The 114,283-nt window shown below is 68.9% G+C and carries 107 protein-coding genes and 1 tRNA gene (2 of these 108 running past the window's edge); 38 read left to right on the top strand and 70 right to left on the bottom strand.

Going from position 1 to position 114,283, the window contains the following annotated elements:
- The 19 genes from PV734_RS23990 to PV734_RS23900 form a co-directional block, all read right to left on the bottom strand.
- A protein-coding gene (locus PV734_RS23990) for a phage tail tape measure protein (RefSeq protein ID WP_319291704.1) crosses the window boundary here: on the bottom strand, positions 1-3,234 show its 5' portion. The gene continues 1,839 nt to the left of window position 1, outside the view; the window shows 3,234 of its 5,073 coding nt (coding positions 1-3,234); its start codon is at positions 3,232-3,234; its stop codon lies off the left edge, out of view.
- Positions 3,235-3,253: 19 nt separating this feature from the next.
- Positions 3,254-3,388: a hypothetical protein gene (locus PV734_RS23985; protein ID WP_319291702.1), complete on the bottom strand. Its 135-nt coding sequence runs from the start codon at positions 3,386-3,388 to the stop codon at positions 3,254-3,256.
- A gap of 209 nt (positions 3,389-3,597) precedes the next feature.
- Complete coding sequence (locus PV734_RS23980; protein WP_319291699.1) at positions 3,598-4,116, bottom strand: hypothetical protein; 519 nt, start codon at positions 4,114-4,116, stop codon at positions 3,598-3,600.
- The gene (locus PV734_RS23975) at positions 4,116-4,613 is read right to left on the bottom strand and encodes a hypothetical protein (RefSeq protein ID WP_319291696.1); all 498 of its coding nucleotides are present in this window, start codon (positions 4,611-4,613) and stop codon (positions 4,116-4,118) included. Before PV734_RS23975 ends, PV734_RS23980 begins: the two co-directional genes overlap by 1 nt.
- Before the next feature lie 73 nt (positions 4,614-4,686).
- A complete protein-coding gene (locus PV734_RS23970) occupies positions 4,687-5,124 on the bottom strand; it encodes a hypothetical protein (protein ID WP_319291694.1) in 438 nt (145 codons plus the stop codon).
- Positions 5,121-5,549: an HK97 gp10 family phage protein gene (locus tag PV734_RS23965; RefSeq protein WP_319291691.1), complete on the bottom strand. Its 429-nt coding sequence runs from the start codon at positions 5,547-5,549 to the stop codon at positions 5,121-5,123. Before PV734_RS23965 ends, PV734_RS23970 begins: the two co-directional genes overlap by 4 nt.
- Complete coding sequence (locus PV734_RS23960) at positions 5,549-5,965, bottom strand: DUF6093 family protein (protein ID WP_319291690.1); 417 nt, start codon at positions 5,963-5,965, stop codon at positions 5,549-5,551. Before PV734_RS23960 ends, PV734_RS23965 begins: the two co-directional genes overlap by 1 nt.
- Positions 5,955-6,293: a hypothetical protein gene (locus PV734_RS23955; RefSeq protein WP_319291687.1), complete on the bottom strand. Its 339-nt coding sequence runs from the start codon at positions 6,291-6,293 to the stop codon at positions 5,955-5,957. Before PV734_RS23955 ends, PV734_RS23960 begins: the two co-directional genes overlap by 11 nt.
- Before the next feature lie 117 nt (positions 6,294-6,410).
- Complete coding sequence (locus PV734_RS23950) at positions 6,411-6,896, bottom strand: hypothetical protein (RefSeq protein ID WP_319291684.1); 486 nt, start codon at positions 6,894-6,896, stop codon at positions 6,411-6,413.
- Positions 6,897-6,965: 69 nt separating this feature from the next.
- Entirely contained in the window at positions 6,966-7,625 is a 660-nt protein-coding gene (locus tag PV734_RS23945) for a hypothetical protein (protein WP_319291682.1), read from the bottom strand.
- Entirely contained in the window at positions 7,622-8,299 is a 678-nt protein-coding gene (locus tag PV734_RS23940; RefSeq protein WP_319291679.1) for a hypothetical protein, read from the bottom strand. The genes PV734_RS23945 and PV734_RS23940 overlap by 4 nt, the downstream gene beginning before the upstream one ends.
- Positions 8,292-8,639, bottom strand: coding sequence for a hypothetical protein (locus tag PV734_RS23935; RefSeq protein WP_319291677.1), 348 nt, complete (start codon positions 8,637-8,639; stop codon positions 8,292-8,294). Before PV734_RS23935 ends, PV734_RS23940 begins: the two co-directional genes overlap by 8 nt.
- Positions 8,640-8,860: 221 nt before the next feature.
- The gene (locus PV734_RS23930) at positions 8,861-10,144 is read right to left on the bottom strand and encodes a hypothetical protein (protein ID WP_319291674.1); all 1,284 of its coding nucleotides are present in this window, start codon (positions 10,142-10,144) and stop codon (positions 8,861-8,863) included.
- A 47-nt stretch (positions 10,145-10,191) separates the two neighbouring features.
- Positions 10,192-10,488 (bottom strand): hypothetical protein, encoded by a 297-nt coding sequence (locus PV734_RS23925; RefSeq protein WP_319291671.1) that lies wholly within the window; start codon positions 10,486-10,488, stop codon positions 10,192-10,194.
- A 30-nt stretch (positions 10,489-10,518) separates the two neighbouring features.
- On the bottom strand, positions 10,519-11,586 hold the full coding sequence (locus PV734_RS23920) for a hypothetical protein (protein ID WP_319291905.1): 1,068 nt from the start codon (positions 11,584-11,586) through the stop codon (positions 10,519-10,521).
- Between the two features lie 2 nt (positions 11,587-11,588).
- The gene (locus tag PV734_RS23915; RefSeq protein ID WP_319291668.1) at positions 11,589-12,254 is read right to left on the bottom strand and encodes a hypothetical protein; all 666 of its coding nucleotides are present in this window, start codon (positions 12,252-12,254) and stop codon (positions 11,589-11,591) included.
- A gap of 259 nt (positions 12,255-12,513) precedes the next feature.
- Positions 12,514-12,657, bottom strand: coding sequence for a hypothetical protein (locus tag PV734_RS23910; RefSeq protein ID WP_319291666.1), 144 nt, complete (start codon positions 12,655-12,657; stop codon positions 12,514-12,516).
- 100 nt (positions 12,658-12,757) lie between these two features.
- Positions 12,758-12,988, bottom strand: a complete 231-nt coding sequence (locus PV734_RS23905) for a DUF397 domain-containing protein (RefSeq protein ID WP_319291663.1) — start codon at positions 12,986-12,988, stop codon at positions 12,758-12,760.
- Positions 12,985-13,866, bottom strand: a complete 882-nt coding sequence (locus tag PV734_RS23900) for a helix-turn-helix transcriptional regulator (protein ID WP_319291660.1) — start codon at positions 13,864-13,866, stop codon at positions 12,985-12,987. The genes PV734_RS23905 and PV734_RS23900 overlap by 4 nt, the downstream gene beginning before the upstream one ends.
- An 81-nt stretch (positions 13,867-13,947) precedes the next feature.
- Here PV734_RS23900 and PV734_RS23895 point away from each other — a divergent pair, with 81 nt between their 5' ends.
- The 4 genes from PV734_RS23895 (at position 13,948) to PV734_RS23880 (ending at position 19,261) form a co-directional block, all read left to right on the top strand.
- Complete coding sequence (locus tag PV734_RS23895) at positions 13,948-14,673, top strand: ATP-binding protein (protein WP_319291903.1); 726 nt, start codon at positions 13,948-13,950, stop codon at positions 14,671-14,673.
- A 303-nt stretch (positions 14,674-14,976) separates the two neighbouring features.
- Positions 14,977-15,900 (top strand): TauD/TfdA family dioxygenase, encoded by a 924-nt coding sequence (locus tag PV734_RS23890; protein ID WP_319291658.1) that lies wholly within the window; start codon positions 14,977-14,979, stop codon positions 15,898-15,900.
- The gene (locus PV734_RS23885; protein WP_319291655.1) at positions 15,897-18,062 is read left to right on the top strand and encodes a B12-binding domain-containing radical SAM protein; all 2,166 of its coding nucleotides are present in this window, start codon (positions 15,897-15,899) and stop codon (positions 18,060-18,062) included. The genes PV734_RS23890 and PV734_RS23885 overlap by 4 nt, the downstream gene beginning before the upstream one ends.
- Positions 18,059-19,261, top strand: coding sequence for a UDP-N-acetylglucosamine--N-acetylmuramyl-(pentapeptide) pyrophosphoryl-undecaprenol N-acetylglucosamine transferase (locus tag PV734_RS23880; RefSeq protein WP_319291652.1), 1,203 nt, complete (start codon positions 18,059-18,061; stop codon positions 19,259-19,261). Before PV734_RS23885 ends, PV734_RS23880 begins: the two co-directional genes overlap by 4 nt.
- Before the next feature lie 26 nt (positions 19,262-19,287).
- On the opposite strand, the gene PV734_RS23875 is transcribed toward PV734_RS23880, so the two are convergent.
- The 5 genes from PV734_RS23875 to haaT form a co-directional block, all read right to left on the bottom strand.
- A complete protein-coding gene (locus tag PV734_RS23875; protein ID WP_319291649.1) occupies positions 19,288-19,566 on the bottom strand; it encodes a hypothetical protein in 279 nt (92 codons plus the stop codon).
- 86 nt (positions 19,567-19,652) lie between these two features.
- A complete protein-coding gene (gene haaN, locus PV734_RS23870; protein ID WP_319291646.1) occupies positions 19,653-20,129 on the bottom strand; it encodes a cyclophane-containing RiPP N-acetyltransferase HaaN in 477 nt (158 codons plus the stop codon).
- Between the two features lie 84 nt (positions 20,130-20,213).
- The gene (locus PV734_RS23865; protein ID WP_319291644.1) at positions 20,214-21,374 is read right to left on the bottom strand and encodes an FxsB family cyclophane-forming radical SAM/SPASM peptide maturase; all 1,161 of its coding nucleotides are present in this window, start codon (positions 21,372-21,374) and stop codon (positions 20,214-20,216) included.
- 13 nt (positions 21,375-21,387) lie between these two features.
- On the bottom strand, positions 21,388-21,579 hold the full coding sequence (gene haaA / locus PV734_RS23860) for a HaaA family cyclophane-containing RiPP peptide (protein WP_319291641.1): 192 nt from the start codon (positions 21,577-21,579) through the stop codon (positions 21,388-21,390).
- Positions 21,580-21,711: 132 nt separating this feature from the next.
- The gene (gene haaT / locus PV734_RS23855) at positions 21,712-24,492 is read right to left on the bottom strand and encodes a cyclophane-containing RiPP biosynthesis TPR protein HaaT (protein ID WP_319291638.1); all 2,781 of its coding nucleotides are present in this window, start codon (positions 24,490-24,492) and stop codon (positions 21,712-21,714) included.
- 571 nt (positions 24,493-25,063) lie between these two features.
- Between haaT and PV734_RS23850 the strand changes: the two genes are divergently transcribed.
- The 7 genes from PV734_RS23850 to PV734_RS23820 all read left to right on the top strand — a co-directional run bounded on the left by PV734_RS23850 (position 25,064) and on the right by PV734_RS23820 (position 39,189).
- Positions 25,064-25,549, top strand: coding sequence for a TrmO family methyltransferase domain-containing protein (locus PV734_RS23850; protein WP_319291636.1), 486 nt, complete (start codon positions 25,064-25,066; stop codon positions 25,547-25,549).
- A 308-nt stretch (positions 25,550-25,857) separates the two neighbouring features.
- Entirely contained in the window at positions 25,858-26,397 is a 540-nt protein-coding gene (locus tag PV734_RS23845; protein ID WP_319291633.1) for a DUF4365 domain-containing protein, read from the top strand.
- Positions 26,394-27,572 carry a hypothetical protein gene (locus PV734_RS23840; protein WP_319291631.1) on the top strand — a complete coding sequence of 393 codons (1,179 nt, stop codon included), beginning with the start codon at positions 26,394-26,396 and terminating at the stop codon, positions 27,570-27,572. Before PV734_RS23845 ends, PV734_RS23840 begins: the two co-directional genes overlap by 4 nt.
- 94 nt (positions 27,573-27,666) lie before the next feature.
- Entirely contained in the window at positions 27,667-31,272 is a 3,606-nt protein-coding gene (locus tag PV734_RS23835; RefSeq protein WP_319291628.1) for a helicase-related protein, read from the top strand.
- A 149-nt stretch (positions 31,273-31,421) separates the two neighbouring features.
- The gene (locus PV734_RS23830; RefSeq protein WP_319291626.1) at positions 31,422-34,232 is read left to right on the top strand and encodes a DUF1156 domain-containing protein; all 2,811 of its coding nucleotides are present in this window, start codon (positions 31,422-31,424) and stop codon (positions 34,230-34,232) included.
- A gap of 69 nt (positions 34,233-34,301) precedes the next feature.
- Positions 34,302-37,742 carry a Swt1 family HEPN domain-containing protein gene (locus PV734_RS23825; protein WP_319291623.1) on the top strand — a complete coding sequence of 1,147 codons (3,441 nt, stop codon included), beginning with the start codon at positions 34,302-34,304 and terminating at the stop codon, positions 37,740-37,742.
- Between the two features lie 241 nt (positions 37,743-37,983).
- Positions 37,984-39,189, top strand: a complete 1,206-nt coding sequence (locus PV734_RS23820; RefSeq protein WP_319291620.1) for a hypothetical protein — start codon at positions 37,984-37,986, stop codon at positions 39,187-39,189.
- A gap of 146 nt (positions 39,190-39,335) precedes the next feature.
- Here the strand turns inward: PV734_RS23820 and PV734_RS23815 are convergent, their stop codons facing one another.
- Positions 39,336-39,857, bottom strand: coding sequence for a DUF1643 domain-containing protein (locus PV734_RS23815; RefSeq protein WP_319291617.1), 522 nt, complete (start codon positions 39,855-39,857; stop codon positions 39,336-39,338).
- A 6-nt stretch (positions 39,858-39,863) separates the two neighbouring features.
- A complete protein-coding gene (locus PV734_RS23810; protein ID WP_319291614.1) occupies positions 39,864-40,127 on the bottom strand; it encodes a hypothetical protein in 264 nt (87 codons plus the stop codon).
- Positions 40,128-40,141: 14 nt separating this feature from the next.
- Here PV734_RS23810 and PV734_RS23805 point away from each other — a divergent pair, with 14 nt between their 5' ends.
- Entirely contained in the window at positions 40,142-41,068 is a 927-nt protein-coding gene (locus tag PV734_RS23805) for a phosphorothioated DNA-binding restriction endonuclease (protein ID WP_319291611.1), read from the top strand.
- A 1-nt stretch (position 41,069) separates the two neighbouring features.
- Here PV734_RS23805 and PV734_RS23800 read toward each other — a convergent pair whose 3' ends face one another.
- The 16 genes from PV734_RS23800 to PV734_RS23725 all read right to left on the bottom strand — a co-directional run bounded on the left by PV734_RS23800 (position 41,070) and on the right by PV734_RS23725 (position 52,992).
- Positions 41,070-41,375: a hypothetical protein gene (locus PV734_RS23800; RefSeq protein WP_319291609.1), complete on the bottom strand. Its 306-nt coding sequence runs from the start codon at positions 41,373-41,375 to the stop codon at positions 41,070-41,072.
- Positions 41,372-41,557 (bottom strand): hypothetical protein, encoded by a 186-nt coding sequence (locus PV734_RS23795; protein ID WP_319291607.1) that lies wholly within the window; start codon positions 41,555-41,557, stop codon positions 41,372-41,374. The genes PV734_RS23800 and PV734_RS23795 overlap by 4 nt, the downstream gene beginning before the upstream one ends.
- Positions 41,557-42,603, bottom strand: a complete 1,047-nt coding sequence (locus PV734_RS23790; RefSeq protein WP_319291604.1) for a major capsid protein — start codon at positions 42,601-42,603, stop codon at positions 41,557-41,559. The genes PV734_RS23795 and PV734_RS23790 overlap by 1 nt, the downstream gene beginning before the upstream one ends.
- Positions 42,604-42,618: 15 nt before the next feature.
- A complete protein-coding gene (locus tag PV734_RS23785) occupies positions 42,619-43,029 on the bottom strand; it encodes a head decoration protein (RefSeq protein WP_319291601.1) in 411 nt (136 codons plus the stop codon).
- Positions 43,030-43,131: 102 nt separating this feature from the next.
- A complete protein-coding gene (locus PV734_RS23780) occupies positions 43,132-43,878 on the bottom strand; it encodes a hypothetical protein (protein ID WP_319291598.1) in 747 nt (248 codons plus the stop codon).
- 98 nt (positions 43,879-43,976) lie between these two features.
- On the bottom strand, positions 43,977-45,668 hold the full coding sequence (locus PV734_RS23775) for a hypothetical protein (RefSeq protein ID WP_319291596.1): 1,692 nt from the start codon (positions 45,666-45,668) through the stop codon (positions 43,977-43,979).
- Positions 45,669-46,411: 743 nt separating this feature from the next.
- Positions 46,412-47,866, bottom strand: coding sequence for a terminase large subunit domain-containing protein (locus PV734_RS23770; protein WP_319291594.1), 1,455 nt, complete (start codon positions 47,864-47,866; stop codon positions 46,412-46,414).
- Entirely contained in the window at positions 47,863-48,405 is a 543-nt protein-coding gene (locus PV734_RS23765; RefSeq protein WP_319291591.1) for a hypothetical protein, read from the bottom strand. The genes PV734_RS23770 and PV734_RS23765 overlap by 4 nt, the downstream gene beginning before the upstream one ends.
- A 15-nt stretch (positions 48,406-48,420) precedes the next feature.
- Positions 48,421-48,825 carry a DUF6193 family natural product biosynthesis protein gene (locus PV734_RS23760; RefSeq protein WP_319291588.1) on the bottom strand — a complete coding sequence of 135 codons (405 nt, stop codon included), beginning with the start codon at positions 48,823-48,825 and terminating at the stop codon, positions 48,421-48,423.
- Positions 48,822-49,004, bottom strand: coding sequence for a hypothetical protein (locus tag PV734_RS23755; RefSeq protein WP_319291585.1), 183 nt, complete (start codon positions 49,002-49,004; stop codon positions 48,822-48,824). The genes PV734_RS23760 and PV734_RS23755 overlap by 4 nt, the downstream gene beginning before the upstream one ends.
- Positions 49,001-49,204 (bottom strand): hypothetical protein, encoded by a 204-nt coding sequence (locus tag PV734_RS23750; RefSeq protein WP_319291582.1) that lies wholly within the window; start codon positions 49,202-49,204, stop codon positions 49,001-49,003. Before PV734_RS23750 ends, PV734_RS23755 begins: the two co-directional genes overlap by 4 nt.
- Complete coding sequence (locus tag PV734_RS23745) at positions 49,201-49,665, bottom strand: VRR-NUC domain-containing protein (RefSeq protein ID WP_319291579.1); 465 nt, start codon at positions 49,663-49,665, stop codon at positions 49,201-49,203. The genes PV734_RS23750 and PV734_RS23745 overlap by 4 nt, the downstream gene beginning before the upstream one ends.
- A gap of 40 nt (positions 49,666-49,705) precedes the next feature.
- A complete protein-coding gene (locus PV734_RS23740) occupies positions 49,706-50,611 on the bottom strand; it encodes a ParB/Srx family N-terminal domain-containing protein (protein WP_319291577.1) in 906 nt (301 codons plus the stop codon).
- Complete coding sequence (locus PV734_RS23735; RefSeq protein WP_319291574.1) at positions 50,608-51,975, bottom strand: hypothetical protein; 1,368 nt, start codon at positions 51,973-51,975, stop codon at positions 50,608-50,610. Before PV734_RS23735 ends, PV734_RS23740 begins: the two co-directional genes overlap by 4 nt.
- 409 nt (positions 51,976-52,384) lie before the next feature.
- Positions 52,385-52,585 (bottom strand): hypothetical protein, encoded by a 201-nt coding sequence (locus PV734_RS23730; RefSeq protein ID WP_319291571.1) that lies wholly within the window; start codon positions 52,583-52,585, stop codon positions 52,385-52,387.
- On the bottom strand, positions 52,582-52,992 hold the full coding sequence (locus PV734_RS23725) for a hypothetical protein (protein ID WP_319291568.1): 411 nt from the start codon (positions 52,990-52,992) through the stop codon (positions 52,582-52,584). The genes PV734_RS23730 and PV734_RS23725 overlap by 4 nt, the downstream gene beginning before the upstream one ends.
- 262 nt (positions 52,993-53,254) lie before the next feature.
- Here PV734_RS23725 and PV734_RS23720 point away from each other — a divergent pair, with 262 nt between their 5' ends.
- Positions 53,255-53,773 (top strand): DUF6584 family protein, encoded by a 519-nt coding sequence (locus tag PV734_RS23720; RefSeq protein WP_319291566.1) that lies wholly within the window; start codon positions 53,255-53,257, stop codon positions 53,771-53,773.
- Between the two features lie 149 nt (positions 53,774-53,922).
- Here the strand turns inward: PV734_RS23720 and PV734_RS23715 are convergent, their stop codons facing one another.
- Together PV734_RS23715 and PV734_RS23710 are read right to left on the bottom strand one after the other, a co-directional pair.
- Entirely contained in the window at positions 53,923-54,930 is a 1,008-nt protein-coding gene (locus PV734_RS23715) for a ParB/RepB/Spo0J family partition protein (protein ID WP_319291563.1), read from the bottom strand.
- 622 nt (positions 54,931-55,552) lie between these two features.
- A complete protein-coding gene (locus PV734_RS23710) occupies positions 55,553-56,470 on the bottom strand; it encodes a recombinase family protein (protein WP_319291561.1) in 918 nt (305 codons plus the stop codon).
- Between the two features lie 424 nt (positions 56,471-56,894).
- Here PV734_RS23710 and PV734_RS23705 point away from each other — a divergent pair, with 424 nt between their 5' ends.
- Positions 56,895-57,434, top strand: a complete 540-nt coding sequence (locus tag PV734_RS23705) for a hypothetical protein (protein ID WP_319291558.1) — start codon at positions 56,895-56,897, stop codon at positions 57,432-57,434.
- 247 nt (positions 57,435-57,681) lie between these two features.
- Here PV734_RS23705 and PV734_RS23700 read toward each other — a convergent pair whose 3' ends face one another.
- A complete protein-coding gene (locus PV734_RS23700) occupies positions 57,682-57,882 on the bottom strand; it encodes a DNA-binding protein (protein ID WP_319291556.1) in 201 nt (66 codons plus the stop codon).
- Positions 57,883-58,236: 354 nt separating this feature from the next.
- Here PV734_RS23700 and PV734_RS23695 point away from each other — a divergent pair, with 354 nt between their 5' ends.
- Positions 58,237-59,805, top strand: coding sequence for a tyrosine-type recombinase/integrase (locus tag PV734_RS23695; RefSeq protein WP_319291553.1), 1,569 nt, complete (start codon positions 58,237-58,239; stop codon positions 59,803-59,805).
- Positions 59,806-59,965: 160 nt separating this feature from the next.
- A complete protein-coding gene (locus PV734_RS23690) occupies positions 59,966-60,511 on the top strand; it encodes a GIY-YIG nuclease family protein (protein WP_319291550.1) in 546 nt (181 codons plus the stop codon).
- A 340-nt stretch (positions 60,512-60,851) separates the two neighbouring features.
- On the opposite strand, the gene PV734_RS23685 is transcribed toward PV734_RS23690, so the two are convergent.
- On the bottom strand, positions 60,852-61,532 hold the full coding sequence (locus PV734_RS23685) for a YdcF family protein (protein WP_319291548.1): 681 nt from the start codon (positions 61,530-61,532) through the stop codon (positions 60,852-60,854).
- A complete protein-coding gene (locus tag PV734_RS23680; RefSeq protein ID WP_319291545.1) occupies positions 61,529-62,335 on the bottom strand; it encodes a GntR family transcriptional regulator in 807 nt (268 codons plus the stop codon). Before PV734_RS23680 ends, PV734_RS23685 begins: the two co-directional genes overlap by 4 nt.
- Before the next feature lie 610 nt (positions 62,336-62,945).
- Here PV734_RS23680 and PV734_RS23675 point away from each other — a divergent pair.
- From PV734_RS23675 to PV734_RS23615, 13 genes are all read left to right on the top strand, one after another.
- The gene (locus PV734_RS23675) at positions 62,946-63,209 is read left to right on the top strand and encodes a DUF6284 family protein (RefSeq protein ID WP_319291542.1); all 264 of its coding nucleotides are present in this window, start codon (positions 62,946-62,948) and stop codon (positions 63,207-63,209) included.
- A gap of 23 nt (positions 63,210-63,232) precedes the next feature.
- Entirely contained in the window at positions 63,233-63,496 is a 264-nt protein-coding gene (locus PV734_RS23670; protein WP_415924254.1) for a DUF6303 family protein, read from the top strand.
- Positions 63,493-64,512 carry a DUF2637 domain-containing protein gene (locus PV734_RS23665; protein ID WP_319291536.1) on the top strand — a complete coding sequence of 340 codons (1,020 nt, stop codon included), beginning with the start codon at positions 63,493-63,495 and terminating at the stop codon, positions 64,510-64,512. The genes PV734_RS23670 and PV734_RS23665 overlap by 4 nt, the downstream gene beginning before the upstream one ends.
- The gene (locus PV734_RS23660; RefSeq protein WP_319291534.1) at positions 64,512-64,892 is read left to right on the top strand and encodes an RRQRL motif-containing zinc-binding protein; all 381 of its coding nucleotides are present in this window, start codon (positions 64,512-64,514) and stop codon (positions 64,890-64,892) included. The genes PV734_RS23665 and PV734_RS23660 overlap by 1 nt, the downstream gene beginning before the upstream one ends.
- Before the next feature lie 23 nt (positions 64,893-64,915).
- A complete protein-coding gene (locus tag PV734_RS23655) occupies positions 64,916-65,161 on the top strand; it encodes a hypothetical protein (RefSeq protein ID WP_319291531.1) in 246 nt (81 codons plus the stop codon).
- 41 nt (positions 65,162-65,202) lie between these two features.
- On the top strand, positions 65,203-65,703 hold the full coding sequence (locus PV734_RS23650) for a hypothetical protein (RefSeq protein ID WP_319291528.1): 501 nt from the start codon (positions 65,203-65,205) through the stop codon (positions 65,701-65,703).
- A 17-nt stretch (positions 65,704-65,720) separates the two neighbouring features.
- Positions 65,721-66,314 (top strand): plasmid transfer protein TraA, encoded by a 594-nt coding sequence (gene traA / locus PV734_RS23645; RefSeq protein ID WP_319291526.1) that lies wholly within the window; start codon positions 65,721-65,723, stop codon positions 66,312-66,314.
- A 58-nt stretch (positions 66,315-66,372) separates the two neighbouring features.
- The gene (traB, locus tag PV734_RS23640) at positions 66,373-68,376 is read left to right on the top strand and encodes a plasmid transfer protein TraB (protein ID WP_319291901.1); all 2,004 of its coding nucleotides are present in this window, start codon (positions 66,373-66,375) and stop codon (positions 68,374-68,376) included.
- Between the two features lie 170 nt (positions 68,377-68,546).
- Complete coding sequence (locus tag PV734_RS23635; protein ID WP_319291523.1) at positions 68,547-68,858, top strand: hypothetical protein; 312 nt, start codon at positions 68,547-68,549, stop codon at positions 68,856-68,858.
- 162 nt (positions 68,859-69,020) lie between these two features.
- The gene (locus PV734_RS23630; RefSeq protein WP_319291520.1) at positions 69,021-69,860 is read left to right on the top strand and encodes a bifunctional DNA primase/polymerase; all 840 of its coding nucleotides are present in this window, start codon (positions 69,021-69,023) and stop codon (positions 69,858-69,860) included.
- Between the two features lie 2 nt (positions 69,861-69,862).
- The gene (locus PV734_RS23625; RefSeq protein ID WP_319291899.1) at positions 69,863-71,338 is read left to right on the top strand and encodes an ATP-binding protein; all 1,476 of its coding nucleotides are present in this window, start codon (positions 69,863-69,865) and stop codon (positions 71,336-71,338) included.
- A gap of 465 nt (positions 71,339-71,803) precedes the next feature.
- Entirely contained in the window at positions 71,804-72,004 is a 201-nt protein-coding gene (locus PV734_RS23620; RefSeq protein WP_319291517.1) for a helix-turn-helix domain-containing protein, read from the top strand.
- Positions 72,005-72,074: 70 nt separating this feature from the next.
- Positions 72,075-73,472: a tyrosine-type recombinase/integrase gene (locus PV734_RS23615; protein ID WP_319291514.1), complete on the top strand. Its 1,398-nt coding sequence runs from the start codon at positions 72,075-72,077 to the stop codon at positions 73,470-73,472.
- A 50-nt stretch (positions 73,473-73,522) separates the two neighbouring features.
- Here PV734_RS23615 and PV734_RS23610 read toward each other — a convergent pair.
- The 11 genes from PV734_RS23610 to bldG form a co-directional block, all read right to left on the bottom strand.
- Positions 73,523-73,596 (bottom strand) — tRNA-Thr (locus PV734_RS23610).
- Between the two features lie 118 nt (positions 73,597-73,714).
- On the bottom strand, positions 73,715-75,262 hold the full coding sequence (locus PV734_RS23605; RefSeq protein ID WP_319291511.1) for an alpha/beta hydrolase: 1,548 nt from the start codon (positions 75,260-75,262) through the stop codon (positions 73,715-73,717).
- 193 nt (positions 75,263-75,455) lie between these two features.
- Positions 75,456-76,661 (bottom strand): DNA polymerase III subunit delta', encoded by a 1,206-nt coding sequence (locus PV734_RS23600; protein ID WP_319092673.1) that lies wholly within the window; start codon positions 76,659-76,661, stop codon positions 75,456-75,458.
- A gap of 177 nt (positions 76,662-76,838) precedes the next feature.
- The gene (gene tmk / locus PV734_RS23595; protein ID WP_319291508.1) at positions 76,839-80,153 is read right to left on the bottom strand and encodes a dTMP kinase; all 3,315 of its coding nucleotides are present in this window, start codon (positions 80,151-80,153) and stop codon (positions 76,839-76,841) included.
- 185 nt (positions 80,154-80,338) lie between these two features.
- Positions 80,339-83,200 carry a type I DNA topoisomerase gene (gene topA / locus PV734_RS23590; RefSeq protein ID WP_319092676.1) on the bottom strand — a complete coding sequence of 954 codons (2,862 nt, stop codon included), beginning with the start codon at positions 83,198-83,200 and terminating at the stop codon, positions 80,339-80,341.
- 267 nt (positions 83,201-83,467) lie between these two features.
- On the bottom strand, positions 83,468-83,665 hold the full coding sequence (locus PV734_RS23585) for a hypothetical protein (RefSeq protein WP_319092677.1): 198 nt from the start codon (positions 83,663-83,665) through the stop codon (positions 83,468-83,470).
- A 534-nt stretch (positions 83,666-84,199) separates the two neighbouring features.
- Positions 84,200-85,756: a methyltransferase gene (locus PV734_RS23580; RefSeq protein ID WP_415924253.1), complete on the bottom strand. Its 1,557-nt coding sequence runs from the start codon at positions 85,754-85,756 to the stop codon at positions 84,200-84,202.
- 110 nt (positions 85,757-85,866) lie between these two features.
- A complete protein-coding gene (locus PV734_RS23575; RefSeq protein ID WP_319092679.1) occupies positions 85,867-86,481 on the bottom strand; it encodes a small secreted protein in 615 nt (204 codons plus the stop codon).
- A gap of 261 nt (positions 86,482-86,742) precedes the next feature.
- Positions 86,743-89,148 carry a sodium-translocating pyrophosphatase gene (locus tag PV734_RS23570; protein ID WP_319092680.1) on the bottom strand — a complete coding sequence of 802 codons (2,406 nt, stop codon included), beginning with the start codon at positions 89,146-89,148 and terminating at the stop codon, positions 86,743-86,745.
- A gap of 329 nt (positions 89,149-89,477) precedes the next feature.
- A complete protein-coding gene (locus PV734_RS23565) occupies positions 89,478-89,909 on the bottom strand; it encodes an ATP-binding protein (RefSeq protein WP_319092682.1) in 432 nt (143 codons plus the stop codon).
- A gap of 126 nt (positions 89,910-90,035) precedes the next feature.
- Positions 90,036-90,377: an anti-sigma factor antagonist BldG gene (gene bldG / locus PV734_RS23560; protein ID WP_005475923.1), complete on the bottom strand. Its 342-nt coding sequence runs from the start codon at positions 90,375-90,377 to the stop codon at positions 90,036-90,038.
- A gap of 80 nt (positions 90,378-90,457) precedes the next feature.
- Here bldG and PV734_RS23555 point away from each other — a divergent pair, with 80 nt between their 5' ends.
- Positions 90,458-92,932, top strand: a complete 2,475-nt coding sequence (locus PV734_RS23555; RefSeq protein WP_319291502.1) for a DEAD/DEAH box helicase — start codon at positions 90,458-90,460, stop codon at positions 92,930-92,932.
- Positions 92,933-92,946: 14 nt separating this feature from the next.
- Here PV734_RS23555 and PV734_RS23550 read toward each other — a convergent pair whose 3' ends face one another.
- The 7 genes from PV734_RS23550 to ssd form a co-directional block, all read right to left on the bottom strand.
- The gene (locus PV734_RS23550; RefSeq protein WP_319092684.1) at positions 92,947-93,372 is read right to left on the bottom strand and encodes an Rv3654c family TadE-like protein; all 426 of its coding nucleotides are present in this window, start codon (positions 93,370-93,372) and stop codon (positions 92,947-92,949) included.
- A complete protein-coding gene (locus PV734_RS23545) occupies positions 93,369-93,761 on the bottom strand; it encodes a TadE family type IV pilus minor pilin (protein WP_319291499.1) in 393 nt (130 codons plus the stop codon). The genes PV734_RS23550 and PV734_RS23545 overlap by 4 nt, the downstream gene beginning before the upstream one ends.
- The gene (locus PV734_RS23540) at positions 93,748-93,966 is read right to left on the bottom strand and encodes a DUF4244 domain-containing protein (protein WP_319092686.1); all 219 of its coding nucleotides are present in this window, start codon (positions 93,964-93,966) and stop codon (positions 93,748-93,750) included. Before PV734_RS23540 ends, PV734_RS23545 begins: the two co-directional genes overlap by 14 nt.
- A gap of 143 nt (positions 93,967-94,109) precedes the next feature.
- Complete coding sequence (locus tag PV734_RS23535) at positions 94,110-94,910, bottom strand: type II secretion system F family protein (protein WP_319092687.1); 801 nt, start codon at positions 94,908-94,910, stop codon at positions 94,110-94,112.
- 70 nt (positions 94,911-94,980) lie between these two features.
- On the bottom strand, positions 94,981-95,850 hold the full coding sequence (locus tag PV734_RS23530; protein WP_319291496.1) for a type II secretion system F family protein: 870 nt from the start codon (positions 95,848-95,850) through the stop codon (positions 94,981-94,983).
- Positions 95,847-97,052, bottom strand: a complete 1,206-nt coding sequence (locus PV734_RS23525) for a TadA family conjugal transfer-associated ATPase (RefSeq protein WP_319291494.1) — start codon at positions 97,050-97,052, stop codon at positions 95,847-95,849. Before PV734_RS23525 ends, PV734_RS23530 begins: the two co-directional genes overlap by 4 nt.
- Positions 97,049-98,155, bottom strand: coding sequence for a septum site-determining protein Ssd (gene ssd, locus PV734_RS23520; RefSeq protein WP_319291492.1), 1,107 nt, complete (start codon positions 98,153-98,155; stop codon positions 97,049-97,051). The genes PV734_RS23525 and ssd overlap by 4 nt, the downstream gene beginning before the upstream one ends.
- Before the next feature lie 517 nt (positions 98,156-98,672).
- Here ssd and PV734_RS23515 point away from each other — a divergent pair.
- Positions 98,673-99,506, top strand: coding sequence for an HAD-IB family hydrolase (locus PV734_RS23515; RefSeq protein WP_319092692.1), 834 nt, complete (start codon positions 98,673-98,675; stop codon positions 99,504-99,506).
- Positions 99,507-99,912: 406 nt separating this feature from the next.
- On the opposite strand, the gene PV734_RS23510 is transcribed toward PV734_RS23515, so the two are convergent.
- Positions 99,913-100,737 (bottom strand): Fic family protein, encoded by an 825-nt coding sequence (locus tag PV734_RS23510; protein WP_319092693.1) that lies wholly within the window; start codon positions 100,735-100,737, stop codon positions 99,913-99,915.
- Between the two features lie 104 nt (positions 100,738-100,841).
- Between PV734_RS23510 and PV734_RS23505 the strand changes: the two genes are divergently transcribed.
- Complete coding sequence (locus PV734_RS23505) at positions 100,842-101,825, top strand: ATP-binding protein (RefSeq protein ID WP_319092694.1); 984 nt, start codon at positions 100,842-100,844, stop codon at positions 101,823-101,825.
- A 22-nt stretch (positions 101,826-101,847) separates the two neighbouring features.
- On the opposite strand, the gene PV734_RS23500 is transcribed toward PV734_RS23505, so the two are convergent.
- Positions 101,848-103,125 (bottom strand): hypothetical protein, encoded by a 1,278-nt coding sequence (locus PV734_RS23500; protein WP_319291489.1) that lies wholly within the window; start codon positions 103,123-103,125, stop codon positions 101,848-101,850.
- A gap of 306 nt (positions 103,126-103,431) precedes the next feature.
- Here PV734_RS23500 and PV734_RS23495 point away from each other — a divergent pair, with 306 nt between their 5' ends.
- The 6 genes from PV734_RS23495 (at position 103,432) to PV734_RS23470 (ending at position 111,608) form a co-directional block, all read left to right on the top strand.
- Positions 103,432-105,876, top strand: a complete 2,445-nt coding sequence (locus PV734_RS23495) for a SulP family inorganic anion transporter (protein WP_319092696.1) — start codon at positions 103,432-103,434, stop codon at positions 105,874-105,876.
- 273 nt (positions 105,877-106,149) lie between these two features.
- Positions 106,150-108,108, top strand: coding sequence for an acetate--CoA ligase (gene acs / locus PV734_RS23490; RefSeq protein ID WP_319291486.1), 1,959 nt, complete (start codon positions 106,150-106,152; stop codon positions 108,106-108,108).
- 195 nt (positions 108,109-108,303) lie between these two features.
- Complete coding sequence (gene nhaA, locus PV734_RS23485) at positions 108,304-109,755, top strand: Na+/H+ antiporter NhaA (RefSeq protein WP_319291483.1); 1,452 nt, start codon at positions 108,304-108,306, stop codon at positions 109,753-109,755.
- 105 nt (positions 109,756-109,860) lie between these two features.
- A complete protein-coding gene (locus tag PV734_RS23480; protein WP_319092699.1) occupies positions 109,861-110,337 on the top strand; it encodes a phage holin family protein in 477 nt (158 codons plus the stop codon).
- A complete protein-coding gene (locus tag PV734_RS23475) occupies positions 110,334-111,299 on the top strand; it encodes an alpha/beta hydrolase (RefSeq protein ID WP_319092700.1) in 966 nt (321 codons plus the stop codon). Before PV734_RS23480 ends, PV734_RS23475 begins: the two co-directional genes overlap by 4 nt.
- A 129-nt stretch (positions 111,300-111,428) precedes the next feature.
- Complete coding sequence (locus tag PV734_RS23470; RefSeq protein ID WP_319092701.1) at positions 111,429-111,608, top strand: hypothetical protein; 180 nt, start codon at positions 111,429-111,431, stop codon at positions 111,606-111,608.
- 22 nt (positions 111,609-111,630) lie between these two features.
- On the opposite strand, the gene PV734_RS23465 is transcribed toward PV734_RS23470, so the two are convergent.
- The 3 genes from PV734_RS23465 to nth all read right to left on the bottom strand — a co-directional run.
- Positions 111,631-112,830 (bottom strand): MarP family serine protease, encoded by a 1,200-nt coding sequence (locus tag PV734_RS23465; RefSeq protein WP_319291480.1) that lies wholly within the window; start codon positions 112,828-112,830, stop codon positions 111,631-111,633.
- 13 nt (positions 112,831-112,843) lie between these two features.
- A complete protein-coding gene (locus PV734_RS23460) occupies positions 112,844-113,602 on the bottom strand; it encodes a CoA pyrophosphatase (RefSeq protein WP_319291477.1) in 759 nt (252 codons plus the stop codon).
- Positions 113,603-113,690: 88 nt separating this feature from the next.
- Positions 113,691-114,283: the 3' portion of an endonuclease III gene (gene nth, locus PV734_RS23455; protein WP_319291474.1), read on the bottom strand. The gene runs 499 nt beyond the window's last position; only the last 593 of its 1,092 coding nucleotides appear in the window; the start codon falls outside the window, past its right edge; its stop codon occupies positions 113,691-113,693.

Here is a 114,283-nt window from a genome sequence, read left to right as displayed (position 1 = left end):
GGTCTCGATCGTGAAGCCGAGGTCCTTGAGGTCCTGCTGCGCCTCGGCGCTGAGGGAGTCGACTCGGATGGTCGACCTCTTCGGAAACCGGTCCAGCTCGGCCTGCACGGCGAGGAGATCGGCGAGCGTGGAGTCCATGCCCTCGGTCTCAAGGAGCAGCGACACCTTCGACGGCATCAGGCCGAGACTGTCGGCGACCGCCTCGGCCTCCTTCCGGGTCAGCCCGTAACCCTCGGCAGCCTTGATCGCGGCCGTCCGTGCCTTGTCCATATGCTCTCGGGCCAAGGCCAGCGACTCCGGCAGCGACTTGTTGTTCTGCTGGGCGAGTGCGTACGCCGAGACCGACGCGTCCGCGGCGGCGTCGCTGAGCGAGGTGAGCGACTGGTAGAGCTGCTGGCCGTTGTGGCTGGCGGTGTTCAGCGTCCCGTTGTTGTTCAGCAGTGCCCTGCCGAAGCCGTCGGCCTTGTCGATCCCGTCAGCCAGGGCCTCGTTCACGTCGAGGACGGCGCTGTTCACGCGTGCCTCGGCGGCCTGGAGAGAGATGCTGCCGCCGGAGAGCAGGTCGAGAGCGTCCTTCAGGGCACGGGTGCGGGTGTCGGCGTCGGCTGTCTTGTCGGCGAGCGCGCTGACGGCGGTCTTGAGCCGGTCGTACGCGCTCGCGCCGTCCTTGGTGTCGCTGCTGGCGTCGGCGAGGCGCTTGGCGTCCTTGGCCGACTCGGCCATCTCGCCCTTGACGGCGCCGAGTGCGTCGGCGGCCTCCTTGGCCTGCAGGCCGGTGTCGGTGTAGATCTTCGCCGCACCGCCCTGCGTAGCGATCCACTTGACGTTGGCCTCGGCGGTCGCGTTCAGCTCCGTCTGGAGGTCTTCCAGCGACCGGCCCTGTCCCAGGTAGACGTCGGTGAGTTCGGCCATGGAGACGCCGGCGCGCTCCATGACGTCGGCGAGCTTCTCTTTGCCGTCGCGGACCTTGGTGTCGAGCAGGGTCTGGGCGGCGGCCCGGCGCACGTTGTCGTCGATGACGCCGCCGGACTCGCGCAGCGCGTCGGTCAGGGTGCTCACCCTCTGCTGGTGTTCGGCGGCGGCCCGGGCGGCCTTCTGCTGCTGGGAGGCGAGGAGCCCGAGGCCGAGGGTGACCCCGACGAGAGCGGCGCCCCAGGGCCCGCCCATGACACCGACCAGGCCGGACATCGCGCCGCGCAGACCCACGCCCGCGGCCCGGGTCATGCCGGTGAGCGTGCCGGTGAAGCCGGTGGCCGGACCCTGCGCGCTGCGGAAGGCGGCGCCCATCTGGCCGACGACGGGAATGCGGGTCTGGAGGACGGCGAAGGCCGCACCAAGCCGTCCGATCGACGTGCCGGTCGAAGCAGCGAGGGTCTGCTGGACGCGCATCTGCGCGCCGAGGCCCTGCCACGCTCCGGTCAGCCGACCACCGACAGTGGAGGCGAGCAGGCCGAGCGCGGGGGCGACGCGACGGGCGAGGAACATCGCGGCGATCGCAGTCAGTACGGGGCCGGGCAGCGCGCCGAAGGTTCCCACCAGCGTGCCGACGGCCTGGCCTACCGGCACCAGGACGGCGGACAGCCCTGCCATGGCGGACAGCGCGAGGTTCGCGGCCGTGACGAAGATGTCCAGGGCGTTCGCCGCGCCACTGGACTCGCCTCCCAGCGCGCCCAGGGATTCCGCGATGGGCTGCGCCCCCTGGGCAAGGTTGTCCAGCACCTCGCCCAGGGCTCGGGCAGCGTTGATCAACAGATTGAGCCCGGAGGCCACGGCGTGTTCGCCGAGCGCCTGCAACGGTCCGACGAGCTGCGACGCCTCCTCGACCAGCCCACCCAGCCCACTGCGGGCCTGCGCCTTGAGCTCCGGTCCGTACAGGGTGGCGAGGTCTCGCCCGTACTCGATCGCGGTAACCAGGTACGGGGTCGCTGACGACAGACCACGGGTCATCAGCCGGGCGACGTACTCCAGGCCCGGCGCCATCGCGTCGTACAGCGCCAGCCCGGTCTGCCGGGTCTGCTTCTCCAGCAGCGTCATCGCGCCCGCGAGGCCCTGCCCACGGGCGGCGGTGATCTGCGCGGCCGCGCCCGACTCCCGTACAGCCAACGACAGCGCGTCGAAGGACTCGGTGCCCTGGTGGGCGAGGGCGATGGCACCCGACATGGCGGGCTTGCCCATCGACTTCTTCACCGCGGCGGTGAAGTCCTGCTGCGACATGGTGTGCTGGGCGCGGCTCAGCTCTTCGATGACGTAGCGCAGGCCCCGGAAGTTTCCCTGCGCGTCCCACGCCTCGATGCCGAGGGCCTTCAGTCCGTCGCGCATCTCCTTGGTGGGCGCGGCGAGGTTGGCCATCATGCCGCGCAGCGCGGTGCCGGCGGTCTGGCCGAGGATGCCCGCCTTGCCGAGCATGCCGACCGCGCTGGCCGCGTCCTCCATGCTCACACCGAGGCCGGCGGCGACCGGCCCGGCGTACCGCATCGCGTAGTAGATGTCGATGATGCCGCCGGAGGCGTTGTTCGCGGTGGCGGCGAGGATGTCGGAGGCGCGCGCGGCCTGGTCGGCGCCGAGGCCGAACTGGTCCATGATGTCGCCGAGGTACCGGGCGGAGTCGGCCGCGTTGACCCCGGCAGCGGAAGCGAGTTCGAGGGAGGCCCGGGTCGCGGTGATGGCCTGGTCGGTACGGAAGCCCGCCTTCGCCAACTCCACCATCGCCTCAGCAGCGTCCGCCGCGCTGGTGGTCGGCAGGTTGAGGTCCGCACCGAGCTGGTTGGCCATCCAGGCGGCGCGCTGCATCTGCCCGGCCGTGGCTCCAGTGACGGCGGAGAAGATGTTCATCTGCCGCTGGTAGCGGTTGCCCTCCTCCAGCAGCTGTCCGGTGCCCAGGATCAGTGCCCCGCCGGCGAGAAGCCGGGCCAGCGCGGTGGCTTGCTTCCCCACGCCCTTGAGGGAGCGCTCGGCCCCGCCTGCCTCGGTGCTCGCCCGGCGTAGACCGCTGCCCGCTTGTCTGCCACGGGTCCCGAGCGCGCCGAGCTGGGTTGCCGCCGTACGGGCACGGTTTCCCAGGGTGTCGATCCGCTGCGCGGTGCGGCGACTGGAAGCGTCCAGCTGCGCCAGACGCCGGTCGAGGTCGCGGGTGCGGCGCCCGAGATCCTGGGCCGCGTCGGCAGCCGAACGCAGCCCGGAGATCAGGCTGTTGGCCTGCGCGGTCAGCTGGACGGTCAGGCTGTATGTCGGCACCCGCCCTCTTCACCTCCCTCTACGTGTCGTCGCCGCGGTGCAGGTGCTCGTACGTCTGCCGGGCCAGGAGCGTGACCTTGATGCCGTAGCCGGCGCGGCCCTCGGGCACGCGGTCGCGTTCCTGGGCGATCAGCTCGCAGCCGGGGCAGCGCACGGTGTCGGTGACGTACGCGTGCCGGTCGTCCTGCCACTCCGCCTCCCGCGTGCGGCAGTCCGGGCAGAGCGAGCGCTGTCGCGCCTGCCACGCCAGGGCCTTCGCGCGGTCGAGTTCCGACCAGCGGCCGTCACCCCCGAGGAACCGCGAGTGCGGGATGCGGTAGGTCTCGCACAGCTCCAGCTCGGCCCTCAGCTGGGGATCGGCCGTCAGTCTTTTCCCAGGTCAGCACGGGACTCCTGCTGCACCTGCCAGGCGGCCTCCCACAGTGCGTTCGCGTCCGGCGCCGACCAGGAATCCAGCAGCTCGCGGGCCTCGGTCTCGCTCATGCCGTCCGTGCTGGAGGCGGCAACCAGCGCGGCGGGGAAGGTGTCCGGGTTGAACGCCGCCCCGTCAGCGGCCTGTTGGTCGGTTGGCGGATGGGCGTGGATGAGTTCCTCGAGAACCGGCCGCGGCAGCGCGCGGAAGCACAGAGAGACGGAGGCCGTGTCGAAGGCTCTGCGTGCGGTCTCATACCGCTCGGCGGCCGCAGTCGCCCGGGCGGCAAGCGCCGCGTTGTCCGGATCGCCGTCGGCGAGGAGCTGAGCGCGGTCGGCGGCACGCTTGGCTGCGTCGTACTCTGTGCGCCGCGCTGTGTCGTCGCAGATCTGCAGAACGCGCTCTGGCAGGGAGCGGCGGCGCAGCCGCTCCATCTTCTGCTCCCACGTCGCCTCGCTCCTGGCGGCCATCAGCTGCCCCCTCCGGAGGCGGCGGGCACGGCGGCGTCAAGCGTCGGCGGGGAAGTGATCGAGAAGACCGCCTGGAACTTCGCGGCCTCGTTGCCCGCGTTGTACTGCGGGGTACGCGAGGCCACCTGGACGGGGAAGCTGTCCAGGGACTTCGAGCCGGGGATGTCGCCCTTGCGCAGGAACACCACATAGCCGATGGCGCCCTTGGGCAGCAGCGTCTCGACGGCGTCGCTGAGCTGGTCCTCGTAGAAGGTGATCGAGGAGTTGTCGGCCTTGTCGTTGCCGGGGATGGAGGAGGAGAACGTCGACGCCATGTCTGGCGTCTCGATCGACTCGTTCGTCAGCGACCAGCCGTCGACATCGCTCATCGCCTCGGTCAGGTCGGTGGAGTTCGGGGCGGAGATTTCCGCACGGGTGGGGATCCTGGTCGCGGCGGCGATGTTCTTCAACCAGAGAATCTTGGTGATGCCGCGCCGCATGAAGCGCTGCTGAGCCACGGGCACTCCGAAGGAGAGAACCGCGCCGGGCTCATCGGCCGGGCGTCCGCGTGGCTCCGCGGTGAGAGGAGGATCAGGCAGGTGTCACAGTGATCGTGAACCGCTGCACGTAGGAAACGATATCGCCCTGCGAACCGTCAACCGGATCTCCACCGGCGTCGACGGTCAACTCCCGGTCGATCACCCGCATTCCGGGAACCTCGACCCGCGTACGCCAGCCGCTCGCCGTACGGTCGAAGAGCACCGCACGGACCTTGTCGGCGAGCCACTGCACCTGATCGGCCCGCTCCCCCACGCTGGTCACCTGGTACGTCCAGGCGGCGTCCGCGTGCCAGTCGGCGAACGACGGGCCGGAGAACTCCCCCGGCAGGCTGTCGAGGATCAGGTACGGAAAGGCCGCGGGTTCCCCGTCCACCGCCCGCGGCAGCACCCCGAGCCCACACGGCCGCCCCGTTCCCTCAGCGAGCACGGCCACGAGCGCGCGGGTCAACGGCAGCCGAGGAATCGTCATCGCGGCAACGCCCCCGTACGCAGCGCCTCCAGAAAGCCGGGCTGGGTGCGCTGAAACGCGGGCTCGATGTGCGGATACGGCGGCTGCCGATACTGGCGCCCCAGCCTGTCGACGCCCACGAACCCGTACTCCAGCCGCCGTTGCTGCGGCGCGTCGGTGAACACCACTGCTGTCACCTGCCCTCCGGCGACGGTCACCTTCACATCCCACGACGCCCTGTACTGACCGGTGATCACATTCGGTCCCGGCCGCCCCGAGGCGTTCTTCTGGATGCGGACCCGCAGCAACATGGCGTGATGCCGCGTGATCGCCCGCGTCCGGGACCGTACTGCCGGCCCCATCCGCGCGAGGGCTGCGGCCAGTTCAATCGGATCCCGGAACGCTGCGGCGTCCGGGTGGGCATTCGGATGCGGAGTCGCTGCCATCAGTCCACCACCTGGAGCCGCACGACCCGCACCACGGCGAAGGTCCCGACATTGGCGTCCGCCACCCGGAAGCGACGCCCGACGAGCTGGGCATCCCGGGTCGAACCGCGGACCGCGATCACGTCGTCGTTTCGCGTCTCCGGAGCGTCGAGGGGCAGCAGGGCCTGATACGCGGTGGCTGCCGGAAGCGCGGCAACCGAGCCGTCCAGCGGGGCCGTGATCGCGGGCTGCCCGAGGGGCACGATGGCACCGGACCCCGCCCATACGAGAGCACCATCTGCCTCAGCGGCCTTCAGCTCGCCCGTGTCCTCGTCGAGCACATCGTCCGTACGGCCGCCAGGGTCCCGCCACAACTCCAACCGGTCGTCGAGCATCCCCTCCACAACGCGGCGCACACCGGAGAGATCAAGCGCCACGAGCCCACTCCGCCAGCTGCCGCAGCACGGCGGCCGTCCCGCCGCCCGGTACGTTCTCCAAGTCCGCCCTCGCGAGCGCGGCACGCTCCACCTCAAGTGGATCCAGCGCATCGAGGAACGCAGCAGCAGCCACACCCGGTTCGGCGGGAACGCCGATCTCTACCCGTGCCAGCACGTCCAGTTCGGCCGGCCAGGTCCCGGTCGGCCGGAGGTGCAGCACGACGCGCGGTAGATCATGCGGATCGGCGTGCACATCGACTGCTGCGACCTGGTCGCTCACGTCACGTCCGTCCACGGCGACGGCGTAGGCACGGCCGTCGAAGGTCATCTCAAAACGGTTCGGTGTCGACACCGGCGGAGCCTAAACCCATGGCGTTGGTGGAGAACGACCGGCAAGAGGTCGAAGGCATCGCCCGGGCCAGTGGAATGGAGCCGGAAGGCAGGCTTATCGCGTCCGGTCACGAAGCCGACGGCCAGCCGGCCCCGATGCATCTTGCCTGCGCCATACCGGGACTGGCGTCCTGGTGGCGCGGCGCGTCTGAATGCCCACGGCGATCCTCACCACCAAACAACCGATGCCCAGCCCGCCGAGGATCAGGGTGGGGACGAACGCGGCGAGCGGGTCGCCGGGCTCCGTCGTGTTGAAGAACAGCCCCACGCTCTGCGCGATCAGCCCCGCGCTGACCAGAGCCAGGACCGCCCCACGCAGCTGTAGCTGACCCGCCCGCCCCGTCAGTTCAGGCCGTAACTGCCACCAACGCCTCAGCACAATCAGCCCTGTCGCGGCGACACATGCTCCGAGCACCGTCGAGCCGTCCCACGAGGAGGTGATCGCGATCCCCGTCCCGATTGCGGTAGCCAGGCCGCCGTAGAAAAACAGCGCGCCGCGATAGACGCCTTCGGTCAACGCTCGCGGAGGGATGAACGTCATGTCGTACGGAGTCCCAGTTCGTGGCTCGGGGTTTCGGCAAGGGGCATGGCGAACGTGAGGTGGAGGTGACTAGGCCGGCGCGTCCGGCGAGGCGCCCTCCTCCGGTTCGAGATTCCAGACCGCCACGCTCACCTTGTGCGCCAGCTCTTCGATGTCCTGGGCGGCCCGGATGACCCGTGCGGTGTCGTCGGTGGCGGTCCACAGCACCACGTCGGCGCCGACTTCCTCGTCGCGCCAGGCGTAGCGGAGTGCGGCGATCACTTCGGGGGTGTCGTCCTGCCGGAGATAGCGGAACGTCCGCAGTCCCTCCCCGAGATGTTCCGTGTGGAAGGACTCGACGACCGGGGGCTCGACAGCGTCCGGGTCCTCGGCTCCGACGAGGAAGCGCAGTGTCTCCTCGCGGTCACCTTGCGCGGGCTTGACCATGCTGAAGACCTGGAGAGGCATGCTGTTCGGTTCCCACATACGCAGCAGTACCCGCGTGTCGAAGGGCTCCGGCGCGAAGGCTTCCGCGAAGCGCCGCAACACACCCGCGAGGAAGGAGATACCTGACTCGCCTGGATCCTGTCCGTACGACCGCCAGAGCAGCTCGGCGCACGACCGCGTCCAGACGTCGATGTCCTGCCACTCCTCGGTGTCCCAGCGGGGAGGAAGCTCCAGCCATCGGCTCGAGTCGTAGTCGATGTCGAGGCTGAACTCATGCTCCAGCTCGACCAGGGGCTCAGTCATGTCCAGCTCCACCGGAAGGTCGTCATCAGGGCGTCGAACCACTCGACCATCGCATCAGCCAGGTCGTCCCGGGGGTTGCCGGCGCCGACCGTGGAGAAAGCGGCCACGAGCCACTGGCCGGGGTCACCGGGTACCGCCACGAGATACTCCACCCTGCGGCTGGCGAACTCCACACCACGCTCCGGGGCCGCATGCACGACGCGCTCTCGGCGAACCGCAAGGGCTCCGTCGACCTCGCCGCTGCTCAGGTCCGTCTCCGAGGCACTCGCCGTACCGTCGGCGGAGAGCAGTTGCACGGCGATCTCCGCAGGGTCGGACACTTCGCTCGAGGCATCGTCGGGCCCGGAGCGTGCCGGAAGACGCGCGTTGGAGACGGTGAACGATGCCCCGAGGTTCACCTCCCCCGCCAGCTTCACCGGCAGATACATCTCCAGCGCCTTGACCCTGCGAGCCTCGGCAACGGCTGCCCGCAGTCTGCGCTCCAACTCCAGTCGGAGAGGCGTCAGCTTGTCGCGCGGCACGTCCGCCGGCACGCGTGCAAAGGCGGAGGCGACGAGGGAACGTACGGCGTCCTCCGCGTCTCCCTGCCGGAGTGGGATCTGCACCCAGTCCTCGGGCAGGAGAAACCCGTAGCCCGTAGGCGGCGAGGCAGGTTCGGTCACGGGATCAGCCATGACTGCGGGTCCGCCTGTTCGTGTACCAGATGCCCGCGTGCACCGCGGCGCTGATCGCGACCCCGGGCCACAGCTGCCAGTATCCGCCGAGTGCGGCTCCCAGGAGAGCCATGAGGAAGTAGAGACCGCTGATGACCCGCAGGTCGAATTCCAGGGTGTCGCTCTTCCTCCTGGTCTCCGGACTCCAGAACCAGATCAGCACCAGCAGAGGGCTGAGCGCGGCGATGTCCAACGCCCAGGTAGGCATGGGCAGTTCCAGTCCCCATGTCCTGTGGTTCTGCATCGCGACGATGAACCACAGCAGCATGACGAGGGCGATGGCGAGCAGTACGTAGCGCACTTGGGCCGCCCCTTTTAGGAACCTCTCGTCTCCTGGGCCGGACGCAGGTGTTCCGGAGCCGGCGGCATCGGTTCCGGCATGGTCTCCCGCTGGACGAGGAGGCCACGCAGACGCGTGAAGGTCCTGATCCGCTGCGGCACGGACACGCTCCTGAGCCTGGCGAGCCTGCCGGGTCCGAGCACTCTCCGTAAGGCCGGTTCTCCGCTTCTCCGGTTCGGGCCTCACCATTGCGACCCGAACCCTGCTGCTGGCGCTGTCATGTCTCCCTTGGCATTCACATAGGTGGGGGACCATGCGTCTCCGGCCCGTCCGCCGAGGTCGAGTACTGTACTCGTCCCCCAGTAGGCTTGGGAGACGCCCTTCTGACGGGCTGCTTCCGAGGCGATTTCACTCAGTCGCAGACTGTCCGGATACCTGCCGCTCATGCGCTCGACGTCCTTCACCTGCTCCGCCATGCGCTTGTCACCGAGGGCCTTGTAGGTCTCCTTCCGCGTCGCCACCGGCATGGCCTCGTCCCGGGTCTTCACGCCCGCCGCTCGACCCTGCTGATTGTCCGCGGTTCTGCGGAGTCGGCCCAGGCGTCCACTGCCGCCCCGTCCACCGGCGGCACGGTTCATTCTGGCCACTCGCTTCGCCTGCTGCTCCGCGAGGCCCTTCGAGATGCCTCGCCCTTCCTTCTGCAGTGCCTTGACCGCCTTGGCCGCCTTGACGCCGTTCTTGGCCATCTTGAATGCCGCGATGTCGGTGACCACATCGAACCAGGAACCGTTGCCGGTCACGGCCATGAGGAGGTGGATACCGAAGACGATTCCGGTGAGGATTCCGGCCACCACGCCGAGGGCGGGGAAGAAGATCGCGGCGAAGGTGAGCACGGTGGTGATGTTGCTCAGGACCTCGGCCACTGTCCCCAACCAGTCAGCGTCGCCCACCCACGCCTTGAGGTCGTTCCACCAGCTGTCCTCCATGTCGTCGTCGATCGACGACCGGATCTTGCCGGCGTAGTGGTCCGCGCGCTCACCGTAGAAGCTGACAGCCGACTGCAGCTTCGTGCGGGCGGCCTCAAGGTCTTCCCGGGCCCGCTTCACGGCGGGGTCCTCGTCCGGCTTGTCCTTGCCGGTGTCCTTGTCCGAGCTCTTACCGGCACTGTCCGGCTTGTGCTGGTCGATGATCCGCTGGGCGTCCTTGGCGTCATCGAGGGCATGACCCGCCCTCTTCTGAGCGTCCTCCATGTCGTCTGCCCAGCCGCTGAGGTGCCCCTTCACCTTGCGGTAGCGGTCCTCGGCAAGGTCCAGCCTCCGGCCGAGCCCGCGCGCGTTGTCGCCCAGCTTGTCGGCGTACTCGCCCTTCAGACCGTCGCACTCGGCGATCGCCTGCATGGCGGCGGCCTGCGTGCGCAGCTTCTCGGCGATCCTCTTCATGTGCGTGACCTCGCGCCGGATCCCGTCCGGATCCCCCGGAACGGGGTCGGTCTCGGTGAGCGGCGCCCAGTCAGCCGGCCGAGCCATGGATGTTCCCCCTGCGAAGAGCCGTCGGTCCGTCTGCGCCCAAGGCGCTACTTCTTCCCCTTGTTGGCGTTGGCCAGCTGGTCGTCGAGTCCCTTGAAGGCGTCGCTGGTTGTCTTGACCTGCTTCCCGACCTCCTCGATCTCCTCGACCAGCCGCCCACGGTTCTTGTCCCAGTTGTCCACGAAGTCACCCATGGCGGCCTGGACACGGCTGTCGCCGAGCAGCGACTCGATGTCCTGCTTCCAGTCCTCCAGGCCCTTGAACTCGCGGCGGATCTGGGCGAGTTGCTTGGCACTCGTCGCCAGCAGGTCGTAGTCGACCTGAAGATCGGATCCCTTCGACATGTTCGCTCCTCGCCCCTCACGCTTTACCCGTCAGCGGTTGACGGACTGAATCTCCTGCACCGGTACCTCGGTGGTGGTGGCGAAGGTGCCGTTGGGGAGGTCGCCTCCCGTGCCGTCGCTGCCCTGCCAGGTGACTTGCCAGGTGATGCTGGCCTTCAGTTGGTAGGGGCTGCCGCCGGTCGCCCGGAGGTAAGTGAAGCCGCACGACGGAGTCTCGGCGGCCTTGCCCGCCGCGTATGGCGTGCCGATCGAGCCGTCCTCGTTGATGCCGCAGTCGCCGGAGGCGGGGAAGGTGACGGCGTCGTCGGTGCCTGGGGCCAGGTGGAGGGCGACGGGCTTGGCGGTCGTCTCGGCCCACAGGCCGGTGTTGGGCAGTTCGGCGCGGACCTTGATCTCCTGGAAGGTGCCCTTGTCCAGCCACACCCAGGCCGGAAGGTTCACGGTGGACGTGCCTTCTGGCTTCATCTCGATCTCGGTGCTGGGGACTTCGACCTTGTCGTAGGCGTACTCGGCGAGGATCCTCGGGGTGGGGGCGTTGGCGATCTCGGGGATCTCGCCCGCGTTCTGCCAGAACATGACGCGGTCGCAGGCCCAGGATTCCGGGTCGGCGGTGTCGGGTGCGACGCCGCGCCAGAAGTAACCGTCCTTGCCGAGGTTGTAGTTGTCGTAACCCGCGGCGGTCGAGAAGGAGTCGTCGTTCACGTTGAGGGCGCCCTGACGGTCCCGGTAGTGGTCCGTCCACAGCTTCACTCCGCCCCAGGACACGTGCGGGCTGACATGTCCGAGGGCGGGGGCCGTCTCGGAGAACTCCTTGAGCTGCTCCGGCGTGAACACGGGCTCGTACCAGCAGGGCGGGGGCTTCCAGTTCACGTCCGTCGACGAGATGCTGCCGCGCTTGCCGCCGGTGGGGCCGCTGACTTGGGTGACCTTGATGTTGCTGTAGGAGGCGGAGGCGAACAGCTCCTTGCCTTCGGCACCTCCCGACGGTGTGGTCGTCGGTGTCGTCGTCTTACCTGGTGTGACATTTGCGTGGGCGGTCCCGCCGCTCCAGAGCGTCACCGTGACGGAAGCCGCTGCTGCCCAGCGCAGGGAGGACATCGTCACCGGCACTCCTCCACCTTGCCCTTGACCTCGACGACCTGAGCCTTCCAGACCTGAGAGGAACCGGATGGAGGAACCATGAGCAGGCTGTACTTCAAGTAACTGTCCAGGTTTTCCTCGGTGTAGAGGATTTTCCCGGTCTTGATCTCCTTGCTGTAGAACTTGGCCTGGTTCTCGCAGAAGGCGACAAGGACGCGCTTGCCGCCACTCAGAGTGGTGACGTCCGAGTTGTGGAATCTGTCAGTTCCGGTGGGGATCCATCCCCCCTTCACCCAAGCCTGGATCTGGGATTTGGCGTATTGCGCGGCCTGGTTGCCCGAGTAGTACTGGTATGCCGGATCGTTGGGGTCCTGCTTGACGATGCCGTGGTTCAGCGCCCGGATGTAGTTCTCGGCGCTGGCCAGCGCGGCTGCGTGCTTCGTGTCGGACGGCGCATCGAAGTCGAAGACCAGGTTCACGTCCTTCGGAACGCTGACGTCTGGTGCCCCCGGAGCCGCCGTGGCCGTCGGCGAAGCGGAAGTGGAATCCGAGGGACTGCTCGACCCTGTGTCCGCCCCCTTGATGTCGTCCGAGGACGAGTCGTCACTTCCTCCGCCGCAGGCGGTCAGTAGCAGCGCCGCGGATGCGGTGAGCACGGCTGTCACGAGCCGGGCGGGGCGGTTCACTCTGGACTCCCGTTGGGGTGGGGGATAGCTCAAGCGAACCAACGCTACCCAAGGGGCATACGTTGACACCAGGCGGGTATCCGCCAAGATCGAGCCGAACGTCAGGTCATTTAAACCGAATTGGCCGCCCTGTTTGGTACGTCATGTGACCACTTGCGATTACCTCGTGATCGACGGTTCTCCAGGCTCGACGAGATTCATCCGGTCACATCGGAGCCGTTTGCCAGCGCTTGCTTCACTGATCGTCCACATTGGCGCTTTACCTGGCCGCCAACGACGTGCACCCGGGGATCCCCTCGACCACCAGCCGTACTGGCAGCCCCGCTTCCAGGGGCACGACTCCGGCGGTGAGGCCGGACACCCCTCCGCCCACGACGACGATCTTCCCGACCGTTGCCATCATGCGACCGCAACCGGTCCGGCGTTCCCCGGACCGGGCTGTCTCACGGGGTGCGTCATTTAATGTGCTATTCAGGCGGATATGCGCCACATCGCCGCAATCATCAGCAATGGCGAATCCCCTGAACGAACGCTATGAACGAAGCCGAGTCGAGAAGCAGCGCGGCCCCCTGGGGATCCTTGCTGTCACGGATCGCGACTGCGGCGTACGCCGTGCCTGTGAGGTCGGCGACCTCGACGCAGTTGTTCCCGGCGCCGTCGGAGTACGACGACTTGGACCAACGCGCGCCGGCGTCGGTGAGATCGGGTGCCATGTGGGTGCGGATCTGGGTCATTTGCTGATCTCTCGCGTGAGTTGTTGCAGGAACGCGGGCGTGTCCTCCGGCGGCAGTGCGGACGCCGTGAGGGCGTTGAACTTCCGGGTGAACCGTCCGACCTCGCGTGGCTTGTCGGAGACCGACGTGGCGCTCCACGCGTTGTCCACCTGCACCGAGGTCGGCATTCCGTCGTCCAGGTGCAGGATGGTGAAGTCGTGAACGGACAGGTATCCCCGCAGGGTCTGGGGGAGCACCTGAATGCTCACGTTGGGCAGCGATGCCAGTTTGATGATCTCGTCGTACTGCTCCCGCATCGCATCCGGGTCTCCGACGATGTAGCGCAGGGCCGGCTCGTACAGGACGGCCCTCAGCCGCAGCGGCTCCTCCTCTCGGGTCAGGGCGTCCTTGCGCCTGATGCGGACCTGGACGTTCTTCTCGATGAACTCGCTCGTGGTCTCCTCGATCGGCTTCGCCAGTTCGTACAGCGCGCGTGCGTACGCCTCCGTCTGCAGCAGGCCGAGCACGAGCGCCGGATGGAAGGCCCACGTCTCCCGTGCCGCGGTCTCGATCCCGACAAAGCGGGGCATGCCCGACGGCATCGTGGACCGGAAGGGGGTCCACCAGTCCTGACTCGCGCCGTCACGCTGGATCCCGAGGAGTTGGTCCACGTCACGGTCGTCGGTCACGCCGTACAGCTCCAGGAGGGCGCGCAAGTCACCGGCGCTGCGGAGGTCCTGGAGGCCCTTCTCGACACGGTGCAGTTTGGTGACGTACAGCCCGCTGACGACGCCGCTTCCGGCCGCTTCCTCCAGCGTCATTCCGGCCCGTTCGCGCAACTGCCGCAGTTCGTAACCGAGTTCGATACGCCGGACCGTCGGTCGGGGTTTGGCCGCCATGTGTTCGCCCTTCCATCGCATGCGTTCGCCGAAGCCGCGATGCGCGAAGTCTGACACGCGATACGCGTGCTGCAACAGACCATGCGTTTGCGGTGTCATGTGCCATTTTCGTTCGCGGTGAAATTTCTTCAGCCGTTTCGTTGCGAAGCAACTTTCTCACTCGGCACGGTAGTTGAACCACCACCGGGGCGCGCCTCCCGCTCCCCGGCCGGGTTCCTGACCTGCCTGCGGAAGGGCTGGGCGATGGTGTCCTCAGTTCCGGCTACGGCCTCCCCTGTTCCACCGAGTCCCGCGAGCCCGTGCGGTCTCTCTACGGAGGGAGCGGACGGCGGGCTGCCTCCTTCGCCCGTTGACCTCGCCTTCGTACGCGATAGATCCCGCGTCCAGCAGGTCCGCCGCATCGGGACCGCCTGGCTGAGGAACGTGTGCCGCGTGTCCGAGGCCCAGGTCGACGCCGCCGAGGTGGTGATCTCGGAGCTGGTCAGCAACGCGGTCCTTCATGGGCGCGCCGACACGGTCGGCGTCCGGCTGCGGCACGTCGGCGGACAGGTGCGGCTGGAGGTCAACGACCACTCACCGTCCGCAGTGCCCACATCGACACGTGTCGGTCTCGACTCGGAGGGCGGGCGGGGTCTGTGGTTGGTCGGCTCTCTCGTCGACGAGCTCGGCGGGACCTGGGGGTTCACCGCCGACGGAACGGTCGCATGGTGCGTCTTTCCTTCCACGCCCCGATCCCCTTGCGAGAGCCGCGAACGCCGTCCGGAGGACGGCAGTTGCGGACTCGGGTCAAGGCGCGGGCGCCGATGAACCCGGCGCGCAGAAGCCCCGTCCGTCACCGAGTCCGAAGTCGGTGGACGGGACTGGCCCAGCTGCCATGGGGGCTTCGCCATCCGCTCCGACTCCTGCGGCGCTACGGCTTCGGCTGGTTCCAGTTCGCACTGCTGGTCGTGCCCGTCCTGCTGCCTTTCTGGCTCTTTGCCGACCTCGGCGGTCTTGGTTCCCTGCTCCGCCCGTAGACGTGCACAGGTCGGCATCCGCCGCCGGCCGACAGTTCCCTCCCGCATCTCCGCCCACCACTCACCCACCACGCCCAAACTCGAGGAGATCTCCGTGCCTTCCCATTCAGTGCCGTGGTACCGCGTGCCGCTCCCGAAGGACTTCGTCGCCGACCTGGCCCGGTGCGACGCGTCCTTACCCGACTGGCAGCTCACCGACGGCCTGTTGGCCGCGGCCTCCGCCGCCGCCTATCGGCGAGCGCTGTCGGACCTGACGCACACCGCTCAATTCGTCGCCACCTGCGACCATCTGCTGAACGCTCCGAAGGGCGAGGGCTTCGCCGTGCTGGAGCTGGCCGAACTCCTCGACACGGCCGACACCGAGGAAGCGGGCCTGCGCGCCGTCACGGCGCTGGTCTCCCTGCTCGCCACTCCCCTGCGCGCCTTCGACCGGTGGCCGCTGTGGAAGCCTCTAGGAACCAACCTGGCCATTGACCCGATGCGTGCGACCGGCTCGGGCTACAACCCGATGCATCTGGACATCGTGAACTCCACCTGGCCGCCCGACTACAGCGCCCTGCTGTGCGTACGCCCGGACCCCAAGGGCGAGGGTCGCAGCCTCGTCTCGCAGATCCGTCGCGCCGTGGACCGTCTCGACTACGCAGACGCCGACCTGCTGACGCATGCGCGGTACGAGGACGGGGCCTTCCACGAGCTGACGGGGGTCGGCGAGGAATGGAAACCGTTCCCCGTCATAGACGGACACTCACCGCTCGGCGGCTTCGTCCGGTTCACGGCGAAGATGCTCGCCGACGCCGACCCCGACGACCCGTACACCAAGGCGGCCCGGGCCCTGGAGCGTGAGCTGATCATCGGGCAACGAAGGTTCAGGCTCGGCCGAGGCGACCTGCTCATCGTCAACCAGCACCTGAGCTGCCACGGCCGCGAGGCCCTCGGCGGCGGGCAGGAGGACCTGCCCGAGGACGAGCGCCGACTGCTGCTGCAGATCTTCCTGCGCCGTACGGGGGCCGTGTCATGACGACGTCCGTTCCGCTGCCCACGCCGACTGTCGCCTCCCCCGCCCAGCCGCAGGTCACCCTGACCGTGTGGCTGGCCGACCTCACGTACACCCAGCAGACGATCTCCGCGGAGACGATGCCGCAGACGATCGCGGGCCTGGCCACATACGCCTCGACAAAGATGGACCTCACCCACCCGGTCCGAATCTTCAAGTACCCGGAGGCCCTGGCGGCCGCACTGGAGGAGGACGGACCGCCCGACGTGATCGGGTTCTCGCACTACATCTGGAACAGCCACCTCTCACTCGCCTTCGCCGAACTGATCAAGCAACGCTTCCCGGCGACGACCGTCGTCCTCGGCGGCCCGCACTACCCACTCCGCCTCCCCGAGCAGACCGCGTTCTGGCACGAACGCCTGGCAGGGAAGGCCGACTTCTACATCGACGGGGAGGGCGAGCCCGCGTTCGCCGAGCTCCTCCTCACCCTCAACGACTTCGATCGCACAGAGGTCCGCGACCACATCGCCGGAGTGCACTGCCTCGACGGCGACGGGAATCTCCACGCTCCGCCGCCACGCCTGCGGATTCACAACCTGTCGGCCGTCCCCTCCCCGTACACGGCCGGTCTCATGGACGAGTTCTTCGACGGCAAGCTCGTCCCCACCGTGCAGACCAACCGCGGATGTCCGTTCAAGTGCACGTTCTGCCAGGAAGGCACCCAGTACTTCCAGCGGGTCGCCAAGAAGCACGCCGAGCAGATCCGCGATGAGCTGCACTACATCGGCCGCCGCATGGAACCGTTGGTCGAAGCGGGCACCGCCCGCAACGAACTCCTCATCACCGACAGCAACTTCGGCATGTTCCCGGAGGACCACGAGACCTGCCGCGTCATCGCGGAGTGCCAGCAGCTCTACGGCTGGCCGCGCGTCGTCAACGTCACCACCGGCAAGAACCAGCGCGACCGCGTCCTGTCCGCCGTCGCCCAGGTCCCCGGCGCGATCAGCCTGTCCGGCGCCGTGCAGTCCCTCGACCCCGACGTCCTGCGCAGGATCGCCCGGTCGAACATCGACGCCGGCAAGCTCATGGAGATCGCCCTCGCCGCGTCGGACGCCGGAGCGGGCACGTACAGCGAGGTGATCCTGGCGCTCCCCGGCGACTCCAAGGACAGGCACCTCGGCACCCTGCGGCAACTCGTGGACGCCGGCTTCGACCGCCTCAACATGTTCCAGCTCACACTGCTCCCGGGCAGTGAGATGTGCACGGAGACGTACCGCCGCGAGCACGGCCTGGTCACCAAATGGCGTGTCATGCCGCGGTGTTACGGGAGCTACACCGTGCTCGGCGAGGAACTGCGGACCGCCGAGCTGGACGAGGTGTGCGTCACCGTCCCGGACATGCCGTACGAGGACTACCGGGAGTGCCGGGTGATGAACCTGCTCCTTGCCTCCTTCTACAACGGCGGCGTCTTCGCCGTGCTCCTGGCCATCCTGCGGGCCCACCGGATCTCCCCGATGAGCTGGCTGGAGCGCGCGCGGAGCCTGGCCCACGGGCCCGCGCTGACGGCCGTTCTGAAGGAGTTCGAGGCCGAGACGGACGAACAACTGTGGGACGATCGCGAGGAGTTGCTGTCGTACGCCACGGAGAACGTCCACCAGTACGTGGACGGTCACCTGGGCAACAACCTGCTCTACACCTACCGCACACGGATCATCTCCGAGGCGCTGGAGGACACCTCCGACCTCGCCGCCCAAGCCTGCCTCGCCGTGCTCCGTGACATCGGCGTCGGTGTGGGCGGCGGCACCCTGATCGAGGCGCTCGTACGCGAGGGTGCCGACCACCACCGCCTGATGCTCTCCGAGATCTTCCGCACCGACCCGCCCGAGACGCTCCGCCAGAGGGCGCGCTTCGACCTGGATGCGCTCCTGACGGCCGTGCGGCGCCGGGAGAACGTCCGCGATCCGCGACGCTTCAGGTACACGGAGGCAGGGATACGCGAGTTCGTCCTCACCGGCGACCAGCAACGCACGCTGCGCACGTATATCGGTCAGTTCGGAACCACTCCGTGGGGCGTCGGACGGCTCCTCACGAAGGTCCGGCTGCCTGATATCGTCCGCCAGGTCCGCATGTCCCCAGGCCCGGGCACGCCCCCGGCGCCCGCCGGAACGGGAACCTCCACGACGTGACCAGCGCAGACCTCGACCGTCGTCTCGCCGCCCTGGGCCGGCCCCTCCGGCTGATCGTCACGGGCGGCGGCACGGGCGGCCACACCTATCCCGCGCTCACCGCGATCCGTACGACGAGCGTGCGGCTGGCCCGCCTGGGCATCGGCCTGGAGGTGCTGTGGGTCGGCACCGAGACGGGCCTGGAAGCCCGGGTTGCCGAACGTGAGGGCATCCCCTTCAGAACGGTGGCGACGGGCAAGATCCGCCGCTCCAGCAACCCGCTCAAGCTGGCGTCCCCGGCGAACATCAAGGACATGGGCCGCGTCCCCTTCGGCGCCGTCCAGGCCCGCGCCATCGTGTCCGACTTCGAGCCCGACGTGGTGCTGTCCACCGGCGGCTACGTCGCCGTGCCGGTCGGCCTGGCCGCCAGGTTCTGCCGCCGTCCGTTGGTCATCCACGAACAGACCGTTCGCCTGGGGCTGGCCAACCGTGCCCTGGCCCGTGCGGCGACGCGCGTCGCGGTCTCGTCGGAGTCGACACTGCCACTGCTGCCCGACTCGGTGCGCAGCTCGGCAGTGGTCACGGGCAACCCCGTACGGCCGGAAGTCCTGGCCGGCGAGCCGAGCAAGGCGATCAGCGCGCTGGGCCTCACCGGCTTCGACCGCACCCTGCCCACCGTCTACGTCACCGGCGGGGCCCAGGGCTCCGTCCAGATCAACACCGTCGTCCGCGCGATCCTCCCGTGGCTGCTCACCCACGCCAACGTCATCCACCAGTGCGGGGCCACGTCCATCGAGGAGTCGCGCCGGCACGCGGCTCAACTCCCGGACGACGTACGGCCCCGCTACCTGGTCACCGACTTCGTCGGCCCAGAACTCCCCGACGTCCTCGCCCTCGCCGACGTCGTCATCTCCCGCAGTGGCGCGGGCACCATCGCCGAGCTCACCACCCTCGGCAAACCGTCGGTCCTGATCCCCCTCGCCACCTCGGCCGGCAACGAACAGGAGCACAACGCCCTCCACCTGCAGCAGGCAGGCGCCGCTGTCGCCTTGGTCAAGGAAGCAGTCACCTCCGAGGGCCTTCGAGGGGCGGTCTCCCCGCTTCTCTCCTCACCTGAGACTCGGGAGGAGATGGCCAGGCAGGCCCGCGCCTCGGGACGCCCGGATGCAGCGGACCGTCTGACAGACGTTCTCCTGAGCGTGGCCACCGGCCGGACATGAAATGAGTCCAGCCGCGCCGTCCGGGCTTACGACAACGCCGACTGGCACTCCTCACACCGCCGTACCGCCTGCCGCGCGATGTTGCCCTCCGTCGCGGTCGCCGGGTTGCTGACGCCCAGCCGGTCCCAGAGCCCGGGCGGAGGGTCGGGGATCCAACCCCAGCGCGGTGGGGTCACGAACTCCTCGGTCACGTGCGTGCACGCACCCGGCAGGTGCGCGTACCGCGTGGGTGAGATCAGAATCGTCTCCGCGGGGAAGCGCCGCCATTCCTGCCTGGGCGCGGCTGTCGGGCGCGTCTTCGGCACGGATCCGTTGGCCGGGCAGGCGCACCCAAGTCCGATGAGGCAGTCACACCGTTCACAACGCTCTTCCGCCACGCCCTCACTCGTCCTCACGCCGTGCCGTCGGTGTCGGCCCGGTAGACGATCTTCCCGTCGAACTCGGCGAACCCGAGTGACTTGTAGAAGGCTCGTGCACCCGCGTTGTCCCGGTCCGTCATCCACTCGATCCGGCTGCATCCCGGGCGCGCGGTGGCCAGGGCACGGAGCTCGTCCATGAGCCGGGCCCCGACGCCTTGCCGACGGAGCGTGTCACGGACGTAGAGCTCCTTGAGGAAGAGGGAGTGCGAGGAGCCTGCGGCCGGCCAGAGGAAGGAGTAGGCGGCGAGGCCGACGATCTCGCCCGTCTCGTCCTCGACCACCAGAGCGGCCGCCAGCGGCGGGGAGCCGAAGAGGGCTTCCTCCACCTGGGATCGGCGTTCTTCGAGTGGCTGGAAGTCGGTCGATCCGTAGAACCGCTCGATCTCCTCGATCAGTTCGGCCAGGGCTCCGGCGTCCCGCTTGTCGGCGGGCCGGATCGTCACGCTCATCGGTTTCTCCCGTTGTTCCTCAATCGGTTCGTTCACTGGGTCCAACACGCGGTTGTGCCGCGGAGGTACGGGCACGGGCTACGGCTACGGCGAGGACCCGGCCGGCGCGTACGGATCCCAGCCGTGGGCGTGCAGGGAGCCTTGGACGTGCCGGATGAGGTACTCCAGGTCCGCGCAGTACACGGAGGGGTTCCGGTAGTCGCGGTCGGCGCTGAAGCGGTGCGGGAGGTAGCCCCCGCCGCACACCTCCACGAGCGGGCAGCTCTGGCACTTCTCGGCGAGCGTGTCCGTGCCGTACAGCCGGTGCTGGAGCTTGGGGTGGCCGAGGGCGTCGTCGAAGGACTGGTGGAAGACGTCGAGCCCGAGCCAGGAGGCGCCCTCCTCGACGGACCGCAGGGTGTCCACGCCCTCGATGCTGCCGTCGGACTCGATGACGACGCTGGTCGGCGGGGCCAGGCCGAGCGTTTCGACCGAGCTTCGTACGCCGGAGCTGAGCGCCACGATGTCCTCCAGCATCCGGATGCTGTGCTGGTGGTCGGGGTTGGCGAGCCAGGCGTCGTAGACCCGGCTCATCCACAGCCCGTATTCGGCCGTGTCCGGGTCGTCGCGGTGAGGTGGGTCGTCGTGGGTTGCGTGGGGGAGGCCGAAGTCGATGACGGGTGGGTCGAAGGAGGCCAGGTAGTCGTGGACCTCCACCGGGTCGTTGGCCAGGTCCACGACGGCAAGCAGGCCCGCGAACAGGTGGGGCCGGGACCGCAGGAGCTCGATTCCACGCACGGTGGAAGCGGCGCTCGACCGTCCTGCGTGGGTCAGTCGGTGCCGGTCGTTCGCGTCGGGCGGTCCGTCCAGGCTGACGCCTACGACCACCTCGAACCGTTCGAAGAGGTCCAGCCACTCCTCTGAGAGAAGCGTCGCGTTGGTCTGCATCTCGAAGCGGACCTCGGTGCCTGCCGGAATCCCTTCCCGGACGGCGCTCAGCAGGTCGGCCATGTGCCGGACACCGGCGAGCAGCGGCTCACCGCCGTGCAGCACGACATGGACCGCTGGCAGGCCGTGCGCCGTTACGTGATCGCTGATCCGTCGGGCCGCCGCTCGGACCACGTCCAGGCTCATCCTGGCGGGCAGTCGGCGGGCCGCCTGATCCTTGGAGTTGAAGACGAAGCAGTAGTCGCAGTCGATGTTGCAGCGGTTGGCGACCTTCAGGATGAACGTCCGGAAAGGAACGGTGGCTTCGAGCCGCGTCATCGGTTGAGCGCGCTCACAGGGGCCAGGTCCAGATGAGCGAGGCGCCGTGCGAGCCATCGCCGACATGGTTCGTCGCGGCCTGTTCGGCCGCCCGCCGCTGGCGCACGCGGGCGGCGACGCGGTCCAGGACGACGTTGCCCTGTGCTGCGTCCCCACCGGGGCGGACCTTGGAGCTCGGCGCGGGAACGGGCGTGCGTGACGGCATTCAACGCTCCTCGTGATGGACGTGCCCCGAAGGCCGGCACGGTGCGACGGCGGTGGTTGAAGCAACAATCGGTTCGCAACGTAGCAGTCCCGCTACTGGCTGCGACACGCGGAATCTGGCCAGGTACGTGGCTCATCCGGTAGGCGACACCAGGAGCCGTTCGATGTCGTGGGCCGACGTGTTCACGCCCAACTGCCGGTACACAGTGAGGGCTTGGCGCAGCGGAGACTCGGCCCGCGCGGGACCGTCGGTCACACGGTCGCAGCGGCCGATCCCCTCCAGCGCCCGTGCCTCCTCCAACGGGCAGCGGATGTCCCGCGCCAGCACCAACGCCTGCTCGAAGCGCCCGCGCGCCGCGACCGCGTCACCAGCCGTACGCAGCAGCGCTCCCCAGTGGTTCAGCGTTTCCGCCTCGCCGCAGCGGTCGCCGAGGTCGCGCAGGATGCGAAGGCTCCGCCCGAACGCGTCGACGGCACCGTCCCGCTCGCCGACGACGGCGCGGGCGGCCCCCAGCTCGGTGAGTGCGGCGGCCTCGCCTCCGCGGCTGCCGAGTTCGCGGTACGTCTCCAGAGCTTCCTCCAGCACCCGGATCGCCGAAGGCGCGTCTCCGGAGAGGCGGTCCAGCGCCCCGAGGTGGCGGATGCTGTTCGCGCGGCCGAACCGTTCGCCGAGTTCGGTGTAGTACTCCAGGGCCTGGGTGTGGGCTTCGCGCGCACCGCCGAGATCGTCGGTGAGCCGACGCACGACGCCCAACTCGTTGAGGGCGTAAGCCTGGTGGACCAGGTCGTCGAGCTCCTTGTAGATGTCGAACGCCTCGTGGTGCCGCTGGGCGGCCCGCTCGTACTCGCCCATGAGGGAGTGCACGATGCCCAGGTCCCGCAGGGAGTTGGCCTCTCCGTACCGGTCGCCGAGCTCGCGGTAGATCGACAGGGCCTCGGACTGGGCCTCGACGGAGGCGGCGAAGTCACTTGTCTGGCGTCGCACCATGCCCAGGTCGGCGAGGGCGTTGGCCTGTCCGAGCCTGACACCGAGTTCGCGGTAGAGGGCGAGGGCCTCGGTCTGGGCGCGGGCGGCGGCCTCGTTGTCTGCCGTCAGGTACCAGACGATGCCCGCCTGGTTGAGGGCGTCCGCCTTGCCGCGCCGGTCGCCGACCGCGTCGTACTGCGTTGCCGCCTCGCCGAGGGCCTCGGTTGCCTCGGGGTAGGCGGCCATGAAGCGCCGTACGACGCCGAGTTCGGCCAAGGCGTCGGCCAGCACCCGCTGGTCGCCGGTCTGGCGGGCGGCCTCGGCGGCGGTCCGATGCAGGCCGACGGCCTGGTCCCAGGGGCCGGCCTGACGCAGGAAGGGAGCCATGGCGGCGGCCAGGCGGATCACGGGGCCGTGCAGGGCGAGCTCGTTCGCGCGCCGGATGGAGGCCAGGATGTTGGGCCGTTCGGTCTCCAGCCAGCTCAGGGCCGCGGCACGCGACTCCATGGCCGGTGTCTCCACCTGCGCCGCGCCGTCTGGTGGGGGCGGCAGCTCCGCGCCGCCCCGGACGATGTGCTCGTTGGCGACGGCGAGAGCCGCCAGATAGTAGGTGCACACACGCTGAACGGCCTGTACATGGTCCATGCTGTCCCCTTCGTCAGCGAGACCCCGGGCATAGTCGCGTAGGAGATCGTGAAGCCGGTACCGGCTTCCAGGATGTTCGTCGATGAGATGGGCGTCGTAGAGCCCGTCGAGCTGCTCACGCGCCATCACCACCGAGACCGCGCCGAGCGCAGCCCCGACGTAGGCGTCGAGATCCGTACCAGGGTAGAAGCCGAGACTCCGGAAGAAGCGTTGCCGCTCCGGCACGAGATCCCGGTAGGAGAGATCGAAGGCCGCGGCGACCGCGCGCTCCCCGGCACGCAGCTCCCCCAACCGGCCGCGGGCCACAACCAGCCGCCCACGCAAGTCCTCAGCGCTCCACGACGGGTGGTGCCGCAACCGCGCGGCGAGCAACGACACCCCCAGCGGCAGACACCCACACAGCCGCACCAGCTCCTGGAGCACGTCCCGGTCGAGGGCATCCACCGGCCGCCCACTGAGTCGTACGAACAGGTCGACCGCATGCTCCGGCGGCAGCGCCTCCACCGGCACCACCACCTCCTCCTGCGCGGCCAGCCTCTTGCGACTGGTCACCAGCACGAGACAGCCACTCGCACCAGGAAGCAACGGCTCCAACTGCCGGTAACTGGCCGCGTTGTCGAGGATGAGCAGCGCCTTCCTCCCCGCGAGCCGGGTCCGCCACATGGCGGCCCGCGCCTCCGTGATCGCCCCGACGTCGTCACCGACGGGTATCTGCTGCGTCGGCACGCCGGCGGCCGCGAGGAGGGAGGCCAGCGCCTCCGTCGCCTGAACCGGGCTGCGGCCCGGCGTGTGCCCGTTGAGGTTCACGAAGAGCTGCCCGTCGGGGAACCGCTCGGCGAGCACATGGCCGACGTGCACCGCGAAGGTGGTCTTGCCGACGCCGGGCATTCCGTCGATCACGTGGACCGGCAGGACCTCACCGGTCTCCTGCGCGGCATGTACCGAGCTCACCAGCGACTCGAGCTCGGCGAGGCGATTGGTGAACGCGGTGGTGTCGCGGGGTAGCGAGCGCAGGACCTGGGCAGCGCCGGGTGGGCCCGCCCCGCCATCCGGGAGCAGAGGCGGTTCAGGGTGCCGCCCCGGAGCTCGGCGGTCGTCCAATGCGGAGAGCAGAGCCGTCAGACCGGCCGTGACCACCCCGAGCACGACGAACGACAACCAGGGATGCCTCTGTAACCAGCCCAGCCACGAGGGCCAACTCGACTGCTCCGACACGGCGTTCGTGACCAGGCCCACGAGCATCGTGGTGACTGCACCGCCGCCGGCGACGGCAGCGACCGCAATGCCTCGGCGAAGTCTCATGTGTGTGCCCTGCGCGGGCTCTGCATCGCCAATAGCGCGCGCGTGCAAGGGACGCGTCCGCCACAGCGTGACGGAAACCGGACGCCCAGAGCCCTTCTGCGCACGTCAGCAACCCCCCGACTCAGATGCCCTGTCCAATCCCCCAAGCGGAACAGTCACTTGATGCACTGGTCAAGAGCGTCTCCAGGCCACACGGTGCCACCACGGCGACCGCGCCGTGGTGGTGTAGCCCCCCGGCCGGCGCTGGGTCCCGGGCCTGTGATCACCGTGGGCTTCGAACCTTGGGTCACAGCAGCAGGCAGCAGGTTGGGCCTCCCTCAAGCTCAACACGCCGCCGTGGCTGACGGTGCGGGGAGAGCTGAAAGACGCCGTTGACAGCGTCCTTTCCGGTCGAGGACGCGAGGCGGTGATCAACATGTGCCGGGTTCTCTTCCCGTATCGCAACCGTGGGATCAACGCGGCGGCGGCGATCGACGACCGAGTCGAGGCCGTGCGGCGAGTAGCCTGACCGCGCCATGGCGGTGCGCGATGCCGAGCGAACATCCCATCTGGAGCGGAAGAAGGGGCAGTTGTGACCGCACAGTCCATCGAGGTGCCGATCGTCGCCACGGTTGTCGGGGGCCACCTGAAGGTTGGCGACGACTTCCAGGGCGGCGTGGAATCCATCATCCGGCTGCGCCCGGACTACCCCCTCGACACGTTGCAGGGGATCGAGGAGTTCTCGCATCTCCAGGTCACCTGGTACTTCTCCGAGGGCTCACCCAGCGACGTCGCACTGCACGCCCGCAGCCCTCGCAACAACCCGGAGTGGCCGGCGACCGGAACGTTCGTACACCGCAACCACCGGCGCCCCGCCCGTATCGCGACGTCGTTCCCGCGACTGCTCGGAGTGGACGGGCGCGACCTCCGCGTGACGGACCTCGACGCCGTCGACGGCACACCGGTCATCGACTTCGTGGCCGTGTTCAAGGAGATGCTCCCTCGCGGCCCTGTCACTCAGCCGTCGTGGCCGACCGAGATGCTCCAGGACTACTGGAGGGATGCGCGCGAGCGGTGAGCCAGTGCCGGATGGAGGGACGACAGCCATCGTCGGCTCAACGAATCCAGCGCATCAGGGCCCTTAACCTTCACGAGCCTGCACCACTCTCCCGGCAGGGATCACGGCTCTCCCCTCATCCCCCCAACCTCCGAATCTGAGCGACACATCCAGGGAACTGTCACTGAGGGTGCCTTCCTGGACACGGCTTCGTTCACTACGATCACTGCGAGGGCGCGGCAGTCACGTTCATGGGCGGCCACGACTCACGCGCGGCAAGCACGTGCAGTACGGGTAGAGAAGACCACGGCGGGCGGGGCGGACTCTGGATGGCATTAAACCGCGAGGTCCATCAGGGCCGTTACGGTGAGGTGTTCTTCCAGGCAATCGTTACCGCCGCCGGGATGACCGCCCAGAAGTTACAAGAAGACGACTACATGATGGACTTCTTCGTCGGGCACCCTGGACCGCTTGGGCGACTGAAGAACCCCATGATCGGTGTACAAGTGAAGTGCACCCGGAAAGCGCGGGTAGGCCGCTCGACCGTCACCCACAGCATGAAGAGCAAGTACTACAACGAACTTGCGAAGCCTGCATCCGAGTGGGCGCTTCCCACGTTCTTGGTGGTCGTCCTGGTACCTGATGATGCCGACGCCTGGATGGACGCATCGGATGAGCGGCTGGCTCTACACCAAGCCGCCTACTGGACGTGCCTCCATGACCAGCCGCAGCGTCACGACCTCGAGAAAGACTCACCGGTCACGGTGTCAGTGCCGCGTGAGAACCTGCTCAGCAAAGATGCTCTTGTGCAGATGTTCGCTCTGGCGGATCGCCTGCGCACGCAGGGGCGGGGGGTGCCGGTCCAATGACGCAGAAACAACTACCGGAGCAAGCTCTGCGGTCCCTGAGCCCTGAGCTCCTGCGTCGCTACCTAGATGCCCAGGGCTGGTATCTCGCCGATGACCAGCAGCGCGCTGAGGTCTGGGCGACGCAGCTGCCGGACGGCGTCATGGATGTCCTGCTCCCCAAGGATCCGCGCCTCGCCGACTACGTACGGCAGCTGCGCTACCTGTTCGACACCTTGGCCATCGTCGAAGATCGAGAGCCATCGACGATCCTCCGAGACATCGGGCAAGCCCAGACCGATGTGCACTACGTACGGCTCCTGCCTGAGGGACTCGCCTCTGGCACGGTTTGGCTTTCCGAAGGCAGCCGGGCTGTGGCCAGTCTGAGGGACCTGTTCGTCAGTGCCACCTACCGGGCCACCACCTGGCTCGAGAACCAGCAGCCGCGGCCAGTTGAGCCTGGCCGTAAGCCGAATCAGGTGTACGAGTTCCTCAGCCGCCGTGTCCTCCTGGGGCTGGCTCAGCCAGGCAGTTACATCCTGACTGCTGAAGTGCCGCTCAATAGCGGAGTGCCCGAGCAGCTCCCACTCGATGCCCAGGGTCGCTACGGCGGGACTCCTCTCGCCCGGCGAGTCTCCACTGCTTTCTACGAAGGTGCTGCTGCCGCGCATGCGGCAGCCGAACATGCAGTGATCAACCCGGGCGACCTTTCAGTCTTCGCCGAGCACGCCGAACGTGGTCTATCGGCGAACGTCTGTGAAGCACTGGCTGAGCTCTCCTCCCATGGGAAGGTGCCCTTCGAGCTACGGACCGCGTGGGCGAGCAGCCTGCCCATGGAACAGCCTTCGGGGATCCTCCGGTTCCAAACCGACCTCATTGGGCAACTGCAGCTTGGTGCGGAGTACCTCCGTGACCGCTTCGGGCGGCAGGGGGTGTCCGTTCGGGGGTTCGTGACCAAGATGGAGCGGGGAACCACCACCGGGCCGGGTTCGGTGATCCTGTTGGGTCGGCCAGACGACCAGCCCACTAGCCGCGCCATGAGGGTCCACGTCGAGTTGGCCGCTGAGGACTACGACCGAGTTGGCCGAGCGCATCTGGACGGGCAGGAAGTACTGGTCCAGGGCGACCTGGAACGATTCGGTAATCGCTGGAACCTCGTCCGGGTCCAGAGCTGCACTGTCGAAGAGATCCGGGACTGAGTAGCCTCAGCGTCCGCGATTCCCGCAGCACCCTGCCATCGGCATCCAGTAGAGATTACTGTTGATCACGGTACGTACATGGCAGGGAGGCGGCATGCCCATCGGCGGAGTCGGCGACGGCAGACCACAGCCTGTGGCCCCTGGCGTCTATCCGGTTGGGGTAAAGCTGGAGGAGCTGGCTCCGGGAGCGTGCATCACTGGCCTCAGCGCTTCCGGCCCCGTCACCGTGGTACGAGCGGACTGGCGCGGCAGCAGCGCGATGGAGGTCGTCTACCGAGACGATTCCGGCGCCTTCGGCAGCGTGTTTCTGTACCGAGAACACGAGGCGAACCTCACCCTGCACGCGCCCACCGCCCGCACCGGATTCACAGGCGATCCTTCTGCCTTCCGTCTGGCTGCTGAAGCCCTACGGCTCCGCATGGCGGGGCTCTTCGACCCCATGCTGGCTGTCACCACCTCCGACCTTGAGCCACTGCCTCACCAGATCCGCGCTGTCTACGGCGAGCTGCTGCCGCGAACACCGCTGCGTTTCCTGCTCGCAGACGACCCGGGCGCCGGCAAGACCATCATGGCCGGGCTGTACGTGAAGGAATTGCTGCTCCGCGGTGACCTGGAGCGCTGCCTGATCGTCGCCCCCGGCTCACTGGTCGAGCAGTGGCAAGACGAACTGTTCGACAAGTTCGGACTGCGGTTCGAGCTGCTCACCCGTTCCCTCGCCGAATCAACTCCGGACAGCAGCGTCTTCGAGCACCACCCCCGGCTGATTGCCCGCATGGATCAGCTGTCGCGATCGGAGGAGCTCCTGGAGCAGCTCCACGATTCGGACTGGGACCTGGTGGTCGTGGATGAGGCCCACCGGATGTCTGCACGCTGGTTCGGCAACGAGCTCAAGACCACCAAGAGATACCAGCTCGGGCAGTTGCTGGGCCGTATCGCCCGTCACCTGCTCCTCATGACCGCAACCCCGCACGCCGGCAAGGAAGACGACTTCCAACTCTTCCTCGCCCTGCTCGACTCGGACCGATTCGAGGGCAAGTACCGCGAGGGAGTCCACACGCTCGACACGGGTGGTCTGATGCGTCGCATGGTCAAGGAGGATCTGCTTACCTTCGAAGGCAAGCCTCTCTTCCCTGAGCGCCGCGCCTACACCGTTCCGTACGAACTGTCTCCTGCCGAGCACGAGTTGTACGAGGCTGTCACTCAGTACGTCCGCAACGAGATGAACCGCGCAGACAGGCTCCGGGCGGCTGGCGACGGGCGCCGGGGGAACACCGTCGGCTTCGCCCTCACCGTTCTCCAACGCCGTCTGGCTTCTAGCCCCGAGGCGATTCTCCGGTCCCTGCAGCGGCGCCGTGAACGCCTGGTCCGTCGCCATCAAGAGATGCTGGCGGGTCCCACCGGGCGCGCCCGATCGGAAGACCCTGAGCTCACCCGTCGTCTGAGCGCCATGAACGGCGATGACGACTGGCAGGAACGTCTCGACGACCTGGATGGCAACGAACTCGAAGAACTGGAAGAGGAAGTCCTGGACGCGGCCACCGCAGCCCGGACCGCCGCCGAGCTCACGGTCGAGATCAACCAGCTCGGTGAACTGGTCCGGCTAGCCTCACAGGTCCGGCTCTCCGGCACCGACCGCAAGTGGAGCGAGCTGCGCACCCTGCTGCAAGATCGGGACGAGATCCGCGATCACGACGGCAATCCCCGCAAGATCATCATCTTCACCGAGCACCGGGACACCCTCAACTATCTCGTGGAGCGCATCCGCAGTCTGCTCGGCCAGAACGAGGCGGTCCAACTGATTCACGGAGGCGTACGGCGCGAGGAGCGCCGCCGAGTCCAGGAGCTGTTCACCCAGGAGCGCGATGTCCGTGTCCTCGTGGCCACGGACGCCGCCGGCGAGGGCCTCAACCTGCAGCGCGCCCACCTGATGGTCAACTACGACCTGCCATGGAACCCCAATCGGATCGAGCAGCGCTTCGGCCGTATCCACCGAATCGGCCAGACCGAGGTGTGCCACCTGTGGAATCTCGTCGCCGCCGACACCCGTGAGGGCGCCGTCTTCCAACGCCTCCTGGACAAGATCGAACACCAGCGTCGCGCCTACCGTGGACAGATCTTCGACGTGCTCGGCGAAGCCTTCGAGGAACAGCCATTGCATCGGCTACTCATGGAAGCTGTCCGCTACGGCGATCAGCCCGAAGTTCGGGCCCGCCTGGACGAGGTCATTGACAGCACAGTCGGCGAAGGGCTCGACGAGCTGCTCGCGGAGCGGGCCCTTCACAGCGATCTCCTGGGCGAAACCGAGGTGGCCGAGACCCGGCTGCGGCTGGAAGAGGCTCGTGCCCGACGGCTTCAGCCTCACTATGTCGAGGCATTCTTCCGGGCGGCATTCACAGAACTCGGCGGTCGACTCGCGAAACGGGAGGCCGGCCGGTTCGAGATCACGAATGTACCGACTGTGCTGCTGAACCGTTCACCGCACCGTGGGCTGGCGGCCCCGGTGCTGCGTCGCTACGAGCGAATCGTTTTCGACCGCGAGCTGATCCGCCGACAGGGCCGCGCGGAGGCGGCCCTACTCGCCCCGGGCCACCCCCTGATGGATGCACTCGTGGATGCCACAGTCGAGCGGCACGCAGCCGTGCTCAAGGCCGGCAGTGTCCTCATCGACCGCGCCGACCCCGGCCGGAATCCGCGCCTGCTCGTCGCACTCACCCAGGAGATCACCGACGGACGTCCTCGCTCGAGAGTCGTCAGCAAGCGCTTCGACTTCGTCGAGCTCACCTCCGACGGCTCGGCGATCCCCGCCGGCCCTGCCCCCTACCTGGACTACGACCCTCCAACTGAGGAAGAAGCAGACCCGGTGGCGGAGGAAGCCGCCCGGTTCGCCGGACAGCCCTGGCTGGCCGATGGGCTGGAGGAGACGGCCATCGCCTGGGCCGCCGACCACGCGGTCCACGATCATCTGCGGTCTGTACGAGACCGGGTCGTGCCGGAGATCCGGCGCACCCGTGAACAGGTGCGACAGCGCCTCACTCAAGAGATCGACTTCTGGTACGCCCGTCATCTCGAGCTCCTCGACGCGCAAAGCCAGGGGCGCAAGCTGAAACTGCGCCCCGAGACCGCGCTACGCCGCGCGAGCGACCTGGAGGAACGGCTCAAGCGACGGCTGCACGAGCTGGATCTCGACGAACGTCTCCTGCCTCGTCCGCCTCGGGTGGCGGGTGGGGCGCTGGTGCTGCCCCAGGGGCTTGTCGATCGCCTACTCGGTCGACGGCTTGACTCTGCGGCGGTCACTGCTGCTGTGCGAGACACAGCTGCCGTCGAACGTCGAGCCGTCATGGCGGTGATCGACGCCGAGCAGCGCCTCGGCCGCCAGCCCGAAGAGATGCCGCCCAACAACAAGGGCTTCGACCTCCGGTCCTGGACGGCAGACGGCAGCGGCCTGCTGCACTTGGAGGTCAAGGGCCGGATCGCCGGAGCCCAGGACTTCACGATCACCCGCAACGAGGTGCTGCACGCCAAGAACGTCGGCGATCAGTACCGCCTCGCTTTGGTGTCGGTCTCCCCCGACGGGCCGGAGAACGACGAGGTGCGGTATCTGACCCAGCCGTTCCGCGAGACGAGTACGGACGACTTCAATGTGACCAAGTTCGTCTTCCACTGGAAGCGCATGTGGGAGCAGGGCGCGCACCCTCACTGACGCCTGTCACACCAGGGCAAAGCTGGATCAGCCGAAGGCAGAACGCTTGTCAGCAACACAGGCCATACTTGACGACTGAGCTGAGCGTTCCACGGACGTCTCTAGCCACCCCGCACCACCAGCCTCGCCCGAAGAGAAGAGCGCCCCGCATGACGACCACGCCCAAGCGCAAACTGATCGAGGTTGCGCTGCCGCTGGAAGCGATCAACCGCGAATCCGCGCGGGAGAAGTCCATCCGGCACGGGCACCCGTCGACGCTTCACCTGTGGTGGGCCCGTCGCCCGCTCGCCGCGTGCCGAGCGGTGCTCTTCGCCCAGCTTGTGGACGACCCTTCCTCTCACCCGGACAAGTTCCCGACGGAGGAGGCGGTTGCTGCCGAGCGCCAGCGGCTGTTCCGCCTCATTGAACGGCTTGTGGTGTGGGAGAACACCACGGACGACGCACTGCTGCGCGAGGCCCATGAGGAGATCCTGAAGTCCACGGACGGTAATCCGCCCCCGATCCTCGACCCTTTCGCCGGCGGCGGCTCCATCCCGCTCGAAGCCCAACGTCTGGGCCTTGAGGCTCACGCCTCGGACCTCAACCCCGTGCCGGTACTCATCAACAAGGCGCTAATCGAGATCCCACCGAAGTGGGCTGGCCAGCCGCCAGTGTTCCCAGGCGCGGCGGATGAAAAACTCGGTAAGGGCGAGCGCGCGGATGGCATGTGGCCAAAAGCCACAGGTTTGGCCGAGGACGTGCGCCGCTACGGCAAGTGGATGCGCGACGAGGCGGAGAAGCGGATCGGCCACCTGTACCCGAAGGCCGAGCTCGAAGACGGCGAAGAGGCCGACGTTATCGCTTGGATCTGGGCGAGAACCGTGAAGTGCCCAAACCCCGCATGTGGAATCCAGATGCCGCTGGTCAAATCCTGGTGGCTTGGAAAGAAGAAGGATAAGGAAGCTTACGTCGTTCCGCGGGTTCAAGATGGCCACGTTGTATTTGAAATCGGACACGATGCCAAGCAAGCCCCAAAGAAAGATACGGACGGCACCGTTCGACGCACAGGCGCGGTATGTATCGGCTGCGGCGAAGCTGTGCCCCTGAAACATGTTCGTGATGAGGGCAAGGCTGACCGGATGGGCCAACAACTGATGGCGATCGTTGCGGAAGGTAATCGTCGTCGGATCTATCTGCCGCCCAACGAGAAGCATGAGCAAGCAGCGCAAATTCCCCGCCCGGACAACGTTCCGGATACAGAGCTCCCCAAGGCAGCCCTGGGCTTCCGCGTGCAGGGCTACGGCATGACCCACCATGCCGACCTCTTCACCAGCCGCCAGCTCGCTGCGCTGACCACATACAGCACCCTCGTGCGAGAGGCCCGAACTCTCGCACATAGGGACGCAGCCGAATCCGGATTGCCGTCAGGGGCGGGGCTGGAAGCAGGCGGCAAGGGCGCCGAGGCATACGCGGACGCGGTAGCGACTTATCTAGCATTCGCCGTCAGTCGCACTTCTGACTATTGTTCCACAATTACCACCTGGGCTAGCAACCCACAGATGGAGATCCTGCGGGGAGCATTCTCTCGCCAAGCCGTGCAGATGACGTGGGATTTCGCTGAGGGGAACGTCTTCGGCCCGTCTTCGGGAACTCTGGAAATCATGATTCCTGCCGTTTGCAAACCCCTTGAAAGACTACCCGCAAAGGGTTCATCTTCCGTCACCCAGCGCGACGCCTCGACGCGGCCATTTACCGGGGTCCTCGTTTCCACGGATCCGCCATATTACGACAATGTCGGCTATGCCGACCTCTCGGACTTCTTCTACGTTTGGCTCCGGTCAACGCTTGGAACCACAATGCCGAGCATTCTCGGAACCATGCTCACACCCAAGCGTGAAGAACTAGTTGCGGACCCTTTCCGGCATAATGGGAAAGCTGAAGCCGAGAAATTCTTCGAGTCCGGATTCGACCGAATCTTCGAGAGGATTCGAATCGACGCATATCCGGATGCCCCAATTTCAGTCTTCTACGCCTTCAAGCAATCCGAGACTGATGATCACGGCGAAGCATCGACAGGCTGGGAAACCCTGCTAGCTGGCCTGCTTCGCTCAGGCTGGGCCGTGACTGGGACTTGGCCGGTTCGCACCGAAAGAGCCGGTAGGACGCGCCACAATGCAAGCAATGCCCTAGCTTCCTCGATTGTTCTTGCTTGCCGGCCTCGGCCGGAGAGCGCTGAAACGACCACTCGAAGCGCCTTCCTCACCGCCCTCAAAGACGAGATGCCGGAGAAGCTCGGCGAGCTTCAACAAGGCGCAATCGCTCCGGTCGACCTAGCCCAGGCGGCTATCGGCCCCGGCATGGCCGTCTTCTCCCGCTACGCCCAGGTTCTTGAGTCCGATGGAAAGCCGATGAGCGTGCGTTCCGCGCTAATCCTCATCAACCAGGCCCTCGACGAAGTCCTGTCCGAGCAAGAAGGCGACTTCGACTCCGACACCCGGTTCTGCGTCCAATGGTTCAAGAACTTCGGCTGGAACGAAGGCTCCTTCGGCGACGCCGACAACCTTGCCCGCGGCCGCAACACTTCCGTCGAGGGCGTCCAACGCGGTGGTGCCTTCCGAGCCGTCGCCGGCAAGGCAAAACTGCTGCCCTTCTCTGAGCTGCCCTCCGACTGGCATCCAGAGACCGACGAGCGCATCAGCCTCTGGGAGGTCGTCCTGCACCTCGCGAAGGCCCTGGACGAAGAAGGCGGGGACGCCGCAGCCCGCCTCATGGCAGCCGCTCGCGCCCGCGTCGACATGGACGTCGCCCAGGAGCTGGCATATCTGCTTTTCGCCATCTGCGAGAAGCGCGGCCTGGCTCAGGACGCGATCCTTTTCAACGGCCTCGGCCAATCCTGGTCCGATCTGACCGCTGCTGCGCGCAAGCAGGCGGCCTCCGCTCCGAAGCTAATTCAGGACGGGTTCACGTTCGACGAGGAATAGCAGCTGCGAGACGTAGCACGATAGACATCAACACCAGAAGGACGACAAGGACGGGGACGAGGACAGGCGATGGCAATCAGCAACCGGGACCGTGTGAATCGCGGGTTCGAGCTGTTGGCGCAGGGACTGGAGCCCTTCGTCGACGAGATCATGACAGCCGCCACGCCCGACGGGAGCGACTGGATCAAGGTCCTCGAGGCTCGCGATACCCAGAAGTTCGGAACGAACCGGGTCTACGCCAAGTCTGACCCAGCTGTACTCCTCAAGGTCATCACCGAGGAGTGGCGGGCGGGGTTCAAGGACAAACTCTCCCGCGGTGAGCAGTCCATCGCCTCCCTCCTCCGCGATCATCGCAACAAGTGGGCGCACAACGAGCGGTACAGCCCCGAAGATGCCGCGCACGTCCTCGACCTGGTCGAGCGGTTGCTGGCGGCGGCCGGTGACACCGAGCGGGCAGCAGCTGCACGCAAGGAGAAGCAGAACCTCCTGCGGGCCATGTACGAGACCGAGACCCGCGAGGCGGTAAAGGAGTCGGCCCGGGCAGCGGTAGGCGTCCCCGGCTTGGTCAGGGGCCAGAGCATCAAACCCTGGCGCGAGATCATCCGCCCACACCGCGATGTGGCCTCCGGAAACTACGCCTCCGCTGAGTTCGCCGCCGACCTGGATGGCGTGAAGCGCAACGAGGGTAGCGAGGAATACACCGACCCTGTCCGGTTCTTCGAGCGCACCTACCTCACCGAGGGACTGTGTGACCTGCTCACCCGGGCGGCGCGACGACTCTCCGGCGACTCCAACGCCAGCCCCGTTATCAACCTCCAGACCAACTTTGGTGGGGGCAAAACCCACTCGATGCTGGCGTTGTACCACCTAGCGTCCGGGACTCCGCTCGCCGATTTCCCGCAGGAGCTCCACGACTTGATCGCGGACTCTGGTGTCGCCTGGGACTCCGTAGGCGAGGTGAAGCGGGTCACCCTCGTCGGCAATCGGATCCGGCCTGCCAAGGGAGACCTCAAGGACGACGGCACCCACGTCAACACGCTCTGGGGCGAGCTCGCCTGGCAGCTCGGCGGGCGGGAGGCGTACGACCGGATCGCGGAGGACGACGAAGCCGGCACGAACCCCGGCCGGGCACTGCAGGAGTTGATCGCCGACTACGGCCCCTGCCTCATCCTCATCGACGAATGGGTCGCCTACGCACGTGAGTTGTACGGCAAGGATGACCTGCCCGCCGGCACCTTCGACAGCCAGTTCACATTCGCCCAGACCTTGACCGAATCGGTCAAGGCGGTCCCCGGCGCACTTCTCGTCGTCTCCATTCCGGCATCGCACAAGGCGGACGGCAGCGACGCAGACTCGACCGGCGCCAGTGATCTGGAGATCGGTGGTCTGCATGGTCAGGCCGCCCTCAAGCGGCTGCAGAATGTCGTACGCCGCGTGGCCGACCCCTGGCAGCCGGCCACCGCCGAAGAGTCCTTCAGGATCGTTCGACGCCGACTCTTCGAAGCGACCGACGCCGACAGCAAGGTTGAAATCGCTGCTGTGGCAAGGCAGTTCGTCGAGTTCTACCGCTCGAAGCAGGGCGAGTTCCCCCGCGAATGCTCCGAACCGGCGTACGAGGACCGGATCAAGGCCGCCTACCCGATACACCCCGAGCTCTTCGACCGCCTCTACAAGGACTGGTCGACCCTGGAACGGTTTCAGCGCACCCGCGGCGTGCTGCGCATGATGAGCACCGTCGTCCACGCGCTGTGGGCAGCGAACGACCCAGGGCCCCTCATCATGCCCGGCTCGATCCCGCTCCAGGATGCGAAGGTCGTCAGCGAGCTCAACCAGTACCTCGACGACGAGTGGAAAGTCATCATCTCCACCGACGTCGACGGAGACGGGTCCGTCCCCGTCCGGATCGACGAGGAGCGCACAACCTTCGGCCAGCGGCGGCTCACCCGCCGGCTCGCCCGCACGGTGTACTTCGGCTCAGCACCTACCCTGCGCAGCGATCACAAGGGCATCGACCGGCAATATGTGTGGCTGGGTACGGCCGTACCCGGCGACACGATCGGGAATTTCGGCTCCGCCCTCGACTTGCTCAGTCAGCGCACCACGTTCTTCTACCCGGAAAGCGGGCGCTACTACTACAGCACCCAGGCGTCCATCACGCGCCATGTTCAGGATGCAGCAGAGGCGCTGCGCGACCGTCCCGAGGAAGTCTGGGCGGAGATCGCCGACCGCCTCAACCGGACCCAGAGGCAGCCCTCCGGAGACTTCGCTCGGGTTCACACTGCCCCGGATGGCACCGCTGACGTGCCGGACCTGGAAGAGGCCCGGCTGGTCCTCCTGCACCCCAAGTTCTTCCACAGCAAGGGGGAAAAGGACACCAAGGCACTGGAGTTCGTCAAGAAGTGCCTCAAGCAGCGCGGCACTGCCACGCGGGTGAACGTTAACCAGCTGGCGTTTCTCGCTCCTGATGATCGGCGCCTCGAGGAGCTCGAAGACGCCGTACGCGATTACCTTGCATGGAAGGACGCGTACGCGCAGCGAGGGGAAGCCGGACTGAACCTCACTGCGCAGCAGGCCGGACTCGCCGAGAGCCGGTGCGCCCAGGCGGACGAGACGGTCAACCTGAGGATCGCGGGCACGTACACCTGGTTGATCGTGCCGAAGCAGCCACAGGGCGACAAGGAGTACGTACTCGGCCCGATCCGCTGCGAAGGCAGCGAAGACAGGCTCGCTGTACGGGCTTCCAAGGTGCTGGTGAGCGCAGGCCAGTTCACCACGGTGTTCGGTGCGCTCAACATCCGGCTGGACCTCAACTCCCACTTGCGGCCAGTCTGGGAGTCCGGACACATCTCGCTCGGTGCACTGTGGAACTACTACCGCAAGCATCCCTACCTGATGCGACTTCGGGACCGGTCCGTACTTGAACAGGCCGTGCTGTCCGTACTGTCGGAGGGAATCACCTGGGAAGCCGAGGGATTCGCGCTCGCCGAGGGATACGACGAAGCAAGCGGCACGTACGTCGGTCTCTCTCTGCCCATGCAGGATTCCTTCGGTCTGCCAACCGACGCCACCCTGCTCGTCAAGCCCGAGCAGGCGAACGAGCAGCGGCAAAGAGATCTGGCCGAGGCGGCTCGTAGAACAGCAGAACGTGAGGCCGCTGCGCGGGCAGCCAGCGATTCGTCAACAACCGATGACGCCGACACCTCCAGTGAGGGCAACCCCGCCGACGTCCCCACGAGGCAAGCGACTCCACCTGCTCCGGAGCCAGAGCCGATCCGGAACGTCCGTTTCTTCGGCTCGTATCCAGTGGATGCAGAGCGCAGCGGTCGTGACTTCGCAAAGTTCGTCGAGGAGATCCTTCCGCACCTGCGGTCTGCTCCTGGGGCCGAGGTACGTATTCGCCTGGAGATCGAGGCGCACAGCAAGGACGGCTACTCGGACGACAAGGTCCGAGTTGTCACCGAAAATGCCCGCACCCTGAAGTTCGAGCAGTACGGCTTCGAGGACGAATAGCCCAGACGATGCGCTCGGCGGCCGCGAATCTTGGACCCACGGCCGCCGAGTGCACGGCTCTCTGCCCAGTCACCAATGACCGGCGAGATAACGGGCTCTTCGCAGTTGAAGGTGTAGCCGCGGGGCGTGCGGTGCGCGCGTCGGTGGCCGGGTAGGGGTCGACGTTTCTTCCGTGATGGAGACTCTTGCGCCGCTCACCCCAACTACCCTCAGCTGCCAGGAGTCACGACAGGGGCGGGCGATGGACAACGAGATTCAGCTGATCAGTGACGGCGATGGACTTGGGGTCATCGGGAGCCCGGCGGATGTCGAGCGCTTCCTCGCCTCGGAGGGACTGTTGTCGTTGTCGAAGGACCTCGGATTGCGAAGGCTCGGACCTCTCCTCCGTATCGGGGCTGGCGTCGCCCAGGCAGGTTCCGAAATCGCTGCCCACTCAAGTCGCTGGCTGAAACTGACCGAGGAGTCCGCGCATCTTTACAAGAAGTACGGGCTGATGGAGAGCAAGACGCCAGGCGTCAGCTACGCGATGGTGGGGAAACCGGGCTCAATCAAGTCATGGCTCCAGATCGCGGAGGGGCCCGGCTCGTTCCTGACCAACCCGGCGATTCTCTCTGGTGCCGCGGGGATCATGGCGCAGCTCGCGAGGCAGCATGAGATGAACGAGATCAAGAGATATCTCGCGACGATCGACAAGAAGGTCGACGACGTGCTCCGCGACCAGAAGAACTCCGAGTTGGCGAGAGTGATCGGGGCGGGCTTCGACATCGAGTCCGCCATGACCGTTCGGGAGCAGACGGGTCGGGTCGACGCGATCACGTGGTCGACGGTGCAGGGCAGGACCCATACGATCACAGACGCCCTGGGGTGGACGTTGCTTCAGCTCGACGCACTCGCGGAGAGGGTGGAGAGCACGACCAAGATCGGTGATCTCGCCAGGACTGCCGAGGAAGCAGAGTCCGAGGTCCGGGAGTTGCTCATCGTTCTGGCTCATTGCTTCGAACTGCAGGACGCGCTCGACGTGCTGCGACTGGACCGGGTGCTGGACGAGTCTGCGAACGAGCTGGACGGGCATCGCCTTGCGCTGAATGCTGACCGGCAGAAGCGGCGGGAACGCATCTCACGGGAGACCGAGCACCTGATGGCCCGCATGGATGCGGCTGCCGGTACAGCCGACTCGAATGTGCTGCTGCACTCGACCACGTCCCGGGCTGTGGTGGGCTCGATCAACCGTGTCGGGATCGCCGTCGATGACTTCCACGGGCCGCTCGGAATCGAGTGCGGGCGGCATTCGTTGGAGGCGACACGCTGGTGGGACGCGGCCCGGGACCCGGGGCAAGTGAAGAACGCGGCCGCGGAGGTGGGTCGCAACCCGCTCGTCAGAGTGGGTATAGCGGGTCTCAGTCTGGGGGCGGCGGTTTTGGCGAAGAACGCGAAGAAAATTGGGTAAGTGAGCGTCAGCCGTATGCGCTCTCGGGTTGGACTGGACAAGCGAGTCCCTCCCGCTGGGTATGCCTCGACGGGCTCGACTCGGCTCGGCGATCGCCGCACGCCCCGCGGCTACACCCTCAACTGCGAAGAGCCAGATAACGGTTGTTACAGGGGCGCGCTCGATTCATGGCTGGTCAGCACTTTGGCCAGCCGATCTTCGAATGAGCTCCCCTCGACACGCTGCTTTTCCGGGCCGACGAACTGCCGCCACCGCGACGGATGCCTCGGCGTGCCAGCGACCATCCAGACCTTCCGTAGACCACGGCCATCCACGTGCATACGCACCCATGCGGCCTGCTCCTTGAGAAGTCTTCCCACGACACCGGTGATCCTCCCGGTACCCCAGGCGAACAGAACCTCATCAGCCCCTTCGATCGCTTCGGACAGCTGCCGACGGGACCTTTCGAGGTCCTGCTCCGTCACGATGAGGCTGGCCAGCTGTGTCTGGTCCTTGGACTGGAGATCGATCAGATTGGCCAACCTCAGCTCAGTGCAGCCGGTCAGCGGTAGCGCGGCTAGCAGATTGCGGTGCGAGATCGTATCCACTGCGGGACGCAGGGGCGGGTTGAGCAAAATCGCGCACAGCATCCGCTGATCGGCTCCGGAAACAGCGACCGGGGCGGTCATGGCACCTCAATCGTGGCAGTCTTCAGCCGGACGAACTGCCGACTCCTGATGGTACGACGCCCACCAATTGCGCAGGTCGGCGAGTTCTGAAACGTCACCGATGGGCGAGTGCCAGGTAGTCGCCGAGGGTCTTCGTGGTAGGTGAACGTCCGCGACATACAGGACCGGCATCACAATCAAGGTGACCATCGTCCAGACCTGGACCGGGTTGTTCCGGTTATTGCTGGTGCTGGTGCTGGCGATGGCGGTCGCCTTGTCAACGGCGCTCATGACAAAGTGGCGCTATGACGGTCGACGAGCTGTTGAGTCTGCTTGGCTCGGTGCGCCGTGCGCAGATCGGCAACCGCCGTGCCCCTCACAAGCCGCTGCTCCTGCTGTGGTTGCTCGGGCGGTACACCGCTTACGGCAGCACCACGGTTACGTACGACGAGGCCGAAGAGTCAGTCAGCCGCCTGATCAACGACTTCGGGCCTGCGGTGCTGAGCCGGCCGAGGGCGCGGGAACGGGCCGCGATGCCGTTCGTGCACCTGGAGCGGGATCTCTGGGACCTGCGGGGGAACGACGGCGAGCCCATCGGGTCAGATGCCCCCGAGCGCGGGAGCTGGCTCCGCAAACAGGGGGCTCACGGTCGACTCCACCCGCGTATCGAGCACCTACTGGCCGACCCCGCCACCCTCGCAAGCGCAGCCCGCCTTCTACTCGACCAGCACTTCACTCCCGCTCTCGAAGGACCCATCTGCGCGGCTGCCGGTCTCGATCTGACCTCCGTCGAGGACGCGGCGTACCAGCTGGTCGCGAAGAAGAAGCGGGCACGCCGAGGCGGCTTCGCCGAGGAGGTTCTGCAGGCGTACGCCTTCGCCTGCGCGATGTGCGGGTTCGACGGAGCGCTGGGCCGTAACCCGGTCGGGCTCGAAGCCGCCCATGTCCGATGGCACAGCCAGGACGGGCCGGACGAGGTGAACAACGGGCTGGCACTGTGCGCGCTCCACCACGCGCTCTTCGACCTCGGAGTACTCGGTCTGACGGCCAACCTGGACATCCAGGTGTCTCAGCTGTATGTAGCCCGCAGTCCGGCCGGGCAGGCCATAGACACCCTCCACGGCCTCCCCCTCGCCACACCCCGGCCTGGGCAACCAGCCGTCTCCGCGGACTTCGTCATCTGGCACGGTCTCCAGGTCTTCAAGCGGACCAGCACTCAGACCGCCGCGTAGATCATCGAGCTCGTCGTCGCTGCAGAGGAACCGGGGCGAGGTAGTCGGCTTCCGCTGAGCCGTCCCCTTCGATGGCCGCAATCTGGCGCTCGAGCGCCTTGACGTTCTCCGCGTTGTTGACGGTGGCGACCCCTTGGACTGTGACGGCCAGAGGGTCGGAGATCAGTGCCGCCTTGCGCTCACGGAGGACCTCGGTGGCCACGGCCTGGAGTGCGCCGAGGCGCTGGTAGCGGATGTCCAGCTCAGCGCGGTCGGCTTCGCCCAGTTCGGAGCGGAGGTAGGCGTATTCGGCGTCGGTGAGCGTCACGGTGTCTCGGCCTTGGTACGGCGGGGCTGGCGGGGCGGTTCCGGGGCCCAGGCGTCGGGGTGAGTGATCTGGTCGGCGATTGCTGAGTTGGTGATCTCCGTGCCCGGCTGGAGAAGCAGGGTCTCGTGCGAAGCGGGGTCGGTGACGAAGACCGCTGCGGCGAGGGTGCGGGCCGCGGGCATCAGAGGACCTTCGCGGTGATGTGGATGTCCGGGACGTACAGGATGGGCATGGCGACCGCGGCGCCCTTCGTCCAGACCTGGACCGGGTCGTCCTGAGAGCCCTGGGTGATGACGATGCCGGGGGCGTCCTCACGGGTGATCGCCGGGTTGGTACCGGAGGACAGGACCAGGGACTCGGCGGTGACGCCGTACTGGGTCTCCGCCCAGGACTGCGGGTTCGGCGGGAGGAGGATCCAGCGGTCCTCGGGGATGACGCGCTGGTAGGTGTCGTCGACGGAGATCTGGACGTCGTAGACGGTGATCGGCGGGAGGTTGTAGCGGGCGCGGACGACCTCGACCTCGTTCGGGGCGAGGACCGCGGTGGGGGTCGTCGAGCCGTTCACGCTGCCGTAGTACGCCGCCCGGTAGGCGTCGTTCGCAGCGAGGGTCGCGCGGGCCTTGTACGAGGTGATGACGCGGGCCGGGAGCGGGGCACCGATGGAGCGGAGGTACTCGATCCATCGGAGTTCATCGGCGAGGGAGTCGCTGGTCGGGTCGGACCAGGGCTTCGCTGCCGTGGGCATGTTGGCTGCCGGGACGCCGAAGTCAGCTTCCAGATGGAGGCCGTTCTCACCGTTGAGGGTGAAGATCCCGTCGGTGAGGAGGTCGCCGGCGGCCAGTTCCATGCGGTTGTGGATCGACTCGACGTGACGCTCGATGTCGTCGTAGAGCAGCTCGACGAACTCCGTGGCGTCGGCGCCGCGGGAGGTGTCGAGAAGGATCTGTTCGAGTTCGCCGATCAGCAACTTCTGGCCGAGTGGCGGGAGCATGCCCTCCGTGATGATCTTCTCGGCCTGGCGGCGGGCCACGGCGGTCTGGGCGTCGTACGCGCGGAACTTCGCGGCGTTTACGCGGCGCTTGCTGCTCCTGATCCTGAACTTGACGGAGTTCAGGCGCCGTTCGGGCATGACCGTGCGGGTCAGCTCGTAGTCGGCTGGAGTGGTCATGGTGCGGGCGAAGGCGTTGATGTCGGCGGCGTCGATGTCGCGCAGCAGGGTGTCGAGCATGGTCAGTGCGGCTCCTCAGATGAAGTGGATCTGCGCGGTCGACTGGGCGATGTCCGCCGGGTTGAGGCCGCCGGGGATGTGAGCGGCCGCGATGACGCCGTGCCACAGCAGGGCCGCCCCGGCGCGAGTACTGGTCGGGGCGAAGGGGACTTCGGCGAGCAGGACGCCGGTGAAGGCGGCGCGGCCGTCAGTGGCGGCCTTGTCCCACGGTCCGTACAGGCCGGTGGCGGTGATGCGGCCGAGCGGGATGCCGGAGAGGAAGGTGTTGCGCGCCTGGAGGAGGCTGCTGGGCCTGTAGTGCGTGCCGCTCGTGAACAGGGCGATGTCGAGGGTGACGGTGAGCGGGGTGTCGAGTCCGTGCCGGGAGGCCAGCCAAGGGCGGTCCGCGGTGGTGGATTCGGAGTAGGTGATCGGCTGAAGATCCACGCCGGGTTCCTTCGGGCAGGCCGGGCGAGCGGCGAGTCCGTACGGTCACCGGGCGGTGCCGTCGTCCGCGGGTGGGTGGCGGGGCGCGGTCCCCGTGTGGCGTCAGGTGTTGCTGAGGTGGCCGCGGCGGCGGGCGATGTCCAGGCCCAGCGAGCCGGGGCGTGAAGGAGTTCCGCCAGTGCGCGGCGGGATGCCGCCGGACGGGCTGCCCGAGGGCGGGAGCGGCGCGGGAGTCGAGGGCTGCTGCTGGCCGAAGAGTTCGGGGCGGCGCTGCTTCAGGTCCTCGGCTGCCTGAGTGAGGGCGGCCGTGTCGGCGTCGAGGTCTGCGGCTCGGCTGAGCAGGAGGACGGCGTCGTCCAGGTCGTTGCCGGTGGCGCCGAGACCGACGAGAAGTGCCCGGCGGGCGGCGTCCCGTTCGCGGGCTACGGCAGCCGACTCACGCTGCTCGGCCTGCCGTTCGCGTTCGGCGGCGGTCTGCTCGCGGCGCTCGACCTCGGACAGCTGGGCCTGTTCGGCGTCCTTGCGCTCCTGCTCGGCCTGGCGCTGGGACTCGATGAAGTCGGTCAGGGCCTTGGCGGAGTCGAAGCCGAGGTTACCGAGGAGGTCGCGTACGCCCGCACGGCGGCCCTGGTCCTTCTCCCGGGCATAGCGGCGGGACAACTCCTCCTGGGGAATGGTGACCGTCGCATTTCCGACTTCACCCGTCGGGGCCGGATCGCCCGTCGGCGGGTCACCAGGATCACCGGAGGAGGCGCCGAGGATCGGCAGGATCGGGCGGCCGTCGCTGCGGAACCCGAGTGGTGCGAGCGGCAGTGGTGGCCGCACGGCGGATTCAGGGTGCTTGGTCATCGGCGGGCTCCTCGCCCAGACGCCCCCGCGTCGGCGCGCAGTCTAACCAGACCCGTCCTGTTCCGGGCCACACGTACCAGCGGGAAGATCCCCCGTATCTACGCTGCCTCGTCATCCACCTCTTCGTCTTCATCTTCATCCCGGCCCCCTTGAGCCGCTGTTGGCGTACGACCCTCAATACGTGCCACCTCCAGCGCTGCGTCATCGATGGGGAAGCCCGCATCGACGAGCATCCGTACACCCGTCTCCAGCGACAGCACACCGGCCGCGACGCCCTTGGTCACCAGGTCGAGGATGCCCGCCCGGTCAGTGGGCAAGTAGGAGCCGAGAGCAATGGACGCCTGCGGCTGCTGGCCTGGTGGGAGCACCCCGCCGGCCTGGTACAGACGCAGCACCATCTTCAGCAGCAGCGGATACTTCGCCGCACGAGCCAGCCTCATGGAGCGGACCATCGCGTCCAACGGGCCGAAGCTGAGCTGGATCGCGTACCCGGAGGGGGCCTGGGAGACTTCCATGGTGCCCAGGACGCTGGCCGGCAAGCGGGTCACCACCGACAGGCGATCCCGCAACGTGTCGACGTACGAGCGGAGTTCGGCAAGCTGGGTGGAGGTGTCCACGGTGGTGAGCTGGCCGCTGTCGCCGAGGGGCCAGACCATGCCCGGCTCGACCTGTACGGGCAGGGGCTGGCCGGACTTGCGGTCTACGGGCAGCCGAGCGCCGGAAAGGCCGATGATCGGCGAGCCGGTGGTGGCAGAGGCGCGCTGGCTGTCGGTGTCAGCCGCGCCGAGGTCGTCGATGAGTTGGGCGGCCTTCATCAGGCTGGACTGGCCGAAGTGTTCGGCGCCGTTGATGGTGTTCGGCACGTGGACTACCGGGATGAAGTCCAGTTGCAGATCGAGGTGGTCGAGGACGTCTCCGTCCGCGTTCGTATGAAACCGGGCCTTCCTCAGCGACAGGGAATCGACGTTGCTGGTCCGGTCCACTTGGTCCAAGTCCCACTCGGCGTCGGTCAGATAGCAGGTGAGTGCGCTGGGCTGCGCCGACCACGGGTACGTGCGCGTCACCGGCTCGCCTTCGCCGATCGGGCCGAGCTCGTAGGTGACGCGACGCAGCGTGCCTTTGCTCCCCGTCGCCGGGTCGGCCGCGGTCTCCCAGGCGAGGTGGATACGCGCGGGATACTCGTCGGCGTCGATCGCGCCGTCCGGCAGTACGGGGAAGTAGAAGCCGGGGTCGATCGTCTTGAGCACCGGTCGTCCCTTCTCCCGCGACCAGGCCATGAGGTACACGGAGTCCCCGAGTAGCACCGCGTTGCGCTCCGCGTACTGCATCCGCATCCACAGGTGTTCGGAGTCCGCCCAGTCCCGCAGCAGCGTCTCCGCATCCTGCGCTGCCTGGTCTGCCTCTTCTGCTCCTGCGACGACGATCTGCTGCGTCTCACCGAGCAGGTGTGTCAGCGTCTGGTCAACGATGAGCGCCGGGTCCCCGTATTCGCGCCGGTCCGCGCCGTCCTCGCCGAGCAGCGCGGCTGCCTGGTTCGTGTCGTACGCGGCGAGCACTGTGTACGCGGCCAAGCGACGGAGGTCGACTTCCGGCACCCAGGATGCGCCGGCATGGCCGGGCAGCCGTCCGGAGCGGCCGTCCGCGGCTTGCCGGAACGCCGGCTTGTAGGACAGCGCTCCCCAGGTATCGATGATCAAGTCGCGCCACCGTCGCATCCGCCGCTCCCTGTAGGTGCTCTGAAGTTGGCGGAGCCTAATGCGCGCCGCCTGATCCAGCGCACCTCGAACCACACTCCGCCGATCAGCCGAGGGCGGGGAGTGCGGTGCGGGAGCTACGGGAGTACCAACGGCAGGCCGGGCGGACGGCGGTCAGCGGTGCCACGTACTCGCCTTGTTCGAACGGGAGTTGACCGGGTCAGCCAGAATCTCGGCGATGAGCGTCCCGCCGCTCCCGGGGACCCACCCGCCGGGCCTGAGCGGCTGGGCCAGCCGCTTCACGCGTTTGCCGCAAGGTTTGCAGTGCCGTTCGCCCTGCCTCGCAGTGCTCCCGCACGCGACGCACGCGGTGGGGGGCTTGGGGACCTTCTTCGCCGTTGCCGTCTTCCGTGCCTTCTCGCGCCCCTGTGAGCGAGCGGCTTTCAGGGCGGCCTCACCCAGTTTCCGCTGCTCTGCCTTCTTCTGATCGACACGACTGCTGCACAGTCGGCAGAGGCCGCGGCCGTCTCGCGCGATCTTCCCGCATGCGGCGCAGGACGCCTTGTCCCCGCTACTGACGCCCGGCCCACCCACCAGACCGGTACGGCCGCGCGGTTCCCTCGGCGCACTCACCTGCTTCGCGCACGGACGGCAGCGCCCCGTGCCACGCCGAGCCGGATTGCCGCACTTCACGCACCGCTGCTGGTCCATTGGCCCCACCCCCGCAGTCTCCCCAGACTGTTGGCGTGACTCTAATACGCAGGTGTCGCGAGCAAAGAGGTTTCTTGAGTAGAAGCTCAGGCCATCTGTCGGCGAGGCGCTGCACCGAACAGTCTGGGCTACCTGCGCCCGTCAAGGCGGCCGTCCGCAGGTCGCGTCGGTGATCCAGGCACCGAGACATCCAAGAACAGGTCCGTCAGCGCCCACACACAGGAGTCGAGAAGGTCCGGCGACTTCTCCTCATGCTCGGACGCACCGACGTACGTCGTCATCTGCTCCTCCAGCGTGGCAAAGGCGCGCGGCGAGCCGGCATGGCTGATGCGCGACTGCTCGTACAGCATCGCCACCGGGGCCGCCCGTGCGCGCTTGTTGCGGGTGGCGTGGACGATGCGCCACTGGACCGTGGGGTCGACCTCGGTGAGGAGGGCGGGGAGGTACTCGCCGCCGTTGTTGGCCTCGATGACCACGCAGTCGGCCTGGTGCTCGTGGTAGAGCGCGGCGGCTCTGCGCATCGCAGCAGTGGGGGTGTACCGGTCCTGCTCGGCGTGGAGGACGTAGCCGCGGGGGCGACGGTCGCCGTACATCTGCTCCAGCGGGTAGGAGCGGCCGGCCACCGTGAAGGCGGTGAAGTCCGCGCTGTCGGTCGTCGTGACGGCCGGGTCGACGGCGACGACCAGACGTTCCAGGGGCGGGACCGCGTGGCGGGCGACGCGGAAGCCCTCGACCTCGAACATCCACTGCTTCCACAGGGCGCCTTCGACGTCTTCGAGGAGCACACCGTCGAGTTCCTGGCTGCCGAGACGGGTGCCGCCGTACTCGGAGTCAAGTTCGGCGAGGGCGGCGTCGGAGAGGTTGGCGCGGTTGTCCTCGGTGCGGCCGGTGGTCAGGACGACGGAGGAGTTGGGGCGGCGCCCGCGCTCCACGAGGCGTTTGACGTGCGGGAGCGGCTTGGGCGTCGTGGAGATGACGACCTGCGGGGCCGGGGCTTCGCGCAGGCAGAACCAGAGCATGTCGTACACGGACTGGGCGGTGTGCCGGTTCCAGGCGGCGTACTCGTCGAGCCAGCCCTTGTCGAAGGCGAAGCCGCGGAGGTTGTCCGGGGTCTCGGCGCCGAAGCCGTAGATCGCGGAGCCGTTCTTCAGGCGGAGGATGGTCAGGCCGTTGCCGGGGCTGTAGCGGCGGATGTCCTCGGGCGGGATGACAGACAGCAGGCCGGACTTGGGAGACTCGAAGCAGATCTCCTTGACCAGGGTGGCGTTCTTCGCGACGACCGCGATCAGAGTGCCGGGCTTCGACGACCACTCCCGTACGGCCTGAGCCGCGGTGAAGGTCTTGCCCCAGCCTCGACCCGTCAGCATCATCCACGCCGTCCACTCGCTGGGCGGGACACGCTGCGCGGCGCGGGCGTGGTGGTGGAGCCAGCCCTCGTGGGGCAGGCCGTCACAGTCGGGGCGGTCACAGGACCAGCGGCGGGCGGAGTGCGCGTCGGCTTCGAGGAGGGCAGTGATCTCGGCGTGGAGATGGGCATCGGAGATGCCTGCCGGGTCCGGGAGGCCGGCGGGGCGGCCGGTCATGGCTGGCTGCCGTCCGTCGCTCCGATGCGGGAATCGAGCTCGCGGCGCAGCTGTTCCATGCGGGCGCGGCGCTCCTCGTCGGTCAGTTCGCTGACGTCGGGGATGTCCGGGGTTCCGTTCGTGGTGGCGGCTTCGGCGAGGTCGATTCCGTATGCCTGGCGCTCGATACGGACAGTGGCCTCCAGCCAGCGGATGACGTCCGAGGGGCTGAGCCGGGACGGATCGAGCTGCTGAAGCTGGGCGACGATCTTGGCTTGGGCTGCGGTGGCCAGCCGGGCGTGCCGGCGTGCGACCTCGCGGGATGCCTGTTGCCGCTCGGCGCGCCAGAGTCGGTCCTGTTCGCGATCCCATGCCTCGGCCCGGATCACCCACTGGTGACTGGTCGACCAACGCTCGACCAGGGTGCGGGCCTTGCGGAGGGTGCCGGCGACCTTGCTGATGCTGCGCGAGAGCCCGAGATCGCGGTAGCAGGCAAACGCCTCCCACGCGGCGGCCGATTCGCCCGGCTGCCGCTCCCATGCCTCGGCGCTGCCCGCCATCGGACCCGTGTACTCCTACCTGGTGTCTCGTGCCCTCTCGTACGCGGCAAGCTCCTCCGAAGTACCGACGAAGGCGGGGCCGCAGTCCGGCGGCAGCCGCTCCACGACCATCGCGATCGCCGCCTCCACGGTGTCCGCGTGGCCGACGGACTCAGCGCGGCTCGGCCCCGAAACCAGGAACCGCCCGTCCTTCGCCGGAGCGACGTACGGGATGTCCCACGTGTGGCGAACCTGCGTGCACCGGCTGAAGTGCAACTCCCACATCCCCGTCCACGGGAACAACTGCCGCAGCTGCGGCTCCGCGTATGCGGCCCGCACCATCTCGGCGTAGGGCTCCACGAATTGCGAACCCACCAGCCGAGTGGGGTCCTCCGCGGTCATCAGGATCTGCCGCCAGGCGGCTTCAACGAGATCGGTCATGCCGTCATTCTCCGCAGTAACGGATCTCGCAGCCCCAGGTGTTCCAGCAGGTCCGCGCAGTCGGCCGGCCCCGTGGCCCGCGCGGCGGTCACGAGGGCGGCCCTGCGGCGTACGTGGTCGGGCAGCGGGGTGACGGAGACCGTGCGCTCCCACGAGTTGGCGTCCCTGGCGAGGTTCACGGTGTACTCCCTTCGGTGAGGTCGTCCGGTTCCAGTTCGCCGGCGAGGAGGCACGCGAGTTGGTCGGCGAGGCGGGACGGTTCGTCCGCGAGGTGTTCGGTCAAAGTGCGGGCCATCCGGGCGGCTGCCCGGTGGACGGTGACCAAGTGGTCCAACTCGGCGTGGAGTCGGTTCAGTTCGGAGGTGTACGGGCCGTTCACGTGTCGGGACACCTGAAGGTCGGCGGCAGTACGGCACGTTGGCGGGCGGGGCCAAGAACACGCAGCACGGTGGGCAGATCGCGGGGTCGCCACAGCGCGACTTCGAAGCCGCTGCTCGCCAGGTGCGCGAGCCAGACGCGCTGGGCGGGGCGGATGCGGCCGGTGTCGGTCTTGAACTCGACGAAGAGCGTGCGCTGTTGGGTGAGGTGTCCGAAGACCTCGTCCGGCCAGCCCGGGTCAGAGCGGCGCGAGTCCGCGGTGTGGTACTGGAGCGTCCAGCCGTAGCGGGTCGCGACCTCGCGGACCTGGCGGCGCCACTGCTCCTCGTCCGCGCCGACCGCGTGCTCAGGGGAGGTGTCGGGCACGGGGAACCGTTCGGCTTCCAGCCGCTCCAGCGGCCCGTACCGTTCGGCGAGCAGCTTGCGGTACAGCGCGTCGTTCGCTGTCCGGGTGGTGCTCATTGATCACCCCGCACCTGGACGGCCTGATCGTCGACGTGGTTCACGCGGCACCGGCCAGGTAGTCCGCCGCCCACAGCTCCAGGGCCCGCCAGCGCTGCCCCGCCTCGATGGCGCCGTCGCGCTCCATACGGTCGATGGCCCGCTGGACGACCGCCGCGGCGTCGGCCGGCATCGTGCGGGTGGCGAGCACCGTCTCGATCGGCGCCGTGCCCTTGCGCGTGGCGAGCTGCTCGTCCGGGTCGTACCAACCCTCGGCGAACTCCCCGAGATGACGCTCGACGACAGTGAGGAGAATCGCGAAGGCGGCGGCGACGTTGCCGATGTTGTGCGCGCCCTTGGTGGTGTCGAGGGCATCGAGCACCTTCTCGTACTGGTCGATGCGGGCCAGCCAGCGCGCGTCCGCCGAAGCCGCCTTGCGCGCGTTCTCGAGCGCCTTCTCCGCAGCCGCCTTCTCGTCCGGCAGGAAGACGATCTGCACGGTGGCGAAGTCGAGGTTGGCTTCGGCGAGGCTTGGCACGGTGACCTCTTCGAGGAGCTCCAGCGTCTTGTCGTCCAGCCCCGAGTACAGGCGCATGGAGACGTCCTCCAACTCCTCGTACAACGCCTTGAGAGTGGCCGGGTCGTCCTCGCCCGTGATCGCGTTGTGGGAGAGCTGGAGGGCGATCTGCCGCTGCCGCGGCAGTGGTTCGGTGATCTCCATCCAGAAGATCCGCTCCAGGCCCGCCTCGATGGCGGCCTTCGTACGGTGGTTGCCGGACAGCACGATCTGCCGGCCGCTCTCGGCGTCGTTCCACACCAGAGGCGTGGAGGTCAGCGCCCCGTCCTCCCGAACGTTCGCGACCAGGCGCTGGAACTGCTCGTGCCGCATGAAGCGCGCGTTCACGTCCAGCAGCGTCAGATCACGCGGATCACCCTCGACCATGCGGGGCTTGATGGGCTGCGTCACTGGGCCTGCTCCTCCTTCAATCCTTCCGCCTTCAGTCCTTCCGCCCGTCCGTGCTTGCTCCGCCACTGCGCGAACCCGTCGGCGAGCGACCAGCGCCCCAGCTGAGAGCCGTAGTCGAGCTGGTAGCGGTACGCCGGATCGGCGGAGTCCTTGCGCGAGTTGAGGCGCAGTAGCCCGCGGTACTTCATCGACACGGGCCGCTGTGTGAACGCCGTCGTGTTCAGGCGCGTGAGGCGGGTGTTCATGGCGCGCTGCGCGAGGAACTGCGCCTCCGTCGACAGCGCCGCGTACAGCACGAGCTTCGCCAGGCGTCCGTACGAGGTCGGCGCCACGGGGAAGTCGGAGAGCAGGTACACGTTGTGCGGGTCGTACTTCGGCGTCGCGTACGCGAACGCGCCCGCCACGACCCCGTCCACCAGCACCGCGAGCGCCATCGTCGGGGTACCGGGCCGGATGTTGTGGTTCATGTACTGCGAGCGGAGCGTCGCGAACTGCCCCATCGTCAGCGGCGCCAGCGTCAGCCGCTCACCCAGTCGCTGCCCCGGTGTCAGCCGCGGGGCCTTCACCATCTCCAGCCGCTGGTTGGGCCGCACGATCCGCGAACGCGCCACCGACGAGTACACGTTGATCGGCACACCACGATTGGCGGTCTGCACCTGCCCGCGCAGCTCGCCCGCAAGTTCGTCGACGTCGAAGTGCAGGCCCAGCACCCAGTGCGGCCGATCGGTGATGCGCTCGATCAGGGTTTCCTTCGCCGCGTCGTCCAGCGTCGGATACTCCGGGGCCGGCCAGTCCAGGTGCTTGTCCAGGGCCGCGAACTGCGACTCGTAGTCCCCGGCGAAGAACGGCGGGAACGCCACCACCGGCGCCTCCGGCGGGACTTGCTCGGCCAGCCACTGGTTGACGTCCATCGCCGCGTACGACGCGAGGCGGAGCGGCAGCGCCTCGATCTTCGCGACCGTCTTGGCGTACAGCTCGGGGAACTGCTGCCGGTACGCGCGGAGCATCCGCCCGTAGTACGGGTGGCCTCCACGGCCGATCCACTGGAAGAAGCGGGAGCCGAGCATCACCACGGCGAGGGTGCCGGCCCGGCCGTCCATGTAGGGGGCCAGCCAGTCGAGTTCGCCGTACGACTCGGGCCGGATCGTGATGGGCAGTTCCCGCCCGGCGAGGTACCAGCCGATCGCGGAGGAGTACAGCTGTACGTCGCAGCCGTGCAGCCGGAACCCGGCATCGTGCAGGACGCGTTCGATGGTGAAGTTGCCGGAGCAGCCGACGTAGATGTCCTCGGCCTGCCCGGCCCAGGTGGCCGTGTGCTCGTGGATGATCGCGCGGAGGTCTGCGGGGATCGAGCCGTGGAACACCGTTCCTCCCCAGGCGAGTTGATTCGTTCGTAGTTCGTGGTTCGCTCTCGAACAGGTGGGATGCGGGCCCGGAGGGGCAGGGGGCTGGTCCTGCCGTGCCGGGCCTCCTCCGGAACCAGGAGGCGCGGGGGACGCCTGGAGGGGGTTTGGTTCCGTGGCTGGTCGGCTCCACACCACGTACCTGTGTGGACGCATCCTCGAGCGCCGGGCCCGACTCGAACGGGCTCCTCCCCACCGGGGGCGGGGCGTGCTGCCTGGTGCACTACCGGCGCGTGGCGGGGCTCGACCTGGAAGATCACCCCCACCGACGTCTCGAACCTATCAGACGTTTAACCGTCTCAACATATGTGGCGGACGCTTGATCGCGCCCGCCACATATCCAACACCCCTCAGACCGGGGCAGATCCGACTACTCGCCGGCGCCCAGGGCTTCCAGCAGATCCATCGTGCCGACCGGGTCCGGCTCGATACCCCTCGGCTTCACCTTGGCCTTCGTCGGCCCGGGCTCGAACAGCTCCATCTGCCCCGGCGGCGTCGACCTCGGGGGCGGTCCCGCCTCGAAGTCCTCGCGCTTCATCCGCACCCAGTCGGGGCGCACACCATCGCTCACAGCAACACTCCCTGCTCGTACGCCGGCCCCAGCGGGCCGAGCTCCCGCACCTGCGCACCGACCTGCTCCCGCCACCACGTGGCGAACATCCGCCGATGACACCACTCCCCCGGCTTCGCCAGGTCCTCGAAGCACAACAGCACCAGTCGCAGATCCCGTCCCACGACCGCGATCTCCTGAAACCGCGGCCCGAAGAAGTCGACACCGAAGCTGTCGAGCTGCGCCCGGTACGCCCTCTCGAAGTCCGGCCGCGGCGACCCGAAGTACTCGCGACTCGGCGCGGCCTCGCGGACCCGATGCTCCAGCGCGTACGGCAACGCCCACCTCGGCGCAGACAACGTGATGCGCACCGGAGTGCCCATCGCGGGCTCGAAGCCCTGGTACCTGCACGTGAACAGTTCGAACATGCTCCTCCTTCACGCCGGCCCACACCGTCACGCAGCGGACGGCCAGGGTCCGACTCCTTGTCGCGCCCACAGCGGGCGACCGGACACTGGGCGCCTTACTCATGGCGCCACCGGAGCTGATCACGAGACGCGCGCCCATCACCCCTCCACACCGCCAGAGAACAAGAATATTGCCGATATCATTTTATCTTCGAAACACTTGAGCGTCAAGTGTCTAATATTTCGCGAGCCGCATTCTCACGCCCCGCGCCAGAATGCGGCCATGCCGAGAGACAAGACCCTGCACACCGCCGCCACGGAAGCCGCCACCGGAGACCTGGCGAGCACACTGCGCGCCAAGCAGCGCCTGCACGGATTCCTCGGCACACACCCGCGGGATCTCGAAGTACGAGAACAACTCGCCGCCGTCTACCGCCAACTCGGCGAGACCGCCCAGGCCGGCCGCTGGAACTACCTCTCCGAGAACCCGGACCCCGCCGAGACCGCGGCCTTCGAACTGCTCTTCCCTCGCCCCGACGAGCGGCTCTGGGCACTGCGCTGGAACGGACTCGCCAAGGACGCCACCACCCCCACCGCCGCCAGCCGCCTGGGCGAGCTCCACTCGCTGGCCGAACACGACCTCGGTCACGCCGTCCGGTACACGCGCCCCCGCCCCTCCCGCGACGAAGACGACTCCCCCAAGAGCCCACTCGCCGGGGCTCTGCTCTTCGCCGGCTGCCTGACCTTGTTCGCACTGATCGCGACTGGCCTCGTCACCGTCTTCACCGCCCTGCTGGGCTGAACCACCGCACCCCGCCGCACCCCGCGACCAGCCCCACTTCCACCCCACCTTCGCCCCACCGCCGACCAGGCCGGCCCCCGGAACACCAGTGGCCGGGGCTCCCGTCTCACGGAAGCCCCGGCCACCAAGCCGTACGCGGTACAGCGGGATCAGGCCGCCGCCTCCAGGTCAGCCTCGACCTCCACCTCGGAGAGCTCCGCCTCCGTGGGCTCCTCCTCGTCGGCCTCGGGCTCGACCTCCAGCTCGGGGCGCACAGTCAGCTGCTTCGCCTCGGACATGGCCTTGGCCTTGCGCAGCTTCTTCGCCGTCTCCGCCGCCGCCTTGCGGACCCGGTCCACCGCGTCCAGGTGCTTGCCCACCTCGCCCTCGAAGAGCTCGGCCAGCTCGGTCGGGGTGAGCTGCGACAGCTCCTCCAGGAGGGTCCCGGCGCGCTCGACCTGATCCACCTTGGACTTGGCCTGCTTGCGCTCCTTGGACTTCTCCTCCTTCTCCTTGTCCGACAGCTCCTTCTCGGAGAAGAAGCCCTCCTGGTTCTCCTTCATCCGCAGGGCCTGCGCGAAGGTGGAGGCGTCGGTCTCCGTCCTGAAGTCGCCCTTCATGTACCGAGTGACGGCGACCTTCTGGTTGGCCGGCGAGAGCTTGGACAGGTACCAGGCGAAGTCCGCCTTGATCTTGCCTTCGGCGACCAGCTCCGCGATGTCGGTCGTCAGGTTGAGCAGGTCCATGCGCCAGACCACGTAGTCCTTGGTCTTGCCGAACATCTCCGCGATGCCCTGCGCCACGTACCCGAGCCCGACCAGGTCCGCATACGCCTGCGCCTCCTCCATGAGCGTCATGTCCGCACGCCCGATGTTCTCGGAGATGCCCATCACGAACGCCTTCTCGTCGTCGACGCTCGACACGATCTTCGCCTCGATCGTCTCGGCGCCCTCCACCAGGTGCATCGCCCGCCACCGGCGCTCGCCCATCACGATCTGGAACGTATCGCCGGCCGCCGGCCGGACCACGATCGGCTGGAGCTGGCCGACCGACCGGAACTGGGCGGCCAGTTCCTCCAGCTTGGTCTCGTCGAAGAACTTGCGGGGCTGGTCCGGGTTGGGCTCGATCTCACCGAGGGGGATGGCCATGACCTGGATGCTCGCCTCGTTGACGCTCATGTCGTTGACTCCTCGTACTCATCGGACTCGCAGGATGGGTTCCTGTGAGGTGATAACTACATTTTATTGTCAGTCAACTTTTACCGTCAAGTCTATTTAATTTGAATTCGCGCAGTCATTCGATATACCCCGGAGTCAAACGCAGCACCCCAGCCCTCCAGTGGAGTGGCCGGGGCACCTTCACTACCTAAATGGAGTTGCGCGTCTGACTCTAATCCGTCTCAACACATGTTGACCCTAGGCGTCAGGGTCAACCTCAACGTCCGCCCCCATCAGGACCTTGAGAATCTCCCCGTACCGCCACAGGTCCTCGGCGGATGGTTCGCCCCCTCGTCTTTCATCCTCCCGTGCCTCACTGCCATCCCCGCCGTTCGGCGAGATGCCCCGATCCACGCGCTCCTCCTGCCCCATGGCGCGGACACGCGACGGCCCGCGCCCCGATTCACCCTCCGGTACGCGTCACCCATCGGCGCGACGATCAGTGACGAAGCGTTACACGGAGCGCAAGATCATCAGCCTATGCCGCGCCTCACAGGAAGGCAACCACTTGTGTGGGAACCAACGGAAGCCATCTGTAACCTATCCGCCTCTGTGAACCGGCAAGCGGAGTACGCCAGTTGAGCTATCGCCACTCGATGTCGAACCTGGCCTCGTCGAAGCGCCGCGACCCTCGGACGGTCGCCGGACCCACGCACACTTCGGCTACGACGAGTTGAACCAGCGCGCGCCTCTGCTCCCTCCCGGCCGTCGCCGTCCACCACTCCTCCAGCCCTTCAGGCGTCAGCTCCGGCAGTTCCTCAAGGGCTTTGCCCCGGCGCACCGACGCCATGGCCTCTTTGCGCTTACTGTCGAGCGCCGCCTTGGCCTCCTTGAAATCCGCCAGCGTCAGGTCCTTCACGCCGTACGCCCGGGCCAACTCCGCCTTGTGAGCGGTGAGCTGCTCCAGGAAGACGGCCGCCTTCTTCGCTTCCGCCGCGAACTGGTCCCGGACCACCGCCAGCCACTTCAGGCGCGCCTTGTCCTTCAGGTGCGCCAGCACCCGCTCGCCGACGTACTCGTCGAGCGGCTCCGCCGAGATACGCACCTTGCCGCAGCCCTCGGTCTCGCAGACATATCCGCGCCCGCCGTTCGCTGTAGACCGGGACACCAGAGCGTTCCGGCACAGTCCGCAGGTGGCGATGCCACCCGACAGATAGTGCACATGCTTCGGCTTGTCGCCCTGGCCTCGCTCGTTGCGCGTGAACAACTCCTGCAGCGCGTCGAACGTCTCGCGATCGACCAGCGGCTCAGCCGGCCCTTTCACCAGTTCGCCGTCGGCGTTCTCCCTCAGTCCGGCGATCGCTGGATTCCGCAGCCTGCGGCGCAGCGTCGTCGTCGACCATGGCCGACCCGACACCGTCGGACCCGCGTTCTCCGTCATCCAGTCCGCGGTACTCGCAATCGTCATCTCATCGAGGAGACGCATCGCGGCCGCCGCCAAGTAGGCGGCTTCCTCGGGAACGGCAGTCACGCCGTCCGTTTCATGGCCGTAGGCCCTCATACACACTCCAGCCCATATCCCCCGACATGTCCCCACACACAGGCTATGCCAAAACCAACCACTGTCACCCCAACATGTGAGGTGCTCGTGTATTGGGTCTCAACAGCCTGAGCGGACCCTACACGCAACAGTTCCGGAAGTGCAGACTCGTAGTCTGCCAACTGAAAGTTGGCATAGTCACCCCCGGTCCACTACGTCACACTGAGCATGAGCCCGCCGCGATCAGCCAACTCACCTGCGGCGATATCCCCAAGCACAACACCCGCTCCCCGACGGTCCTCCCCTTGCTGTTCCCCCGGGGAACACGTCGTCGAATCGCGATGGTGAACCGTGGGCCTTTGCGACCTGTCGACCTCTGGCAGCCGGAATGCGATGCTGATGCGCCTGAACGAACAGTTGGGGGCTGTCGATGGGTACGCAGGACATGGTGACTGTCTCTGTGGCAGTGCTGGTCCCTGTCGTGACCGCGGCAGCCGGTGTGGTGAGTCTGCGGGCGCAGGACCGGCGGGTGCGCCGATCGCGAGCAGGCCGCCGCCGACTGGCCTTCGAGGACGCGACTCGGCAGGTGGCTTTCGCCACCGAATGGTGGAAGGCGAAACAGCTGACCGCCGGCACACCGGAAGCGCTCGAGAACCCGACCGAAGTGGCGAATGGCTGGCTGGACGAGGCGTCCGCGCAGGTGAACGCAGCCGAGCAGGCGGACACCAACGAGGAACCGAGTGTCTCGGTCAGCAGACTGCTGCTGCTCTACCGGTTCCACCGCCGCTCCGCGAAGGCCATCCGAATCGGCTTCTACGCGGCGCTGGGCTTCATGGCCAGCGTGATCACTGTGGTCCTGAACGACGCCGAGTCCCGCGAGGACGTCGGTTTCACTGTGTGGGTGCTGGCCTCCTCCGGGATGCTCGCGCTGTTCCTGCGCTTCTGGGCCGTCTCGGCGGATTCTCCGGCTCCGGACCAACGCTGAGGCCGTCCGTGCGGACCGAAGCCTGGACCGTCTAAGCCAGCACTCTCCCCACCCCGAACGCCTCCCCGCGGTCGCCACGTCGATCGCCACGGCAGGGCGAGCAGCTCTTCCCGAATCACGGGATCGCAGCCCCCTCAATTGAGTGGACTGAGCTGCAACCCACTCATTTTGAGTGGGTTGAGCCGAGGGGTGGGCGACTCCACGGCAACGGCGAGGAGTGAGGAGAGTCGCCCCTGCCACTCCCCCTCTACTTCGGCTCCACCCCGAGCGCCGCCCACAGCTCCGAAGTCAGGACTCTGCGGTTGCCCTTGCCGTACTGGTGAACCTTCACCGGGAACTCTCCGGCGTTGATCAGCTCGTAAGTCGTGTTCCGACCGAGGCCGAACGCCCTGCCGGCGGTCAGGACATCGATCGCTACCGGCAGCAACAGCACTTCCTCTCGGGTCATCCCGGCACCATCGCCGGGTACCGCACCGCCCTTGGCTGAATCTCGACGATCACGCATGTTCAGGCTCTCCCGACTCGCCCCGCGCCTCCCGAACAGTCCCGGCCGTGCCTAGAGTCTCCCCAGCGACGGCGCCAAGATCCACGTCCACCCAACGAGCTACACGCGAATCCAACTGCCACCACACAGGTATGTGCGTTCGAAGCGCGCGAGCCCGAACGCATACCAGCTAGAGAAAAGGACACCCAAGCTGCCCGTCTGCATCGACATTATAAAGGAGACATTGAACCGTCTCCACATATGATCGAGCGTGTTCGGGATGCCACCGACACCGAACAACACAGGAGGGGAAGCAACGTGTTCAAGGGGTCTGTCTACAAGCGATGCACCACATGCGAGGGACCGCTCGTAGACGCAAAGGGAAGACCCGTCCTCAACGAGGACGGCACTCAGAAGACCGGCGAGCTCGGGACGAAGTGCCCCGCGCTCAAACGCCGTGACCACGGATCCTGGTACTACTACGTCGAGTTGGAGCCCGGCCCCGGCGGAAGTCGGCGCAGACCCCGCAAGGGCGGCTTCGCCACCAAGAAGGACGCTGAGGAGAAGGCCCAGCAGGTCTGGGATCTCGCGCAGGCCGGCGTCGACGTCCTGTCCGACGAGACCATGAGCCAGTACCTACGACGCTGGCTCGACGGCAAGCAGCGCATCAAACGGTCCACCCGCCACAGCTACGAGGACTACCTGCGGCTGTACTTCATCCCACACCTCGGGCACATCAAACTCCGCGACCTGCGCACCCGGCACATCGAGGACATGTTCACGGCGATCCGTACGGAGAACGAGACCCGGCTCGCCAACCAGACGGCCGCCGTCCTCGCCCGCGCCGCCGAGCGCAGGGCCCACAAGACGTGGCGCGACGCCGAGAGGCCCCGTCCGCCGGAGCTCCGAGTGAAGTGGAACGAGGCGAAGCGGGAGCTCAAGGAAGCGCTGGCCAAGCCCCGCCGCCCCACCGAGGCCGGCACCCAGACGCGCATCAGGGTCGCCCTCAGCTCGGCACTGGAATCCGCGCGCAAACAGCGCACCATCTCCGACAACTGGGCCGCCTACGTCGATCTCCCCTCCTACCGTCCGCCCAGGCCGATGGTCTGGACGGCCTCGCGCGTCACCGCCTGGCGCAGGACGGGCACCAAGCCGAACTCCGTGATGGTCTGGCGCCCCGAACACACCGGCCAGTTCCTCGACTCCGTCGTTCACGACCGGCTCTACCCCCTCTGGCACCTCATCGCCTTCCACGGCCTGCGCCGCGGCGAGTCCTGCGCGCTGTCCTGGGGTGAGGTGGACCTCGACGAAGGCATCATCCACATCACCGAGCAGATCGTCGCCGTCGCGTACGAGCCGTACGAGGACACCCCGAAGACCGACCAGATCCGCGACATCACCCTCGACCAGGACACCCTCGACCTCCTGCGCTGGTGGAAGGCTCGCCAGGAAGCCGAGCACGTCGAGGCCCTGGAGAAGAACAAGCCCTGGGAGGACAGCGGGCGCGTCTTCACCATCGAGGACGGAACCGTCTATCACCCGCAGTTCTTCTCCGACCGCTTCGAGCGGCTCTACAAGAAGGTCGACCTGCCCCCGATCCGCCTGCACGACCTCCGCCATGGAGCAGCCACCATCGCCCTCCTCGCCGGCGTCCACATCAAGGTCGTCCAGAAGAAGCTCGGCCACTCCTCGATCAAGGTGACGGGCGACATCTACACCAGCGTTCTCGAAGAGGTCGAGAAGGAAGCCGCCGAGGCCACCCTCGCCGCGGTCCCCCGGGCGCGGAAGAAGGTGCTGGACAACCCCGGCGAAGAGGGCGAAGGAGATGACAAGGGCAGCGAGGACGACGAGGGCGACGAAACCCCGGAACTGAGCTCTGCAGCCTGACACAGTCCACAGAGAGGGCACACATCGGGCGGGGTCCAGGACACGGAGTCATGGACCCCGCCCGTTCCACTGAGCCCCCAGGCTGCATCCAACCGCTGTCCCGCAAACAGGGTGCTGGGATCCCTGGTTGATCCGCCCGACCCGCGCCTAGGGTTCCCCCATGCCCGACACCGCTACGGTTCAACGCATCGAGACCGCTCTCTTCGCTCCTCCACACGCACTGCCTGCAGCGGTCACCACGCTGCCCAAGACGGCGGGCCTGTACGCATGGTGGGCACCACCGAACACCCTTCCCGCGCTGCCAGGACCGGCCAACACGGCCGAGCCGGAACGGCGCCTGCTCTACCTCGGCAAAGCCACCCGGCTCCGCAGCCGCATCGGCTCCAACCATTTGAAGCGCTCTGGCAGCTCCACCCTGCGCCGCACTCTGGCCGGACTGCTCATGCCGACCGAGAACTACCAGACCACGTGGAGCGACCGCGTCATCCTGATGCCCGGAGAAGAACAGCGCCTCACCGACTGGATGTACCGGCATCTCACCCTCACCTGGGCCGAACACCCCGATCCCAGCCCAGTAGAAGCCGCACTGATCTCTCAGCTGGGACCGCCTCTCAACCTCGATGGCGCACGGCAGGGCACGGTGCACGACCAGGTGAAAGCCGCCCGCGCCGCGTACTACGCCAGCGCTGGCCCACGCCCTCGTTGACGCCGTGTCCCCTGTGCGTCCCCGGGAGCCACGTAGCGCTCACACTGAAGGCCCTTCGCGATCTTCCACGGAGGGCCTTCAGTGTCAAGAAAAAGCAAAAGCCCCAGGTCACGGCGAGTGAGTCCTGAGGCTTCCACAGAGCCGCCTTCGGGATTCGAACCCGAGACCTACGCATTACGAGTTGTCCGATCTTGGTCCGGGGGCGTCCATGGACGTCCGCGAACCGGCTTGCGCTGCTGGTCGGAGCGCTTGCCGGACGTTGGCGGACAATCGCGAACGCCCCCGGATTGAGCGGCATCTGAGACCGCAATTGAGACCACGGTCAGAGCCGCGCCGCGTATCACCGGACGCCCCCACCCGGCCTGGAGCCGACCCCGGCCACGAGTCGGCTCGTAAAGCCACGTGACGCGAGACGCTCGTACGCGCCAACGACGTCCGCCGGCACGTCCAGCTCGATCATGAACCCCTGCGTGGGGTAGATCAGTAGCCGTTGCAGCGACCCGACAAGCATGTCGATGACAAGGCGCGCATCCTGGATGGAGTCGACGTAGTCCGGGAGCGTCATGGGAGTTGACGCGCTGACGAACTCGACTTCCGGCCAGAGCTTCCGGGCAGTGGCGTACGCCCGACGCTCCTCGTACGGCTTGCTGACGAGCAGCACAGACGAGACGCCGATCCCGCGCTCTTCGAGGAGTGCGCGAGACAGCGTGATGTTCTGACCAGTGTTGCGAGCGTGCGGCTCGACAAGGATCGCGTCCGCCGGTACACCCAGCTCAAGGGCGCGATCACGGTAGTGCTCGGCTTCGCCGCGCGGCATGCGACCCTCGGTGGTCCGGCTGGTCGCTCCGGTGAAGACGATCAGGGGCGTCATGCCGCGCCGGTACAGGTCGACGGTGGCGTCAGCAACTCCCAGGTCATGACTACCGAGACCGATGCCGACCGAGCAGGGGCGCGGTTCGTGTCCCATCTGCTGGTAGTCCCACAGGAGTTGGGTGTCCCGCCAGTCTTGTACGGAGATCACGCTGATCCTTCCTCGTCACTACCGTTGTCGTTGGCGGAGTCGGGCACCTTGAACTCGTATTCCCACGCGAAGCGTGAGGCCGCGTGAACACCGACCGCGAACTCAACCACCGTGCCATCCGCCGTGTACGTGGTCCGGTGAAGTTCGACCACGGGTTCCCCCACTGGGAGCTGTAGAAGCTTCGTCTCGTCTGCGGTCGGGATGCGAGCGTGCAGGGCCTCCTTCATGTGGTCGATCTCGTATCCGGCGTCGTACAGCACCCGGTATCCGCCGCCACGGCCGGCGGGCCCCGGGGTCGGGTCGACGATGCGTGTCCCTTCGACGTGTTCCGGACGGTAGTAGCTGGTCAGAGTGTGCGTTGGCTGCGTTCCCTCCTTCACCAGTCGGGCGCGCGCGTACACGTCGGAGCCGAGGGGGACGCCGAGCCCCTCAGCCACTAGGCCGCTCGCCTGGACGCGGCTCACAGACTGCGTCTGCTCATTGCGCTTGTAGGCGCGCCCCGACGCCACACGGTCCGCGATGAACGCGACTTCATCCCCGTCGCGCCACTTCACCTTGTCGTACCGCGCGATACCGAGCCGCTTGAGTCGGGTACGCGAGCGCACCACGGTGCCGTGCCCGCGCGATGAGGTCACAAGGCCTTCCGCCTCAAGCGCCTTGTACGCCTGATGCACGGTGGACTTGGAGCCTTCCCCGGCCTCGACCTGGTCTCTGATCTGCGGCAATGCCTCGCCGGGTTGGATCTCGCCGTTCCTGATCTGCTCCGCGATCCGGTCTGCCAGCTCGCGCCACTTCGGGGCCATTCAGTGACTCCTCTCGACGCCCCCAGTGAAGCACAGTCCCAGGACTGTTGACAGTCCTGGGACTGCGATGCATAGTCATCCCAGGCGGTTCGCAGTCCTAGGACAGCGAGTCGAGGGGCCCTTCTTTGGGCTGCTTCAACGCCGTGCCGGTTCGGGATAGCTCGCCTTCACGTGGGGCCCTGACCTGGTCGTTCCTTGAGAACTGAACAGAGTGATCTGTATTGGCGGGAGTCGATCCCGCCCCCCGTGACAGCCGGGTGATGACTGTCGACGGCTCTCCACTCGCCGATTCCGCCCCGTACCGGCGCGGCTCGGTGGTCATGGGCTGTTCTGCTGGCGCCGAGCAGTGCGATAGGGCGCCCCGACACTTCGAGGCTCGGGACCGGTGGCCGTGGCAACGGCGCCGGTGAAGCCCTCGGACTCCCACATCTACCGCCCCGGCATCCAGCCGCGAGGGCGCGGGATCAACTCCCGCCCGGGGCACTCCGGCCGCTGTTCTGCGGCTGCGCCGCGCGTCATCGCGCGGCTGTTCACCCACAACGGCGTGCGGCTCCCGGGGTGCCACCCGGGAGCCGCTTCGGGCCGTTCCACCTCTGAGGAGACACGACCCATGAAGCACATCGGTGCTGTTCAGACGGGCGTTACCACCGACGACTTCGACCGCGAGCCGACGTTCGGGGAACTGGACGCCATCTGGGTTGAGATGCCGCTCATCCAGGCTGAAGTTGAGCTGCTGGACGTGCAGATCAGCCTGTTGGACCGGCCGGCAACGGAGACGGACACCCGCCGTCTGCGGCGGGCCCACCGCAAGGTGCTCGCCGCCCGTCTCGTGCTGGCCAACCGGGACGGCGCCGCGTTCTCGGACGTGGCCTGATGGCGGGGGAGTTCACCGCTCAGATGTCCGTGAGCCGGGGCCGGTGGCGCCTGTACGTGGTGCTGCTCAACACCACCGAGCGGTGGCCTGAGTTCGGCTTCGACCGGGCGCTGCCGGTGCCGACGTTCACGGAACGTACAGACGCGCTCAGCGTGCTCGGCTTCGAACCCGTTCCGGGTGCCGAGTGGACGTGGACCGAGGACAGCGAGACCCCCGACGACCCCGCCTCTCCGGTCTGCCTGATCGCCGCCATCCGGGTTCGTTCATGGACGGGGGTGGACGCGTGAACGCCGTTCAGATCCGTTCAGCCGAGCGCGCTCTGTCAGTGGGCACGTGGCTGATCGTGGCGGGCGCGATGCTGTATTCGATCCTCACCGTCACCCCCCTCGCTGCCGAGCACACCCCCGACAAGTGGGACTGGACCGCACCGATCCTGCCGCTGGTCGTCGATGCGGCGGTGGTGATCGTGGTCCGCCTCGATGCCGTGCTCGCCTCGCTGGGGGGCCACGGTGGGAAGTGGCCGATCGTCCTGCGCTGGATGACCGGCTGCATGACCCTCGCCCTGAACATCGCAGACTCCGCACTGCGAAAAGACCTGGTCGGCGCGGCCGTCCACGCGGTCGCACCGCTCCTGCTGATCGTCACCGCAGAGACCGGACTCGCCTACCGGCGCGCCATCGCCGCCGCCGTCACCGCCCTGGAAACCCGGCAGCAGACGGAGCGGGCGGCGCGGGAACAGGCAGCGTCCGAACGGCGCGAGGCTGCGGTGCGGCTGGCCCGTGAGCAGCGCGAGCACATCGCCGCGTTGGCGCGTGAACAGCGTGAGCACGAAGCCCGCTTGGTCCGTGAACAGGCTGAACGGGATGAGCGGGCGCGGCGCGAGGAAGCCGAGCGCATCGAGGTTCGGGAGCGGGCCGAGCGCGAGCAGCGTGAACGCGCTGAGCGCGAGCGTGAACAGCAGCGGCGCGAGCGTGAACGCCGTGAGCGCGAGGAAGCCGACCTGCGCGAGCAGGCACGGCAGCAGCACGCTGAGCGTGAGCGCCGTGAACAGGTGGAGCGGGCGGCGCGGGCCGAACGTGAACGCGCCGCGCTGCTGGCCGGCGGACCGGCTACGGCGAAGCTTTCGGAGGACCGGGCCCGCCCGATCGTCCGGGCCGCGTTCGAGTCCGGTCTGCCGACGCGGGCCGCTGCCGAGCTGTGCGGCTGGTCGGTCGGTTGGGTGTCCACCCGCTACCAGGAACTGCGCGACGCCGGCCACCACGGCACCGCCCGCGAGGTAGTACCGGCTGAGGCGGTGGCGTGATGTCCCTCGGCTACGCCAAGTGCTTCGACCCGACCGGCGCCCGCTACGGCATCCCCACGTTCCCGTGGCGGTGCGTCCCGGACGGCTACGCCACCTACCGGCAGTTACGGGCGCGCGGTCTGCGCCCCGGCGGTCAGCAGGTGGCCGCTCAAGCACTGCGCCCGCGCTTCCGGCGCGGCCCGCTGGTCGCCTACTTCTACCGCCTCGACTGCGCGAAGCCGGTGAGGCCGATGACGCCGGCGAAGTGGCGGGCGCTGGAGTGCGCCAACCGGGCCCGCCGGACGTGTCCGCAGTGCCGCACGGACGCCGGATACGTCATCCCCACCTCGCTCGGAACGTGTGTGACCTGCGCCTACCCCGAAGAACAGCGCGCCGCCTGAACCTTCCACCCGAGGAGAAACCCATGGTGCCTCTCAAGGCCCCGACCGCATGGCCCGAAGGCGTGAGCGCACGTTTCCTCACCCTCGCCGGTGAGCTGCTGGGGGATGCGGACGTCACGGTCGACGTGAGCGTCGACGACATCCAGGCCACCGCCCGCTGCACCGCGTGCGGCAGCACGTCGGCCGCGTACGGCTACAGGGACACGGTCCGGGAGTGGGCGCAGGAGCACGCCGCCCGCTGCCGCGCCCTCCCCCGCCCCACCGCATGACCACCACCCCGCCGTTTTGTCTCTCACCTGGGAGTTCTGCTGTGTCCAGCCGTACCCGTACCCGCCGCGTGAAGACAGCGGCCGGTGTCACCACCGTGCGTCTGCCGCGTCAGCGCGGGCGCCGCTCCGCTCAGCCGTTCGTGGTCGTCGTCCCCGAACGCCCCTCGCTCACCCGGGAGTTGGCCGGATGGGCAGGCAGCGTGCTGTGGCGCTTCCGCCATGCGCTCGCCCCCACCGGTATCGCCCTGGTCGCGTTCGTGGTGACCGCGCTCCTGCACGTGCTGGCCTGGTGGTCGGCTCTCGTGCTCGCCCCTGCGGTTGCCGCGCCGGCCGGATGGCTGGCGTTCATGCAGCGCCGCCGCCCCGCCACCGGCTCCACCCTCGCGTGGCGCGCCGGTCTGGCCCTGCTCGCCACCCTCGCCCTCGCATGGGCCGCTCTGGCCGCCGGGTTCGGGCCGCTCGCCGGTCCGTTGGAGCTGCTGTGGCTGTTCCTGCTGCTGCCCGCTCAGACCGGCTGGCTCATCGTCCGCCGCACCCGCTGACCTGAAGGGATTGCCACATGGCAGACAACGGATCGGCCAACCGGGCCGCCAACCGGCAGCACCGGCAGGCACAGAGCGCCAACCGGCCGCGCGTCAACACCAGCGACGGAACCACCAACAAGTCCAACAAGTTCGCCAACGCCGGTGCGGCGGCGGGCGGGTTCGTCGGCGCGATGGGCGGCTCGTTCGTCCCGCCCATCAACGTCACCGTCAACAACAACCGGGGCGCCGCCCGCGCAGGCGGTGGCCGTGGGGCCCAATCGCTGCTCCCGGCACCGGAGTTCACCTCCCCCGCGCAGGTCCGCAACTACTGCAACACCCTGCGTGCTGCGGCCGTCGCCCTGTCGATCGAGGTGGCCATGGGCGCTGAGATCTTCAAGAGCGTGCTGTCCTCCGTGCCGGACCCGGAGGGCCGCGCGTTCGGCTCCAAGCTCCGGGCCCGGAAGGTCGCCCGCAAGATGCAGAAGTCCGCTGACGCGCTGCGGGACGCGGCGAAGAACGCTGCCGCCTGCTACTCGGTCTACCAGCAGGAATTCCAGGAAGAGATCAGCGCGGTTCGTCACCGTGCCCGCAAACCACAGGCGCCGGTCATCAACTGGGCCGATCAGTAAGGAGGCACAGGCCATGGCCCGTGACCACAACCGCATGACCACCTACCCCGACGACGGCATGAGCGGCTACACCCTCGACACCCGGGGCGGCGGGGGCGGTGTCGGCGCCTACCTGCTCAACCGGGCCAAGCCCCACCTTCCCCCGTGGATCGGCGTCGCCGGTGTCGGCATCACGGGTGCGCTGGGGAACTGGCGGTGGGGTGAGAGCGCCGCCGCCGGTGTCGGCCTCACCCTCGCATCCGTGGCGCTGTCCGGCGCCACCTGGTGGATGGGAAAGTCGACCAGCCAGCAGCGCCGCATCCACTCCGCGATCACCGTGGCCGCCGGGTCCGCGTGGCTGACGGCCGCGTGCCTCGCGGGACCGACCGCCGGGCCGATCGACGACATGTATCTGATCGGCGGGCCGGTGCTGGCCCTGTCGTGGAACGTGCGCATGGTCCTGCGGCGCAACGACGACCCTGCCGGCGAAGGCTCCGACAAGGGGCTGTTGGCGAAGGTGGGGCTGGCGCGGGCGCAGATTGGTGCGGCGAAGGTGGAGCCCAACCGGGTCACCGCGTCGCTCGGCCTGGAGGCGGGCGAGCAGACCAACGACGACGTCACCAAGAGCCTGTCCCGCCTCGCGTCCGCCCTGGATCTGCCGACGTCGGCCGTGCGCTACCTGCCCGACCCCGGCTCGGCACGACGCGGCGAACTGGTCATCGTCCCCGAAGACATGCTCTCCGAACTGGTGGAGTGGGAGGGACCCTCGAACCTCGGGGGTTCGATCGCGGAACCGCTGGTCATCGGACGCTACGACGACGGCGCCCCGCTCCTGCTCTGGCTCCCGGGCGACCCGGAAGCCAAGCGGAACTCCACCCACGTCCTGATCGCGGGCGGTACCGGGTCCGGCAAGGGCGACACCGCCCTCAACGTCCAAACGGAGATCCTCTCCCGCCGTGACGTGATCCTGTGGCTCTCCGACCCCAAGTCCTTCCAGGACTTCCGCCCCCTGCTGCCCGGCATCGACTGGGCTGTCGAGGGCGGGACCGCCACCGAGGTCATGGTGGAAGCCCTCAAGGCCGCCATCCCCGCCCGCACCGGCTGGCTCGGTGCCCACCGCTACCGGCAGTGGACCCCGGAATGTGTGGAGCAGCAGAACAGCCGGGAGCACACGTGCCGCAAGGACGGCACCGCGTGCGGCTGCGCGGGCATGCCCTTCCTGGTCGCCTGGATGGAAGAGGCGGCCAACACGCTGCGCGCCCTCGGGGACGACGTGTTCACCGGCATCGCGCAGGAAGCGCGCAGCGCTGGCATCTCGCTGGTCGTGTCGCTTCAGCGTCCCTCCTACGACCAGATGTCGACCAGCACGCGTGCCTCGCTGCCGTCCGTGATCGCGCTCGGCTGCGACCCGCGCGACGAAGGGTTCAGCCTGCCGGACACGGTCATCGACGCCGGCGCGCACCCCGGGGCATGGGGCAACCGGCGCCCTGGCTACTGCTACGTCGTCAGCCCCGGTATCGACGAGTCCCGCTACCCCTCCCCGGGCCGCACCCGCGCGTTCGGTCATCGGGCGGTGCCGGTCATGGAGCTGCTCGCCACCTGGGCGCAGCGCAACGGCGCCACCCCCGACCCGGTCACCGACCGTGCTGCGGCCGGTGTCGCCGGCCGCGCCTACACCACCCGCAACGACACCGACGAGCAGACGGCCGGCGCCGCCGGCGAAGAGGGGGACGACGACATGGAGTACGGCCTGCTGGTCGACCCGGAGGACGTCGACATCGACCCGGACGCCGAACTCCCCGACCCGCAAGAGGGTGACGACACCCCGCTGTTCGGACAGGAGTCCGGCCGCAAGCCGTCCCCGGACGAGGCACGGCGGCTGTTCGCCGACGCGCTCACCCAGTTCGAGGACGAGGGCCGCATGGTCGTCGGTCCGAAGGACTTCATGGAGTGGTGCGACCGGCACGGCCTCTCCCGCCCGTGGGTCTCCGCACGGCTCAAGGACGCGTACGAGGAGGGCCGGTTGGAGCCCACCAACACCACCGGCCGGTGGCGGATCGTCCCCGCCCTGACACCCGCGTGACGCCTGACACCGTCACGGCGCCCTGACACCCAAACCCCTAGGCACACGCGGTGTCACGCACTCCTGACACCACCCGCTGACACCCCTGACACCCGCGTCTGACACCTGCACGCCCCCGGGTCCGCGCCACCTATGGCGCGGGCCCGCCGCGCTCACCGAAGGGAATTCCCGTGAACCACCGCGACCCGCCGGGGATCATCGCCCCGCACGTCCCCGCCGACGACTGGCGCCGCGCACAAGCCACCGGCGCCCCGGTCGTCATCGTCGTCCAGACCACCGACAGCAACGGCATCCCGTGGCGTCGGGTCCTGATCCCGTTCGCCGTCGCCGGCGCCGCCGCCCTCGGAACCTGGGGCCTGGTCGTCGCCCTCTGCGCACTGTTCGACGCCGCCGCCCACGCCGTCACCATCATCGCCGGCGCCACCGGACCGATCGGCATCGGCGGCATCACCCTCAAACTCGCCCGCGCCAAGACCCACTAGCAACGCCAAGGGCGGCCCCCCACTCACGCCAATGAAGCGGGGCCGCCCTTGCCAGCCAGTCACCATCAAGGAACTGGAGACCTCCAGAATGACTCAACCCACTGACATCCGGCGAGTACGCGGCTACTTCGCCGCCGCAGTGCTGGACGGGAGGGCCGTCGCGTGAGCGTCCACCTGCGGACAGCGCTGGAGTTGGCGGCGGCCGGTGTGCCGCCGCTGCCACTGCGGGCGGGAAAGGTGCCGTTCGGCAACTGCCGCACCTGCGCGAAGAACGCGTGCGGCGGACGGCCCAACATGAAAACCCCCGGCCCCTGCACCTGCCCCGACGTCTGCCACGCATGGGCCGCCGCCACCACCGACCCGAACGTCCTCAACTCCCCCCAGTGGGCCACCGCATGGCGTCGGGCCGCCGGGCTCGGCTACCACCCCGGCGGCGCCGGCCTCACCGCCGTCGACCTCGACAACCCGGAAGCCATCGCGTGGGCCCGCGCGACGCTGCCCGCGACCCGGACCGTGCCCACCACCCGGGGCGAGCACTGGATCTACCAGGGCGCCATGCGCTCCGCCAACGCGGTACGGCCCGGCGTCGACATCAAGTCCACCATGGCCTACGCCCGTTGGCTCGGTCCCGGCACCGGCCGTATGACGGCGCTGCCGGAAGTTGTGCGCGCGCTGGCCGTGAAGGAACCCACCACGGTCCGGCCGGCGCCGCAGTCCCTCACCGTGCCCGCGCGAACTGGGGGCGGGGAGTGCCGCCACCGCACGCCCGCCTACCTGAACCGCGGAATCGCCATGGCGGAGCAGCGCATCACCGAAGCTCGCGCCGGAATTCACGCCACCGTGTACCGGACGTTCCTCGCCGTGCTGTCCACGCACGGCCGGTGCGGCTGCCTCACCGACGCCCACACCGCACGGCTGTTCGCCGCCGCGCAGGCCAAGGGCGAGTCCCCCCGGCACTGCACCGACGCGTGGGCCAACGCCCTGACCACGTTGGGACTGTGACCATGGCCGACGACGAGAAGAACCCCGCCCGCGAGATCATCACCGGCTACGCGCAGGCGCATTTCCGGTACTTCCGCACCGCCGACGGGACCGTGTACGCGCAGAAGAACGGCCACCCCGTGGCACGTCCGATCCGCTCCCAGGGCACCACGGGCAGCCACCGCCAGGAACTCATGGTCGGCCTGTTCAAGGACGGGCGCGGCGTGTTCAACGGGACCGCGCTCAAGGAGGCCCTGGACTTGATCGAAGCACTCGCGCTGACCGAAGACGTGCAGCCCGTCCACATCCGCGTCGCCCCCGGATTCGACGGGGCCACCTGGCTGGACCTCGGACGTGACGACGGGCAGTCCATCCGCATCCACCCCACCGGCTGGGACATCCTCACCCCCGACCCCCGCGAGGTGTGCTGGCGCCGCACCCAGCTCACCGGGGAACTCCCCCTGCCCGCCAAGGACACCAACGGCAAAGGCATCGATCTCCTGCTGCGACTGTGCAACTTCGCAGGTGCCGAGACCGAGTGCCTGGCCATTGCCTGGCTGATCGGCTGTCTCGGGCCGTCGGTTCCCGTCCCGGCGCCGTTCCTCACCGGCCCGCAGGGGGCGGGCAAGTCCACCGGCGGACGCATGCTCGTCAGGATCATCGAGGGCATGAGCGGCGACCTGCGCCGGGCCCCGAAGGACGAGGAGAACCTGATCGCAGCGGTGGCGGCCGGATGGGTCACCGCCCTGGACAACCTCTCCCACATGACCCCCGACCTGTCCGACGCCATGTGCTGCATCGTCACCGGCGCCGAAAGCGTCAAACGCGCCCTGTTCACCGACGGGGACGTGGTTCGCGTCGGCTACCGCCGGCCCCTACTGCTGACCGGCATCGACGTGGGAGTCATTCGGCCCGACCTCGCCGAACGGCTCCTGCCGCTGCGCCTGGAACGCCCCACCATCCGGCGCACCGAAGCCGAACTGTGGACGGAGTACGCCGAGGCTCTGCCCGTCGTTCTCGGCTCGCTCCTGGACCTCACCGTCAAGGTCCGCGCGGTCGAAGCGGAGACCCCCACCGACCTGCGGATGGCCGACTTCGCGCACCTGTGCGCGCAGCTCGATGCGGCCACCGGCCTCGGGGCCCTGCCCGCCTACCGGGCCAGCCTGGACGACCTCAACGACGACGTCATCGAGGGCGACCTGTTGGCGCAGACCGTCCTCCGCCATGCCGACACCATCGAGCCGGGCGGCGCGCAGCGGATGACCTCCACCGAGTGGCTGCACTGCCTCAGTCGCCTCTACAGCGGCGACGAACTGCGTGCCCTGCCTAAGGGGTGGCCGACTACCGGGAAAGTCCTCTCCGACCGTCTCAAGCGTCTCCAGCCCACTCTGGCCGCCCGGGGTGTTCTCATCGACACGGGCCGCACCAGCGAGGGCCGCTACCTCGAAATGACCCGCCCGGCCACCCCGCCCCCGCACGAGCAGAAACCGGCGTTCTGACCCGCGCCGCCCGCCTGGATAAGCAAGAGGAGCACCAGCCCCGTGGCGTGCTCCTCTTGCTGTTCGGCGGAACGCCGCGCCAAGGACGCGCCGCGCAGCGGCTCCTTCTTCACGCTGTGAGGCGCACCGCACGACAACAGACACCCCCCTCTTTTGTCCTAAGAGGGAAGACGCTGCGTCATCTGCGTCATGCGGGCCGGAAAACAGCACCTGACCTGCGGCTACGGGCATGACGCAGACGGCGGACTCTGCGTCATCCTGCGTCATCTGCGTCATGGGCCGCGTCACGGATGACGCAGCCCATGACGCACCCATGACGCACACCCCCACCACTGCGTCACGCAAAACAGCAGGTCACAGCCCCGAATGACGCTGATGACGCAATGACGCAGAAATCCGAACCTCGGACAGACACGGACTCCCGAAACAGGCCCCCGGAGGTTTCTCGTGCCCCCCGTCGCCCAGATGAGCACCGCGCTCCCGCCCGCCGACCAACTGCTCTACACCCCCGAAGCCGCCGCCAAGGTCCTGTCGTACGGCCGCTCCACCGTCTACGAGCTGATGGCCGAGGGACTCCTGAAGTACGTCAAGCGTGGCCGCTCCCGCCGCATCCGTCGGAGCGACCTTGAGGCGTACGTGAACGACCTCGAACCGACAACCCACTGACCCAACCGACCCACGCTCGAACGAGGCGGCCCCGGACCACGATCCGGGGCCGCCTCTCGCATGGAGGAACATGAGCCCCCGCAATCCGAACATGGAATCGTCTGTCTACGAGGGCAACGACGGTTGGTGGCACGGCCGCGTGACGATGGGCGTCAAGGACGACGGAAGCCCCGACCGCCGCCACCGCAGGGCCAGGACCGAGCCCGAAGTACGCCGCAAGGTGCGCGAGTTGGAGAACCTCCGGGACAAGGGCCGCGCCCCCAAGGCAGGCCGCAAACCGACCGTAGAGCAGTGGATGACCACGTACCTCACCGACATCGCGAGCCTGAAGCTCAAGCCCCGTTCCCTGGACGACTACTGGTCGAAGACCCGAAACGACATCGTCCCCGGCGTCGGCAAGCACCGCCTCGACAAGCTCGCCCCCGAGCACCTGGAACGCATGTACCGCGTGATGCTCGACAACGGCCACGCGCCCTCCCACGTGGTCAAGGTCCACCGCATCCTCTCCCGCGCCCTGAAAATCGCGCACCGCCGCCGGATCATCGGCGAGAATGTGGCCACCCTCGTGGACCCGCCCACGGTCGACGAGACGGAAGCGAACCCGTTCACGACCGAGCAGGCAAAGGCGTTCCTGCAAGCCGCCGCCAAACGGCCCACCTTCATGCGGTGGTGCGTGGGCGTCGGGATGGGCTTCCGGCAAGGGGAAACCCTGGGACTCCGGTGGACCTACGTCGACTTCGAAGCCGAGCTGTTCAACCCCCAGTGGCAGCTTCAACGCCTCACCTGGCGCCACGGATGCACGGACGCCCGTGCCTGCGGCGAACGCCTCCACCGATTCGAGCCGTGCCCGCCGGACTGCCGGACCCACAAGAACTACACGCGCGGTTGCCCGAAGCCGTGCCCGAAGGACTGCCGGCGGCACGCCACTGCCTGCCCCGAGCGCAAGGGCGGTGGCCTGGTCTTCACCCGCCCGAAGACGAAGAAGAGCACGAACCCCGTTCCGATCCCGCCGCCGTTCATCCCCTACCTGCACGCACACAAGGAGCAGCAGGTGGAGATGCGCGCCGCCGCCGGAGACGACTGGCAGGAGTACGACGCGCTCTTCACACGGCCGGACGGCCGTCCCCTCGACCCTCGCGCCGACTGGGAGGAGTTCAAGGAACTGCTTGAAGAGGCAGGCATCACAGACCGGCGCCTGTACGACGGAAGCCGTCACACCGCCGGCACGATCCTCAATGAACTCGGGGTCGACATGCCCACGATCATGGAGATCCTGCGGCACACCCAGATCAGCCAGACCAAGCGGTACGTGAAGGGCCGATCCCACCTGTCCAAGGACGCGATGCGTCGCATGGGCGACCACTTCATGCCCGCGCCCGAACCCGCGCCGGAACCCACTACTGAGACCAGAACTGAGACCACCGACCGCAAAGCGGCGCGTGCTCAGCGTCGCCGCCGCATCCGCTAAAAAGCAAAAGCCCCAGGTCACGGCGAGTGAGAATCCTGGGGCTTCCACAGAGCCGCCTTCGGGATTCGAACCCGAGACCTACGCATTACGAGTGCGTTGCTCTGGCCATCTGAGCTAAGGCGGCGCGCTGTTCGCACCATGGTGCGGTCAGCAACGTCGGTAAGTCTACACAGTTTCGGAGGGTGCTCCGCACACCCCCCGGAGGCCCCCGGAGAGGCCTCCGCACCGGTGCCCGTGCCCCGCTACGCGCACCGTTTCCCCTTCACAGGAGGGGTGCCCCGGAGCAAATACTTGTTGATCGTGCCGTCGATGCAGTCGCTGCCGCGCCCGTACGCCGTGTGGCCGTCGCCCTCGTAGGTCAGGAGGCGGGCCGAGGACAGCTGACGGGAGAGCGACTGGGCCCAGCGGTACGGGGTCGCCGGGTCCCGGGTCGTGCCGACGACGACGATCGGGGCCGCGCCCTTCGCCTCGATGCGATGCGGTTCGCCCGTCGCCCGCACCGGCCAGTACGCGCAGCTCAGGGAGGCCCAGGCCATGACGTCACCGAAGACCGGGGACGCCTTCTCGAAGGACGGCAGCGCGTCGCGCACCTGGTCGGGGGTGGTGTACGCCGCCGGGAGGTCGAGGCAGTTCACTGCCGCGTTGGCGGACATCAGGTTCGAGTAGCGGCCGTCGGCGTCGCGCTCGTAGTAGCTGTCGGAAAGGAGCAGCAGGCCCGCACCGTCCCTGTCCCGCATCGCGGAGGTCAGCGACTCGCGCAGTTGCGGCCAGGTGCTCTCGTCGTACATCGCGGCGATCACGCCGGTCGTGGCGAGTGCCTCGCCCAGCTTGCGCCCGGCCGCGTCGCCCGTCGGGATCGGCGACTTGTCGAGGCGGCCGAAGAACGCCTTCAGGTTCGTACCGACCTCGCTCGACTTCGTACCGAGCGGGCAGTCCGTCTGCCGTACGCAGTCCTTGGCGAACGCCTCGAAGGCCGTCTCGAAGCCCGCCGTCTGGTCGAGGCTCAGCCGGCTCGCGGACAGGGAGGGGTCCATCGCGCCGTCCAGAACCAGGCGGCCCACCCGGTCCGGGAAGAGCCCCGCGTACGTCGCCCCGAGGAACGTTCCGTAGGACGCCCCGACGTACGTCAGCCGCTCGTCGCCCAGCAGCGCCCGCAGGATGTCCATGTCCCTGGCTGCCTCCACCGTGGACACGTGCCGCAGCAGAGCGGGCGAGCTGCTGCCGCAGCCCTCGGCGAACTCCTTGTACGCGCCGACCAGTTGCTCCGCCTCCCGGTCGCTGTCGGGAGTCGTGTCCGTCTGCGTGTACGCGTCCATCTCGCGGCCGTCCAGGCACTCGACCGGCTCGCTGCGGGCCACCCCGCGCGGGTCGACCGCGACGATGTCGTAGCGCGCGCGGACCTGCGCCGGGTAGCCGATACCCGCGTACGCCTGCACGTAGCCGACCGCCGATCCGCCCGGCCCGCCCGGGTTCACCAGCAGTGAGCCGAGCGGCTTGCCCGCGCCCGTGGCCTTTCTGCGGGACACGGCGAGTTTGACGTCGCCCTCTGTCGGAGCCGCGTAGTCAAGGGGCGCTTTCATCGTGGCGCACTGGAAACCGGGCACACCGCACGACCGCCAGCTCAGCTTCTGACCGTAGTACCGAGCGAGGCCGGCCGGCGTGGCCGACGTACTCGCCACACTCGCAGCACTTGCTGCGCTGGTCGAACTCCCCGTGGAACAGGCGGAGACGAGCAGCGCGGCCACAGCGAGCAAGGACCAGGCCGGACGAGGTGTACGCCTCATATGCATTCAGCGAGCGTAACCCTGAGGAACCATATGAATACTCTCCGTCCACGATATGACCCGTATGAGTTACCGGTTGCCGGTTGCCGGTTGCCGTCACGAGTTCCAGTCACCCCAGCCATCCCAGCCACCCCCGAGTCGCCCCCTCACCAGCGGCGAGTGTGCGCGTCGCACAGTTACGCATCGGAGGTGACGCCCGTCAGCCTGCTCTCAGCGCCAGCGTCATCGCCTCCACCGCCAGCAGCGGCGCCACGTTGCGGTCCAGGGCCTCGCGGCACGCGGCGATCGCGTCGATGCGGCGGAGCGTCGACTCGGGTGAACCGGCGCGGGCCAGCCGCTCCAGGGTATCCTCGGCCTCCGCGTTGGCGATCGCCAGCCGGGAGCCGAGCTGGAGGGCGAGAACGTCGCGGTAGAACCCGGTGAGGTCGATCAGGGCCAGGTCGAGGGTGTCTCGCTGTGTACGCGTTCTCCTGCGCTTCTGACGGTCCTCCAGCTCCTTCATCACGCCCGCCGTACCGCGCGGCATCCGGCCGCCCTGGGCCGCTCCCAGCGCCGCCTTCAGCTCCTCCGTCTCCTTCACGTCGACCTCCTCGGCGAGCTGCTTGGCGTCCTCCGACGCCGCGTCGATCAGCTCTTGGGCCGCCTTCAGGCAGCCGCCGACGTCCTCGACGCGCAACGGCAGCCTCAGGACGGCGGCCCGGCGCTCCCGGGCCCGCGCGTCCGTCGCCAGCCGCCGTGCACGACCGATGTGACCCTGGGTCGCCCGGGCAGCGGTGTGGGCAACGGCCGGCTCGATACCGTCCCGGCGGATGAGGATGTCGGCCACCGCCTCCACGGGCGGGGTGCGCAGGGTGAGGAGACGGCAGCGGGAGCGGATCGTGGGCAGCAGGTCCTCGATGGACGGGGCGCACAGCAGCCACACCGTGCGCGGCGCCGGCTCCTCGATGGCCTTGAGCAGGACGTTGCCCGCGCCCTCTGTGAGGCGGTCCGCATCCTCCAGGACGATGACCTGCCAGCGCCCGACGGCCGGCGACAGCTGGGCCCGCCGGACCAGTGCGCGGGTCTCCTTGACGCCGATGGAGAGGAGGTCGGTGCGGACGATGTCCACGTCGGCGTGGGTGCCGGTCAGGCTCGTGTGACAGCCGTCGCAGAATCCACAGCCGGGGACTCCGCCGAGGGCTCGGTCGGGGCTCACGCACTGGAGCGCGGCGGCGAAGGCACGGGCCGCCGTGGACCGGCCGGAGCCGGGCGGGCCGGTGAAGAGCCAGGCGTGCGTCATCTTCGACGCCTCGGGCTGGGGCTCGCCCGCGGCAACAGCGGTGACCAGGGCGTCGGCATCCCGCGCGGCGGCCTCCAGCTGCGCGCTCACCTTCTCCTGACCCACCACGTCGTCCCACACCGGCATGGGAGCACCGCCCTTTCGTCACGCCGCTTCGTCACGGCGTTTCATCACGCCACCCGCGTCAGGCCGATTCGTCACGGCTTGCCTGCGGAACCCATTGTGCGGGTCCCCACTGACAACGGACTCCACGGACGGACGGGCGCCACCGACGGCCGGGTCGACCGGCGACGAGTGCCCGCCTCAGCGGCGCCGCCCGCCCCGTCCCCGCCCTTCGTCGCGGTCGTCGTCCGAGTGCGGCCCGAGCAGTTCGTCGGCCAGCGTCGGCAGGTCGTCCAGCGGTGTCTCCTCCGCCCAGTCGGAGCGCGGACGCCGACGCGGGGTGCCATCGGCGTCGACCTGGGGCAGCTCTCGCGTCCGGTCCTCACCCGCCCCGGACTCCCCGTCCGCACGCTCGTCCCGGAAGAACCCCGGGGGCACGCGATCCGCAGGCGCACCGTCCCGCTGGCCCGCACCGTCCTCCCGTACGGCGGGCAGCACCGCCGTCTCATCGGCCGCACCCGGCACCACCGGCGGCAGCACCGCCGTCTCATCAGCCGCACCCGGAGGAGCCGACCGAACCGGCGGCAGCACAGCCGTCTCGTCCGCCGCACCCGGCGGAGCCGATGGAACGGGCGGCAGCACCGCGGTCTCGTCCGCCGCACCCGGAGGCGTCGTCGGCTTCCGCAGCTTCGCCGTCAGCTCGGAATCGGAAGGGGATTCGGCTCCACCGGACCGACCGCCACCCCCAACCCCAGCCGCACGTGAACCCGAAGCCGTACCCGTACCCCTACTCGCGCCCGCGCCCGCACCGGCACCCGCGCCCGCACCGGCACCCGCGCCCGCACCGGCACCGGCGGCATCAGCCGCAGCGGCTGATGCCGCCGCCGAAGCCGCGGCGGCAGCCGCTGCAGCCGCGGTCGCCTCCGCGACCCGTCGGCGCTCCGCCTCTGCCCGTACGAGCGCTTCCTCGGCCTTCCGCTGCTTCTCCAGCCGGCGTTCCTCAGCCTCCGCGTGCAGCCGTGCCTCCTCCTCGGCCTGCTTGCGTCGGCGGTCCTCGTCGGCCTTGCGGCGGGCCTCGGCCTCGGCGCGGGACTTCTCCTCCGCGAGCAGCCGTACCCGCTCCTCCTCGGCGCGGCGGCGCGCGTCCTCGGCTCGCTGGCGGGCCTCGTCCGCCTGGCGTTCGGCCTCGCGGCGTTGCGCCTCCTCCAGCTCGCGGCGCTTGCGCTCCTCCTCCTCGGCGCGCAGTCGGGCCAGCGTCTCCTGACGCTCGCGCTCGACGCGCTCCTCCTCGGCCTTGCGCGCGGCCTCTTCCTCCGCCTTGCGCCTGGCCTCCTCCTCGGCCGCCCTGCGGGCCTCCTCCTGGGCCTTCACCTCGGCCTCGGAGAGGGGCAGCAGCAGGTCGAGCCGATGGCGGACGACCGCCGTGACGGCCTCGGGCTCCTGGCCCGCGTCCACGACCAGATAGCGGCCCGGGTCGGCGGCGGCCAGCGTGAGGAAACCGGACCGCACGCGCTCGTGGAACTCGGCCGGCTCCGACTCCAGCCGGTCCGGCGCCTCCGTGAACCGCTCGCGGGCGGCCTCCGGGGAGACGTCGAGCAGGACGGTCAGATGCGGGACCAGGCCGTCGGTCGCCCAGCGCGAGATACGCGCGATCTCGGTCGGTGAGAGGTCCCGGCCGGCGCCCTGATAGGCCACCGACGAGTCGATGTAGCGGTCGGAGACGACCACCGCCCCCCGCTCCAGGGCAGGCCGTACGACCGTGTCGACGTGCTCCGCGCGGTCCGCCGCGTACAGCAGGGCCTCCGCGCGGTGCGACAGACCGGCACTGGACACGTCCAGGAGGATCGACCGCAGCCGCTTGCCCACCGGGGTCGCCCCCGGCTCGCGCGTGACCACGACCTCGTGGCCCTTGGCCCTTATCCACTCGGCGAGCGCTGTCGCCTGGGTGGACTTCCCGGCCCCGTCGCCGCCCTCCAGGGCGATGAAGAAGCCGGTCGCGGCCGTCGCCTGCGCGGGGTCGTCCCCGCCGCGCACGGCGTCCCTCAGGTCGTGCCTCAGCGGTACACCGGAGCGGTCGTCGACCTTGGCGAGGACCAGCGCGGCCACCGGCAGCAGCAGCGCGCCCACCAGCATCAGCGTGAACGCCGCGCCGCCGTGCGCGAAGACGAACTTGCCGCTCTCCAGGCGGTGCGGGCCGATGAGGGCCGCCACCAGGGGGGCGATCAGCGCGGCCAGCGCCACACACACCCGTACGACCGCGTGCAGATGCTCGGTCAGCCGGGTCCGGCGCTGGTCCTCGGTCTCCTGGTCGAGCAGGGTGTGCCCGGTGTTGGCGGCGACGCCCGCGCCGATGCCCGCGAGCCCGACGATCAGCAGCACCGTCGTCACGTCCGCGACCAGCCCGGCGGCGAGCAGCGCGACCCCGGTGAAGGCGATGGCCAGCGCGAGCAGTCGGCGCCGCGACAGCGCCACCAGCACCTTCGGTGCCGTACGGATACCGATGACAGTGCCGCCGGTCAGCACGAGGACCAGCAGCCCGAACAGCACCGGGCCACCGCCCAGGTCCTTCGCATGCAGGACGGCCACGGAGACGGCCGCCGCGACCGCGCCGGAGACGGCCGCGCAGGCCAGGACGAGCAGCGGGATCGCGCCCGTACGGCCCGTCTCGGCGGCGGTGCCGGACTTGGGGCGGCGTAGCCCTTCGAGCGGTGACCGCGCGCGCGGGGTGCGTGTGTCGGGCAGTTCGAGGTAGGTGAGCACGGACAGCGAGGCGGCGAACAGCCCGGCCGCGACGTACGACCCGAAGGCCGCCTGGTGCCGGCCGAACCACTCGATGCCGGTGCCCAGCAGGTTGTTGACGAGCGCGGCGACGAGGAGCGCGGCGCCCGCGAGGGGCAGCGTGACAAAGGTCGTACGCAGGGACAGGCGCCGCAGGGCGTCCATGTGGTCCGGCAGCGGGCGGACCGTCGCCCCCTCCGGGGGAGGCGCGGGCAGCAGGGCGGGCGCCGCGCCTTCCCGGCAGACCGTCCAGAAGCGTTCGGCCACTCCGATCACGAAGGCGGTGACCAGAAGGACTGCGAGGGAGTTCTCCGGCGTCCAGTCGATCCACAGGGGCGCGATGATCATGAGTATGGTGCGCAGGCCGTCGGCGCCGACCATGGTCCAGCGGCGGTCGAGCGGACCCTCCTGCGAGGTGAGCGACGTGAGCGGGCCGAGCAGGACGGCACCGAAGAGCAGCGTGGCCAGAATTCGTGCCCCGAAGACGGCTGTCACGGCGAGCGCCACGCCCCGGTAGCCGCCGCCGAACGAGCCCTCGGCGATGGCCGCCTGGAGGACGAGCACCACCAGGACCAGCAGGGCGAGGGCGTCACCGACACCGCCCACCAGCTGCGCGCTCCACAGCCTCTTCAGCTGGGGCCGGCGCAGCAGGGCGCGGACGGCGCGTTCGCGGGAGTCCGCGACCAACGCGTCGTCGGGGGCCTGGGGGATGGCCGTTGGCTGCTCTGCTGGCGTCATGCTTTCAGCCTATCGGCAGCCACCGACAGCCCGAAGTGGCCGTCCGGACGTACGACCGCCCCGACACCAGATGGTGCCGGGGCGGTCGTTTCGCGAAGTTCACGCGAAGGCGAGGTGAAGATCGGCGAAGACCGGTCACCACGATCGGTCGCGACCACCCGCGGGTGTCGTCGCGACCGACAGGCTCACTCCTCGCCCGTGGCCCTCGAAGCGGTCGCCTTCTTGGCCGGAGCCTTCTTCGCGGCCGTCTTCTTCACGGCCGCCGTCTTGGCCGCGGTCGTCTTGGCCGCCGTCGTCTTCTTGGCCGCGGCGGTCTTCGTCGCAGCGGCCTTCTTGGCGGGGGCCTTCTTCGCCGGCGCCCTCTTGGCGGTCTTCTTGGCAGGCGCCTTGGCACGCTTCTCGGCGAGCAGCTCGTAGCCGCGCTCCGGAGTGATCTCCTCGACGCTGTCACCGGAGCGCAGGGTCGCGTTGCTCTCGCCGTCGGTCACGTACGGCCCGAAACGACCGTCCTTGACGACCACCGGCTGCCCGCTGACCGGGTCCGTGCCCAGCTCCTTCAGCGGCGGCTTGGCGGCGGCCCGGCCGCGCTGCTTGGGCTGGGAGTAGATCTCCAGCGCCTCTTCGAGGGTGATCGTGAAGAGCTGGTCCTCGGTCTGCAGGGACCGCGAGTCCGTGCCCTTCTTGAGGTAGGGCCCGTAGCGCCCGTTCTGCGCGGTGATCTCCACGCCCTCCGCGTCCTTGCCGACGACCCTGGGCAGGGACATCAGCTTGAGCGCGTCCGCCAGCGTCACCGTGTCCAGGGACATCGACTTGAACAGCGAGGCCGTACGCGGCTTCACGGCGTTCTTGCCGGTCTTCGGGGTGCCCTCGGGGAGCACCTCGGTGACGTACGGGCCGTAGCGGCCGTCCCTGGCGATGATCTGGTGGCCGGACTCGGGGTCGGCGCCCAGCTCGAAGTCGCCGCTCGGCTTGGCGAGCAGTTCCTCCGCCAGTTCGACGGACAGCTCGTCGGGAGCGAGGTCCTCCTGCACGTCCGCGCGCTGGTGGTTCTCGGAGTCCTTCTCGCCGCGCTCGATGTACGGGCCGTAGCGCCCCACGCGCAGCACGATGTCGTTGCCCACCGGGAACGACGACACCTCGCGGGCGTCGATCGCGCCCAGGTCGGTCACCAGTTCCTTGAGACCGCCGAGGTGGTCACCGTCGCCATTGCCGGCCTCGGCCGCGCCGCCGACGGCGGGGGCACCATTGGCGCCCTCGCCGAAGTAGAAGCGCTTCAGCCACGGCACGGACTGGGCCTCGCCGCGGGCGATGCGGTCGAGGTCGTCCTCCATCCGGGCGGTGAAGTCGTAGTCGACGAGCCGCCCGAAGTGCTTCTCCAGGAGGTTGACCACGGCGAAGGACAGGAAGGACGGCACGAGGGCCGTGCCCTTCTTGAAGACGTAACCGCGGTCGAGGATGGTCCCGATGATCGACGCGTAGGTCGACGGGCGGCCGATCTCGCGCTCTTCGAGCTCCTTGACCAGCGACGCCTCTGTGTAGCGCGCCGGGGGCTTGGTGGCGTGCCCGTCGACCGTGATCTCCTCGGCGGACAGGGCGTCGCCCTCGTTCACCTGGGGCAGGCGCTTCTCGCGGTCGTCGAGCTCGGCGTCCGGGTCGTCTGCGCCTTCGACGTACGCCTTCAGGAAGCCGTGGAAGGTGATCGTCTTGCCGGAGGCGTTGAACTCGGCGTCACGGCCGTCGGCGGCCCTGCCGGCGATCTTCACGGTGACCGAGTTGCCGACCGCGTCCTTCATCTGGGAGGCGACGGTGCGCTTCCAGATCAGCTCGTAGAGCCGGAACTGGTCGCCGGTCAGGCCCGTCTCGGCCGGGGTGCGGAAACGGTCGCCCGAGGGGCGGATCGCCTCGTGCGCCTCCTGCGCGTTCTTGACCTTGCCGGCGTACGTCCGCGGGGACGCGGGCAGGTAGTCGGCGCCGTACAGCTGGGTGACCTGGGTACGGGCGGCGTTGATCGCCGTGTCCGACAGGGTCGTGGAGTCCGTACGCATATAGGTGATGAAGCCGTTCTCGTACAGCTTCTGTGCCACCTGCATGGTCGCCTTCGCACCGAAGCCGAGCTTGCGGCTGGCCTCCTGCTGGAGCGTCGTCGTACGGAACGGCGCGTACGGCGAGCGGCGGTACGGCTTCGACTCGACCGAGCGGACGGCGAAGCTGGTGTCCGCCAGGGCGGCGGCCAGGGCGCGGGCGTTCGCCTCGTCCAGGTGGAGGGTGTTCGCGCTCTTCAGTTGTCCCACGGAGTCGAAGTCGCGGCCCTGCGCGACCCGCTTGCCGTCGACGCTCGCGAGGCGGGCGACCAGCGTCGAGGGGTCCGACGAGTCCCCGGCGCGGCCGGTCGCGAAGGTCCCCGTCAGGTCCCAGTACTCAGCAGAACGGAAGGCGATGCGCTCGCGTTCCCGCTCCACCACGAGCCGGGTCGCGACCGACTGGACTCGGCCGGCCGACAGGCGCGGCATGACCTTCTTCCACAGGACCGGCGAGACCTCGTAGCCGTAGAGACGGTCGAGGATTCGGCGGGTCTCCTGGGCGTCGACCAGCTTCTGGTTCAGCTCGCGCGGGTTGGCGACGGCGGCCTGGATCGCGGCCTTGGTGATCTCGTGGAAGACCATCCGCTTGACCGGGACCTTGGGCTTCAGGACCTCCTGGAGGTGCCACGCGATGGCCTCGCCCTCGCGGTCCTCATCGGTGGCGAGGAAGAGTTCGTCGGAGTCCTTCAGCAGGTCCTTGAGCTTCTTGACCTGGGCCTTCTTGTCCGCGTTGACCACATAGATGGGTGCGAAGTCGTTTTCGACGTCCACACCGAGGCGGCGCACCTCACCGGTGTACTGCTCGGGCACCTCGGCGGCGCCGTTGGGGAGGTCGCGGATGTGCCCGACGCTCGCCTCGACGACGTATCCGGGGCCCAGATAGCCCTTGATCGTCTTCGCCTTGGCAGGCGACTCGACGATGACGAGTCGGCGGCCGCCCTGTGCGGTCTCGCTGGTCGGGGACAACTTCGCTCTTCTCTCCGGTCGACACTCGGGGTCTCCCCCGGTCTTGCTCCCGGGGTCGGGTCATGCTGACGCTGCGGAGTGTGACGGTACATCCCGCCCCCGTGTCAAACGGGAAAAGCCCGCAACGGCCACTCGAACGGTAACCCGACTACCGCCATTCCTGCCGCCCGGAGTATCGACCTGCCTCTTCGAGCCTATGCGGACGGTGACCCACCGGTTACCGGCGCTCCCCCGCCGTACGCGCCGCTCACCCGTCTCCGGCGCACCTCACACACGGGTGAGGCACCACGCGCCGACCCCCAGGGCGACCAGCGCGGCGACGCTCGCGAGGGCCGCCGATGCGACGGGGTTCACACCGTGGGCGACGGGCGCCCGGTGCCGCACCCGGGCCACGGTCCACACCAGCAGCCCGCCCCCGAACAGGGCGAACACCATTCCCACGAAGATCGCCGGTCCGCTCTCCATACCTCTGCGCGCCCCTCTGTCGCCGCCCGGGAGTCCCCGGACCCGGGAGGCTGGCACGCCCTGGCGGCGTCCGCGCGAACCTGAGATGAACACCGGGCGGACGGCGTCCACGCGGCCGTACGGCTGCCCGCCGGGCGGGCCCTGGCCACCCGGACGGACCGGCCTTCCGACCACGGACCGTCGCGGGCGGCGCCCGTGAATCTCACAGCGGGTGGCGCCGGGCTCGTCCCGGACCGGTCGCCCAACTCGGCGTGAATATGCCGCCCGAACCTCCTCGCACCCGCCACCCCACACGCACCCGGTACGCCGGCCCGGACACCGCGTGCGGTCGGCCCACGCCGCCCGCACGCTTCCCCGCGCCTCGCGCGCCGCCCCCGTGGCTCCCCCTGCCGTACGTCCCAGGAGTACGCGACCTGCCGTACCGATATCGGCCGCGGAGCTCCCCTCCCCCGTGGTCGTGACGACGTAGACCACAGCCTCGCGTCGGGGGACCCGGCAGCACAGCGCCCTACGGCACCGCGCCCCGGGACGCGCTCACTCGGCCGCCTCTCCCGACGGCTCCAGGAACCCCTGCTCCACCAGCAGCCGGATCTGCGCGGGCGTGCGGTCCCGCAGCGTCACGGGGTCCTCGCCGACCAGTTGGGCGATGGCGTCGAGAATCCGCCCGGCGCTCAGCGTGCCGTCGCACACGCCTGCGAAGCCGGCGCCGACCGTGTCCACCTTGGTGGCCCGGCGCATTCCGCGGTTCTGGCGCAGCACCACGTGCTCCGGGTCATCGGCGCCGGGCAGCCCGACCTGCTCCTGCACCACCTCGTCCGCCAGTGCGAAGTGCGCGGCGAGCAGGGAGGCGTCGTCGTGCGCACGCAGGTAGTCCACGCGCTGGAAGTGCGCCCGAACCGTGTCCCCGAGCGGCTGTTCGACGGGATGCGGCCACTCCTCCACGGTGATCGAGGGCTCACTCGCCCCCGTTTTCCGCAGCGTGATCCAGCCGAAGCCGACCGATCTCACCTTGCGTGCCTCGAACTCGTCCAGCCACTCGTCGTACCGCGCCCGGTACTCCGCCGGGTCTGAGCGGTGGTCGCCGGCGTCGCGCAGCCACAGCTCGGCGTACTGCGTGACGTCCTGCACCTCGCGCTGCACGATCCAGGCATCGCACCCGCGTGGCACCCAGGACCTCAGCCTGTCCTGCCAGTCCTCCCCTTCCAGGTGCTGCCAGTTGGCGAGGAACTGCGCGAATCCGCCCTCCCGCAACCGCTCCCCCGCCTCCTGAACGAGCGTGCGGCACAGATCGTCCCCGCCCATCCCGCCGTCCCGGTAGGTGAGCCGCGCGCCCGGCGAGATGACGAACGGCGGGTTGGAGACGATCAGGTCGTACGTCTCGTCCCCCCGGACCGGCTCGAACAGCGAGCCCTCGCGCAGGTCGGCCGCCGGGGCACCGGACAGGGCGAGCGTCAGCGCGGTGATGTGCAGGGCGCGGGGGTTGAGGTCGGTCGCCGTCACGCGCGTGGCGTGCCGGGCGGCGTGCAGCGCCTGGATCCCGGAGCCGGTACCGAGGTCGAGCGCGGAGGCGACCGGCGTACGGACGGTGATTCCGGCGAGGGTCGTGGAGGCCCCGCCCACCCCCAGCACGACGCCCTCGTCGCGGCTGCCGATGCCCCCGGCCCCGCCGACCGCGCACCCCAGGTCGGACACGATGAACCAGTCCTCGCCGTCCGGCCCCCCGTACGGCCGTACGTCGACGGCGGCGGTCACCTCGCCGCCGCCCTCGGAGTCTGTGCCGACGGCGACGAGCCACCCACTCGCCACACAGTCCTCGACGGGCAGCACGGCCGCCACGCGCGCGTGGGACACGGGTTGCTGCAACAGGAACAGCCGCACGAGCAGTTCGAGCGGCGTGTCGCCGCGGGTCGCCCGGAGCGCGGGCACGGTCTCGCTGCGCGCCAGGGCGGCATACGCGGGCGCGCCGAGCAGGTCGAGCAGTCCGTCGGCGGTGAAGTCGGCGGCCAGAAGGGCGTCCCGGAGGAGCGCGGCGGCGTCGGGGCGGTCGGCGGAGGGCAGGGCGTGCAGGCTGGCGTTACTCACGCCTCCCATTGTGTCCGCCCCACGGCTTGGCCGCGCACGCCTGTGGACAGACATGCGCGGACATCCCGTACGCCTGTGGAAAACCTCCGCCGAAGTGACGGCGAACCCGGCCGGAAAGGTCAGCCGGCAGCCGAGGAGGCCGCCGGGGACCCGGGAGAGCCGGGGGACGAGGACGTCGACTTGCAGCTCTCCTGCTTGGCCATCGACTTGCCGACGTCGCCCTCCTCCAGGGCCTTCAGGGCGTCGTTCCCGCTCTGGCTGAGTTTGTCCAGCTGAGTGGCGACACCCTTGAGGCCGTCGGCGAACTTCGCCTGGTTCTTGATGTCGAGTCCGTCCACCTGCTTCTTCAGGCCCGCGTAGGAGGTCGAGATGTCGTTGAGCTCCTTGACGGCGTTCGTCTTCTTCGTCTCGCCGTCGTCGACGTTCGGGGCACCCGCGGTGTTCACGGCCGTACCGATCGCCCTGTAGGCGTCCGCCATGTCCTGGAAGGCCTGCGCGTCGGTCTTCTGGACGGCCGCCGGCGTGCTGTTGTCCGAAGTCTCCTTCTGGATCGCGGCGTTGGCGGCCTCGATCTTCTGTGCCTGCGGTTTCACCGCGTCGCACACCTGCTTGGCCCAGGCATCCAGCTTCTCGTTGCCTTCGTCGCTGCTGCATCCCGACAGCGCCAGTACCAGTACCGCACCGCCGGACAGTGCGACCGCGAGCTTCTTGTTCACCGGATTGGTCCCTTCCATGGCTCTCGGCCCCGGAACATACACGCCAACTGGGCGACAACAACGTGACGGACATCCGGTTTATGTGTTATTGCCGCCATTTGCATCAAGAGAGAACCAAGAGAGAGAAGGCTCACGAAACTTGGGGGGCAACCCACGCCGAGCGGGCGGACGACGCGTCACAACGCGTCGTCCGCCCGCTGGTTGGCCGGTTCCTGACCGGCCGTAGGACACCGCGAGACACCACAAGAGGCCGAACCGTGGCCCGCGGACCCACTCGGGCTACGAAACCACCGCGGGATCAGCCGACTTGGCCGCCCGCTGCGCCTCCTCCCCCTCGTCGTCCCCGGCCACCCCGCGCCGCTTGGACACGTACACCGCGCCCACGATCACCGCGATCGACAGGACGGCGATGACGATGCGCAGTGCGAGGTTCTCGTCGTCGCCGTAGCTGAACTTGATGATCGCGGGCGCGATGAGCAGCGCGACCAGGTTCATCACCTTCAGCAGCGGGTTGATGGCGGGGCCGGCGGTGTCCTTGAACGGGTCGCCGACGGTGTCCCCGATGACGGTCGCCGCGTGGGCCTCGCTGCCCTTGCCGCCGTGATGGCCGTCCTCCACCAGTTTCTTCGCGTTGTCCCACGCGCCACCGGAGTTGGCGAGGAACACCGCCATCAGCGTGCCGGTGCCGATCGCGCCCGCGAGGAACGAGCCGAGCGCGCCGACGCCGAGCGTGAACCCGATGGCGATGGGCGCCAGGACAGCGAGCAGCCCGGGCGTGGCGAGTTCCCGGAGCGCGTCCTTGGTACAGATGTCGACGACGCGTCCGTACTCCGGTTTCTCGGTGTAGTTCATGATCCCGGGATGCTCGCGGAACTGCCGCCGCACCTCGTAGACCACCGAACCCGCCGACCGCGAGACCGCGCTGATCGCCAGCCCGGAGAACAGGAAGACGACGGCCGCGCCGGCGATCAGGCCAACCAGGTTGTTGGGCTGCGAGATGTCCATCACCAGGTTCATCGGCCCGCCCTCGCCGACCTTCTCGCCGACGTCGCGCGCGGCGGTCGTGATCGCGTCCCGGTACGACCCGAAGAGCGCCGAGGCGGCCAGGACGGCGGTGGCGATGGCGATGCCCTTGGTGATGGCCTTGGTGGTGTTGCCGACGGCGTCCAGGTCGGTGAGCACCTGGGCGCCCGCGCCCTCGACGTCGCCGGACATCTCGGCGATGCCCTGCGCGTTGTCGGAGACGGGCCCGAAGGTGTCCATCGCCACGATCACGCCGACCGTGGTGAGCAGGCCGGTGCCCGCCAGTGCCACCGCGAACAGCGCCAGCATGATGGACGTCCCGCCGAGGAGGAACGCCCCGTACACGCCGAGGCCGATCAACAGGGCGGTGTAGACGGCCGATTCGAGCCCGATGGAGATACCGGCGAGGACGACGGTGGCCGCACCGGTGAGGGAGCTCTTGCCGATGTCCCGTACGGGTCGGCGGGTGGTCTCGGTGAAATAGCCGGTCAGTTGCTGGATCAGGGCCGCCAGCACGATCCCGATGGCCACCGCGAGAAGCGCGAGGATCCTCGGATCGCCGCCCTTGCCGGAGATCGCCGCGTCGGTGACCCCGTCCAGATCGGCGTACGACGACGGCAGATAGACGAAGACGGCGATCGCGACGAGTACGAGCGAGATCACCGCGGAGATGAAGAAGCCGCGGTTGATCGCGCTCATGCCGCTGCGGTCGGAACGCTTCGGCGCCACCGCGAAGATGCCGACCATCGCCGTGAGTACGCCGATCGCCGGCACCAGGAGCGGGAAGGCGAGCCCGGCGTCCCCGAAGGCGGCCTTGCCGAGGATCAGCGCGGCCACCAGCGTCACGGCGTACGACTCGAAGAGGTCGGCCGCCATGCCGGCGCAGTCGCCGACGTTGTCGCCCACGTTGTCGGCGATGGTCGCGGCGTTGCGGGGATCGTCCTCCGGGATGCCCTGCTCGACCTTGCCGACCAGGTCGGCGCCGACGTCGGCGGCCTTGGTGAAGATGCCGCCGCCGACACGCATGAACATGGCGATGAGGGCGGCACCGAGGCCGAAGCCTTCGAGCACCTTGGGCGCGTCGGCCGCGTACACCAGCACCACGCAGGAGGCGCCCAGCAGGCCGAGGCCCACCGTGAACATGCCGACGACGCCGCCCGTACGGAAAGCGATCTTCATCGCTTTGTGGGAGACGTCGGTGAGATCCTTTTCCGGCTGGCCTGCCGCCGGTGTCGCTTCCCGCGCGGCTGCGGCGACCCGCACATTGCTGCGCACAGCGAGCCACATGCCGATATAACCGGTGGCCGCCGAGAACGCGGCGCCGATCAAGAAGAACACCGACCGTCCGGCGCGCTGATTCCAGTCGTCCGCGGGCAGCAGCATCAGCAGGAAGAACACGACCACGGCGAATACGCCGAGCGTGCGCAACTGCCGTGCCAGATAGGCGTTCGCGCCTTCCTGGATCGCCTTCGCGATCTCCTTCATGCTGTCGGTGCCCTCGCCCGCCGCGAGCACCTGGCGCACCAGCACCCCGGCGACCGCGAGCGCCGCCAGGGCGACGACGCCGATGACCATGACGATCAGTCGGTTGTCGTCGGTCAGTACCGCGGCTGCGAAGGTTGTGGGTTGGTCGAACCGATGAGGGGTAGAAAGCCCCGCCATTCGTCCTCCTTGACGCTTGGGCTGAGCTCAAGATGTGGACGGGATTGTAGGTACCGGAAGCTGATCAAAACAGTACGCGGAAACGGAATAGATCGCCCCATGCTATTCAGCAAATGATCGGCGGAAGATCCCTCGAAGATCCCCGTGTGATCAATTGACCCACATGGCGTAATGCCGCAGACGCATTGACGCGTGATCGAATTCCTGCATGACTGATCGTGAATGACTTCACGAAGGGATCGTGAATACCTTCACGAATTCCGGAACCCGCCGACAAAAACGCCAAGGGCCCTGCTGAGCAGGGCCCTTGGCGTTGCAGAGAGGTGAGGTCAGGGGATGAGCGTGGCCGGCGGCGTGGTCGGCCAGCTCATGCGGATCGATCCGCCGTTCTCCCCCGCGGTGACCTCGACGTCGTCGACGAGGCCGCTGATGACCGCGAGGCCCATCTCGTCCTCCTCGGCATCCACGTCCACATCACCGGTACCCGGAGCGTTGTCACCGGGAGCCGAACGGGGTGCTTCGTCGCCGACCTCGATGGAGAACAGCTTCTCCTCCTCGATCAGCGTCACCCACACCGGCTCCGTGATGCCGCCGCTCTGGTGCAGTCCGACGGCACGGGAGCAGGCCTCGCCGACGGCGAGTCGCACCTCGTCGAGTACGGCCTCGTCCACTCCGGCCCTGCGCGCCACCGCTGCCGCCACCAGTCGGGCGGTCCTGACGTGCTCGGGCAGCGCGCTGAAGCGGAGTTCAACGGTGGCCATGCATCCCCCTCGGAATACGGGCGTGCGATCAGGGGGCCGGATCGCCGAGACCCGGACCCCCCTCGTTTACTTCTTCCGTCACGGACGCACGTACGGGTGACCGCACAGGCGTCCGTCAAACAGTCGTCAGTCGGTGGCCGCCACCGCTTCGTCGACCGAGGTGTGAATCGGGAACACCTTGGTCAGACCGGTGATACGGAAGATCTTCAGAATGCGCTCCTGGTTGCAGACCAGGCGCAGCGAGCCCTCGTGGGCACGCACACGCTTCAGGCCGCCGACCAGCACGCCGAGCCCGGTGGAGTCGAGAAAGTCGACACCCTCCATGTCGACGACGAGGTGAAAACTCCCGTCGTTGACCAGCTCGACCAGCTGCTCACGCAGCTTGGGCGCGGTATAAACGTCGATTTCGCCACCGACCTCGACGACCGTACGATCGCCGACGGTACGGGTCGACAGGGACAGGTCCACGGATCCTCCAGCACCTTGCTATCGAGCGGTCATCCCAAGGGACACCTCGGCAGAGTCCCCAGGACGGTTCGCCAGCCGCGATGGCATTCAATCACTTACCGCAGGGCGTGCACGACGCCTTGGGCCCATTGTCCGTCACGCCAGTGACACACTCGATGCCGATGGCCAAGAATCACCGATCCGAACGACCCTCGTCTCCGGCCGCCTCGCGACCCGATCCGGGCACCATCCTGGACCGGCTCGCCTCGGGCCCTGGCCGGGCTTCGCGCATCACTCATACGGAGCACTTGCCCCCGCGTACGGGCCGCCATGCCGTCTGGCCCGACCGGATTCGCGCCGAGGTCGTCGCGGCCGTCCAGGCCGCCGGTATCGAACACCCCTGGGCCCACCAGGCACTGGCCGCCGAGCACGCCCTGGACGGCGACAACGTGATCGTCGCCACAGGCACCGCCTCGGGCAAGTCGCTCGCTTACCTCGTGCCGGTCCTCTCCCGCCTTCTGGACGGCTCCGAGGCGCCCAACGGCCGTGGGGCGACCGCGCTGTACCTCGCCCCGACCAAAGCCCTCGCAGCCGACCAGCGCCGTTCGGTGAAGGAACTTTCACAACCTTTGGGAAACGCGGTACGCCCGGCCGTGTACGACGGCGACACTCCCGTCGAGGAACGCGAATGGGTCCGCCAGTACGCGAACTACGTCCTCACCAACCCGGACATGCTGCACCGGGGGATACTCCCGTCCCACCCCCGCTGGGCCTCCTTCCTGAAGTCGCTGAAGTACGTCGTCATCGACGAGTGCCACACCTACCGCGGTGTCTTCGGCTCCCACGTCGCCCAGGTCCTGCGCCGGCTGCGCCGCCTGTGCGCCCGCTACGGCGCCTCCCCCGTCTTCCTGCTCGCCTCGGCCACGGCCGCCGAGCCGTCCGTCGCGGCCGGCCGTCTGACGGGCCTCCCGGTCGTCGAGGTCGCGGACGACGCCTCACCCCGTGGTGAACTGGTGTTCGCCCTCTGGGAGCCCCCGCTCACCGAACTGCACGGCGAGAAGGGCGCTCCCGTCCGCCGAACGGCCACCGCCGAGACGGCCGACCTGCTGACCGACCTCACTGTCCAGGGCGTGCGCTCGGTGGCCTTCGTGCGCTCCAGACGCGGAGCCGAGCTGATCTCCGTGATCGCCCAGGAACGCCTGGCCGAGGTCGACCGCTCGCTGGCCCGGCGGGTGGCCGCCTATCGCGGCGGCTACCTCCCCGAGGAGCGCAGAGCCCTTGAACAGGCCCTCCACTCCGGCGAGCTCCTCGGCCTCGCCGCCACCACCGCCCTCGAACTCGGCATCGACGTCTCCGGGTTGGACGCCGTCGTCATCGCCGGCTACCCGGGCACCCGCGCCTCCCTGTGGCAGCAGGCGGGCCGCGCCGGACGTGCCGGACAGGGCGCGCTGGCCATCCTGGTCGCCCGCGACGACCCGCTGGACACCTTCCTCGTCCACCACCCGGAGGCCCTGTTCGACCAGCCGGTCGAGTCGACGGTTCTCGACCCGGACAACCCGTACGTCCTGGCCCCCCACTTGTGCGCGGCGGCGGCCGAATCGCCCCTGACCGAGAAGGACCTGGAACTCTTCGGCCCCGCAACCGCTGCCCTGCTGCCCCAGTTGGAGGCCGCGAAGCTGCTTCGTCGCCGCACCGGCGGCTGGCACTGGACCCGCCGCGAGCGGGCCGCCGACCTGGCCGACATCCGGGGCGGGGGCGGCAACCCGGTCCAGATCGTCGAGGAGGGCACGGGACGGCTGCTGGGCACGGTCGACGCGGGGGCCTCACACACGGCTGTGCACGAGGGGGCGGTCCACCTCCACCAGGGCCGTACCTATCTCGTCCGCTCCCTCGACCTGGCGGACTCGGTCGCCCTGGTCGAGGAGGCGAACCCGCCGTATTCGACGGTCGCCCGCGACACGACGTCCATCGCCGTCCTGGAGACGGACACCGAGATCCCCTGGGGCGACGGCCGCCTCTGCTACGGCTCCGTCGAGGTCACCAACCAGGTCGTCTCCTTCCTGCGCCGACGGGTCATCACCGGTGAGGTCCTGGGCGAGACGAAGCTCGACCTCCCTCCTCGGACGCTGCGCACCCGTGCCGTGTGGTGGACGGTCACGGAGGACCAGCTCGACGCCGCCCGCATCAACCCGGAGATCCTCGGCGGCGCCCTGCACGCCGCCGAACACGCGTCGATCGGCATGCTGCCCCTGTTCGCGACCTGCGACCGCTGGGACATCGGCGGCGTCTCCGTCCCGCTCCACCCGGACACCCTTCTTCCGACGGTCTTCGTGTACGACGGCCATCCGGGCGGCGCCGGCTTCGCGGAGCGCGCCTTCCACACGGCTCGTTCCTGGCTGACGGCCACCCGGCAGGCCATCGCCTCCTGCGAGTGCGACGCCGGCTGCCCGTCCTGCGTCCAGTCCCCCAAGTGCGGCAACGGCAACGAGCCCTTGCACAAACGCGGGGCGGTGCGCTTGCTGACGGTTCTGCTTCAGGGAGCACCGGAGGAGAAGACTCCGGACGGGAAGGGCTGAGGCCGGGGCTCGCCTCACGGCGACGGCCCAGTCGGCCCCAGAGGGCCGACGGGTCCCGGCGGACCCGCCCTCGACCTGACCTCGGCCGCGAACAGGCCCCGTCCCGCTGCCACCGTCAGGTCCGACGTCTCGCCCACCATCGCGCACCGAACGAGCCGGGTGCCCTGCGCCGCGGCCACCCGGTCCGCCCGAGCACAGGCCTCCGAGGCGCCCTCAGGCCAGTGGTCCGCCGCCGCGAGCGCCGCCAGATCCGCACCGGCGGCGGCCCGATGCCGGGCCACAGCGGCCTGCCCCATGGCGAGCACCACGCCGAACACCACACACAGGACGGCGATGGCGCCCACGCTCCACACAGTCGCGGAGCCGCGGTCGGAGCGGAACGGACGACAGGAAACAGCTCTGAGCAGCCGCCCTCGCCTCCCGATTCCCAGTGGCCTCATGTGCCCACCCCCACCGTCTCCTCCGCCAACGCCACCGCTTCGTGCGCCACATCGACGGTGAGACCACCGAGCCCCGGCGGCTGGGCCACCACCTCCACGCGCACGAGGTCGCCCTCCCTGGTGACGGTGACCTCCGCCCCGCGCGGGGCCGCGCCGCGAGCCACCTCGGCGACCGCGCCGGGCGGGTCCTGCCGGGCGGCGGCCCGGGCACCGGCCCGGGCCGCGTCCACGCACTGGATCTCCGCGGCGGCGACGAGCAGGGCCCAGACCAGCGCCATCGAGAACAGCACCAGCGCGGGCAGCACCACCGCGGCCTCGGCGGTCACGAACCCCCGGTCCCGGAACCGCCCGACATCCCGCTCCTGGCCGGGGCGTTCACATCTTGGCATCGAGGGCCTTCTTCACGATGGCCTGCAATTCCGAGCTGACCTGCCCGCTCGTCACCACCTTGTAGAGCACCGCGGCGAACGCCACCGCCGCGATGATGCCAACGGCATATTCGGAGGTCACCATCCCGGCATCCCGCCGCGCCGCCAGCGCCACACGCGTCCTGCACACCAGGGCACACATCCGCACCCGCACCACTGTGAACATCTCAACTCCCGTAAGTTTTCAGCCTTGTCTATGGCTTGTTTGTCGTGGACCTGTTGTCGTGGGTCTGTTGTCGTGGGTGTGTTGTCGGCTTGTTGTCGATCAAGATCCGCCGATGACCTGCTCCTGAGCACTCACCCCTCGCGTCATCCACCACCCCCGCCCAGCAGCCCGTCGGCCAGCCCCATCACCACGGGCAGTACGCCGACCGCGATGAAGGCGGGCAGGAAGCAGAGGCCCACCGGCGCGGTGACCATGACGGCCGCCCGCCGGGCCCGTTCCGTCGCCGTGCGGCCCCACTCGGCGCGGGTGTCGGCGGCGAGACGCGCGACGGGCCCCGCCGCGGGGACGCCGGACTCGTCGGCCCGCTCCAGCAGTCCCGCCAACGGGCCGGCTCCCGGTATCGACGCCAACCTCCGCCAGGCTTCGGCCGGTTCGCCGCCGAGCCGTACCTCCGCCGCACCTCGTGCCAGCCGCTCCCCGACCGGCCCCGCCAGCGCTTCACCCACCGCCTGGGCGGCGATCACCGGACCGGCGCCGGCCGCGATACACGCCGCCAGCAGGTCGGCCGCAAGCGGAAGCTGCCGAGCCGCCTCGGCGGTGTCGACAGCCTCCGCCGCCGCATCACCGACCGACCGCCGCAGTCGCCACCACCACAGCCCGACCCCGGCGACCAGCCCCACCACCACGCCGGCCACACCGCCGACCAGCACCCACCCGCCGCTCACCGCACCCGCCACGGGCAGCCACCGCCGCACGGCACTCCGCGCCCCGAACCGCCGTTCCACCGCTGCGCGTTCCCGCCGCAGTTCCAGCGCGAGCAGCCGGGCCAGCCTCCGGCGCACCCGCCGCTCACGCCGTACGACCCCGATCCACCGCAGCAGCCACCCCAGGGCCAGCACGACCCCGAGCGATACCCCCAACCTGTGGAAAACCTCCGCGCTCATACCGACTCCCCTCTCCGCGCGCCCTCGGCAGCCGCACCGAGGCGGCCCCCGTCACTCACTCCGCCGGCCCTCATGCCGTCTCCGCTCCCCGCACGATCCGCAGTGCCCACCACAGGCCGACGCCTTCCAGCACCCCGCCGACCAGCAGGCAGCCCAGTCCGGCGCCGGTGTGCAGCAGCACGTGCAGGGGGTCGGCGCCCAGGGCCGTGCCCAGGACCAGTCCCAGCACCGGCAGGCCGGCGAGCATCACCGCCGTCGACCGGGCACCCGCCAACTGGGCACGCAGGTCCGCACGTTGGTCCCGGTCGGCGCGCAGGGCCCCTTCGAGGCGGTCGAGTCCGGCCGCCAGCCCGGCACCCTGATCCACAGCCACCCGCCAGCACGCCGCGAGACCCAACAGCCCCTCCGCGCCCGGTTGTCGGGCCGCCACGGCGAGCGCCCCGGGTACGTCACCGCCGAACCGCGCGGCCGCCAGCACCGACGCCTGCGCCTCGCCGAGCCCGCCGGAGTCACGTGCCGCCCGCAACAGCGCCTCCCCCGGCTGCCGCCCGGCGCGCACCTCGCCGGCGAGCGCCCCGCACAGCGCGATCACCTCGTCGCCGCGCCGCTCCCGTGCCCGGCGCACCTCACCGGCCCGCCGTACCCGGCGCAGCAACGGCACCCCGGCCGCGCCCGCCAGCGCCGGCACTACGGAGGCGCCCAGCAGCGCCACCACCAGCCCGACGGCCACCGACCACCACTCGGCCCGCAACCACGCACGCAGCCGCCGCAGTTCACCGACCGCCTGCTTCCACGGAGGGGGCCCCGTGCCCAAGGGCCCGCCCCCGGCGAGCAGCAACTCCGCCCGGCGTGCCCCCGGATTACGCCCGCCCAGCAGCCAGCAGAGCGACACCACGCACACCCCGGCCACGCCCATCGCCAACGCTCCTGTCCCGGTCATGTGCCTTCACCTCCCTGCCCCTTGTCGCCGACGGCGCGGAGCAGCCCCCGCAGCCGCTCCCAGCCCCGCTCGTACGCGAACGCCTCCTCGCCCCACCGCAGCGCCGGAACCGTCACCACCAGCCCCGACGGGTCCCGCTCCAGCACATGCACCTCGGCGATCCGGCGCCGCCCGGCCCGGTCGCGGACGAGGTGCAGGACCACCGACAGCGCGGCCGCCAACTGGCTGTGCAGCGCGGCCCGGTCGAGCCCGGCAGCCGTACCCAGTGCCTCCAGCCGCGCCGGTACGTCCGCCGCTGCGTTCGCGTGCACCGTCCCGCAGCCGCTGTGACCCGTGTTCAGGGCGGCGAGCAGATGCACCACCTCGGCACCTCGGACCTCCCCGACCGCCAGTCGGTCGGGCCGCATCCGCAACGCCTGCCGCACCAGGTCCTGGAGCGTGACCAGGCCCGCGCCCTCCTGGTTGGCGGGTCTGGTCTCCAGGTGCACGACGTGCGGATGCTCGGGCCGCAGCTCCGCGGAGTCCTCGGCGAGCACGATCCGCTCGCCCGGGCCGACCAGCCCCAGCAACGCGCTGAGGAGAGTGGTCTTGCCACACCCCGTACCGCCGCTGACCAGGAAGGACAGCCGTGCGTCGAGCAGCGCCCTCAGCACCCGGTCGCCGCCCGGCGGTACCGTCCCCGCGGCCATCAGCTCATCCAGGGTGAACGCGCGCGGCCGTACCACCCGGAGCGACAGACAGGTGCAGCCGACGGCCACCGGCGGCAGTACCGCGTGCAGGCGGGTCCCGTCTGGCAGCCTGGCGTCGACCCACGGCCGGGCGTCGTCGAGGCGCCGTCCGGCCACCGCGGCGAGGCGCTGCGCGAGCCGCCGTACGGCACCCGCGTCCGGGAAGGAGACGTCGGTCAGCTCCAGTCCGCCGCCCCGGTCCACCCACACCCGGTCCGGGGCCGCCACCAGCACGTCACTGACCGACGGATCGGCGAGCAGCGGCTCCAGCGGGCCGGTGCCGACCAGTTCCGACCTCAACCGCTCGGCGGCGCCCAGCACTTCGGCATCCCCGAGGACCCGTCCCTGCTCCCGCAGTGCCTGTGCCACGCGCGCGGGCGTCGCCTCGGCCCCGCTCTCGGCCAGCCACTGCCGTACGCCGTCCAGCAGGCCGGTCGACGCGCCCGGCCCCTCGTCCCAACGTCCGCCGCTCATACGCTGCCTGCCTCGGCCAGCGCCCGCTCCCAGAACATGGTGCAGAACCGGGCCAGCGGTCCGCGTACGGCCGCTCCTGGGGGCGCCTTGCCCTCGTGCGGGCGGGACAGCGCCGATTCGACGGGGACCTCACCGGCCAGCGGCAGATTGAGCAGCCGGGCCACTTCGTGGTCGTCCAGCCCGGGTGTGTACGGCCCCCTTACGGCCACGCGCAGGTCGCGCAGGACCATGCCGACGGCGGACGCCACCCGGCCGGCCGCCGCGACGGCGCGCAGTTCACCTGGGACCACCAGGAGTCCGACGTCCAGTTGGGCGAGGACTTCCGCGACGCCGTCGTCGACGCGGCGAGGGAGGTCGACGACGACAGCGCCGCCGCTCCGTCTGGCCGCGGCGAGCACCGCTCGTACGGCTTGGGGCGGGACGGACACGCTGTCTCCGCGGTCCCAGCTCAGCACCCTCAGGGAGTGCAGTTTCGGCAGCGACTCCTCCAGGGCGCCGCCGCCGACCCGGCCTCGCGAGGCGGCGAAGGCCGGCCAGCGCAGTCCGTCGGCCGTCTCGCCACCGAGGAGTACGTCGAGTCCGCCGCCCAGCGGATCCGCGTCCACGAGCAGGGTGCGCAGTCCCTCACGCGCGGAGGTGACGGCGAGCGCGCAGGCCAGCGTGGACGCTCCCGCGCCGCCCCGGCCGCCGATGACGCCCACCGTGAGCGCGGGCCTGCCGACGCCCTCGGCGACGTCGGCGATCCGGTCGACGAGCCACTGCTCGCCGTCGGGCAGCATCAGGACGTGATCGGCGCCGATCTCGACGGCCCGCCGCCAGACCCCGGAGTCGTCCTGGTCGCGCCCGACCAGCACCACGCCCCGTCGGCGCGCGGCCCCACGTACCCGTCGTACGGCGTCGTCGCCGACCAGGACGAGGGGTGCCGCCTCCCAGCCACCGCCTCGCTCGGGTACCCCGTGGTGCACTTCGGGTGTGGCTCCGGCCGCCGCGCACAACCGCAGCAGGTCGTCCAGCAGGTCGGCGTCCTCGGTGACGATCAGCGGTCCGCTCTGCCGTCCCTCGGCCCCGGCCCGGTCGTTGTCGTGTGTGATGGCTCCCGCCATGTCTTCCAGCCCCCTTCGCCATATACGCGGCCGACGGAATCCGGCCGTACGCGCCCGGCAAACGGAACCGGCCATGAACTCGCCGCGAGCGGGACGCGCTGGAATCACGGTGCAGCGAACCCGGAAAACAAGTGGATCTTGAGTGAAATCTGTGGACAACTCGGTGGTTGTGGATATCGGCATCACCCAAACAGGTGAGCACTCTTCGACTTTCCACAGAGCACTGCGTCAGCTACACACAGTGACGAGCCCTGGGCATGCAAAAGAGGCGGCCGGAGCCGCCTCGGACGGCACCAGGGCCGCGGACAGTGTGCTGGGGAAGAAAGAAAACCCACCCGGACATGCGACGACCCCCGCCGGGGGGGAGAGCGGGGGTCGTCCCCACGGTTCGACTCGGGGGGGGGAGGAGCCGGACCGGGTTAGCACGGTCGCGAACGATCCGTGACTTCCATGGTGTACCCGAGAGCCTTCTCGGGCAAACCCGCGTGCCACTCCTTAGGCCGAATGGTGGGCGCCTATGCTCAGGCTCGTGGAAAACCACTCCTTGCCCCGCACAGCCGCCTTCTTCGACCTGGACAAGACGGTCATTGCGAAGTCCAGCACGCTCACGTTCAGCAAGTCGTTCTACCAAGGCGGCCTGATCAACCGCAGGGCCGTCCTGCGTACCGCGTATGCCCAGTTCGTCTTCCTGGCGGGCGGTGCCGACCATGACCAGATGGAGCGCATGCGCGAGTACCTGTCCGCGCTGTGCCGCGGCTGGAACGTCCAACTGGTCAAGGAGATCGTCGCCGAGACACTGCACGACCTGATCGACCCGATCATCTACGACGAGGCGGCCTCCCTCATCGAGGAGCACCACACCGCCGGCCGAGACGTGGTGATCGTGTCCACATCGGGCGCCGAGGTCGTCGAGCCGATCGGTGAACTGCTCGGTGCGGACCGGGTGGTGGCCACGCGGATGGTCGTCGGCGACGACGGCTGCTTCACGGGCGAGGTGGAGTACTACGCGTACGGGCCGACGAAGGCCGAGGCGATCAAGGAGCTGGCCGAGTCCGAGGGATACGACCTCGCCCGCTGCTACGCCTACAGCGACAGCGTCACCGACATCCCCATGCTGTCGTCCGTCGGCCATCCGCACGCCGTGAACCCGGACCGCGCGCTGCGCCGGGAAGCGGTCGCCCGCGGGTGGCCGATCCTGGACTTCCACCGCCCGGTCCGGCTGAAGCAGCGCCTGCCCGCGCTCTCCGTGCCGCCGCGTCCGGCCCTCGTCGCCGCTGCCGCGATAGGTGCGGCGGCCGCCACGGCGGGCCTGGTCTGGTACGCGAACCGGCGCCGTCCGACGGTCGTCTGAGCCGCCTCCCGCACCCCGTCCGGAGCCATCCGGCACACCGGCGCCCGATTCATTCCCGTTTGAGGATAAAAGTAAAGAAGTGCAGCCAGGGCTTCCGCTTACACCGGTCCAGGAGTAGAAAGGACTCAACGGCCCGCGAGACCAAGGACATCCGAAAGGATCACCTTTATAACGCATTTGGCCCCACGGACCCGAGTATGAACACTGGGCACCCACGCGACGTCGACCCGTCGATTACGGGCCAGCCGCACCAGGCGACGGGCAGAGTTCCCGACCTGATGGGCAAAAATCCGAGGACGCTTGGTAACCGAGTGGACATGCTGGCGGCGGTACGAATCCTCGTACCGCCGCAACCCGTTGAAGGCCCTCCGCGGAGGGCCTTTTCGTTTCCCCTGTGCCGTCTTTCCTACGCCGCCCCGCGTTGCAGCGCCTCGCACACCGCCGTCGATTCACGGGCTCCGAGTTCGACCGCCCGGCCACAGTGGGCGATCCACCGCGCCATGCCTTCCGGGGTGCCGGAGACATAGCCGTCGAGCGCCGCCAGGTAGGCAGCGCGGCCCGGTTCGGCGTGGCCGACCTCGGCCGGGCACACGGACTTCGGGTCGAGGCCGCTGCCGATCAGGACGATGCGCTCGGCCGCGCGCGCGACAAGGCCGTTGTGGGAGCCGAAGGGTCGCAGTGCGACGAGTTCGCCGTGCACGACCGCGGCCGTGACCAGGGCGGGGGCCGAACCTCCCGCGATGATCAGCTCCGCGAGTCCCTCCAGCCGTCCGGACACCTCGGCCGCGCTCGGCAGCGGAAGTTCGACCAGTGGCTCGTCGACCGGCTCGCCGTCCTGCCGCGGGCGCCCCACCTCGTCGGCCGTACCCGCGGCGGCGACCAGATGCAGCCGGGCCAGGACCCGCAGCGGCGACTGGCGCCAGATGGACAGGAGCTGGCCGGCCTCCGCGGTCAGCCGGAGGGCCGCGCCGACCACCCGGGCCTCGTCGTCACCGCTGAAGTCGGTGCGCCGACGCACCTCTTCGAGGGCCCAGTCAGCGCCGGAGAGGGCAGCGGAACCGCGCGCACCGCGCAGTGCCGCCTCGCCGGTGATCTCGTTGCTGCGCCGCCGCATGATGCGATGGCCGTAGACCCGGTCCACGGCCTTGCGCACGGACTCCACGGAGTCGGCCACCCCGGGAAGGGATCCCAGGGCCGCGAGCGGGTCGGCGGTCGCGCCTGTCGTACTCATGAGTACGACCCTACGCACTCCGGGAAGCGGGCCGACCCACGAAGGAGTGGACTTCCTCACGCCCATGGACACCCTGGGCGGTCGCTCCACTACCGTTAGTGAACATGAAAATTGCTTTCGTCGGGAAGGGCGGCAGCGGCAAGACCACGCTGTCCTCCCTGTTCGTCCGTCACCTCGCGGCCTCCGGGGCGCCGGTCCTCGCCATCGACGCCGACATCAACCAGCACCTGGGCGCCGCACTCGGCCTCCACGACGCCGAAGCCGCCGCGATGCCCGCGATGGGCGAGCGGATGGAGCTGATCAAGGAGTACCTCCGCGGCAGGAACCCCCGGATCTCCGGCGCCGACGCGATGATCAAGACGACCCCGCCCGGCGAGGGCTCGCGGCTGCTGCGGATCCAGGAGACCAATCCGGTGTACGACGCCTGTGCGCGGCCGGTGGAACTCGACGGCGGCGCCGTCCGTTTGATGGTCACCGGCCCGTTCACCGAAGCCGATCTCGGAGTGTCCTGCTACCACTCCAAGACGGGCGCGGTGGAGCTGTGCCTGAACCACCTCGTCGACGGCCCGGGCGAGTATGTCGTCGTCGACATGACCGCCGGCTCCGACTCCTTCGCGTCCGGCCTCTTCACCCGCTTCGACATCACGTTCCTCGTCGCCGAACCGACCCGGAAGGGGGTCTCCGTCTACCGCCAGTACAAGGAGTACGCACAGGACTTCGGGGTCGCCCTGAAGGTCGTCGGCAACAAGGTGCAGGGCCAGGACGACCTCGACTTCCTCCGCGCCGAGGTCGGGGACGATCTCCTGGGGACGGTCGGGCACTCCGACTGGGTGCGCGCCCTGGAGAAGGGCCGGCCCAGCCGGTTCGAGCTCCTGGAGGACACCAACCGGCGTTCCCTGCGCCTCCTGCACACGGCCGTCGACGCCACGTACGAACGGCGTGACTGGGAGCGCTACACGCACCAGATGGTGCACTTCCACCTGAAGAACGCCCACTCCTGGGCGAACGCCCGCACCGGGGTCGACCTCGCGGGCCAGGTCGACCCCGGTTTCGTGCTGACCGAACAGATGGCGGCTACCACCGTCTGAGAACCGCGTCCGGCAAGCGCGCCTACCGTTTGGCCGCCGGGGCCCCCGGGACTCCCTTGGGCGCCGGCGCCGGGCCGGCCGCCAGGAAGGTCTTCCAGCCCTCCTTCGGGGCCTCACCCACTTGGAGTGTGCGCAGCTTCTCCAGGGTCCGCGGATCCTGTGCGTCCAGCCAGTCGGCGAGCTGCCGGAAGGAGACGCAGCGGACGTCCGACTTCGTGCAGACGCGTTCGATGACCTCCTGGACGGCGCGCATGTAGACGCCGCCGTTCCAGGACTCGAAGTGGTTGCCGATGAGCAGGGGGGCGCGATTGCCGTCGTGGGCGCGCTCGAAGCCCTTGAGGAGGCCGTCGCGGTACTGGTCGCCCCAGTACTCGTGCCGGCCCTCGTCGCCCGTGCGCGCACCGGACTGGTTCATGTAGAAGTTGTAGTCCATGGTCAGCGTCTCGAAGCGGCGGCCGGGCATCGGGACGAGCTGCATGGACAGGTCCCACAGGCCCTTCTTCTTCGCGGGCCAGAGCTGTTCGTCGACACCGCTCGTGTCGTAGCGGAAGCCCAGTTCGCGGGCCGCGCTCATGAAGTTCGCCTGCCCTTCGAGACAGGGCGTGCGGGCGCCGACGAGCTCCTTCTCGTAGTCGAAGGGCAGCGGGGACGCCTTCTTCATGCCCGTGGTGGTCTTCCAGGACTTCACGAAACGTTTCGCCTGGGCGATCTCGTCCTTCCAGTCCTCCACCGACCAATCGCCGACGCCTCCCCCACTGCCACAGAAGTGGCCGTTGAAGTGGGTGCCGATCTCGCTGCCCTCCAGCCAGGCGAGACGCAGTTGCTTCACGGTGTCGGCGATGCCCTGTTCGTCGTTGAAGCCGATGTCGGAGCGGCCCTGCGAGTGCTGTGGCGGCCGGTAGAGGTCGCGCTTGTCCTCCGGGAGCATGTACACACCGCTCAGGAAGTACGTCATCGCCGCCTTGTTGGCCTTGGCCACCTTGCGGAAGCGGGAGAACAGCCGCTGGCTGTCCTCACCCGCGCCGTCCCAGGAGAAGACGACGAACTGCGGCGGCTTCTGACCGGGCTTGAGGCGCTCGGGCCTGGGCTGGTAGGGCTGGGCTCCGGTGTACGCGGTGGAGCCGTCCCCGATCAGCCTGACCGCGCTCCTGGGCGCGGGGGCCGGCGCCGCCCTCTTCGAGCCATGCGTGTCCTCCTCGGCACCCGAGGAGCCGGAGTTTCCCGCGCCGCAGCCGGCGAGTGACGCGGCACAGGCCGCGACGGCCAGGACGCCTGCGGCGATCTTTTTGGTGACGGCCATGTCCGCCCACCTCTTCCTTCGTTCGGGCCGGCGCTTTCGGGCGCGGCGCCGTCAAGGTCACACGCGACCTGGAAGGAATTAGTACGACAAGCCGATGAAAAGCTCAGTTCGCTCACTGGAGTGATTGATTAACCCATTTGCCTCGAAAATATATACACGTCCTTTACTGTGCATTACGATCCATTTACCGAGCGTTGAATTATCCCGCCGCTGCACGCCGTGACCCACGGCCGCGACCCGACCCCCCGCCACAGGCGGGGGGACCCCCAGTTCCGCGACCGCGCTGCCCCGGAGGAGACGGGAAACATGTCTGCCTGCGTCCCCACTCGCGCCCCCGACACGACTCGGACAACGCGCATGCACCAGCCCCAGAGCCCCCCACCCCCGCCGACTCCACCCCGGCGCTTCCGCGTCGCGGGCGCCGATGTGTCGGCCTCGATCGCGGTCTTCCTGATCGCCCTGCCCCTTTCCCTGGGCATCGCCCTGGCCACCGGCGCCCCGCTCCAGGCCGGCCTGGTCGCCGCCGCCGTCGGCGGACTCGTCGCCGGACGGCTGGGCGGCTCCCCGCTCCAGGTGAGCGGCCCCGCCGCCGGACTCACCGTCGTCACCGCCGAACTCATCCAGCGGTACGGATGGCGGACGACCTGCGCCATCACCGTCCTCGCGGGGTTCGCCCAACTCGGCCTCGGCTGTCTGCGCGTGGCCCGCACCGCGCTCGCCGTCAGCCCCGCCGTCGTCCACGGCATGCTCGCCGGGATCGGCGTGACCATCGCCGTCGCCCAGCTGCACATCGTCCTCGGGGGTACGCCGACGAGCTCGGTCCTCGACAACGTCCGGGCGCTGCCTGCCCAGTTGGTCGGCCTGCGGCCCTCCGCCGTGTCGATGAGCCTGCTGACCCTGGCCCTGCTGCTGGCCTGGCCACGGATTCCCGGCCGGGCGGGGAGTGTTCTGCGCAAGGTGCCGGCCGCGCTCGTCGCCGTCAGCGGCGCCACACTCACCGCCGCGCTCGCCGGGCTGAGCCTGCCCAAGGTCGACCTGCCGTCCTGGCGCAGCCACGCGCTGGCCGGGCTGCCCGAGGGTCCCGTGCTCGGCGTCGCCGCCGCCGTGCTCACCGTCACGCTGGTGTGCAGCGTGCAGTCGCTGCTCGGCGCGGTCGCCGTGGACAAGCTGGTGGCGTCCCGGCCCGAGCTGCTCGCCTCCGGGCGGTCGGGATCCTCGGCCCGCGTCGGACGCTCCGACCTGAACCGTGAGCTGCTCGGCCAGGGCGCCGCCAACGTCGTGTCCGGAGTGCTCGGCGGACTGCCGGTCGCGGGTGTGGCCGTGCGGAGTTCGGCGAATGTGCAAGCCGGTGCCGTGAGCCGGAACTCCACGATGCTGCACGGCGTTTTCGTAGTAGTCGCCGCACTGCTGATGGTTCCGATCCTGGAGCTGATCCCGCTCGCCTCGCTCGCCGCCCTGGTGATGGCCGTCGGCATCCAGATGGTGTCCCTGCACCACATTCGTACGGTGACCCGCCACCGCGAGGTGCTGGTCTACGCGGTGACAACCCTGGGCGTCGTCGTCTTCGGCGTCCTCGAAGGAGTGCTTCTGGGCGTCGCGGTCGCCGTCGCCGTCGCCCTGAACCGACTGGCCCGCACCCGGATCACCTACGAAGAGAGGGACGAGGAGAGGGGAGGAGTCCATTACGTACACGTACGAGGACAGTTGACGTTCCTCGCGGTGCCCCGGCTCAGCCGGACCCTGCACCTCGTACCCCAAGGGGCCGACGCCGTCGTGGAGTTGGACGGGTCGTTCATGGACCACGCGGCGTACGAATCGTTGCAGCACTGGCAGAGCACGCACACCGCACAGGGCGGCACCGTCGAGGTGACCGGCCGGGCGGGGACCCGTATCGCGGAGCCCGCGGACGACTCCGGCTGCCGTTGTCGGCCCTGGACACCCTGGCGCAACCATCAGTGCGAGGGTCCGGAGTCCGGCCAGGGGGCCGGGGAGACGGCCGTGGCGTTCGGTGGGGCGAGTGGTTTCCCCGGTTCGACCGAGTCGGTGGGCTCCGTGCGGTCGGTCGGTGCCGTCGAGCCGAGCGGGCATCAACTGGCGCGCGGTATCAGCGCGTTCCAGCGGAACACCGCTCCGCTGGTGCGTGGTGAGCTGGCCAGGCTGGCGCGTGAGGGGCAGCAACCCTCCCAGTTGTTCCTGACGTGCGCCGACTCGCGCCTCGTGACGTCGATGATCACCTCCAGTGGTCCCGGCGACCTGTTCGTCGTACGGAACGTCGGCAACCTGGTACCGCTGCCCGGCGACGAGAGCGGGGACGACTCGGTGGCGGCCGCGATCGAGTACGCGGTGGACGTGTTGAAGGTGCGTTCCATCACGGTGTGCGGGCACTCCGGGTGCGGGGCCATGCAGGCGCTGCTGACCATGGAGCCGGACGGCACGCCGACGCCGCTGAGGCGGTGGCTGCGGCACGGGCTGCCGAGCCTGGAACGGATGGGCGCGACGGACCAGCCCTGGGCCCGGCTCGCCGGGCGGGCGCCCGCCGACGCGATCGAGCAGCTCTGTCTGACCAACGTGGTCCAGCAGCTGGAGCATCTCCAGGCGCAGGAGTCGGTGGCGCGGGCGATGCGGGAAGGTGCGCTGGAACTGCACGGAATGTATTTCCACGTGGGTGAGGCGCAGGCGTATCTGCTCACCGGGGAGGCGGACGAGGACAGGGTGTTCGATCATGTGCGGGCGGGCGGGCTGTCCGCCTGAGGGAGGGGCAAGGGGGCTGACGGGTGAACCGGGCGACCATCACGTACGTGACCTTGGTTGTCCCTCTCACCGAGAGGTATGCCGACGGAATCGGTCGACCGAAGGACTGCGGACCTAAAGGTCTAAACCAATTTTCCGTCGGCCCTTGTCAGCGGGCCCCCCGGTCTGATGAGCTGTGGCCTGGGACACAACGGCCGCCCCGGCAAAGCACCGCAAGGGAGATGTCGTGAGCAACGAAAGCCTGGCCAACCTGCCGAGGGAGGAGAGGGAAGTATGAGTGAGCCGTCCTCCCTCTCCAACCTGCTCAAGGAAGAGCGCAGGTTCGCGCCACCCGCCGAGCTGGCCGCAGCTGCCAACGTCACGGCGGAGGCGTACGAACAGGCCAAGGCTGACCGGCTCGGCTTCTGGGCCGCGCAGGCCCGTCGGCTGACCTGGGCCACCGAGCCGACCGAGACGCTGGACTGGTCGAACCCGCCGTTCGCCAAGTGGTTCAAGGACGGCAGCCTCAACGTCGCGTACAACTGCGTCGACCGGCACGTCGAAGCGGGCAATGGCGACCGGGTCGCCATCCACTTCGAGGGGGAGCCCGGTGACAGCCGGGCGATCACCTACGCCGAGCTCAAGGACGAGGTCTCCAAGGCCGCCAACGCCCTGCTGGAGCTGGGAGTCGGGAAGGGCGACCGGGTCGCCGTCTACATGCCGATGATCCCGGAGACGGCGATCGCGATGCTCGCCTGCGCGAGGATCGGCGCCGCGCACTCCGTCGTCTTCGGCGGGTTCTCCGCGGACGCGCTCGCCACCCGCATCCAGGACGCGGACGCCAAGGTCGTCATCACCACGGACGGCGGCTACCGACGCGGCAAGCCGTCGGCGCTCAAGCCGGCTGTCGACGCCGCCGTCGAGCGCGTCGACAACGTGCAGCATGTGCTCGTGGTCCGCCGTACCGGGCAGGACGTCGAGTGGCACGACGGCCGGGACGTGTGGTGGCACGAGATCGTCGAGCGGCAGAGCACCGAACACACGCCCGAGGCGTTCGAGGCCGAGCAGCCGCTGTTCATCCTCTACACCTCGGGTACGACGGGTAAGCCCAAGGGCATCCTGCACACCTCCGGCGGCTACCTCACCCAGGCCGCCTACACCCACCACGCCGTCTTCGACCTCAAGCCGGAGACCGACGTCTACTGGTGCACGGCCGATGTCGGCTGGGTCACCGGGCACTCGTACATCGTGTACGGGCCGCTGGCCAACGGCGCGACCCAGGTCATGTACGAGGGGACGCCGGACACCCCGCACCAGGGCCGCTTCTGGGAGATCATCCAGAAGTACGGGGTGACGATCCTCTACACGGCGCCGACCGCGATCCGTACGTTCATGAAGTGGGGCGACGACATCCCCGCCAAGTTCGACCTCTCCTCCCTCCGGGTGCTGGGGTCGGTGGGCGAGCCGATCAACCCCGAGGCGTGGATCTGGTACCGCAAGCACATCGGCGGGGACGCGACGCCCATCGTCGACACCTGGTGGCAGACCGAGACCGGCGCCATGATGATCTCCCCGCTGCCCGGCGTGACCGAGACCAAGCCCGGGTCAGCGCAGCGGGCGCTGCCCGGGATCTCCGCGACCGTCGTCGACGACGAGGCACGCGAAGTGCCCGACGGAGGCGGCGGCTACCTCGTCCTCACCGAGCCGTGGCCGTCCATGCTGCGCACCATCTGGGGCGACGACCAGCGGTTCATCGATACCTACTGGTCCCGTTTCGAGGGCAAGTACTTCGCGGGTGACGGCGCGAAGAAGGACGACGACGGCGACATCTGGCTGCTCGGGCGCGTGGACGACGTCATGCTCGTCTCAGGGCACAACATCTCCACCACCGAGGTCGAGTCTGCGCTCGTCTCGCACCCCTCCGTCGCCGAGGCCGCCGTGGTGGGCGCCGCCGACGAGACGACCGGGCAGGCCATCGTCGCCTTCGTCATCCTGCGCGGCACCGCCTCCGAGACCGACACCCTCGTCGCCGAACTGCGCAACCACGTCGGTGAAGTCCTCGGCCCGATCGCCAAGCCCAAGCGCATCCTGCCGGTCGCGGAGCTCCCCAAGACCCGCTCCGGCAAGATCATGCGCCGTCTGCTGCGCGACGTCGCCGAGAACCGGGAACTGGGTGACGTGACCACCCTGACCGACTCCACCGTCATGGACCTCATCCAGACGAAGCTGCCCGCGGCGGGCAGCGAGGACTGAGCAAGGAGCAGGAGACCAGAAGGGCAGAAGAAGAGAAGAGGACAGGAGGGGTTCCTCCGGGCGGTGCATTCCCCGCACCTTGGGTAGGCTGAAGATCGCGTCAACAACGCGACAAGATCCGCGAGGATCGCCAAGGTGCGCCGGGAAGTCTGGTCGGCATGCGTTCCGTGCTGCCCACCGACCGGAGGTCTCCCCGTGGCCACCCCCCGTACCGCCACCCGCAAACTCCTCGGACGGCTCTCGCTGCCCGAGCGGAGGTTCGTCGCGGAGGCCCTGCGGACCGAGACCGTCGGTGGGGTGCTGCTGCTCGTCGCCGCGATCGCCGCGCTGATCTGGGCGAACAGCCCGATCAAGGAAACCTACGAGGCCGTTCTCGACCTGCATGTGGGGCCCGCCGCCCTCGGGCTCGACCTCTCCCTCCAGCACTGGGCCGCCGACGGTCTGCTCGCGGTCTTCTTCTTCGTCGCCGGTATCGAACTCAAGCGCGAACTCGTGGCCGGGGATCTGCGCGACCCGAGGGCCGCCGCGCTGCCCGTCGTCGCCGCCCTGTGCGGAATGGCCGTACCGGCGCTCGTCTACACCCTCACCAATGTCACCGGCGGCGGTTCGCTCGCCGGCTGGGCCGTGCCCACGGCCACCGACATCGCCTTCGCACTCGCCGTGCTCGCCGTCATCGGCACGTCCCTGCCGAGCGCCCTGCGCGCGTTCCTGCTCACGCTCGCCGTCGTGGACGACCTCTTCGCCATCCTGATCATCGCGGTGTTCTTCACCGACGAGCTGAACTTCGCCGCGCTCGGCGGCGCGCTCGTCGGCCTCGCCGTCTTCTGGACGCTGCTGCGCAAGGGCGTACGCGGGTGGTACGTGTACGTCCCGCTCGCGCTCGTCATCTGGGGGCTGATGTACAACAGCGGCATCCACGCCACCATCGCCGGTGTCTCGATGGGCCTGATGCTGCGGTGCACGACCCGCACCGAGGACGGGGAGAAGTGGTCGCCCGGCGAGCACGTCGAGCATCTGGTGCGACCTCTGTCGGCGGGCCTCGCGGTGCCGTTGTTCGCCCTGTTCAGTGCGGGTGTCTCGGTGTCCGGCGGGGTGCTCGGGGACGTGTTCACACAGCCCGAGACGCTCGGGGTCGTGCTCGGGCTCGTCGTCGGGAAGACGGTCGGGATCTTCGGTGGGACCTGGCTGACCGCCCGTTTCACCCGTGCCTCGCTCAGCGACGACCTCGCCTGGGCCGACGTCTTCGCCGTCTCCTCGCTCGCCGGGATCGGGTTCACCGTCTCACTGCTGATCGGTGAACTCGCGTTCGACGGCGACCCCGCGCTCAGCGACGAGGTCAAGGCCGCCGTCCTGACCGGCTCGCTCATCGCCGCGCTCGCCGCGACCGTACTGCTGAAGATACGGAACACCGGATACCGCAGGATCTGCGAGGCGGAGGAGCGGGACGACGACCTCGACGGCATCCCCGACATCTACGAGGAGCACGATCCGGCGTACCACCTGCGCATGGCCGACATCTACGAGGGGAAGGCGGCGGAACACCGGCGCATCGCCGGGCTCAGGGCCGCCGAACTGGAGGCCGCCGAACGTGACCGGCTTGCCGAAGTGGCGGGCGGGGCGGGCGACGGGGGTGACGGTCCGGCATGATCTGACACGTAGACGTCAGACACACGGTCAGGTTCGTACGCCAGGCGCGTACGTTCAGACAGCTGAGCAAGCGACCAATACACCCAAGACAACAGGGAGATCTCGATGAGCGCACCCGACGGCAGCCCGGTCGGCGCCGAACGCAGCATCGGCCAGTTGTTCGCCTCGGCGACGACCGAGATGTCCGCGCTGGTGCACGATGAGATCGCACTGGCGAAAGCCCAGCTCAAGCAGGATGTGAAACGCGGCGCGACAAGCGGCGGCGCGTTCACGGTGGCCGGCGCCGTACTGGTGTTCTCCCTGCCGATGCTCAACTTCGCGCTGGCGTACGCCATTCGGACCTGGAGCGACTGGAATCTCGCGGTCTGCTTCCTGCTCTCGTTCGCCGCGAACGTCCTCGTCGCCCTCCTCCTGGTGCTGGTCGGCGTCGTCTTCGCGAAGAAGGCCAAGAAGAGCAAGGGCCCGCAGAAGGTCGCCGCGTCCATGAAGGAGACGGCGGGCGTCCTCCAGAAGGCCAAGCCGCACCCCCGGCCCGCCCCGGTGAGTGACGCGGTCGAGGTTGTGGCACGCTCGTCCTCATGACGGACCCCGCCACACCCCCGGCGCCCTCCTCGTCGACACAGCCTGCCTCGGCCGTACGGCTCGACCTGCCCGGCGGGCGCGAGGTGATCCACCGGGATGTCGCCGCGAACGGCGCCCGGTTCCACATCGCCGAGCTGGGCGACGGGCCGCTGGTCATGCTCGTGCACGGGTTCCCGCAGTTCTGGTGGACATGGCGACACCAGCTGGCCGCCCTCGCCGACGCCGGTTTCCGGGCCGTCGCCATGGACCTGCGGGGCGTGGGCGGCAGCGACCGTACGCCCCGGGGTTACGACCCCGCGAACCTCGCCCTCGACATCACGGGCGTCGTACGGTCCCTGGGCGAGCCCGATGCCGCGCTGGTCGGGCACGACCTGGGCGGATACCTGGCGTGGACGGCCGCGGTGATGCGCCCCAAGCTGGTCCGGCGGCTCGTGGTGTCCTCGATGCCCCACCCCCGGCGCTGGCGCTCGGCGATGCTCTCGGACGTCAGGCAGACGGCCGCCGGCTCCTACATCTGGGGGTTCCAGCGGCCCTGGCTCCCGGAACGACAGCTCGTCGCGGACGACGGAGCGCTCGTCGGACGGCTGATCCGGGACTGGTCGGGGCCGAGGCTGCCGGACGACGAGGCGGTGGAGGCGTACCGCGCGGCCATGTGCATCCCGTCCACCGCGCACTGTGCGATCGAGCCGTACCGCTGGATGGTCCGCTCGATGGCCCGTCCGGACGGCATCCAGTTCAACCGGCGCATGAAGCGACCGGTACGGGTGCCGACACTTCATCTGCACGGTTCACTCGATCCGGTGCTGCGCACACGCAGCGCGGCCGGCTCCGGCGAGTACGTCGAAGCGCCGTACCGCTGGCGCCTGTTCGACGGCCTGGGACACTTCCCGCACGAGGAGGACCCGGTCGCCTTCTCGACGGAGCTGGTGAACTGGTTGAAGGACCCCGAACCGGACCGGTGACCGTGTCGGCACGGCCGGTATCCGAGGACGGGAACAGCTGTACTACGAACGGCCAATTGCCCGGCGCATAGGCCAATTCGGGGCCCCTGGGGCGGTTATCGACCTTGGGGCAGGGGCAGACGTCGGGGTATGGGCTGGACGCACGACTACAGTGACGCACCACGCAATCGCCGCTCGGGTCATGGCCTGAGCTCCCACCAAGGAGGTTCCCCGCACCTCGCGGGGACGGACCTGAGGGTGGGAATCCCGCGCATCCTGCGCCGCCGGGCCCGATGGGTCTCGGTGCGCCTGCGCCACCCACGCCCCTGAACCCCGTACCTCCGTACCGGGCTCAGAGCGCGCAGCTGTCGCTGTCCACCTGCTGGTTCGCGGTGCGCCCCTCTGCGATGTCCTTCTGGATCTCGTCCGCCGTGAGCGCGTAACCGGTGTTCGGGTCGTCGAGGGACTTCGCGAAGACCACGCCGTACACCTTGCCGTCGGGCGTCAACAGCGGGCCGCCGGAGTTGCCCTGGCGGACGGTCGCGTACAGGGAGTAGACGTCGCGGCGGACCGTGCCGCGGTGGTAGATGTCCGGGCCGCTGGCCGTGATGCGACCACGCACGCGCGCGGGACGGACGTCGTACGACCCGTTCTCCGGGAAGCCGGCGACGATCGCGCTCTTCCCGCTGTTCGCGTCCTCGGTGGCGAACCGCAGCGCGGGCGCTCGCAGATCGGGTACATCGAGGACGGCGATGTCGCGCTCCCAGTCGTAGAGGACGACCGTCGCGTCGTACTTCCTGCCCTCGCCGCCTATCTGGACGGTGGGCTCGTCGACGCCGCCGACCACGTGCGCGTTGGTCATCACGCGCCGCTCGCCGAAGACGAAGCCGGAGCCCTCCAGGACCTTCCCGCAGCTCTGGGCGGTGCCCATGACCTTGACGATGGAACGCTGGGCGTTGACGGCGACCGCGCTGTTGGCGAGCGCGGGGTCGGGCGGGTCGACGTCCTTGATGGGCTCGTCGGAGAACGGGCTGAAGACCTGCGGGAAGCCGTTCTGCGCGAGGACCGAGGTGAAGTCCTTGAACCAGGTGTCGGCGTCGGAGGGCAGTACCTCCTGCACCCCGGCCAGCACCTTGGAGCCGCGGACCTCCTTGCCCACCGTGGGCATCGTGGTCTGCGCGAGGGCGGCGCCGATCAGCCAGGCGACCAGGAGCATCGCGACGACGTTGACGAGGGCGCCGCCGGTCGCGTCGAGGGCCCGGGCGGGCGACCAGGTGATGAATCGGCGCAGTTTGTTGCCGAGGTGGGTGGTCAGGGCCTGGCCGACGGAGGCGCAGACGATCACGATGACGACCGCGACGACGGCGGCGGTCGTGTTCACCTCGGCCTCGTCGGTCACGCCGTCCCACACGACGGGCAGCAGATAGACGGCGACGAGACCGCCGCCGAGGAAGCCGATCACCGACAGGATGCCGACGACGAACCCCTGGCGGTAGCCCACGATCGCGAACCACACGGCGGCGACCAGCAACAAGATGTCCAGCACGTTCACGAGGGCCACCCTGTCACGCGCGCCAGTCGAGCGGGACCTGCTTGTTTCTGTCCCAGGGACGCTCCCAGCCCGAGTAGTGCAGCAAACGGTCGATGACCCCGGCCGTGAAGCCCCACACGAGGGCCGATTCGACCAGAAATGCCGGACCCTTGTGGCCACTTGGGTGCACGGCGGTCACACGGTTGGCCGGATCCGTGAGATCCGCCACGGGAACCGTGAAAACCCGGGCCGTCTCGTTCGGATCGACGACCCCGACCGGCGTCGGCTCGCGCCACCAGCCAAGCACGGGCGTGACGACGAAGCCACTCACCGGGATGTAGAGCTTGGGCAGTACGCCGAAGAGCTGGACGCCGGCCGGATCGAGCCCGGTCTCCTCCTCGGCCTCGCGGAGCGCGGCCCGCAACGGTCCCTCACCCTGCGGATCACCGTCCTCGGGATCGAGTGCGCCGCCGGGGAAGGACGGCTGACCCGCGTGGGAGCGCAGCGAACTGGCCCGCTCCATGAGCAGCAGCTCGGGGGCGACCTCGCCACGACCGCCGACGCCGTCCTCACCGCCGACGCCGTCACCGATGTCTCCGGTCTTTCTGTCGCCCTCCCCGAAGAGGATCAGTACGGCGGACTGGCGACCCGCGCCGTCCTCGGGCGGCAGGAAGCGGCTCAGCTGGAGCGGCTCGACCGTCTCGACGGCGTGCACCACCGGATCGAGCCAGCCGGGCAGGCCCACCTTGCTGAGCGTCGCCTCGCCGCCCTGTGTGTTGCTCGCGCGCGTCACCGCCACCCCCGTTCTGCTGCTTTCAACGCCTGCGGCCGCCCCGTTGGTTCCGTCGATGCCGCCTGACTCCCAGGCCTCACCGCGGGCCTCATCCGGCCCCCAGCGGCGGCGCCGGGATGCCGCCCGCGTCGAGGTACGCCTGCGGCGGGTTCAGCCGCTGCCCGGGGAAGCCGCCCTTCTCGTACTTCAGGAGCTTCTGTGCCTTCTCCGGGTCCGTCTCGCCCTCTCCGTACGCCGGGCACAGCGGAGCGAGCGGGCAGGCGCCGCAGGCGGGCTTGCGGGCGTGGCAGATACGGCGGCCGTGGAAGATCACATGATGCGACAGCATCGTCCAGTCACTCTTGGGGAAGAGCGAGCCGACCGCGGCCTCGATCTTGTCGGGGTCCTTCTCCGCCGTCCACTGCCAGCGGTGCACGAGCCGCTGGAAGTGCGTGTCCACGGTGATACCGGGACGCCCGAAGGCGTTGCCGAGCACGACGAAGGCGGTCTTACGGCCCACACCGGGGAGTTTGACGAGGTCTTCGAGCCGTCCGGGCACCTCGCCGCCGAACTCCTCCGACAGGGCCTTCGACAGCCCTATGACGGACCTGGTCTTGGCCCGGAAGAAGCCGGTCGGGCGCAGGATCTCCTCGACCTCCTCGGGGTTGGCGACCGCCAGGTCCTCGGGGGTGGGGTACTTGG

The sequence above is a fragment of the Streptomyces sp. AK08-02 genome, from assembly GCF_033795085.1.
GTDB lineage: Bacteria > Actinomycetota > Actinomycetes > Streptomycetales > Streptomycetaceae > Streptomyces > Streptomyces echiniscabiei.
This window is presented reverse-complemented; position numbering and strand designations above follow the sequence as displayed.

Excerpts from the sequence above, each read along its gene's own strand:
- PV734_RS23780 (WP_319291598.1), bottom strand. The coding sequence starts at position 43,878 with ATGACCAAGCACCCTGAATCCGCCGTGCGGCCACCACTGCCGCTCGCA.
- PV734_RS23910 (WP_319291666.1), bottom strand. The coding sequence starts at position 12,657 with ATGATGGCAACGGTCGGGAAGATCGTCGTCGTGGGCGGAGGGGTGTCC.
- PV734_RS23535 (WP_319092687.1), bottom strand. The coding sequence starts at position 94,910 with ATGAGCGCGGAGGTTTTCCACAGGTTGGGGGTATCGCTCGGGGTCGTG.
- PV734_RS23505 (WP_319092694.1), top strand. The coding sequence starts at position 100,842 with ATGAAAATTGCTTTCGTCGGGAAGGGCGGCAGCGGCAAGACCACGCTG.
- PV734_RS23700 (WP_319291556.1), bottom strand. The coding sequence starts at position 57,882 with ATGACCCGAGAGGAAGTGCTGTTGCTGCCGGTAGCGATCGATGTCCTG.
- PV734_RS23705 (WP_319291558.1), top strand. The coding sequence starts at position 56,895 with ATGGTGACTGTCTCTGTGGCAGTGCTGGTCCCTGTCGTGACCGCGGCA.
- PV734_RS23495 (WP_319092696.1), top strand. The coding sequence starts at position 103,432 with ATGTCTGCCTGCGTCCCCACTCGCGCCCCCGACACGACTCGGACAACG.
- traB (WP_319291901.1), top strand. The coding sequence starts at position 66,373 with ATGAGCGGCTACACCCTCGACACCCGGGGCGGCGGGGGCGGTGTCGGC.
- PV734_RS23930 (WP_319291674.1), bottom strand. The coding sequence starts at position 10,144 with ATGGCTCGGCCGGCTGACTGGGCGCCGCTCACCGAGACCGACCCCGTT.
- PV734_RS23580 (WP_415924253.1), bottom strand. The coding sequence starts at position 85,756 with ATGGGAGGCGTGAGTAACGCCAGCCTGCACGCCCTGCCCTCCGCCGAC.
- PV734_RS23565 (WP_319092682.1), bottom strand. The coding sequence starts at position 89,909 with ATGGCCACCGTTGAACTCCGCTTCAGCGCGCTGCCCGAGCACGTCAGG.
- PV734_RS23825 (WP_319291623.1), top strand. The coding sequence starts at position 34,302 with ATGGCAATCAGCAACCGGGACCGTGTGAATCGCGGGTTCGAGCTGTTG.
- PV734_RS23670 (WP_415924254.1), top strand. The coding sequence starts at position 63,233 with ATGTCCGTGAGCCGGGGCCGGTGGCGCCTGTACGTGGTGCTGCTCAAC.
- PV734_RS23510 (WP_319092693.1), bottom strand. The coding sequence starts at position 100,737 with ATGAGTACGACAGGCGCGACCGCCGACCCGCTCGCGGCCCTGGGATCC.
- PV734_RS23470 (WP_319092701.1), top strand. The coding sequence starts at position 111,429 with ATGGGCTGGACGCACGACTACAGTGACGCACCACGCAATCGCCGCTCG.
- PV734_RS23845 (WP_319291633.1), top strand. The coding sequence starts at position 25,858 with ATGGCATTAAACCGCGAGGTCCATCAGGGCCGTTACGGTGAGGTGTTC.
- PV734_RS23475 (WP_319092700.1), top strand. The coding sequence starts at position 110,334 with ATGACGGACCCCGCCACACCCCCGGCGCCCTCCTCGTCGACACAGCCT.
- PV734_RS23655 (WP_319291531.1), top strand. The coding sequence starts at position 64,916 with ATGGTGCCTCTCAAGGCCCCGACCGCATGGCCCGAAGGCGTGAGCGCA.
- PV734_RS23620 (WP_319291517.1), top strand. The coding sequence starts at position 71,804 with ATGAGCACCGCGCTCCCGCCCGCCGACCAACTGCTCTACACCCCCGAA.
- PV734_RS23720 (WP_319291566.1), top strand. The coding sequence starts at position 53,255 with ATGCCGAGAGACAAGACCCTGCACACCGCCGCCACGGAAGCCGCCACC.
- PV734_RS23675 (WP_319291542.1), top strand. The coding sequence starts at position 62,946 with ATGAAGCACATCGGTGCTGTTCAGACGGGCGTTACCACCGACGACTTC.
- PV734_RS23550 (WP_319092684.1), bottom strand. The coding sequence starts at position 93,372 with ATGAGGCCACTGGGAATCGGGAGGCGAGGGCGGCTGCTCAGAGCTGTT.
- PV734_RS23970 (WP_319291694.1), bottom strand. The coding sequence starts at position 5,124 with ATGACGATTCCTCGGCTGCCGTTGACCCGCGCGCTCGTGGCCGTGCTC.
- PV734_RS23835 (WP_319291628.1), top strand. The coding sequence starts at position 27,667 with ATGCCCATCGGCGGAGTCGGCGACGGCAGACCACAGCCTGTGGCCCCT.
- PV734_RS23805 (WP_319291611.1), top strand. The coding sequence starts at position 40,142 with ATGACGGTCGACGAGCTGTTGAGTCTGCTTGGCTCGGTGCGCCGTGCG.
- PV734_RS23585 (WP_319092677.1), bottom strand. The coding sequence starts at position 83,665 with ATGGAGAGCGGACCGGCGATCTTCGTGGGAATGGTGTTCGCCCTGTTC.
- PV734_RS23570 (WP_319092680.1), bottom strand. The coding sequence starts at position 89,148 with ATGGCGGGGCTTTCTACCCCTCATCGGTTCGACCAACCCACAACCTTC.
- PV734_RS23840 (WP_319291631.1), top strand. The coding sequence starts at position 26,394 with ATGACGCAGAAACAACTACCGGAGCAAGCTCTGCGGTCCCTGAGCCCT.
- PV734_RS23965 (WP_319291691.1), bottom strand. The coding sequence starts at position 5,549 with ATGGCAGCGACTCCGCATCCGAATGCCCACCCGGACGCCGCAGCGTTC.
- ssd (WP_319291492.1), bottom strand. The coding sequence starts at position 98,155 with ATGGCGGGAGCCATCACACACGACAACGACCGGGCCGGGGCCGAGGGA.
- PV734_RS23625 (WP_319291899.1), top strand. The coding sequence starts at position 69,863 with ATGGCCGACGACGAGAAGAACCCCGCCCGCGAGATCATCACCGGCTAC.
- PV734_RS23605 (WP_319291511.1), bottom strand. The coding sequence starts at position 75,262 with ATGCATATGAGGCGTACACCTCGTCCGGCCTGGTCCTTGCTCGCTGTG.
- PV734_RS23955 (WP_319291687.1), bottom strand. The coding sequence starts at position 6,293 with ATGACCTTCGACGGCCGTGCCTACGCCGTCGCCGTGGACGGACGTGAC.
- acs (WP_319291486.1), top strand. The coding sequence starts at position 106,150 with ATGAGTGAGCCGTCCTCCCTCTCCAACCTGCTCAAGGAAGAGCGCAGG.
- haaN (WP_319291646.1), bottom strand. The coding sequence starts at position 20,129 with ATGAGCGTGACGATCCGGCCCGCCGACAAGCGGGACGCCGGAGCCCTG.
- PV734_RS23980 (WP_319291699.1), bottom strand. The coding sequence starts at position 4,116 with ATGGCCGCCAGGAGCGAGGCGACGTGGGAGCAGAAGATGGAGCGGCTG.
- PV734_RS23790 (WP_319291604.1), bottom strand. The coding sequence starts at position 42,603 with ATGCTCGACACCCTGCTGCGCGACATCGACGCCGCCGACATCAACGCC.
- PV734_RS23920 (WP_319291905.1), bottom strand. The coding sequence starts at position 11,586 with ATGTCCTCCCTGCGCTGGGCAGCAGCGGCTTCCGTCACGGTGACGCTC.
- PV734_RS23530 (WP_319291496.1), bottom strand. The coding sequence starts at position 95,850 with ATGACCGGGACAGGAGCGTTGGCGATGGGCGTGGCCGGGGTGTGCGTG.
- PV734_RS23540 (WP_319092686.1), bottom strand. The coding sequence starts at position 93,966 with ATGTTCACAGTGGTGCGGGTGCGGATGTGTGCCCTGGTGTGCAGGACG.
- PV734_RS23815 (WP_319291617.1), bottom strand. The coding sequence starts at position 39,857 with ATGACCGCCCCGGTCGCTGTTTCCGGAGCCGATCAGCGGATGCTGTGC.
- PV734_RS23950 (WP_319291684.1), bottom strand. The coding sequence starts at position 6,896 with ATGACGTTCATCCCTCCGCGAGCGTTGACCGAAGGCGTCTATCGCGGC.
- PV734_RS23940 (WP_319291679.1), bottom strand. The coding sequence starts at position 8,299 with ATGGCTGATCCCGTGACCGAACCTGCCTCGCCGCCTACGGGCTACGGG.
- PV734_RS23895 (WP_319291903.1), top strand. The coding sequence starts at position 13,948 with ATGCGTTTGCGGTGTCATGTGCCATTTTCGTTCGCGGTGAAATTTCTT.
- PV734_RS23710 (WP_319291561.1), bottom strand. The coding sequence starts at position 56,470 with ATGAGGGCCTACGGCCATGAAACGGACGGCGTGACTGCCGTTCCCGAG.
- haaA (WP_319291641.1), bottom strand. The coding sequence starts at position 21,579 with ATGCCGTCACGCACGCCCGTTCCCGCGCCGAGCTCCAAGGTCCGCCCC.
- PV734_RS23680 (WP_319291545.1), bottom strand. The coding sequence starts at position 62,335 with ATGGCCCCGAAGTGGCGCGAGCTGGCAGACCGGATCGCGGAGCAGATC.
- PV734_RS23925 (WP_319291671.1), bottom strand. The coding sequence starts at position 10,488 with ATGTCGAAGGGATCCGATCTTCAGGTCGACTACGACCTGCTGGCGACG.
- PV734_RS23500 (WP_319291489.1), bottom strand. The coding sequence starts at position 103,125 with ATGGCCGTCACCAAAAAGATCGCCGCAGGCGTCCTGGCCGTCGCGGCC.
- PV734_RS23480 (WP_319092699.1), top strand. The coding sequence starts at position 109,861 with ATGAGCGCACCCGACGGCAGCCCGGTCGGCGCCGAACGCAGCATCGGC.
- PV734_RS23515 (WP_319092692.1), top strand. The coding sequence starts at position 98,673 with ATGCTCAGGCTCGTGGAAAACCACTCCTTGCCCCGCACAGCCGCCTTC.
- PV734_RS23830 (WP_319291626.1), top strand. The coding sequence starts at position 31,422 with ATGACGACCACGCCCAAGCGCAAACTGATCGAGGTTGCGCTGCCGCTG.
- PV734_RS23760 (WP_319291588.1), bottom strand. The coding sequence starts at position 48,825 with ATGACCGATCTCGTTGAAGCCGCCTGGCGGCAGATCCTGATGACCGCG.
- PV734_RS23615 (WP_319291514.1), top strand. The coding sequence starts at position 72,075 with ATGAGCCCCCGCAATCCGAACATGGAATCGTCTGTCTACGAGGGCAAC.
- traA (WP_319291526.1), top strand. The coding sequence starts at position 65,721 with ATGGCAGACAACGGATCGGCCAACCGGGCCGCCAACCGGCAGCACCGG.
- PV734_RS23660 (WP_319291534.1), top strand. The coding sequence starts at position 64,512 with ATGTCCCTCGGCTACGCCAAGTGCTTCGACCCGACCGGCGCCCGCTAC.
- haaT (WP_319291638.1), bottom strand. The coding sequence starts at position 24,492 with ATGAGACTTCGCCGAGGCATTGCGGTCGCTGCCGTCGCCGGCGGCGGT.
- PV734_RS23690 (WP_319291550.1), top strand. The coding sequence starts at position 59,966 with ATGCCCGACACCGCTACGGTTCAACGCATCGAGACCGCTCTCTTCGCT.
- PV734_RS23905 (WP_319291663.1), bottom strand. The coding sequence starts at position 12,988 with ATGACCCAGATCCGCACCCACATGGCACCCGATCTCACCGACGCCGGC.
- PV734_RS23810 (WP_319291614.1), bottom strand. The coding sequence starts at position 40,127 with ATGAGCGCCGTTGACAAGGCGACCGCCATCGCCAGCACCAGCACCAGC.
- PV734_RS23765 (WP_319291591.1), bottom strand. The coding sequence starts at position 48,405 with ATGGCGGGCAGCGCCGAGGCATGGGAGCGGCAGCCGGGCGAATCGGCC.
- PV734_RS23820 (WP_319291620.1), top strand. The coding sequence starts at position 37,984 with ATGGACAACGAGATTCAGCTGATCAGTGACGGCGATGGACTTGGGGTC.
- PV734_RS23745 (WP_319291579.1), bottom strand. The coding sequence starts at position 49,665 with ATGAGCACCACCCGGACAGCGAACGACGCGCTGTACCGCAAGCTGCTC.
- PV734_RS23725 (WP_319291568.1), bottom strand. The coding sequence starts at position 52,992 with ATGTTCGAACTGTTCACGTGCAGGTACCAGGGCTTCGAGCCCGCGATG.
- PV734_RS23715 (WP_319291563.1), bottom strand. The coding sequence starts at position 54,930 with ATGAGCGTCAACGAGGCGAGCATCCAGGTCATGGCCATCCCCCTCGGT.
- PV734_RS23795 (WP_319291607.1), bottom strand. The coding sequence starts at position 41,557 with ATGCCCGCGGCCCGCACCCTCGCCGCAGCGGTCTTCGTCACCGACCCC.
- PV734_RS23885 (WP_319291655.1), top strand. The coding sequence starts at position 15,897 with ATGACGACGTCCGTTCCGCTGCCCACGCCGACTGTCGCCTCCCCCGCC.
- PV734_RS23545 (WP_319291499.1), bottom strand. The coding sequence starts at position 93,761 with ATGCCAAGATGTGAACGCCCCGGCCAGGAGCGGGATGTCGGGCGGTTC.
- PV734_RS23865 (WP_319291644.1), bottom strand. The coding sequence starts at position 21,374 with ATGACGCGGCTCGAAGCCACCGTTCCTTTCCGGACGTTCATCCTGAAG.
- PV734_RS23525 (WP_319291494.1), bottom strand. The coding sequence starts at position 97,052 with ATGAGCGGCGGACGTTGGGACGAGGGGCCGGGCGCGTCGACCGGCCTG.
- PV734_RS23945 (WP_319291682.1), bottom strand. The coding sequence starts at position 7,625 with ATGACTGAGCCCCTGGTCGAGCTGGAGCATGAGTTCAGCCTCGACATC.
- PV734_RS23770 (WP_319291594.1), bottom strand. The coding sequence starts at position 47,866 with ATGACCGGCCGCCCCGCCGGCCTCCCGGACCCGGCAGGCATCTCCGAT.
- PV734_RS23600 (WP_319092673.1), bottom strand. The coding sequence starts at position 76,661 with ATGCCGGTGTGGGACGACGTGGTGGGTCAGGAGAAGGTGAGCGCGCAG.
- tmk (WP_319291508.1), bottom strand. The coding sequence starts at position 80,153 with ATGACGCCAGCAGAGCAGCCAACGGCCATCCCCCAGGCCCCCGACGAC.
- PV734_RS23575 (WP_319092679.1), bottom strand. The coding sequence starts at position 86,481 with ATGGAAGGGACCAATCCGGTGAACAAGAAGCTCGCGGTCGCACTGTCC.
- PV734_RS23555 (WP_319291502.1), top strand. The coding sequence starts at position 90,458 with ATGGCATTCAATCACTTACCGCAGGGCGTGCACGACGCCTTGGGCCCA.
- PV734_RS23900 (WP_319291660.1), bottom strand. The coding sequence starts at position 13,866 with ATGGCGGCCAAACCCCGACCGACGGTCCGGCGTATCGAACTCGGTTAC.